Raw genomic sequence first — 115,343 nt, forward strand, 5'->3', positions numbered from 1 at the left:
CAAATCTCGCACGCACTGCCGCCACCAGTATTTGGTGTATAACCATAACCACGGACTTCTTGCTCGGCGCGCGTGACGATAAGTTTTAGCATACCTTGCTGTAATTGCTTGGCATGTGTTTTTAACACCGTTAATAATGAAAAACTGTCCAGCTGAAGTTGCAAAGCTACCGCATGCGAGACAAGGCGCTGCTGATGATAGTCCAACCACAGTATCTGCCCATCGATGACGCCCATAGTGGTAAAAAAACCGTCACCGTATGCCAACCCGCGATTGTCTAACGATACCGTGGTCTGTGTAGCATTTGACGGATGCAAACATATCCAGCTATTGGGCGACATTCAGGCCAGCCCCGCTTATTTATCAGCAGTTTGAGCAGCAGATTTATTAATCACTAGCATACAGCTATAAAACTCGCATTTTGCCAGCTCTACTTTTTGACCGCCGATGGTTTTATTTTTGGCGATTTGACCGCCGAGCATATCAGCGACCAGCTTGCCGCCTTCATCGCCCATTAATTGACGCGCCAGCTGATAAGCTTTTTTGGCATGGTTTTGACTGATTTCTTTTTCTTTATCAGAGTCGGTTGGATTGGCAAAATACCAGCCAAGCTCGAGGTATTTTTCAGAATCAATCAGGTCCAAATACGGCGCATTATCCTGCATAAATCGATATTTGGACGCCGGATTACTGGCATAGTCCAAGCTATTTTCGTCGGTGCTGACCACTTTACCAAAGGCTGATTGTATCTTTTTAAGCTCATCGATACTTAAGGAGGTTACTTTGGCAGTGCCCCACGAGGCGATATCGTATTTTACTGGCGTCCCTTGCGCAGCTGTTGCGCCATCAAGATCAGCGTTGGCATTGGGGTTTTCTGCCTTGGAGGTCTCAGCGGCGGTCTGCTCGCTATTATCAGCGCCTGCTTCTTTGGCGGCAGTATCACTCTCTGTATTGCTATTACAGGCGCTCAAAGACACGCCAACTGCTATTATCGTACTGACCATCAAGGTCTGTAGGCTTTTATTCCACATGGGCAATGTACTCACACTTTTAAAGGGATCCAAAAACGGTATTAACGAGCGGGGTTTGCTGCCGCTGATAACGAAAAATGTCTGTTAAACTTTTATAGTTATATAACTTATTGGTTATAGGCTTTGGTAGCAGTCAAATTGTTAAATATTGCCTTTTAATCATCGTAACACAAGGCCGACTGAAATCCTCATGCTCCCTAGTTTACCCAACTGCTTAACACTTGACTAGCTTTTACCTTACACTTACCGCTCCGGCAGAGTACAGATTTGTTAAAGGCCTCACGAGATAAAGGCGTGATCTGTCTGGCCAATTATTCGCTCAGTTTTTAGCCCTTTTATTGACTTAGCATAATTGGCTTAGCTTAGTTGGTTTAGTATAGGTTTGTGAAAGTTAACGTTATCCCCTATGATAAGTAGGATTTATTAAATGACATTGCATAAGATAATTAAACGGCCACTTTTTTATTGATAACTTCTCACCTGTTGATTTTGCCTATATTTCACCCTTTACAAGCAGCGGACCCTTTATGACCCAGCATTTTATCGTTATAGGCAATCCGATTGCCCACAGCAAATCCCCTGAAATCCATACGCAGTTCGCTGTGCAGGCGAGCTTAGAGATTAGCTATCAGCGCCAGTATTGCCCTGATGATGTAGCCAGCTTTACTGCGGTGATTGAGGCATTTTTTCAGGGCGGCGGCGTTGGTGCTAATGTGACTGTGCCCTTTAAGCAAGTAGCTTATCAGTGCTGCGCGGCGCGTGGCGGCTTGTCTGAACACGCTAAGGTTGCAGGCGCTGTCAATACTTTGTTGATCAATAAAACGTTGTTAAAAAATGGCACACCGATAGCCGAGGCGATATATGGCGATAATACCGATGGCCAAGGGTTGGTCAATCACATGTCAAGTTTAGATTGGCCGCTAAAGGGCGCGCGTGTGGCAATAATCGGCGCAGGCGGCGCGGCGCGCGGGGTGATATTGCCATTGATTGAAGCGGGTATCAGCGAGCTTACCCTTGCCAATCGTACATTAAATAAAGCGACAAATTTAGTTACTGATCTAAACGCTGCAAGTGAGACAATTGCTAAGCAGCAGATTAAAACCTGTAGCACTGAAACGCTAAGCGGTGAGTTTGATATCATTATCAATGCTACCTCGATTGGGCTAACGGGCGATACGCTGCCGCTTAGCGACCAACTAGACGGCCATTATGCTTACGATATGATGTATGGACGTGAGCTGCCGTTTTTGCAGCATTTTACCAAGCGCGGCGCACAAACGTCAGACGGTTATGGCATGCTTATCGGGCAGGCAGCGTTAAGTTTTGAGCGTTGGACAGAACATAAAGTCGATGTTGCGCAAGTCATCGACAGTTTATAAGTACATTGAATGAACAGCTTAAACCGCGACTAAAAAAGCCATATGAATAGAAATCATACAGCTTTTTATCTGCTAAAAAATTTAGCTAAAACGCGCCAGCAGCCAATTCTCCATCCGGCGCAGCGGCACGCGTAAATCGGTCGAATGCATCACCACCCCGCCGCTTAGCCCCACCACGCAGCCAATCATGGTATCAAACAAACGCGCTAAAATGACCTCTTGATAAGCTTGCTCAGTAAACGGCAACCCACTACCGTATTCGGCGATGAATATCGTCAGCGGTGTGATAAATATCACTGCCAAGCCATAATGGCGGTCGACCAAGGTTTCGATACACAGCATTAAGCTTAATATCGCCAGTGCCACACCCCATATCGGCAAACCCCACGCCAGCATCCATCCCGCCAGCCCAACGCCAACCATGGTGCCAAGCAAACGATGGATTTGCTTAATCCACATGGTACGCAAATGAATACCTTGGATAATCAAAAAACAGCTGACTGCTGCCCAATAGGGATTTGATAAATTTAAGCTCAGCGCGATGACTAAGGATAGACTGACAAAACCGGCGACAATCACACTCTCCGTAATGGTATCGGGCTCATAGCTATAGGTCGGGGTCGGTGTCGCTGGGCGCGTCGCCAATAAAAGCAGCGAATATAGCAGCGCCATCACCAAAGCAAAACCACTACCGAGCATCACCAAGCCTGTGGCCGGCATGACATCTTCTAAAGGCAGCGGGATAAATAGCGCAATCGCCCCCGCCATCATCACAAACAAACCTGCGGGCGGCGGCTGACGATAGTAGCGCCCAAAAGTTACAATACCAAACGCCATCAAGGTAAATATCGGCAATTTTAATGGCGGAATTTGCTGCGCTATCAGGCCCAGCGCAAAACACAGCGACATGGCAAACCCCCACGCCATCACCGTCACCAAACGAAACGGCAGCTTACCTGCTAACGGGGTATTTAAAATAACCATCGCCCCTAGTGACGCTTTAATACCAGACGGCAGAGCATCAAAGTACGCCCCGACAAATACCGGAAAACTAATGGTAATTGCAGCGATAATCGGCATGTGCCACGGTCGTTTGCTACGGTTTACGGTTAATAAATGGTTAAGCTCACCATCGATGAGTTTTTTTAACCGCCCAACTACTGCCATTAGCCAAAATACTGGCGTCTTTTTCTGCTCTGTTTGGTATGCTAAATTGCGCTTTGGTGCGCTCATAAATTGTGTTCCTTTATTCTGTTTGGGCACGCAACTCATACACTTAACGGTTGTTTTGCGTCTATCCCGCTGTCTATACTGAAACTTACGCTGCAACCTGTACTAAAACTGTGGTTGTTTATAAAACTGGACGTATTGATGCCTGTTTATAAATAAATAACCATTTATATTTATAACTTAAATTTTTATGTTTTTTAATATATTATGAATATTAGTTATCGGTTGTATATTTGTGGCTATAGAAGATTTATACTGACCTCAATGCTACGACAGCTGTTTTTTATCAAGGATGCCTTAACGGTTATCAAAATGGACAAGCTGTTCTTAATAAACTTAGATGACGACCTGTGATACTGTCTGCCTTTATCCCAGATAATTAAACTCCCGTTTACATGAACCATAGCTCAATTAATGAGCCGACAGTCTATGCTAACGAACTATGCTAATGAAATAATCAAAGAGAGCGACTATGTTAACTTACAAAGCACCTTTGCGTGAGATCAAGTTTTTGATAAATGATGTTTTTGACTATCAAACGCATTATAAAAGCCTAGACAATGGCGAAAACGCCGATCCTGAAACCGTCGATATGATTTTGCAAGGCTTTGCTGACTTTGCTGAAAATGTCTTAGCGCCTTTGTACCAGCCAGCGGATGAAGAAGGCTGTCATTTTGAAAATGGTGTGGTCACTACGCCTAAAGGTTTTAAAGAGGCTTATGACCAGTTCGTCGAAGGCGGCTGGCAAGGTATTTCGTACCCTGAAGAGTACGGCGGTATGAACTTACCGATGTCAATCAACCTTATTAAGTCTGAAATGATGGGTACGGCTAACTGGCCTTGGGCGATGTATCCTGGCCTATCAACTGGTTGTATCAACACCTTACTACAGTACGGTACCGACGAGCAAAAAGCGATTTATTTACCTAAATTGGTTGAAGGTACGTGGTCGGGCACCATGTGTTTGACTGAGCCGCAGTGTGGTACTGACTTGGGTCAGGTTAAATCAAAAGCCATCCCGCAAGATGACGGTACTTATAAAATCAGCGGTACCAAGATTTTTATCTCAAGTGGCGAGCATGACTTAACCGACAATATCGTCCATATCGTTTTAGCTCGTCTACCAAATGCGCCAGAAGGCACACGCGGTATCTCATTGTTCATCGTACCAAAATTCTTGCCAAATGCTGAAGGTGAATCGGGTGAGCGTAATGGCGTGGTTTGTGGCTCTATCGAGCACAAAATGGGTATCAGCTCATCGTCAACTTGTGTTTTAAACTTCGATGACGCAGTTGGTTACTTAATTGGTGAGCCAAATAAAGGCTTGAAAGCGATGTTCACCTTTATGAACACTGCTCGTATCGGTACTGGTATTCAAGGTTTGGCGCACACTGAATTGTCTTTCCAAAACGCCCTACCATACGCTAAAGACCGTCGCTCTATGCGTACGCTATCAGGCACGAAAGACCCTGAAAAAGTGGCTGATGCGATTATTCATCATGCCGACGTACGCCGTATGCTATTGACCCAAAAAGCCTTTGCTGAAGGCGGTCGCTCAATGATTTATCACTCAGCGCGCTATGCCGACAAAATGTCTCAAGGCGTTGCCAATGGTGATGACGCTGAGTTTGAAAAATGGGATGACAAATTGGGCTTTTATACGCCTATCCTAAAAGGCTTTTTAACGGAGCTTGGTATTGAAGCGGCCAAACACGGTCAGCAAATCTACGGTGGTCACGGCTATATCAAAGAATGGGGCATGGAGCTTATCGCTCGTGATGCCCGTATTGCGACGATGTACGAAGGTACCACTGGCGTACAGGCGCTTGACTTACTCGGTCGTAAAGTTATCTTGCAATCTAAAGGTAAAATCATCCGTGATTACACCTCAAGCATTATGAAATGGTGCGGCGAGTATGCGCTTGATAAAGACATGCGTAAATTCGTTTGGGCGCTGACCAAACTATGTGCTGAGTGGAACACCTTGACCGTACGCTTGATGCTGATGGCGCGTAAAGACCGTGAAATCATCTCTGCGGCATCAGATGACTTTTTGATGTACTCAGGCTATGTGATGATGGGTTATCACTGGGCGCGCATGGCGGCGGTCGCTTATGACAAGCTTGAAAACGGTGGCACTGAGTCACCAGAATTCTACAAAGCTAAGATTCAAACGGCTGAATTTTACTTTGATAAAATCTTACCGCGTACCTCAGGCCATGCTGAAAGTATGGTTGCTCCAAGCGAGAGCATGACGGCAATGGCAGTCGATAACTTTGCTTTCCTAGACTAAGATTGCTTCACAATTGAGCAAATAATTAACAAGAAAAGCGCCTATTCATTAGGCGCTTTTTTATGTTTAATATAAAGTCAGAGAAGATACTAGAACCATAGTCATCAAGTAATAGACATGCAAATAATAGACAGCTGATAAAATATAATTTGATAAGGAAGCAATGATGTTGTCGATTAATAACAGAACCACTTTATCAAGTACACGAGCGCTAAAAACGCTATTATTGAGTGCCGCATTAATCAGCGTTGGCGCCCATAGCGCGATGGCTAAAACCAGTGACACCCCCATTCATTTTGCTAAAGGCGCTATTAGTAGCGTGGTTACGGGTAAATTAAAACCTAACGAAAAGGAGCGCTGGTATCGTTTTAATGCCGCCGCTGCGCAATATGCCATCATTAATATTGCGCCGCTTACTGGCACGTCTGAGACCGCCAATGTCGGCGTCCTGCACATGCCAAATGGTAAATATGATGGCACCAAAGGCGGGATTATTTACCAAGGCTGCCTACCCGCAACTGGCGAATATCGCTTACGTATGGCCCGCAATTTAATGGCGACTCACGGTAAAACCGCTGGTTATAAAGCTGAGGTGATGGTACTGCCTAAGTTTGCCAGTAAGTCGCTATGTGCAGATAAATAGCTGGTCTGTCATTTTTATAAATCACTCTTATAAACAATTGAGCCTAGCGTTTAGCTCAGCATTTTTTTATGATAAATCGCGCTGATTTCCTCTACTTCGACACAGATTTGAATGTCGGCGCGTCCCGATTGCTGTGCATTCAAGCTTTCCTCTATAGCAGCTGTTAATAATTCAGCGAGTTGATGGCGTATGACTTCGTCACGGCCGCTCATAATTTTTAGATACGCATAAACAAAGCCGTTGCGCTGCTCGTCATCTTCCACGCCAACCAAAAACGTCTCAATCGGTACGATGCGCGCTTTGATATCGGCAGGTTTACCAAAGTGTCCACTGTCCCACAGCACTTGATTTAATGCTTTTAGAAATGATTCTTCATGAGTAATCGTGACGTTTGGCGTCACTTGAATGGTTAAATGCGGCATGGGTAACATCCTTATTTAAAAATAGCAATTCTACTAATAAGCAGCGCAAACACTATTGAGAGCAAATGACAAAGGCGCAGAATAAACGGCGTGTAAAATTCTTCTTAAATACTAATCATCGATGATATCTACAAAGCGCGCGTTAAGCGTGGTCGCTAATTGCTCAGGTGGCAACTCAATCTCTAGACCTCGGCGACCGCCACTCACATAGATAGTCGCTTGCTGTTGCGCGGCGGCATGGATAAGCGTCGGTAGGCGCTTTTTTTGCCCCAATGGGCTAACGCCACCGAGCACATAACCCGTCGACCGTTCGACCAATTTAGGCTCAGCCATTTGTACTTTTTTACAAGCCAGCATTTTATTGCTCGATAAAGCCTTCGCCACTTTTTTAAAATTTAGGGTTTTATCGACCGGCAAAATCGCTACGGCCAGCGCGCCTGCGTCGGTTGTCACCACCAAGGTTTTAAACACCCGCTCGGCAGTAATGCCCAGTTTTTCTACTGCTTCTAGTCCGAAAGAGGCGGCGGTGCTGTCGTGAGTATATTCATGCAACTTATAGTCAAGGCTTTGCTGTTTGGCAAGTTTGATAGCAGGGGTCATAATATTTTGGCTTAGAATAATGAAGTTAAAAGATAAAATTCCACATAGATTTGGATGTAAGTATTTTGCTTTAGTCCCTTACAGTATTGCGCGAAATCGCAGGCTTTTCTACCTCTTGCTTTAAATAATTTCGCCTTTTAACAGTTGGCTCGTTAAGTATTCTCGGGCATTTAAACCAGTATTCTATGCCGTTATGCTGTTAATATTGGCAGTATATACAGACACTATATATCGCTTTGATGGCTTTTATGGCATCATAAGCTCACCACATTTGACTAATTTTGATACTGATTATGATACCGAAGTTCTTAAAAAAACGGATTTTTAAAGCGCCCGTCGCAACTGACCATACAGCCTCGACCCCAGAATTCGAGGCTGAGATGTTGCCGGTTGCCTCAACCCTTTATGCTAATGCGCCCATTAACCAGCTTTATCGCAAGCTGTCGGGTCAGCTGCTTGATGTGGCTGTGAAGCCAAAGCTTTTGGGTGAATTGCCAGAATTTGACGATGACGACAATATCCTCAGGTTTTATGTGCTGCAAGATTATTCGCGCTCCAACAGTATTTTGATTGACCTACAAACACAAGAGCACAATCTGCCACCCGCCTTGGTCGGTGTGCAAGATATTACTCATGATATTAAAGAAAATGCCGCCATTATCTTTTTACATCATCCACATGCCAAAGACAGCCAGTTATCACCTCGCCTATCGCGTCTGGTTGCCGCGGTCTTACAACATCCAGAATTACAAGTGCGCTTGGTACCAGTGTCAATTCTATGGGGACGCGCGCCAGAAAAAGAAGACTCGTTATTTAAACTGTTGACCGCCGATAACTGGGAAGATCCTAGCATCACCAAGCAGTTATTTAATATCGGGGTGATGGGGCGTGATACCTTTGTCCAATTCCATCCACCGCAAGATTTGCGTACCCTTATCAATGATAGCCTTAAAGGCGATGGCGAAGGATTTTCTGTCTTTGATTCAGTAGCCAGCGATTTAAAAGACAGTCTCGCACAAGATACTTTATTAGAAGACCGTTTATTAAAAGACAGTTTATTAGACGACACTTTATTAAAAGAAGGTGCTTTAGAAGATAGCGGATTAACAGCTAATATTCTAAATAACAGTGCTGCAAAGAATAGCAAAAATATCATAAATGAAGTCGACGAAGCGCCAAGCTATGCCATGGTTGCCGCAGCGGATGGCAACCGTGAACTGGTGCGCTCATTACAACAGCAGCTTAATATCTATTTAGACAAACAGCGTGCCAGTATGCTTGGTCCTGATTTGTCAGACAGACGCAACTTGGTCGACAAGTTGGTATATTCACCAGCTATTAAAAACGCCATAGAAGCCGAAGCAGAAGCTTCTGGTATCAGCGTCCGTGAAGCCCGTGCCTTGGCAAAAGGCTATGCCAATGAGATGGTTAATGACTATTCGCACTCTATCGTGCGCGGTTTTTATAAGTTCCTTACTTGGCTATGGACGCAACTTTATGATGGCGTCGAAGTACATCATTTTGAGCGTGTACGCGAGCTGGCAGCAGATTACGAGCTGGTTTACGTACCTTGTCACCGTAGCCATGTCGATTACCTGCTGCTGTCTTATGTCATCTATAAGCGCGGCCTGAGTATTCCTTATGTTGCTGCTGGTGACAATTTAGATGTGCCAGTATTAGGGCCGTTATTGCGCGGTGCCGTTGCCTTTTATATTCGTCGTAGCTTCCGTGGTAACGCGCTTTATACCGCGGTACTCCGTGAGTATATGCACACGCTGATTACCCGTAACACCCCGATTGAGTACTTTATCGAGGGCGGACGCTCGCGTTCAGGACGTCTATTACCGCCAAAAATGGGTATGCTGGCGATGACGGTACATAGCCAGTTACGCCGAACCAATAAACCTGTGGTGTTTATACCGACCTATATCGGTTACGAGCGCATTATGGAAGGCGGCACTTATGTGGGCGAGCTAAAAGGCAAGCCAAAAGAGTCAGAATCGCTAATAGGTCTCCTCAAAGTTGGCCGTAAGATTGAGCGTATCTTTGGTAATGTACATTTAAGCTTTGGCACGCCGCTGCATCTTAGCGACTTTATGCAAAAATTCGATGTGCCGGCCAACAGCTTACCTGCCGATCGCACCGACACGCCACTCGATGATAAAACCAGCGCCATGGTGGATAATATCGGCGTCAAAGTCATGCAGCATATCAATAAGGCCGCGGTCATTACTCCAGTGTCGTTATTGTCATTGGTCTTATTATCGGCACCAAAGGCGGCGCTTGATGAAGATATTTGCCGTGAGCAAATCGCCCTTTATCAAGGTCTGGCTCAGCACTTGCCTTACTCTGATGATACGATTATCACCGATATGACGCCGCAGCAAATCATCGATTATGGTATTAAGCTAAAACTTATCGAACGCATACCGCATATCTTGGGTGATATTATCCAGGTTGCTGGCAAACAGGCGGCGCTACTAAGCTATTTCCGCAATAATATCCTGCATGTGTTTATTTTATTGTCTTTCTTATCCGCTCTAGTAGCACGTAACGGCCGCATTGAGCGCAGCCGTCTCAATAGTATCGCCGAGCAGTTATATCCATTTTTACAAAGCGAGCTGTTCCTCTATTATTCAGCGCATGGTCTTCAAGAGACGCTGAATAAAAAAGTCGATAGCCTACTTGCAAGTGGCCTGATTGTAGAATTAAGCGATGGTATGTTGAGCGTCCCTGAGACCAATAGCAAATGCTATCAGCAGCTACAAGTACTGGCGACGCCAGTTGAACAAAGCCTTGAGCGTTACTTTATGACCCTTGCGCTACTCGCTCAGCAAGGCTCAGGCAATCTAACCGAAAACGAAGTCGTTGACCTCTGTCATTTGCTTGGTCAGCGTTTATCAGTCCTGTATGCTGACGACATTCCTGACTTCTTTGACCGTGCGCTATTCACCAGCTTTATCGGTGCTTTGATTCGTCTTGATTATCTGCAAAAAGATGAAGAAACTGGCATCTTAACTTTCGATCAGCGTATCGGTAATATTGCCCATCATGCAAAATATGTCCTCAGTCCTGATATGATGCAAATTTTGCAGCAAGTGGCAAGCCTCAACGAAGAAGAAATTGCCCACGCCATTACTGAGATTAGTAATAAAAAGCAGCGTAAGTTTGGCCGTAAGCGCTCATAAAGCAACGTAAAAGCTGAACATAAAAAAGACCTCTAACGGATTAGAGGTCTTTTTTTATATCTAAATTATTGTCCAAAAATACTTATTATAAATAACTATTCTAGGTAGAAATCTTTTTATACTTCATACGCTTCGGACTGGCGTCATCACCCATGGTCTTTTTGCGATAGGTTTCAAACTCAGAATAGTTACCATCGAACCAAACTGGGCCTTCATCTTCGAATGCCAAAATATGAGTCGCGATACGGTCAAGGAACCAGCGATCATGCGACACCACCATCACCGTACCTGGGAATACTTGAATAGCATCCTCTAGCGCACGTAAGGTTTCGATATCCAAATCGTTTGATGGTTCATCAAGGAGCAAGACGTTAGCGCCCTGTTTTAGTGTCTTAGCAAGTTGTAAACGGTTACGCTCACCACCTGATAATTGACCGACATGCTTTTGTTGGTCTGAACCTTTAAAATTAAAGCGGCCAATATAAGCGCGGCTTGGGGTTTCATAGTCGCCTACTTTGATGATATCGAGGCCGTCAGAGACTTCTTCCCAAACAGTCTTTTTGTCATCTAAGTTATCACGTACCTGTCCGACATAAGCGACTTTGACACTTTCACCCAAATCGACTGAGCCGGTATCTGGCGTATCACGCTCGGTAATCATGTTAAATAGCGTGGTTTTACCCGCACCGTTTGGACCGATAATACCGACGATAGCGCCCGCTGGCACATTAAAGCTGAGGTTTTCATACAGCAGACGATCGCCAAACGATTTAGAGATATCGTTGACTTCGATAACTTTATTACCCAAACGAGGACCCGGTGGAATATAAATCTCAGAGGTCTCATTACGCTGCTGGAACTCTTTTGAGTTCAATTCCTCAAAACGCTGCACGCGTGATTTAGACTTGGCTTGCTGACCTTTTTGGTTTTTACGAATCCACTCAAGCTCTTTTTTCAGCGCTTTAGCAAACGATTCTTCTTGTTTATTTTGCTGCTCTAGACGGACGTTCTTTTGCTCGAGCCACTCCGTATAGTTGCCTTCGTACGGATAGCCATGGCCACGGTCAAGCTCCAAAATCCACTGAGCAACGTTATCCAAGAAATAACGGTCATGGGTAATGGCGACGATGGTACCGCTGTAGTTCTGTAGGAACTGCTCAAGCCAAGCAACCGATTCAGCGTCCAAATGGTTGGTCGGTTCGTCTAGTAACAGCATATCAGGACGTGACAACAGCAGACGACATAGTGCCACACGGCGTTTTTCACCACCTGATAGTTTGCTAACGTCCGCATCCCATGGCGGTAGACGCAAAGCATCAGCAGCTTTTTCTAGCTGGGTATTTAAATTATGCGCATCCCATGCTTGAATGATGTCTTCCATTTTGCCTTGTTCTTCGGCAAGCTTATCAAAGTCGGCATCAGGTTCAGCATATTCTGCATAAATGGCATCGAGGCGTGACAGCGCATCTAAAGCTTCACGCATACCATCTTCGACGTTGCCGCGGACATCTTTACTGTCATCAAGCTGTGGTTCCTGCGGTAGATAACCAACCTTCGTACCTGCTTGCGCGCGCGCTTCGCCGCTAAAGTCTTTATCCACGCCCGCCATGATACGTAGCAAAGTTGATTTACCTGAACCGTTAATACCTAGCACACCAATCTTGGCGCCAGGAAAAAACGACAGATTGATGTTTTTTAAAATCTCGCGCTTAGGTGGAACAAGTTTTGACACGTTGTTCATCGTGTAGATATATTGAGCCATTAACACTCCGATAGACTGCATAGACGAGACGTGCAAACCAGACTTAGCAATCATGCCAAACGGGCTGCGCCTCAAAAATCAGGGTTATAAATTGTTTACCATTATCGCATTGTGGCGCAACCCCTGCAAGCTAACGGACTGTTTTACCTGTCTTTATATGCCTTTTAACTTTTTTTGCAGGCTTTTTACGCTTAGCTGTCTGTTTTAGTAGCTTTCTCTGCCAATACCTTTATGCGAAATCACGCCTTACAAAGTCATGTCGTGACGTTTGAATTAGAGTAAGGCTATTAACATTCGCCCTATCTAGCCTTACGGTAAATGACTAGAAAATTCATTTAAAAAAGCTCACAATAAGTACCATAAAAGGTTAACACTAAGCAGATTATGCATATGATAGCTATTTAATAACTAATGCCTAAATAATCAATATTCAAGAATAGCCAATTTATCAACCGCTAGGAATAATTATAAATATCAATAATTGGAGAATTTCTATGAGTAATAACGACAAACAGAATCTAGATATCGTTCACAATGAGCAAGCCAAGCGTTTTGAAACGTCAATCGACGGTCATATGGGTTATATCAGCTATCAAGAACGTGGCGATCAACTGGTATACGACCATACGATCGTACCACAAGAATTGGGTGGTCGCGGTGTTGGGTCTGCACTGGTTAAGCATGCCTTAAACTACGCGCAGGATAATAACAAAAAAGTGGTTCCACAGTGCTCGTTTGTCGCCTCATATATCGATAAACACCCTGAATATAAAGGGTTGCTTTAAGCTTAATAAAACAAGCCAATGATAGATAAAGCTTTATAGTAGTAACTATATCGTAGTAATTATGCTATAAAAGTCTTATCTTGGTTTAAGCGCTAAAACGTACGACTACCCTCCTATTTATCTGACGATAATTATTATATTTTTGCTTGCAATGATGTAATAAAGACAATCAGAATTAGGTGGGTTTTTTGTCCTATGTGCTTTTTTCATGACATTGGGCAAGAGAAGATATGTAAAGTGAAATAAAAACCCGCAAACCGATAACCCTCCCTAATAATAATAAAGGATATCACCATGAGTAGTTTATCTAACCAACAAATCGACTTACAATTGGAAGACTTGGCTGGCTGGCGGCGCGACGGCAATAGTATCGTCAAAAGCTATCATTTCAGCGATTTTATTGAAGCGATGAGCTTTATGAATCAAGCTGCTTTTTATGCCGAGGCGCTCGAACATCATCCTGAATGGAGCAATACTTATAACGTTGTTGATGTCCGCCTGACCACGCACGATACGGGTGGTATCACAAGCCTAGATATTCGCCTTGCAAAACGTATGGAACATATTATCCAGCCTAAAACTTTCTAGAACCACATAAGACGTTTGGCACTAAGAGTAATTAAAATAGTCAAATTTTAGCCATAAAAAAAGTCCTCAATCGAGGACTTTTTCTTATTACCAATATGGAAAATTACGACCTAAGCAGTCACTGTTCTCTATTACATACGGCGACTAACAAATGCGACAATGAATAGAATCACAGCAATAGCTAGTAGGATATAAGCAAAGTTTGCCGATAAACCAGCGACACCGCCAAAGCCTAGGAAACTTGCAATCAACGCAATTACCGCAAAAATAATGGCCCAACGAAACATAATATTCTCCTCAAATTATGGTTAGAAACTAGATATACAGCTAGCAGTTTTGGTTGCTAATAAACTATTTATCAATCAACCGTTTTAGCACTGCACTCTTTTCTTCCTGAAAATCTTCTTTTTGTTTTGATACAACTTATTACTGCGTACGAATATAGATTAGCAATGATTTTCTCTAAAGAACGTTCATTTTGGTAATAATGTCGATAGGTTATGTAAACTTTGTAGCAAATCTTACCATTCTTAAGTTTTTTACTTGGCTTTTCAAGACTTATGTGTAGAGATAGTGAATAGTTACTTAAATTCGCTTATTTTTATGACAAAATCTGCTATAAACCTAAATCTGCTACTTTCTGCAGATTCCATATCTAATGTCAGTTGTATAATGAACAAAAACAGCTATTTAGCAATTTCACAATAATCGCTATTTAATAAGGAAAATAACTATGAATACGGAAACCTCAAACGATACAGCGACATCAAAACAAACATCAACAAATCAAGAGCCTGCTAACCCTAGTGAGAAGCGTCCTTACGCGATAGTTTTGTACGGTGCGACCAGTTTTGTAGGTCAGATTACAGCGCATTATTTAACAGAATTTTTATCAAATGCTAAAAATAAAAATGGCGAGAATGTCACGTGGGCGATAGCTGGTCGTGATGAAGAAAAGCTCAATGAGCTACAGTCTAATCTTGCCAGCAAAGTCGATATAATCATTGCCGATAGTAACGATGCTGCTAGCCTCGATAAGATGACCAAGCAAGCCCAAGTTATTATTTCAACCGTTGGCCCTTACCTAAAATATGGGGAACCTTTGATTAAATCTTGCGCCAATCATGGTACCGATTATGTCGATCTGACTGGCGAAGCGATATTTATCAAAGATATGATGGATAAATATCAGGACGCCGCCAAGCAAAGCGGCGCGCGTATCGTCAATTCATGCGGCTTTGACTCTATTCCGTCGGATTTGGGCGTATATTTTACCCAGCAGCAAGCACAAGAAAAATTGGGTAGCACTTGCGATGTGATTCATATGCGCGTCAAAGCGGCAAAAGGCGGTTTATCTGGCGGCACGATTGCGTCGATGGCGACGATTTTTGAAGAAGTTGGTCAAGATAAATCACGCCGTAAGCAAGTAGCAAACCCTTATCTGCTCAACGATGACAAAGATGCACCAAACGTGCGTCAAGATAATGTCAGCAAGCCAGAATACGATGAAGAGCACAAACGCTGGCTGGCACCATTTGTCATGGCCAGCATCAATACCCGTATTGTGCATCGCAGTAACCAACTGCTTGGCTATGAATACGGTCGCGACTTTAAGTATGACGAAGCGATGTGGATGAAAGACGGCATAAAAGGTAAATTATCAAGCTACGCGATGAGCGCAGGTTTAATGGGATTTGCCACGGCGATGATGATTAAACCAAGTCGCGAGCTGTTATCTAAACATGTGCTGCCTAAATCTGGCTCGGGTCCTTCTAAAGAAGAGCAAGAAAACGGCTACTTTGATATTCGCTTGTTTGGTGAAACTGCCAATAACGACACCATTAATACTAAAGTAACTGGAGATAAAGACCCAGGTTACGGCAGCACCTCGCGTATGTTGGCACAGGCAGCTTTATGTCTCGCGCAAGATATTAGTAAAGACGATGTCGGTGGTGGTTTTTGGACACCTGCTTCAGCGATGGGCGATCGCTTAATTGAACGTTTACAAGAACATTCTGGTCTCAGCTTTGAAGTAGTAGAAGATTAATAGCAACCATAGTTAAGATTAAAACGAGTTAATTCTAACTAAGATAGTAATGACCGTTTCTTGGCAACAAGAGGCGGTTTTTTATTACCTATATTATTTACCTCGTTGATCTTCAATTTTTAGACAAATGTTAATAAACGATAAAAGCGTATTTCTTTGGTAAACGATGTTGCCCCTTTGCCCTTTTTCAATACATTAAGCTGCACATTTCCAGACTAATGTCACAGCCATATTGCTATAACTCACGTAGGATTGAACAGGTTATGGCACGGATTTTATAGACCAAGCCTAAGTTCAATGAACCCAAAGAGACATATTAACAATAACTACATTAATAACAACTAAGAGGGAATGACTATGAAATTAAATCTATTAACAGCCGCAGTTTTGACATCCGGTGTCGCCATGTTTGCCAGTACCGCCAACGCCGGTATGACGACTGATAACCATGGCAACGTTGGTTATGACAGCTACGATGAATGTGTCATGGCGGTCAAAGATGGTTCGGCGAAATTTTATACGCCTTATACTTACCAAAAACCAAAGATGCAGGCAGGCGAAGCATCGATTAAAAAGATGCGTTTGTCTGAAGTCATGATTCCTCAAGCCGTGGTCAATAGTAATAATTTACAAGCCAGTGATTATTCAGCCGGTGCTTGTGATTTGGGCGTTGGACAGTCAAACGGTCGTTATGGTGTTTCAGGTCCTTTAGTGGGCAAATACGTGCCTATCGCTGCTGATATGCTCGTCAACGTTTATATGGACAAAGCCGGTAATCCGGTACGACTCAGCATGCAGCAGTGCGACAATCACTTTGGTGCTAAATTCCCTACCCCTGTTGTCAGCGACCCTAAAGAAACTGAAGCGCCAGCGCCAGAACCTCAAGTTGCGATCACTGAAGAGCGCAGTATGGAGCCAGTCGTTGTCGAAACTACCCGCGTTATCCGCCCTGCTAAGTACCGTGTAAAAGAAGTCATCATTGCGCCGGAAGACCAAATTAAACGCGTTAATACCGCAAGTGGTACAGCAATTGCGGTAGAAGTTGGAGCTAATCGCGCCGTCATCGTTGGTGAAGAGGCAGATAGCAGCGTCCTTGAAGATACAGAAATCAGTCAAACCTTCCCTGTGATTCGCGTGCCGGACAATAATACCCAGCAACGCGTGGTCGATCCAACAACCGGTAAATATGTGATTGTTGAATAGAATGTTGATAATTGAGTATTAACCATACGGTCTTTAAAATTAGAAAGGAAAGCAAAAAAGACATTTTGCTTTCCTTTTGTCGAGCCTGACAATAACGCTAGAATAGTTGCACAAACTCACTTACAAACACCGCTCTGTGAGAGTTTTAATCGATGTGCTACTGAACCCATGCTTATTTAGTTGCTATTCTCCTATTAGATTTTTATCACTGACCCAGTTCAGCTTATAAAACTCTCTAACCAAATCAATCATGATAATCGTTCAATGGTTATCATGATTTTATTTTGTCTATAGGTTTAATGTTAGATATATTAAATATATAAATGCGAAATACTAAATAAATTGGTATAGCAATTTTGTTTTATACAACAATACTCAATATAAGCGTCAAGTTTAAAACCCCTTAAACTGACATTATAAGATTGTAAATTAAGGAATGGATTAATGAAAAAAAGTACTCTATCTTTATCGTTACTTATGGGCGCAGCGCTCACTATCCCAAGTTTGGCTATGGCAGCCCCTACTGATAGCGAAGCAGTAGAAGATGCAGCCACTGCAACCACCCTCGAAGCTGAAGGCACTCCTACAAATGAAGCCGCAACCGATCACTCTAATCCATTTCAGTTAAGCGAAACTCAAACGATCAAAAGAGCACAGGTTAATAATCTTGCTAACAAACAGCCAATGACTACTGAGCTACAATCTGAGCAAGCGACAATTCAAAATACCATGCAAGAAGACATGCAGGCGCAACAAGCCGCAATGCAAAATCCAGAAGCTGCAATGCAGCAACAAGCCATACAAGATGATGAAGCAGCGATGCAACAACAAGATTTGCAGCAAGCTATGCTAGATGAGGAAGCAGCTCTACAAGAAGAAGCATCATTAGAGACTGAAGAAGATGACGAGCCGACGCAAGCGCTATAAAACATAAATAGCAAAACCAATTTTAAAGAGAATCCTCCAATATATTCTCAATAAAAAAGGCAGCCATTTGGCTGCCTTTTTTGGTTAATCTTTATGACAAATATTATTTTTTAGTTTTAGTAACGCCAGCTTCCTGCAACAGCGCGCCAAGCGTACCTATTTTATTAGGTGCTTCTTTATTAGGTGCTGCTGCTTTCTCCGCTCTAGGTGCTTTACGACGGTTGTTGGCATTATCTTTATCTTGACGATTGCCACGTGGTTTTGACGAACGCTTATCAGCCACTGGACGGCTATTACTTGGACGGTTGCTGCGTGGACGACTGGCTTTATCCTCATTGCCTGTACCTTCTGCAGTCGACTTCGCAGCTGGGCGTACTGGTTTTTCAGACTCAGGCTTCATACTAAAGCCGATACGGCCACGTTTTTCATCGATAGAAATCACACGTACCGAGACGATATCACCAGGCTTAACGCGGTTCATCGGGTCAGCGACGAAATCATTGGCCATCTGTGAGATATGCACAAGACCATCTTGGTGGACGCCGACATCAACGAAGCAACCAAAAGCTGTCACGTTGGTAACAACACCTTCAAGCTGCATGCCCTCGCTTAAGTCTTTAATACTATTGACGTCTTCACGGAAGTTAGCCGTTTTAAACTCAGGGCGCGGATCACGAGCAGGCTTGGCAAGCTCTTCGATGATGGCTTTGACACTGATATTATCATCATTGGCAGCCAGTGCAGTGGTATCGATGCTGTTTAACACGCCATCGTTACCGATAACTTCTGGTAATGCTTTACCGGTTTGCTTAAGTAAGCTGTCAACCAGCGCATAGCTTTCTGGATGCACGCCTGTCGCATCAAGGGGATTGCTACCGCCGTGGACGCGTAAGAAACCTGCCGCTTGCTCAAAGGTTTTTACCCCTAAGCGTGGGACGTTTTTCAATGCTTCACGGTTATCAAAGGCGCCGTGCTCTTTACGATAGGTGACGATTTGCTGGGCGACATTTTTATTCAAACCCGCAATATGCGCTAAGATAGCAGGACTTGCGGTATTTACATCAACACCAACGGCGTTTACGCTGTCTTGGGTAACTTTATCTAGGCTATCTGCCAACTGGGTTTGGTTGACATCATGCTGATATTGACCAACGCCAATCGCTTTTGGGTCAACTTTAACCAATTCTGATAGCGGGTCTTGCAAGCGACGGGCAATAGAAACCGCACCGCGTACCGATACATCTAAATTGGCAAGCTCGTCACTGGCAAGCTCACTTGCCGAATAAACAGAAGCGCCCGACTCATTAACAATTACGGCTTTGGCTTTTAACTCAGCGTTGGCCGCCAAAATCTCTTTAATCATCGCGTCTGTTTCGCGGCTCGCCGTACCGTTGCCGATAGCGACCAAATCAACGCCATAAGTGCTTAATAATTTATCGATGACTTTTTTGGCTTCATCCATCTTATTATCGGGGGCAAACGGATAAACGTTGGCGACGACAGGCTTTTCTTCGCCATCTAGCATGACATGGCCTTGGGTATCAACAATCGCCATTTTAACGCCATGGCGGATACCCGGATCAACGCCTAGAATCACCTTACGGCCAGCAGGCGCTGCCATAAGTAAATGCTGTAAATTATTGGCAAATACATCAATGGCATCGGCTTCAGCGGTCAGACGTTTTTCTGTCAATAAACGATGCTCAATATGCGGACGCCATTTTTCTTTCCATAAACTGGTCGCGGCTTCTGTTAAAAACTCTTGACGTTCTGCTGGCGCTTTGGCATCAACCTCAAAGTGCTTGATGATTTTTTCGATAAATGGCGCGTCTTCGCCTTCGATTTTAAGACCTAAAACGTTTTCTTGGCGACCGCGAAGCATCGCTAATAGACGATGATTTGGCAGACGCGCCAAGCTTTCACTATGTTCAAAGTAATCTTTGAACTTCTCACCAACTTCGCGTTTTTCTTCACTGGCGACGCTCGATACTATACTCGCCGTTTTCGCAAAGCCACTACGTAAATTATCGAGTAAGTCTAACGCTTGCGTCCATTCATCAACGATGATGGCTTGTACGCCTGCCAATTGCTTGTCGATATCGCTGAAGTCGACTTCAATCTCATTACCACTATCATCGGTAATGCTAGATTGTGCTTGATAGTCGGCAAGCGCCTCTGTCGGTGTAATCTCTTGTGTTAACAGCGCTTGTGCAGCCACATCAAGACCAGCGGCGCGTGCTTTGGCCGCTGGTGAGCGGCGACGCGGACGGTATGGCAAGTAGATGTCTTCAAGCTCAAGTTTCGACGTCGCATTATCAATACGCGTCTGCAGCTCGTCAGTCAAATTACCCTGCGTGCTTAGCAGCTCGGTAATTTTAAGGCGACGGGTTGCCATATCACGCTCATAATTGAGCGACTTCTCTAAAGCTCGCAGCTGCGCATCGTCAAGATTCTGCGTCTTTTCTTTACGGTAACGGGCAATAAACGGAACGGTCGCGCCTTCATCGTAAAGTTCGACAAACGCATTGACTTGAGCAGTCTTAATGCCAAGCGCGCGAGCAAGCTTGTCGTGAATATTCGCGTGTGTGGTTGCATCCAAAACCTGTGCATTTGTCGAGGTTTGAGATGGCGTTAAGGTATCAGTGCTACTCATAGACGTATCAATCGTTGAGAAATGTAGTTTTGCATTATAGCAAAAGCTGCATGAATAAAAATCCTTTTTATCTTTTCGTTATTTATCACCTGTTTTCTGGCAAAAATCGTCTGATATTGTCCGTTCTTGCGCCCTGTTAAACAAACGCATACAGCATTTAGCATTATCATTGATGCAATTATTACAGCAATCTTATACACTAAAGTCTCAATCGTACAAATATTGCAGTTTACTACTGTACTGAACACTAGTTTGTTATACTTATTGATTTTTAGCAATCAATGGAATGATTTCTAGCTAGCAGCACTAATATTATTACCTTTATGGACGCTTTTCTGAATTCTATTTTTATTAACAAAAATATTTACCCTTGTATTTTTAATCACAATTTCTACCAATAATAATTTTTATAAGAGGATGACTGTATGACAGATAACAACAGCCCTGACACCTTAAACCAGCGTATTTTGGTCGTTGATGACGATGCTCGCTTGCGCTCTTTATTGCAGCGTTTTCTAGAAGACGATGGTTTTGTCGTTCGTACGGCGCATGATGGCAATCAGATGGACAAATTGATGCAACGTGAGCTGTTCTCATTGGTGGTATTGGATTTGATGCTGCCAGGCGAAGACGGTATTAGTATCTGTAAGCGTTTGCGTGAAGACAATGGCGATATACCGATCATCATGCTGACGGCCAAAGGTGGCGATGCCGATCGTATCGCTGGCCTTGAAGCCGGTGCTGATGACTATCTGCCAAAGCCATTTAACCCAAAAGAGCTACTAGCACGTATCAAGGCGGTGCTGCGTCGTCAGAATCGTGAGCTGCCGGGTGCGCCAAGTCATCAGCTTGAAGTGGTTGAATTTGGACCATGGACGCTTGATTTATCGACCCGTACCCTGAAACGTGATGGCAATGTGGTGACTTTAACAACCGGTGAATTCTCGGTATTAAAAGCCTTGGTGCAGCATCCGCGTGAGCCATTGACGCGTGATAAGCTAATGAATCTTGCCCGTGGCCGTGAATGGGGCGCGATGGAGCGTTCTATCGATGTGCAAGTATCACGTTTGCGCCGTTTGATTGAGGATAATCCTTCACAAGCGCGTTATATCCAAACCGTTTGGGGCGTCGGCTATGTATTCGTACCCGATGAAGCAGAAGCTGAAGCCGCTAAGAGCGAATAGCTTTAGCATTTAATGTTAATACTATTTAATGCCATAAAAATTAATACAATAAAAAAACCCTGCACATTGATTGCAGGGCTTTTTTATTGTTCTAACTATTGGTTTAACGCTAAATATTTAGTGCATAAATCTAACGTAATTGACTGTCTTTACTACCGCGGCGATTAAAGAGCTCAATTGCCCTTGCTTCTTTTTCAAGCTCAGACTGACAACTAACGCAGTGCTGCACACCCGGTACCGCTACGCGCCGCGCTTCTGGAATCGGGTTGCCACACTCATCACAAAACTCAGCACTTTCACCGGTCGGCAGTGCACGCCGTGCGCGCTCTAACGCATCATTAACGGTCGCATCCATTTGTTCATGCTCTGCCCCATCTCTTGACCAGCCACCTGCCATAATCGTATCCTGTTTTTTATTAATGCTATTTAGGCTTTAATTGATAAAAGTCTTTAATAACAAATAGATGGGGTTATAGAGCACTTATTTCAATCAATAAACGCTTTTATAAATACCATTAATAGCGATAAAAATAGTGGGCAATAAGATAGCAAATGATAATTAGCCTTTTGGTTGCAGCTCAACCACTTGACCGCGCACGCCGATGCTTTTATCACTCATCAAAAACACATAGCCGCCCATAATATCTTCTGGTGTCTTTAGGCTCATCGGATTTTCACCCGGAAAAGCATGAGCACGCATATTGGTACGGGTGCCGCCAGGATTGATGCAATTGAAGCGTAAATTGGTGGTATTTTGCGTCTCTTGGGTAAATATATCACTCATGCCTTCTACCGCTTGCTTAGACAGTGCATAAGCACCCCAAAACGCGCGCGGATGGGTGCCAACGCTACTAGAAGTAAAGACGATAGAACCATGGGCGGCATCTTTAAGCAGCGGCAGTAGCGCTTGGGTGAGCATAAAGGTAGAGGTAAAGTTGACCTTCATCACTTGAGCAAACATATCGACATCGTACATCTCAAGCGGTGTCAAAGCACCTAGCATGCCAGCGTTGTGCAATACCCCATCGAGCTGTCCGACTTCTTTTGCTATCAAATTCTCTAGCGTTTGCATCTCAGCATAAGTCGCGCCTTCAAGATTCATCGGTAGCATGGCAGGCTGCTTGCCGCCAAAGCTTTCGATTTCATCATAAACGTATTCAAGTTTGCTACTGGTACGACCCAACAATAACACCGTCGCACCGTAACGCGCATAGGTCAAGGCGGCAACACGGCCGATACCATCACCAGCACCCGTGACCAAAATTGTTTTACCATCTAAGCAGTTATCAGGCGGTATAAAATTACGAATAGCGTCGTGCGATACAGATGGTACAGAATTTTGCGCAGCTGCTTGATTGGCTTGCTGCGGCGTGGGCGGATTAGTATTGTCACTCATGGCATTACTCACTGCTTATTATTTGATGATTTAATAGTAGGTTGCTTATTAGCTATCTCAATGAATGGCTTATTTGCTTTATAAGTAGTTATTTTATAAATAGTCAAACTTACCAGAAGAGAGTAAAAGCTTACTCAACTCTTTAGGGGTGTCGGTAATGTAGTCAGCGCCCCATTTCTTTAAGTTTTTTTGATCTTCAGGCGGGATATAACCATAGGCAGCTAAAATGGTTGTCATACCAGCGGCGTTGCCCGCTTCGATATCGCGTATATGGTCGCCAATATAAAGCACACTTTCAGCAGCGCCGCGCGGGATAGCGAGTTTTTCCAACGCCATATACATCGGCTCTGGATCTGGCTTAGAGCGTGATACATCATCAGGACAGACTAGTACCGAGCAGCGCTCATCTAACTGCATTGCTTCTAGCAAAAGCTCTGCTAAATAGCGCGGCTTATTGGTGACAATTCCCCACGGCACGCCTTTATCCTCTAAGGTGCGCAGTACTTCTTCAAGCTCGCTAAAAACACAACTATCGACGCATATATCGGCTTCATAATCGTCTAAAAACTGCTGACGAAACTCAAGTAACTCTTCTTCACTAACCTCAAGCTGGCCGTTGTGCCGCAGCATCAAGCGTACCATCGACGAAGCGCCTGCGGAAACTTGCTCACGAATCTCAGCTTCAGGTGGCGCTTGCCAATCATTCTCGCCGCTCATTTTACCAATAATTCGGACGAAATCGGCGGCAGTGTCGATTAACGTCCCATCAAGGTCGAACAAGACAGCTTTTACAAATTGACTCATAACAGGCGCTCTTAATTTTGATTTAAAACATGGATTTAAAAAGTGGTTAAAAAGGAATACTCATAAAAAAAATTTACAACAGTGGTTTTTGTACCGCCATCATATAATTGACATCGACGTTTTGCGCCAACCAGTAGCGTTTGGTCAACGGATTATAATGCAGCCCAATGATATCTTGACGGTTAAAGCCTGCATTGAGCGCCATTTTATCCAATTCCGCTGGGGTGATAAATTTGGCGTAATCATGGGTGCCGCGATCAAGTAGGCGCAATACATACTCAGCGCCAATGATGGCAAATAAGTAGGATTTAGGGTTGCGGTTAATGGTCGAGAGCACGCAAACGCCGCCTGGCGCTAGTAGCTTAAAGCACGCCTCAACGATGGCAGTTGGGTCTGGTACATGCTCGAGCATCTCCATACAAGTCACCACATCGAACTGACCGGCATGGCTTTCAGCCAATTGCTCAATCGGAATGTGCTGATAACGCAAGGTATCATCTAAATTGCTTTGCTCTGCATGTAAGGCCGCCGCTTTGAGATTTTCTGTGCCAAGGTCAATACCAGTAACATCAGCGCCGCGTCGCGCCATAGATTCTGACAAAATACCGCCGCCGCAGCCAACATCAAGAACTTTTTTACCTGCCAAGCCCAATTCTGCGATTTTACTGCTATCAGCACTCATAAAGCCGTGCTTGACGTTGTCTTCTATCCAATTAAGGCGTAGCGGATTGATTTCGTGTAAGGTGGCAAAGGCGCCGGTTTTATTCCACCACTCGCTCGCCAAATTGTTGAATTTTTCTACTTCGCTGGCATCGACATTAATCGCCGTATTTTGATTGAATTCGTTAGCAACATTATTACTATTGCTCATATTGTCAGTAGGATTGTTTTGTTGATGATTCACAGGCTGCGCAGAAGGTAAAACTTGGCTCATAGGATTTTTCCTTTATTGGCATTATAGTTATTATCGGGAAGTATGATGCTACGCTCAATATTAGCATGAGAGCAGCAACTTTGTCGTGAGTACATCGTCACCGTTTGTGAAACGCGCAAATTATAGTCTTATGAGACAGCTATTTTTAAATTGAAAAAATTTGGCTTAACGACTTTGGATTGACGATCGGGCTGAAATTTATGATATAAAATAAGCGCAAAACCATAAGTAAGATACCTTAAATAATAGCTCACAGCTTTACAACCGTTAGTTAAGAATCGGGTTCACAACTATGGGCATTTTACGCTATTATAGGCAGTAGTCTATAAAAGGGGGATTTAGGCGACGCATTGCCGCTTAAACTTGTGAGACCTCTATATAAATGCGTTAAATGACTGCTGAATCGAACCTTCTGAAACAACTATTCTGAATCTCGACACCTCAAGGAAAAAGTATGAAACGTATCATCGCATTGACTGGTTTGGCTTGTGCTATTGGGTTTGCCAATATGGGCGCACAAGCCGCCAATTATGTCGCAGGAAAAGACTACCGCGTGCTAGATAATCCAGAAAAAATCAACGGTGATGCTATCATTGTACGTGAATTCTTTTGGTATGGCTGCCCGCATTGTAACGTCCTCAATCCACATATGGAAAAATGGGCAAAAACCCAAGACAAAGACGTGGCATTTTTCAAAACCCCAGCCGCGCTAAACCCTGTTTGGGAAGCCAGCGCCCGTGGTTTCTACGCCGCGCAATTACTAGGCTATGAAGACAAAACCCATGATGCGTTATTTGATGCGGTGCATAAAGACGGCAAACAGTTATTTGACCAAGCGTCACTGAGCAAATGGTACGCATCTAAAGGGGTGAATGAAAAGAAATTCAATAGTCTTTATAACTCATTTGCCGTTGGCACAAAAATTGGTCGCTCACAAGCTGGTGCCAAGCGTTATCAGCTTTCAGGTGTACCAGCAGTAGTCGTCCATGGTAAGTATGTGGTGACTGGTGAAAGCGCCACTGTTCCTAAAGTGGTTGATTATCTCGTTGATAAAGTACGCGCCGAGAAAAAATAATTTAAGATGTGTAAATCATTTAAAAAATAAACATTTATAAAATACAAAAAGCCAATCTTTAACGATTGGCTTTTTTATGGACTATGAACTGTTATTAGCACTAACATAAATAGTTAGCTTTTCAGCTGCGACAATATCGCCACTTCACGAATATAACTGGCCAAATCTTCTTTAGACTCCGCCATCAATTCATCGTCTTGTGTATGTTTGGCATATTCAATCCATAGCAGCAACTGATACAAACTATTACGCTCAGAGGCTTTGTATTGTTTTACAAACTGCTTTAGCGTGCCTTCATCATTGATGTTTAAGCGCTCAATCCAGCTTTCGATTTTAGAAATCTGCTCTTTTGGAAAAAAAGCGTCGAACAAGGCTTTAACCAATTCATGGCGGTTTTCTTCACTGATGAGTTTACCGACCCGTTTGGTTTGACGATTGCGCGCATTGGCACTGGTAATATCAGCAAGCGCCATCAGCTCTGCCATAAAGTAATCACTTGCTGGCAGGTTTTTGAGCTGCTTCTTCGATAAGCTGGCAAGCGGTATCGACAATGCTTGTAAGCGCTCATGAGCTTTTTTGAGCTCTGTGCGCGAGACGCGCATATCCTGTTCTGACCAGTCAATCATAAAAGCTTTCCATTTTTCGAGATAGTAAATAATAGAGTTTATTGCGTCTTGCTGATTATATTGCTTAAGCATTCATTGTAGCTAATAACCATTAATAATTAGCATTACTAACCTTGCCTTACCAACGATGTTTTTCGCGGTGCTTGGCGGTAATGCTCAAACCTTCGGGCAAGCTCACGGTCAATTTATCTTGCAAGTGCTTGGTAATAAATACCGAGCGATGCTTGCCCCCTGTGCAGCCAATCGCAACCGTTACCGTATGGCGATTATTATGTAAAAAATCTGGCAACCAGCGCGTCAGAAATGTAGCGATATCGTTAGTCATCTCTGCCACCTCTGGATAATCAGCAAAAAAGTCAGCGACCTCAGCATCCAGACCTGTCGCGGCGCGCAGCTTTGGGTTCCAATGCGGATTGGGCAAAATGCGCACATCAAAGACAAAGTCGGCATCGATTGGGCTGCCATACTTAAATCCAAACGATAACAGATTAATGGCGATTTGATTGTCAGCCCCAACATAATCGCGCAGGCGCTCTTTTAGCTGATGAATATTAAGCATACTGGTATCAATTTTAAGATCCGCACGCCTAAATATCGGCTGCAAAAGCTGGTTTTCTTTTTCAATCGCCGCTGGTAAATTATCAGTGGTATTTTCTATACCTTTGCTATCTTGCACCATCAAAGGATGAATGCGGCGAGTGGCATTAAAGCGCGCCACCAAGATATCCTCTTGCGCTGTCACATAAATGACGGTGAGCGCCTCTTCGCCATACGTCTGCTTTAACGTATCATGTATTTCAGAAAAATTGGACAAATCGGCGCGAGGGGTGCGAATATCGACCCCAAGGGCGACGCGTTTGATGCCGCTATCACAAACCAGCTTTTGCGCCGCCTCAGGAACCAATGACAAAGGCATATTATCAATAGAATAATAGCCCAAATCCTCTAGGATATTGAGTACAGAGGTCTTGCCCGAGCCTGAGCGCCCTGACACCACCAAGATACTTAAACCATCTTTATGTGATGGTGTCTGCTCGTTATCTGATTTGGCGTGCTCATTATCCTTCGTTGTACTCATGATCCGTCATCCTTATACATTGCGTCTAGCCACTCCCGCGCTCATGACGGCAGTGTTACCGTCACTAGCTGATTGTCTAACAAGCGTGCACGGCCCAACCATGCGGCAACCAAAATCACCAAATCTTGCTGATTTCCAGCGAAAGTTGTCGATTTTCCATCTATCTCAAAAGCATCAAGCTGCGCCGTTTTGACTTCTAAATAATCAATGATAAAACCTGCGGCAGTGATACGCGCGCTAGCCGCTGCTAATAAATGCTCAAGCCCTCGTTCGATATATGCGCCATTCATTAGCTGGTCGGCTAAGCGCTGTAATTCTTGATGAAGCATGGGAGCGATATTGCGCTCAGTTTCAGTTAAATACTGATTGCGTGAAGACAAGGCTAAACCATCAGCCGCTCGTACGATAGGTGCGCCAATGATTTTAATCGGATAACTTAAATCACGCACCAACTGCTGAATAATGGCCAACTGCTGATAGTCTTTTTGCCCAAATACGGCCACTTCCGGCTGGACGATATTAAAGAGCTTTGAGACGACAATGCCAACGCCATCAAAATGACTTGGACGCGATTGGCCACATAACTGGCTGGTGATTGCGCCTGCGCGAACCGACGTTGGCGGTGGTAATACCGGATACATCTCATCAATACTGGGCGCAAATACGTAATCGGCAGCAACAGTAGTAAGTTTGGCAACGTCCTCATCTAACGTCCGAGGATAGCTATCAAAGTCTTCACCGACGCCAAATTGGGTAGGATTGACAAAGATACTCACCACCACAATATCGGCATGTTGCTTGGCAAGCTTGACCAGCTCAAGATGGCCATCATGTAGATTGCCCATCGTTGGCACTAACGCAATACGCGGCTTGCCATTTTGCTGTCCACGATAAGGGTTTAGAGCGTTACGCAGTGCTGAGATGTGATGATGAATAATTGGCATGGTTACTATGTTTTATCCTGACAGCTTGTGCTACTGATAATGGTCAAATCATTAAATCAAATACGATTTACTTTAATACGGCTAGCTAAATTGGTGCTGTTCAGTGGGAAAACTGCCGTCACGTACCGACTGCTGATACAGCGCAAAAGCCCCTTCAATACTACCTGCGCTATTACGCTCGTCAGTTAAAAAGTCATGGACAAAGCGCGGTACGCGGCCGTGCACCATGCCCAGCATGTCATGCATGACAAGGACTTGACCATCAGTAGCAGCACCAGCGCCAATCCCAATAACCGGCACAGCTACGGCTTCTGTAACTGCCTTCGCAAGCTCAGCGGGTACACACTCTAATACCAAAAGCGCTGCACCCGCCTCGACCACTGATTTGGCATCAGTCAGCAGTTTTTCGGCTGCTGCATCACCGCGACCTTGTATTTTATAACCACCAAAGACATTGACAGACTGCGGCGTCAGTCCTAAATGCACACAAGTCGGCGTACCTGCTTGCGCCAAGGTTTTGACCAAATCGCAAAGCTCACTGCCGCCTTCAATCTTAATCACGTGCGCGCCCGCCTGCATCAGCTTGCGGCTATTGGCCACCGCATCTGGGAGCGTCACATAACTCATAAACGGCAAATCTGCTAAAATCAACGCATGCTTATTACTACGAGCGATATTGGTTGTATGATAAGCCATATCATCAACGCTGACAGGCAAGGTTGAATCATGACCCTGTACTACCATGCCCAAACTATCACCAATCAAAATCGTATCGATTTGCGCGTTGTCCATCATACGCGCAAACATGGCGTCATAGCAGGTCAGACAGGTGAATTTAACACCGTCTTTTTTAAATTTATTTAAAGTAGATAAGGTTGTCATATGACCCTCAATGCGGTTAACTATTTATAGCTTTTGATATTTTAATAAAATGCACACCCACTATCGTAGCATCCAACTTATTCATAATTCTACAGAGGCACTAAAGAGGCATTAATTCAGTTTTAATAGCTTTAGCCCCGTCCAATCGTCACTGGACGCATAATCCGTTATTGGTTTGTTTAAAATGATTAACTCTGGCGCCAACTCTCGCAGCGGCAGTAGGACGAAATTGCGCTCATGTAAGCCTGCGTGCGGTATGGTTAATTGCGGCTCTGAGATTTTGATATCCCCATACAATAAAATATCGACATCGAGGCTGCGCTCACCCCAGCGGCGCAAACGGGCGCGTTTGGCTTGTTGTTCTAGCGCTTGGCAAAATGCAAGCAGCTCAAACGCAGTTAAGGTAGTCTCAAAACCTACCACCGCATTGACATAGTCAGGCTGATCTTGCGGTCCCATCGGCGCCGAAGCGTAGAAAGAAGACACTCGTACCGCTCGTATCTGCTTATTTTCTTGCATAGCTACGATGGCTTGCTGTAAATGCTCTACCGGCGAACCTAGCTCGTTTTCTAGATTGCTGCCTAAACCAACATAACAGGTAACCCAACTTATATCGTTACTACTTTTATTGGCATTGCTAGTTTCAAGGTGGCTGTTCATAGTTTTCACTGTGCTTTAGTGCTTTAAAATCGGCTTGTAAGCCTAACCGTTGCTAACGCTTGGCTGACGGCGGCGGCGTTTTGATGGAACCGGCCCTTTTTGCTCATTCATCTTGCTAGCGGCTGTTCGATTCTGAGCTTGAGTAGTCTGTTTCTTAATATTCTGTTTGGTTGCAGCAGCTTTTTTAGCAACAGGTTTTTTAGTAACAGACGGCGTATCCTCAGCAAAATCTGCCGCAGCTTTAGGCGCTTTTTTCTCATACTTGGCCGTATTTACTACTTGCTCTTTATCGCTAGCTGGTTTTGCCGCTACGTTAAGCAAGTTATCAGCGTTATTTTTACTGTCAGTATTACTATTATCCGCTATCGTAGTAGGTTGACGACGGCGACGTTTATATGGTATCGGCTCGTTATTTATGCTGACAAGCGCTGGCGTTTGGGCGACAGTACGCTTAGTATGGACATTAGTAGCAGCATTAGTATTGGCCGTTGTAGATAAAGCTGACTGGTCAAAATCGGCTTTGCTAGCAGCAGACTTGGTATCGACTGGTTTAGCTTTTGCATGCTGCTGCGCTTGCTTATCAGCGTTAGCAGAGCTGTCAGATTGTCTTGCAACTCCTGCTTTCTTAAATGAAGTGCTTTCAGCTTTTGTGCTTTGCTCCACAGGCGCTTGCTTTGGTTTAGCATTAGATTTTGGCTGATCGTCCGTTGGCAATTGTTTGCGTAATGGCGGAACCACTTTTTCATGCTCGATGACAAATAACGGTGAAGGCTTGGCATCGTGGCGCTTATTTGCCGTTTGCTTGCCAGTATTCGCCAGGGATAACTGCTGCAATTGCGCCAGCTCATTATTATCTTGTGTCGCTTGCTGCTTATCATAGCCCTGATTATGACTATTATTGCTGACACTATGATTACCATTGTTATTAGCTTGCTGAGTAGATTGGCTCGCGGCGCGGCGGCGGCGTGATGGTACGTTTGAGGCATCATTAACCGCCTGCTTGCTATGACCATTGCCGTTTACTTTATCTTGCTGATCGTTTTCTATGTGATTCACCTTGCCATTATCGTTCGAGGTTTGCTGTTTTTGACGATTACGACCGCGACCACGCTGCCCTTGTTTATAGGCTCCACGACGGATATTCTCATCAAAATCATCAATCGCTTGATCTTGCTGCTGTTCGGTCAGGGTTTGATAGGTTTGCCACCACTCGCCCATGCCATTGGTCGACTCTGAAAGCGGATGTTCGGCATCACCGCACTGCTCACGCAATAGCAAGAAATCAAAACCGGCGCGGAAACGAGGATGCTCAGACAACTGGATAATTTGTTTGCTGCGCGGCGCCGCCAATTTTGGCTGTAATATCCAAATATCACGGATAAATTGTTCGGCAAATTTTGGAATGGCGGTCTTGATACGCTGACGGTCGATGACTTTGCCCGCTGCATGCAGTTGCGCGTCAGCAAAAGGCATATTGCGTTTTTTGGCTTTTTCCAATTGATGAAGATAGTTTTCCCACAATAACGCGGCATAAAAGAAGGCAGGATTGATACTTTTACCAGCGGCGATACGTTTGTCGGTATTGATAGCGACTTGTTTGACCAAGGCACTTGGCTCAGCAGGCGGATAAATTACTAAACTGTCAATCGCGCCCGACTCAAACAATAACGGCAGTAGCGGCACTAAATAGCCACCGGTAAACATTTTTTGCGTTTCATCATACAAACGATGCGGAGAAATTTGCTCCAGCAGCGCCCAATTGTCATCATGGAACTGGGCGGCGAGTTCGCTATCAAAATCAAAACCAAGCTTGGCTTTAAAACGCAGGGCACGCAGCAACCTGACCGGATCTTCTTCGATACGCGTCGGTGCATGACCTAAGAGACGAATAACTTTATTATCGATATCTTCAAGCGCGCCGCAAAAATCATGCACCACGCCTTTGAGCGGTTGATAATAAAGGGCATTGATAGAAAAGTCGCGACGGGCAAAATCTTGTTTGATATCGCCCCAGACATTGTCGCGCAAAATCATCCCATCTTGATTGGTATTGGCATTATTGAGCGGTGGACCACGAAAGGTCGCCACTTCGATAAGCTCGCGCCCAGAGTAGACATGCGCCAATTGAAAGCGGCGTCCAATAATACGGCAACGCTTGCCAAAGACATCTTTAATCTCATGAGGTTTGGCATCAGTGACCGCGTCAAAGTCTTTTGGACGCAGGCCTAGCAAGGTATCGCGCACGCCGCCACCGACGATATAAGCATCAAACCCAGCTCGGGTTAGGGTGGCTATCACTTCGGTAATGGAATTGGGTAATTCAGATTTATTCAGTTCTAACTGCTTGGCGGCACGCTCGGCCATGCATCTACTCCTCGCCTTTATTCTTAACCACCCCGACGAACACAGCGTCTATCAGGCGGATGTACCCACTAGTTTAACAAATTTTGACCATGGTGGGTGTGTTATGACATTTACTTACATGCTATTTTGTCAATGTGGGGGTTAAATAATACAAAATAAAGCGCTTAATCTTGTACGCTTAAACGCTGGCGATTTTTCTCAACCGTTTTTGCGCCGATGCCTTTGACTTTCGTTAATTCATCGACCGTTTTAAAGCCGCCAAACATCTCGCGATATAAAATAATCGCCTGTGCTTTACTGCTGCCAATACCGTTTAATGCCACCAGCTCGGCTTCTGTGGCGCGATTGATATTAATTCTAGTCTGCGTGCGCGCTTGGCTTTGTGCTGTTTCTTGCGTCAATAGATAATGATAAGCGCTTTTAGCATTATCAAAACATGGCGCGGCAAGGGCAGGATTAAACGATATAGTAATAACAGAAAACACACCTACTAAAAAAACGGCGGCATTTTTAAATAAATTAGCATGCTTCCATTTAATAAACCGGCTTTTATTAGTCGCGTTCATGCTGTTTCGCCGCTTCCCATAACGCATCCATCTCATTGATATCGCTATCTTCTAAACGCTTGCCAGTAGCCGCTAATTGCTCTTCTATATAACCAAAGCGTGTTTTAAATTTATGCACACAGGTTAATGTTGCAGTTTCAGCATCAAGGTTGAGTTTACGCGCGACATTGACCAGCGCAAACATGCAATCGCCAAGCTCCTTTTCAACCTCCCTGATATTGGTTTTGATTTCAACTTGGGGCTTATCTAAAATCTCGGCCTTTAGCTCGGCAATTTCTTCATCGAGTTTATCAAAGGCGCCGCTGACGCCTTCCCAATCAAAACCCAGTTTTGACGCCTGCTTTTGTACATCCTGCGCTTGCATGAGCGCGCTGCCTGCTTTGGTATTGTCCAAACGGCGCTGTGGTTTGCCACGTGCGGCGCGCGCTTGTTGCTCCTCCGCCTTAATCTCATCCCAACGTTCTTTTACCGCGGCTTCATCTTGTAGCGTTTCTGCTTCAAATACATGCGGGTGCCGGCGAATCAGCTTTTCTTGCAAAGTGGTAATCACATCACTCATATCAAAGCGCCCTTGTTCAGCGTACATCTGACAATGAAACACCACTTGCAACAATACATCACCAAGCTCGCCTTTGATGTCTTCATCATCATCACCTTGTACCGCCTCGCCGAGCTCATAGGCTTCTTCAATCGCATAAGGAATGAGACTATGGTTGCTTTGTTTTTTATCCCATGGACAATCTGCTCGCAGCCGTGCCATTAAGGATAATAAATCCGCCAACTCGCCACTTGCTTCTGGCGTTCCTGGTACCGGTGTAGGCGCTGTTATTTTATTTTCTAAGCTCTTCATAAAAAACACTCTTATATTTTTATTGGTTATTAAATAGAACCCTATTAAGTTTATAACGATTTTGTCGTTAGTGTAGCATTGAACACTGTTTAGCTTATAATTGGGTAACCTACTTAATTATCATCTCACTGCTTAAACGCAAGGATTTTATCGTTATGCCCACATCCGATACCAATAATGCCAGCTATGCGACTCAAACCCAGTTCGCACCGATTAACATTGATTCATTTAAAGCTTACGATATCCGCGGCGAGCTTGGTGTCAATCTCGATGAAGCTATCGCCTACCGTATCGGCCGTGCTTTTGCGCAAATTTTATTCGAGCGTTATAACAGTGCCGATAATGATGCTACCGCTGAACTGAAAAACTTAAAACCAGCTATCGTTATTGGCAGCGATATCCGTCATTCAAGTGAACAGTTAAAACAAGCGACAATCAAAGGTATGCTAGATGCCGGCGTCGATGTGATTGATTTGGGAATGACAGGTACAGAAGAGGTGTATTTTGCCACCAGTTATTATCAAGCGTTGGGCGGTATCGAAGTAACTGCCAGTCATAATCCGATTAACTATAATGGCTTAAAATTGGTCAAAGAGCACTCAAAACCGATTAGCGCCGATGATGGCTTGGCAGAGATTCAAGCGTTGGCAGAATCGGGGCAATTTAGTACGGATAATCAACAAGGTACATTACAATTACTGACGGATAAAAGCGCCTATATCGATCATGTGATGACTTTTATCGATACTGATAAATTAGAACCGCTGAAGCTGGTTATAAATTCAGGCAATGGCAGCGCCGGTCCAGTGGTTGATTTATTAATCGAAAAGTTAGCACAAGCTGGCGCACCGATTGAAGTGATTAAATTGCACCATACGCCTGATGGTAGTTTTCCAAATGGCATCCCTAATCCGATGATTTTGGCTAATAGAACCGCCACCCAGCAAGCTGTTTTAAAACATAAAGCCGACCTTGGCATTGCCTTTGATGGCGATTTTGACCGCTGCTTTTTATTCGATGAATACGGCGAATTTATCGATGGTAGCTATGTCGTTGGGATGCTGGCGCAAGCCTTTTTAAATAAGTATGCGGGCGAGTCAATCGTCTATGATCCGCGAGTGATTTATAACACCGAAGCCGTCATTCATGAGCATAATGGTAAGGCGGTTATTAGTAAATCTGGGCACTCATTTATCAAGCAGGTGATGCGTGATTCTGGCGCGGTTTATGGCGGCGAGATGTCGGCACATCACTACTTTCGCGATTTTTTCTACTGCGATAGCGGCATGATTCCTTGGCTGCTGACCATTGAGTTATTATCGATTACTGGTAAAACCTTGTCAGAATTGGTCAGTGGTTATATTGCAGCCTATCCAAGCTCAGGCGAGCTGAACTTTCATTTGACCACTCATGATGCGCCAGCCATTATCAGCGCCATCGAAGAGAAGTTTAGCGCCGACAAGCCAACCAAATCGATGCTCGATGGTTTGAGCTTAAACTTTGGCGAATGGCGTTTTAACTTACGCGCTTCCAATACTGAACCATTAATTCGCTTAAACATCGAAAGTCGCGGTGATAAAGATTTACTACAGACTAAAACCCAAGAAATTCAGCAATGGCTTGCTAGTAAAGGGGCTGTGCCTGCTTAACTTAAGTAATCATAATGCTAAGTAAAGACGTTCTGAACTTATAAGAACAAAAAAGCGCCGGTTAATTTTTATATTAATCGGCGCTTTTATTTAGATTCAGTTCATTAGCTGCTTGTCTGCTACGCTTATTTTATAATTGTTAGAGAGCTCTATTTGGCGCGACCAATCCCTATATAGTCACCGACCAAATCATCAACCTGCGTTCGCGACAGCGCATTGCGCGCATCGAATATCGGCAGCGCCTGCTCATTAAGCCTAGCGACATCTAGTCTGTTTTCTGGCAACCAGCTGATGATAAAAATGGCCTGTGCCTCATTAAGCTTCTGGTACGGACTGGCAATCAATTCCAGTAACGTCTGCTGTCCATAAAGCTCGGCAAGCTCGGTCTGGGCTTTATCACTATACACCAGCGTGCGGATATTATAAGACCAGAGTAGCGCTAACAACGGATGAATCGCCGACTCTGCTGTCCGTCCCGAGCCCGCTTTATAACTGCCGCCCCAAATCATCACGGTTTTATGGTCGATAAATCCATCAAAATACTGCCAAAACTTGCGAAATATCAGCTCTTTTTGGTCTTCGTTGATATTAATGACTGCCTGTAGTAACGGCATAGCTAGGCTTTTTTCTGCACTGGACTGCTGCAACTTAACCAACTCTGTCGGTAGTGTATTACCACCAAACCCCCAGCCCGCTTGCAAGTAGCTACTGCCCACGCGCTCATCAAGTCCCATAATGTGACTAACTTGCTGAATATCGACCTGTTGACTATCCGCCAAGCGCGACATCTCATTCATAAAACTCACCCTTGTGGCAAGCATCGCCATGATACTACTACGGGCAAACTCTATAGTGGCAATATCTGCTTGATGAAAAGCGCGCGCCTGCTGTATTAAAGGCTGTAGCATCGTTAAATGATGGCGGCTATTTGGTGTTTTTTCACCCAGCAATAACAATGATGGATTTAGCATTGAGCTGTACGCATCGCCATCCTTTAAGAATACAAATGGCACATAATAAACCCAAGCGCGCTGCAACTGCTTGGACAATGCGTCAACCGCGCCCAGCTGTTTAATGCCACTCATGATGAGCGGTAAGGTTTGCTGATGACTGTGATTAAAGGCCGTAATCCAGCTGTCTGCTTGCCATACTGGGCGGATACTGTCTAAAAATAACCAATATAGCGCAACTTGTTTTCTCTCATTATTATTATCCGACGTTTCATAGTGCTCTAGCAGCTTACTCGCAGTAGTGGGCAAAGCATAGCTGACAATTTGTTGCTGCTGCACGTACATCTGCCATAACGCTTGCACATGATGCTCGAAACCATATTGTTGTAATTGCTGCGTCAATACCTCTTTATCAGTATAAAGATGCACCGTATGACCGAGACTTGCCAGTACCACAGCACTGGTAATCGCCTCGATACTATGACCAACGAGGACGCAAACGCTGGTGTTTTTAGCAGCTTGGTTAAATGAATGTGATGCGGATTGGTCGTTATCTGTCTTGTGTTTATTTATAGCGGCAGCGCTCATAAGATTACCTTTTATATTGCAAAGTTAGCAGCGTGGATAAGTGGATAAGCCAGTCGCATGATGCTACTAGCTACTAGCCTTAAGCCATTAAGACAACAGCTTAATATGCTGCAATAGCTGATTGGTAGAGGTATCAAATTGCGCATCGCCGCCTTGCTGCATGGCGGTATGTACCGACTCTGCCATTTTCTTGCCCATCTCAACGCCCCATTGATCAAACGGATTGATATCCCAAATGCTGGCCATGACATAAACCTTGTGCTCATAAAGCGCTATCAACTCCCCCAAACTATGCGGGGTCAGCTCATCGATAAGGAGCGTCGTTGACGGCTGATTGCCGCGGTAATATTTGTATTTATCGGTATCAGAAGCCGCTTCAATATCCTTATCAACAATAGCAGCATTACCAAAAGCCAAGACCCGACTCTGCGCCAAACAGTTTGCCAAAGACAATTCATGCTGCTGCTGTAGCGATTCATTTGTCGCATCATCACTATAACGGCGCACGCACGCAATAAAGTCACAAGAGACCTGCTGCGTCCCTTGATGCAGAAGCTGATAAAAAGCATGCTGCGCATTGGAGCCAATCTCGCCCCACAAAATTGGACACGTATCATAATCAAGACGCTCGCCATGCTGCGTCACCGATTTACCATTACTTTCCATCTCAAGCTGGGTCAAGTAGCTTGGCAAATACTCCAAACGTCCATCATAAGGCAGCACGGTATGCGCATTGACTTGTAAAAAGGTACTGTTCCAAACGGCGAGCAAACCTAATAATACTGGCAGATTCTCAGAAAAGTCTGCTTGGGCGAAATGCTCATCCATATTATGGGCGCCGGCTAGCAGCTCTTTAAAACCATTTATGCCAATACGAATAGCGATAGCAAGTCCAATCGCCGACCACAATGAAAAACGACCGCCAACCCATTCCCACAGCTGCAATTGATGCTCAGGGTGAATGCCCCAGGCAGTCATTTTTTCACAATTGGCCGATACGCCGATAAAATGACGGCGCAAGACGCTTTCTTCCGTGCCAGCGCGTAATTTTGCCGTAGCGAGTAACCATGACAGTGCGGTCTTGGCATTGGATAGCGTATCAACGGTGCCAAAAGATTTGGAGGAGATAATAAATAAAGTGGTTTCAGGATTTAAGTGCTTGAGCAAATTATCAAGCTGCGTGCCATCCATGTTAGAGACAAAATGCACCTCAATAGCAGTATCTGCCCATTCATCAAGCGCGGTGGTCGCCATCAGTGGGCCTAAATCTGAGCCGCCAACGCCAATATTAACCACATCAGTGATTGCTTTACCAGAGAACCCGCGCCACGTGCCGTTGCGTACCCGCTCTGACAATCTTTCTACCTGCGCCAAACTCTCATGTACATCAGCGGCGACATTTTGCGTGCCAACTTGCAGCTGTTCTGTAGCTGGCAAGCGTAGAGCGGTATGCAGCGCTGCTCGCTCTTCACTGGTATTAACCATCGCCCCTTGTAATAAGGCATCGATACGGCCTGACAACTCGCAACTATTCGCCAAATTTAATAAATTTTCTAGCACCGCATCACTAATACACTGCTTGCTATAATCCATATATAGCGCGCCCGCTTGCGTGCTAAAGCGAGACGTCCGCTCATTATCTTGCGCGAACAATGGGGCAAGCGCCCACGGCTGCTCCGCTAACTTGGCTAAATGCTGCCAATACTTAGAGTGGCGGGCACTTTTATAGCCTTTATTATTTATCTCATCCATTAGCTATTTATCATCCCTTAACTGCTGCTCGGCAAAATAGATAAACGCTTGCATATACGAGCACATATCGCCTGCGTCATAACTATCGCCGCGCATGGTCGTCACATTAACGCCATATTTGCTAATCAAGGCGTCAATGGCATCAGTCAGTTGAATCTCGCCACCAACCGACGCTCTAGTATTGGCCAGATAATCAAATATATGATTGCTAAATACATAACGACCGACAACGGCCAATTTTGAAGGGGCATCCGCTAAGTTGGGCTTTTCGACAAAACCGGCAACTTTAAAGCTTGCGTTTTTATCAGCTTGCTCGATTTCATGCGCTTGATTAAATGCTTCGTATAATTGGGCAATACCGTATTTATGCACATCTTCATCTGCTACGTTATTGACCAATATTTGCGAATGCGTGTCTTTGGCAAAGGCTTCAATCATAAACGCCAAATTATCAGTCGTTATATCGGTGTTAAATGGATCGAGCACCACATCTGGCAGCAGTACAGCAAAGTCATGCTCGCCGATGATTGGACGCGCCGCCAATACCGCGTGTCCCAACCCTAGCGGTTTGCCTTGGCGTATCATAGACACCGTTACATCCTCGGGTAACCAAGTTAAGCTATCGGCTAACGCGTCTTTACCTTTAGCACGCAATTGATTATCCAATTCAGCATTGATATCAAAGTAGTTTTCGATGGCGCTTTTTTGTGCATGACCGACCAAAACGATATGTTTGATACCCGCAGCAATGGCTTCTTCAACGACATAATGAATAGCGGGACGATTACCAAGTGGTAGCAGCTCTTTTGGCACTGATTTCGATAACGGCAGCATACGTGTACCAAAACCTGCGACAGGAATAACAGCGTGAGTAATTTTTTTCATAATTTTTAGACTGTATTTAAGAGTGTGAAATAAGAAACATGCCTAATCAATGTTAAGCGCTATGATAGCCATTCGGGTTTTTACTTTGCCAACGCCACGTATCTTGACACATCTCAGTGATAGATAGTGTGGCATCCCAACCTAGCAAATCTTTGGCTTTATCAGCGCTGGCATAGCAGCTGGCAATATCTCCAGCGCGCCGAGCAGAAAACTGGTAAGGAATATTTTGGCCTGATACTTCAGAAAAAGCCGTGACCAATTCTAAAACAGACGTTCCTTTACCTGTTCCTAGATTAATGGGTAAAAAACCTATTGAGCTGTATTTATCTCGACCTACTTGTTTCTGTAAGTAGTTAAGCGCTGCTACATGACCTTGGGCAAGATCAGTGACATGGATAAAATCGCGTACCCCCGTACCATCGACAGTAAGATAGTCATTGCCAAAAATACTAAGTTTTTCAAGCTTGCCAACGGCGACTTGTGAAATATAAGGCATTAAATTATTAGGAATATCATTTGGATCTTCGCCAATTTGCCCAGATGGGTGCGCACCTACGGGATTGAAGTACCTAAGTGGAATAAGATTCCAGCCATCATCGGTTGCCGCTAAGTCCTCTAAAATATGCTCGACCATCAGTTTGCTCTGACCATAAGGATTGGTGCAAGAACGCTTTGATTCCTCATTGATGGGCAAGGATTCAGGATCTCCATAGACGGTCGCAGAAGATGAAAAAACCAAATTCTTAACATCGGCTTCTCTCATAACTTCCAATAAAGCAATGGTGCCACTGACATTATTATTATAATACAGCAATGGCTTGGCCACCGATTCTCCAACGGCTTTTAGTCCCGCAAAATGAATCACACCAAAGAACTGATGCTCGGCAAAGACCTGTTTGAGTAGATCAATATCACGAATATCGCCTTCAACAAACTCGATGGGTTGATCAATGAGCTTGGATACGCGCTCAATGGCCTCGCGGTTACTATTAGACAAATTGTCGTAGACCACAATATCATAGCCTGCTTCGTGTAAAGCTATACAAGTGTGTGAGCCGATATATCCGGCACCACCGGTTACCAATATCTTATTTTTCATAATTGCTACATTTTAATCAAAGGAAAGTTATTTTTAGAATAAAAAAAGACACCCCATTGTAGGAGTGCCTTTGTTTTTTTTCAACGATGTTTTGGTATTAGACTAGCTATTAATACCTAAATTACCAACCGGTAACTTCTTTTAACTTATCACCGATTTTTGATGGATCACGGGTATAAGCAATACCAGCGTCTTCAAAGGCTTTAAATTTCTCTTCAGCAGTACCTTGACCACCGGAGATAATCGCGCCAGCATGGCCCATACGCTTACCAGCAGGTGCAGTCACACCAGCAATATAACCAACCACTGGCTTGGTTACGTGCTCTTTGATATAAGCCGCCGCTTCTTCTTCAGCTGTACCACCAATCTCACCGATTAATACGATGGCTTCGGTTTGTGGATCGTCTTGGAACAGTTTTAGCGCATCGATTTGGTTCATACCTGGGATAGGGTCGCCGCCGATACCGATACAAGTAGACTGACCAAAGCCAAGCTTAGTGGTTTGGGCAACCGCTTCATAAGTCAACGTACCAGAGCGTGAAATGATACCCACTTTACCTGGCAAATGGATATGGCCTGGCATGATACCGATTTTGCACTGACCTGGAGTGATAACGCCTGGGCAGTTTGGACCAACCATACGTACATCGCCTGCTTCTTCGATATAACGCTTGGCTTTTAGCATATCGATAGTCGGTACACCTTCAGTGATTACGACGATCAATTTTACGCCCGCATCGACTGCTTCAACGATAGAATCTAATACAAATGGAGCTGGTACGTAGATAACTGAAGCGTCAGCTTGGGTCATTTCCATGGCTTCTGCCATGGTGTTAAAGACTGGCAAACCTAGGTGCGTTTGACCGCCTTTACCTGGGGTTACGCCGCCAACTACTTTAGTGCCGTACTCAATTGCTTGTTCAGAGTGGAATGTACCGTTCTTACCAGTAAAACCTTGTACCAATACTTTGGTATCTTTATCAATTAATACACTCATTATTTTTTCCTTATTCGGTTGTCTTGCAATAGCAGTTTTCTCGCTCACTTATCGTTAAATGTTAACGATTTATGCTTTTGCTAAAAACTGCCATCACGCTGTGACTATAATGCTTAAGCGTCTGGTTAAGCGAGTTATGAATAAAACAGCGCTTAACCGCACGACTTATATTAAAGGCTTATGCTTTAACCGCATCGACAATTTTTTGCGCCGCATCTGCTAGGCCTTGAGCTGAAATGATTTTCACATCAGATTGCTCTAGTAGCTCAGCACCTTTTTCAGCGTTATTACCTTCTAGACGGACAACGACAGGCACTTTTACGTTCACTTCTTTAACTGCTTCGATAATCGCTTCGGCAATCATGTCACAACGTACGATACCGCCGAAGATGTTGATTAGAACGCCTTCAACACTGCTGTCTTCTAGAATGATTTTGAACGCTTCAACAACGCGATCTTTGGTTGCACCGCCGCCAACGTCCAAGAAGTTAGCAGGTTTGCCGCCGTACAATTTGATAATGTCCATGGTCGCCATCGCAAGACCAGCACCGTTTACCATACAACCGATGTTACCTTCTAGGGCAACATAGTTTAGGTCAAATTCAGCGGCTTTAAGCTCGCGCTCGTTTTCTTGCGTTTTATCTTGTAGTGCTGCAATTTTAGGCAGGCGATATAAAGCGTTTGAGTCAATACCGATTTTGCCATCAACACAAACGATTTCGCCATTTTCGCGAACCGCTAATGGATTGATTTCTAATAATGCAAAATCATTGTCAACGAATGCTTGATAAGCGCCGCTCATCAATTTTACAAACTGGTTGATTTGCTTGCCTTCAAGACCCAGTTTAAATGCCACTTCACGTGCTTGGTAAGGCATTAAACCAACTAATGGATCAACGCTTACTTTAAAGATTTTTTCTGGAGTTTCGCTTGCGACTTCTTCGATATCAACGCCGCCTTCGGTTGATGCCATAAAAGTGACGCGACGCGTAGAACGGTCTACAACTGCACCAAGATATAGCTCAGTTTGTACTGGGTACATATCTTCTGCAACCAATACGAAGTTAACTGGTTGGCCTTCTGCGTCAGTCTGGAATGTAACCAGATTGGTACCGATAAGCTCTTCAGCAACTTGCTTTGCTTCTTCGCGAGTTTTAACGAGCTTCACACCGCCCGCTTTACCACGGCCACCAGCATGAACCTGCGCTTTAATAACCGCAATATCAGTAGGCGTCTTATCAAAAGCAGCAGCAGCTTCGTCGCCATTATGGGCGATGATGCCTTCTTGAATGGGCAAACCGTAGCTTTTTAATAGCTCTTTTGCTTGATACTCATGTAAATTCATTGATTGTATCCTTTATTTTTTACAATTAATAAAAAGTGAAAACAAGTGCAAGGCAGAATAACGCTGCCACACTTATGATGGCGGTGACCGTTATCATAATAGTGATAGCGGCCGCACCATCCGGTTAAACTTGATATTGACTCAAATGCTTTTCATTTTAAGCAAGTTAATCTCAAAAACTATTTACGTTTTTTACGCTGTATGGCATGAATCGCACGGCCATCTGCTGATAAAGCGGCTTCATGAACCGCTTCAGAAATGGTTGGATGCGCAAATGTCATCAACTGCAAATCTTCGATACTAGATACAAATTCCATCGCAATCATACCTTGATGGACAATATCGCCCGCACCAGCAGAAATGGCATGCATACCTAACAAACGATCTGTTTTAGCATCAGCAACAACTTTGATAGAGCCTTGTGCTTCACTTTGTGCAAGCGCACGACCGTTAGCTGCTAGGTTAAATGAACCAGTTTTGACTTCATAACCCGCTTCAGTCGCTTCTTGCTCGGTCAAACCAACCCATGCAATTTCTGGATGGGTATAAATGACGTTGATAATGGTGTCATAGTTAACTTGTGCTTTTTCACCATGAATGCGCTCAACCGCCATCATGCCTTCTTCCATCGCTTTATGCGCAAGCATAGGGCCACGAACCAAGTCACCGATTGCATAAACGCCGTCAAGGTTGGTTTTACACTGGTCATCGACATCGATAAGACCGCGCTCAGTCAACGTGATACCACTGTCTGCGCCCAATAGTTTTTCAGAGTAGGCACGGCGACCAACACAAACAATCAGTTTATCAAAGCTTTCATCCGAGGCTTCACCTTTTGCTTCGCTGGTCACGACAACTTGATCGCCTTTCACTTCAGCATTGATTACTTTGGTATCAACGCGGATATCAAGACCTTGCTTTTTCAGCATTTTACCCGCTTCTTTAGCAATGTCTTTGTCAGCCGCTGCTAGGAAGCTTGGTAGCGCTTCATAGACAACCACTTCTGCGCCCAAGCGGCGCCATACTGAACCTAGCTCAAGACCAATGACGCCTGCGCCAATGACGCCTAAACGCTTTGGTACTTCGGTGAAATCAAGCGCGCCAGTAGAATCAACAATACGGTCGCCGTCAGTTTTTGCCACAGGAATATCGATAGGCACCGAACCTGCTGCAAGAATGACGTTTTTGGCGGTAATAGTCGTTTCACTGTCGTCTTCTAGAGCAGTAAATTTAACTTTTTTATCCGCTCCTTTCCCGTCTTCTAATGTGCCCCAGCCTTGTAGCCAGTCAACGCCATTGCCTTTTAGCAATGCTGCCACGCCGCCAGTCAATTGCTTAACGATAGCTTCTTTACGGCCAATCATTTGCTCGATATCGATAGCAACGTCACCGGTGCTGATACCATGCTCAGCAAGGTCATGCTTGGTCGCTTCATAACGATGTGATGAATCAAGTAAGGCTTTTGATGGGATACAACCGACGTTTAAGCAAGTACCACCGAGTGCGGGCTCGCCTTTATAAACACGTTTTTCGATACAAGCAACGCTCATACCTAACTGGCCTGCACGGATAGCGGCTTCATAACCACCAGGACCGCCGCCGATGATGACTAGGTCATAATTGTCTTTCATAGTACGTTCCTTCTAAACATGTGAACTTTAATTTGTTATAAACAGTCTCATTTAAGAGTCATAATCGTCTTGCATATCGGATAACATTTGTTCATAAGTGTATTCACAAAAATCACTTTCACCTGATATATTTCTAATAGTTATTATCATATTCATCGCAAAATTTTTGAGTTCTTCTACTTCATATAATCTATCAAGTATAGTTTCTTGCGTATCTATATCAAAACCATATTTATTAATCAATATTGAGAACTTATCCCAAAAGGCATTAGAGAATTTATCGCCTTCTTCATAATTTTCGTTAAAAAAACTATCTAAACCTTTTATTCCAGTATGTAACTCAGTCATTTGCTCGTCGGTCAAATCGGTATTTGGCAATCCGTTGATGGCATTAGAAAAAAGCATTCCTACTCCTTATTACACACGCAACACTATGAATACAGAAAAATATTATCTATTGGTTGAAAAAAAGCTTGTATCAGTGGTTACCGATACAAGCTTAAAAGCTTACAGGTCTAGGAGTAGCATGGTTGGATCTTCGACCAACTCTTTGATAGTAACTAAGAACTGTACCGCTTCTTTGCCGTCAATCATACGGTGATCATATGATAGTGCTAGGTACATCATTGGTAAAATTTCAACTTTACCGTCGACTGCCATTGGGCGGTCGTTGATAGCGTGCATACCTAAGATAGCAGTTTGTGGTGGATTCAAGATAGGCGTTGACATGAGTGAACCAAAGACGCCGCCGTTTGAAATGGTGAACGTACCGCCAGTCATATCATCAAGACCAAGTTTACCTTGTTGTGCTTTACCACCAAACTCACGAATCTTAGCTTCAACATCAGACATGCTCATGCGGTCGGTATCACGCAATACAGGAACCACCAAGCCACGATCTGAAGATACGGCAACACCGATATCATAGTAGCCGTGATAAACGATGTCATCGCCGTCTAGTGACGCGTTAACCGCTGGGAAGCGTTTTAGTGCTTCAGTCGCCGCTTTAATAAACAATGACATAAAACCTAGACGTACGCCATGACGCTTTTCAAATTGCTCTTTATACTTAGCACGCATATCCATCAACGGTTTCATGTTGACTTCGTTAAACGTGGTTAGCATCGCTGTTTCTTGTGAGGCAGCCAGTAGACGGTTAGCAACTGTCTTACGTAAACGCGTCATTGGTACGCGTTTTTCAGTACGCTCACCGGTTGATTCAGCAACTGGACGACCGCTATCAGATTTGATAGAGCTATCAGCTTTTAGCGTTGGGTTTGCCATGTCGGTTTTGGTTACACGACCACCGCGGCCACTACCTTCGACGTTTTTAGGATCAACGCCAGATTCTTTCGCCGCTTTTCGTACCGCAGGGCTTTGGTCTTTATGATCCGCTTCGTCTTTTTTATCTGTGGCTTGGACTGGCTCACCGCCATCGGTAGCTTGTTTCGGCTGTACTGGCGCTGCTGGTTGGTCTGGGTCAACTGCAGGCTCATCCGCGCTATCGCTGCTACCACCAGCAGAACTACCGCTAGCACCAGCTTCAAACTCGGCGATTAGCTCGTCTGACAAAACTGTATCGTCAACTTGCTTAACGATTTTGGTAACCACACCGTTATCAGGTGCAACCACTTCTAATACTACTTTATCAGTTTCGATTTCAGCCAATAAGTCGTCGCGGCTAACTTCTTGACCTTCAGTGACATGCCATTCCACGAGGGTGCCATCGGCAACCGATTCTGGAAAAACGGGGGCTTTGATTTCAGCCATCGATATACTCCTTAGATATTGATATTACTCTTTATTATTAAGTCGTGATAGGCAGTCAATACCATTCTCAATCGTCTTACTTTAATGGTAATAGCGGTACGGACTGTTATCGCCTGATTCGTGTATCTTATATAATCTGTTGCTTAAGCCAACTACTATTTAGATAGCTCATCCACACTGATACCAAGACCACCAGCAATAAGCGCTTGCTGCTGCTGAGCATGTAGTTTTGGAGATCCTGTCGCTGGCGCCGCACTAGCAGGACGCGCAACTGGCTCCATGACTTTTGCCTTGGTTGGATGCGGCACAACAATGCGGAACATATGCGGCGCTAAATAGTACCAAGCACCTTGGTTAAGTGGCTCTTCTTGCGTCCAAACAATCTCAGCTAAGTTACTATATTTTTCAATCTCAGCAATCAAACGCTCTTCTGGTAATGGGTATAGCTGCTCGATACGCACAATCGCTACGTGATCTAAACCTAGCGCACGGCGTTGTTCTAATAAGTCATAGTAAACTTTACCGCCGCACAGCACCATACGCGTTACGTTGTCGGCATTTTGCTGATCGATCTCTGGCAATACTGTCTCAAACTTGCCGTTCGCCAGCTCTTCTAGGGTTGAAGTTGCCAATTTATGACGTAGTAAACTCTTCGGTGACATGACGATTAATGGCTTACGAATCGGACGTACCGCTTGACGACGTAGGGCATGATAGATTTGCGCTGGTGTCGTTGGCGTAATTACTTGCATGTTGTCTTCAGCACATAACTGCAAGAAGCGCTCTAGGCGAGCAGATGAATGCTCAGGGCCTTGACCTTCAAAGCCATGTGGTAATAACATGGTTAAACCACAAACGCGCTGCCACTTAGTCTCACCACTTGAGATAAATTGGTCAATCACCACTTGTGCACCGTTCACGAAGTCACCAAACTGTGCTTCCCAAACGATTAGCGCATTCGGCACGGTCGTTGCGTAACCATATTCGAAGGCTAGTACCGCTTCTTCTGATAACAGTGAGTTGTAAGTAGCAAAGCGTGCTTGCGTCTCACTGATATGCGCAAGCGGCACATACATGCTGCCATCGTTGACGTTATAGATTTCACTGTGGCGATGCGAGAACGTACCACGACCCACATCTTCGCCAGTGATACGTACCAAGACATTGTCATGATCGACTAATGACGCATAAGCAAGTGTTTCAGCAGCGCCCCAGTTAAGTGGCTCTTCGCCAGTTTGCATAGCTAGGCGCTGTTCGACCATTTTTTGTACTTGGCGTTGTAGCTTGTAACCTTCTGGCATTTCTGCCATACGGCGACCATAGCCTTTTAGCACTTCGATATCGACGCTGGTATCCCAATCGTCAACCAAATCATGGCCTAAGTAAGGCTTCCAATCAACGAAGAGCTCTTCGTTAGGCTGACTCACTAGAGAGCTGGCAACGTATTCACCGCGGTCCAACGACTCACGATATTCATCTTCGTACTTTTGAGCTTCACTCTCGCTTAACACGCCGGCTTTGATCAGTTGCTGTGCGTAGATAGTGCGAGTGGTTGGTAATTTTTTAATCACTGCGTACATGAGTGGCTGAGTCGCTGATGGCTCATCGGCTTCGTTATGACCGTTACGGCGATAGCAAAACAAGTCAATGATGATGTCTTTGCCAAACTCATGACGGTAATCTAATGCCAATTGTGCCGCGAAAACTACTGATTCAGGATCGTCACCGTTTACGTGCAAGATAGGCGCGTGCACCATTTTTGCAACATCAGTACAATACTCAGTCGAGCGTGCATCTTCTTGACGGCTGGTGGTAAAACCAATTTGGTTATTAATAACAATATGTACTGTACCGCCCGTGGTATAACCACGCGTCTGTGACATCTGGAAGGTTTCTTGAACCACACCTTGACCTGCAAAAGCCGCATCGCCATGAATAACGATCGGTAGTACAGAGTTGCCTGTTTTATTATCTTGTAGTGGTTGGTCATTACGGCGAACTTGACGCGCGCGTACCGAACCTTGCAATACTGGTGCGACAATCTCAAGGTGCGATGGGTTAAACGCCAATGCCAAATGCGCCTCACCGCCCGGTGTCATCACGTTCGATGAAAAACCATTATGATATTTAACGTCACCTGAGCCTTTTTCCGGCTGTACTTTACCATCGAACTCATCAAACAAATCGGCAGGGTTTTTACCCAAGATATTAACCAATAGGTTTAAACGACCACGGTGAGCCATACCAATAACCATCTCTTTAGTACCATAACCGCCAGCACGTTGGATGATTTCATTGATAGCAGGAATAAAGCTCTCACCACCTTCTAGACCAAAGCGCTTAACACCCGTATATTTACGAGCCAAATATTTTTCTAAGCCTTCGGCAGCGGTTAAACGCTCAAGGATTGAGAGACGTTTTTCTTTATCAAACTCGATATAACCCAGATTGGTTTCTAGGTATTTTTCCATCCAGCGCTTTTCGGTGCTGGTGGTCACGTGCATATATTCCGTACCGATATGACGGCAGTAGACGCGCTCCATGATCTCGATGATTTCACGTAGCGTCGCTTCATCTTTACCAATATTTAAATCATTGGTTGGGAATACGGTATCAAGGTCGGCTTCAGAAAGATTGTGATAAGCAAGGGTTAAATCTTCCACTTCTGCACGTGGATGCAAATCTAATGGGTCAAGCTTAGCGCGGCGATGACCACGGCGGCGATAGGCTGAAATCAGCTGCTGCACGCCCATTTGTTTTGGGTCAGCACAATTTGAATCGCCAGCTTGTGAGCCAGAGGTGTCAGTATTTACTTTGTTCGCCGTTTGATTGCGCGCAAGCAACAAAAACTGATCTTTAATAGCATTGTGCTTGGCATCATTTGGCGTCTTGTATTGTTCAAAATACGCCTGCCAATCGTTATCAACGCTACTAGGATCATCTAGATATTGCTCATAGAGCGCTTCGATATATTGAGCATTGTCGGCAGCCAGTTCAGTATGATCTAGGCTCGCAGTTTCTTTAGTTATACTATTCATAATAATCGTCTATTTGATAGATAAATGAATGGAATCGTGCTTATTATTGTGTTGTTCGTTATAGGTTAGCGACATCAATCGTCGCTTTTTACCGTTAAAACTTGTCTTAACATTATCTTTTTATTAACCATATCTATAAGTTACCGCTTCTGGTCAATTAAAAACATCGTACCCAAGCTATGTCGTTATAAAAAAGATAATTGCAATACCACGCTTACTATTAAAATTATTTGTGAACGGTCGGTTTTCTTTAGTGGCTCGTTTGACAACATTAATTTATATATAATGCTTGCAACTATAACTAAATTATTAATAGCATGGTTTTACTCAAAAAATTTTGTCTTCAGTTAGCCTTTTAATTGGCTATTTTCGCTGAAGTGGCTTGCTATGGTAGAAAAATATAGGCGATATCACGCCAAAGATATAGTGATGTATAGGGTAACATGCCTGCCTACCACGCCATAGTTTGTTTGTTCAATACTAGGTATTTACGAAATGAATATCAACTATCATTCCTCGCAACTAGTTAACTTTTATTTGAACAAATTTAGCTAAATTTATAGCCTGCTTTTTGCATTTCTATAGATTTTGAGCGATATAAACATTTATGGTTAATCACTACCATTAAATGAATCTGCGTGAAAATATACGGTTATAATCAATTATATAGACATGCGCACGATATAGCATGCCCTCTTACATACAAGCAACGTATTGTTAATACAGCCTTACTTTCATTGACTGACGCACCACTGCCCATCAACAATAGCTTTTAAAATATCAGTTTTGTGATGCTAGCTTTATAACTGACAGTTTAATACTGATAACCTTGAATAAAAAACACCACCTAATGAGAGGTGGTGTTTTTTTAACAGCGCTATTATAAAGCTAATTACCAATAAATGGTAGACTAACCTGCTTGATCGATCAGTAAATTGCGCAGATGACCGATGGCTTTGGTTGGATTTAGGCCTTTTGGACATACAGATACGCAGTTCATGATTCCGCGGCAACGGAATAAGCTGAATGGGTCTTCTAAACGTGATAGACGAGCACGGATATCAGTATCGCGGCTGTCAGAAACGAAACGGTTGGCATTCAATAGTGCTGCTGGACCTAAGAACTTATCAGGGTTCCACCAGAATGATGGGCAGCTGGTTGAACAGCACGCACATAAAATACACTCATACAAACCGTTCAATTTTTCACGCTGTTCAGGTGACTGCAAACGCTCGGTTGCTGGCGCTGGCTGGTCATTGATTAAGAACGGATGAACTTTTTCGTATTGCTCATAAAATTGGTTCATGTCGACGACCAAATCACGAACCACTGGCAAACCTGGTAACGGACGAACCGTTACTTTTTCAGGCAAGGTGTTCATGTTAATCAGACAGGCTAGACCATTTTTACCATTGATATTCATGCCATCTGAACCGCAAATGCCTTCACGGCACGAGCGACGGAAAGTAAGGGTTTCGTCTTCTTTCTTTAGGCGTAATAACACGTCAAGCAACATACGATCTGAATCTAACAACTCAATCGTATAAGTTTGCATGCGCGGCGCTGCGTCCACATCAGGATCGTAGCGATAGATTTCGATGGTGCGAGTACCTCGGCTCATAATGCTAAACTCCACACATTGGTGATGCGGGCTAACAAGCGTACAGTCTAAAGACTGCTATTTATCAGCGCTAGTATGACTATTTCATAGCACTGATAAAAGCTTATCGCTGGCGCTCACCTTTTATTAAATAAGGGATAAAACGTTAATTCTATGTATATACAAAACTGTATGCTCAAAACTACAAGGGCTAGAATTAATAAACGCGAACTTTTGGCTCGACATAATCGACCGTCAATGGCACTTTACGTACAGGCTTATAGATAATACGATTGCCTTCAGAATACCATAGGGTATGCTTCATCCAATCATTATCGTTACGGCCGTTTGGTGCATAATCATCATCTTCTGGGCGATCGTAGTCAGACACACTGTGCGCGCCGCGGCTTTCATGACGGTTAGCGGCCGATATCATCGTCGCTTTTGCCACTTCATACAAGTTGGCTACTTCAAATGCTTCGATACGCGCGGTATTAAATACTTGTGATTTATCAGCCAAATGGATTTGGTCGATTTTATCAGCAAGCGCTAGAATCTGCTTAACGCCTTCATCCATCATCGCCTGCGTACGGAATACACTGGCATGCTTTTGCATAATGGCGCGAATCTCGTCAGCCACGTCTTGCGCATTGTAGCCTGAAGTTGATTGTTGCAATTTGTCTAAACGACGCACAGTGAAATCAAGCACGTGTGGATCAAGCGGCTTGTAGTTATGGTCAGCATGATGGAATTCATCAACGATATGCTTACCAGCAGCACGACCAAAAACCAATAAATCAAGTAGCGAGTTGGTACCTAAGCGGTTGGCACCATGCACACTAACGCACGCACACTCACCGATTGCATAAAGACCTTTAACGACGTTGCCTTTGGCATATAGACCGTCTTCATCGGTACCCGCTTCTAGATCCGGTACAATCACTTGACCATGAATCGTGGTTGGAATACCACCCATCATATAGTGAATGGTTGGGATAACTGGAATTGGCTCTTTAGTGATGTCAACGTTGGCGAAGTTTTTACCAATCTCGAAAACTGATGGCAGACGCTTCATGATGGTGTCGACACCCAAATGGGTCATATCCATTACGATATGGTCAGCGTTTGGACCACAGCCGCGACCTTCTTTGATTTCTTGGTCCATTGAGCGTGATACCAAGTCACGTGGTGCCAAGTCTTTCACGGTGGGCGCATAACGCTCCATGAACGCTTCACCATCTTTATTACGTAAGATAGCGCCTTCACCGCGGCAACCTTCGGTCAATAGTACGCCCGCACCATGAACGCCCGTTGGGTGGAACTGCCAGAATTCCATATCTTGCAATGGAATACCTGCACGAACCGCCATGCCAATACCGTCACCCGTATTGATATAAGCGTTGGTAGAAGCCGCAAAGATACGACCAGCACCGCCTGTCGCTAATACAGTGATTGGTGATTGGAATACCGCTACCGTACCAGTTTCTTGCTCAAGCGCGATAACGCCATTGATGTTACCGGCCTCGTCTTTGATCAAATCAAGGGCGATCCACTCGATAAAGAACTCAGTACCTTGCTGCAAGTTTTTCTGATAAAGCGTATGCAATAGCGCGTGACCCGTACGGTCAGCAGCAGCGCAAGCACGTTGTACAGCTTTTTCGCCATAGTTTGAGGTATGACCACCAAATGGACGCTGATAAATGGTGCCATCTTCGTTACGGTCAAACGGCATACCCATGTGCTCAAGCTCATATACTACTTTCGGCGCTTCACGGCACATGTACTCAATGGCGTCTTGGTCACCTAACCAATCTGACCCTTTCACGGTATCATAAAAGTGAAAGTGCCAGTTGTCATTACTCATGTTACCCAAACTTGCGCCGATACCGCCCTGCGCTGCAACGGTGTGTGAACGGGTTGGGAATACTTTGGTTAAGACTGCAACCTTCATGCCCGCTTCGGCCAAATGCAATGAAGCACGCATACCTGAGCCGCCGCCACCAACGATGACCGCGTCATAGTTCAGGGTTTTAATATTGCTAATGGTATTATCTTGTCTAGTTGCCATTACGGTTTTCCTAATGCCTGTTAATGCTTAGAAGTAAATAAAAAGGCTGATGTCTATGCTGGTTTCTGTCTTATCATGCGGCAACGTCGGCTAATATTTGCGCTCACGCTACTGAAAATAATTTCAACCATCAAAATCTGCTATCAATACCTTTTAACCACTTAAATTGCATATCTATCGTTATATTGGGCTTATCTGTTTATTTAACTATCGGTCTAACTGTCATGCAACTGCTTAATAATGCACTGGTATCAGTGATAAGTTAAATTGAGAAATACCCAACGCTATGATTGGCTCTGTCTATTTTGGCTACTAACGGATTTTATTCTCTAAACGCTTTTAAATCAGTAAGGCTATAAATGCGGTTAGATTCATCCGTTATTATTCATCGATATATGGCTGCTAATACTACGCTTATAAATAGCCGATGAATAAATATTTACCGGTATGATAAAAAGTTAAACAGCAACAACACCGAAGCCGTTACCCCAAAAAATCATAATGCCCCAAAATAGGAAGACTAAAATAGCGATAATCATCAATGTTTGTAAAAATAAACGCAGTTTAGGCGCGCTTTCACCCATCTTGCCAGAGGTAATATAGTCGGTAAATACCGTCCACATACCGACCCACGCGTGACCAGCCAATGCCAAAATAGCCAACAAGCTGAACAGACGCATCGGTAAACTGGTCATAAAATCAGACCATTCAATGAAGGTTACATTGCCATGGGTTAAGAAAAAGCCCAGCAACACCACACTGTAAACGGCTAGAATAACCGCACTGATACGTTGGACCATCCAATCACGGGTACCTGAGCTTGTTAGACCGGTGGCGCTTTTGATTCCTGAATCATTTTTTATCATTAGAACATCACCCATACAAATGACGCGACAATTAAAATCGCTGCAATCACTAAGCTGACAACAGACGCCATACGCGCCGATTGTAGCTCTTCATTTTGACCATTATCAGCAAATAAATGCTTCACGCCCATCACGAAGTGATAAGCAATGGCGGCGACGAAAATCCACGCTAAAAAGCGAATAAAGACATTGTCAAACACGGTTTCAAAACTCTCAGGCGATGCCAAAGAGTTCTGTAATAACCACAGCATGACTGGGATAAGTAGAAATAAAACAATGCCAGAGATACGATGCAAGATAGAAGCAATTGCAATCGGTGAGCGGTTAACGCTAATCACTTGGCTTAAGGGCAGATTAATAGGTCGGTTGCTTTTCACAGCGGGCATCCTTTTTGCGGTTATACTCCTGTATCAGCTATCAACGCATTATATGAATACTATTTATCAATACTATTCTACAAGCAGCAAGCAACACATGAGATGAATAAAGTAAGGAAGGGCTAGCTGACGTCCTTTCATTTGCGCTAAATATGCAAGGTCGATAAGTCTTATTTATCTGACGTTCAGATAAACTCTATAAATAAAATCTATGCCCATAGCGACTGTTTATTTAGTTGCTATTTGGGTCGTTTCCATTTATAAAGTGGTTATAGACTCTCCTATCGCTCACTGAAGTGACAATCCCTTTTTATGACAAATCATTCACGCCCTTTATACAAAATAAAGAGGTTACATGGAGTTCATAATATGGGATAAATCGATTAACTATTCTATTTTTACGACGTTGCATCAACAAAAAAGATAACGCCATAATATCATCTGTAGAGTATCATTTTTTATTAAGGCAAACTTCACTGTTGGCTATTTAAAAATAGAACAGTTAACAAGAATATTCAAACGATAAGTCGGGATTTAGTCTATCAACCGAACAGTCAATCATCAAAAAGTCTCAATAAAGCTGGGCTTTATCAATAGTTTTATCAGAGCAACCTATTCATTTGCGCAAAGCTAGTGCCAGTTAAATCCCTCCAATTATAAAATGACTGCGCCATAATTACAAATTTATCCCCTAAATAGTGGTTATCGGTGATTATTTAACAAAAAGCTAGCTATTGGTAAGACGAATTTATTAGTATTGGTATTTCAGAATCAATTTTTGATCCAAATTAATCTGTCGGCTACTCATACTCTGTCTAACGCATGGTCCATTGGGGCAAATAGTAAAAGCGTTTATTTTACGATAAAGTGTTAATTTCTATAATGTTAATGAGAATCATTACTTTAGAAGTAAACAGCAGACATGCGGTTAATTTACCAAATAGACATATTTTGATACAAAGTTTACAGTCGTTTAGTACGACTAATGCACACCTATTACAGACATTACTGCTAAAAGTCTTTTCAAAACCTCAGTAATTACTGCTAATATAGCCTGCATATTAAATGGGTTAGAATTTTTTGACCGTTTAACAAGTGAAGACGCGAGGGTATGCGTCGATATAATTTTATTCCAACAAGTTAAAAACAATGGAGAGCAGTTTATGGCTGACAACAATGCCAAATTAAGCGTAAATGGTAAAGAATACGAATTTCCTATTATTGAAGGTACTTTAGGGCGTCCAGTTATCGATATTGCTGCTCTACAAGATTCAGGCTTTTGGTCTTATGACCCAGGTTTTAAAGTAACCGCTCCTGTTGAATCTAAGATTACTTACATTGATGGCGGTAAAGGTGAGTTATTACACCGTGGCTACCCTATCGACCAGTTAGCCAACAATGCTGAATACTTAGAAGTGGCGTATGCACTGATTCATGGTGATCTACCAAATGCTGAGCAAAAAGCAGATTTCTATGAAAAGGTTCGTAAGCACACCGGCGTTCATGACCAATTACGTAAATTCTTTGAAGGTTTCCGCCGTGACGCGCATCCAATGGCGATTATGGTTGGTGTCGTTGGTGCCTTATCAGCGTTTTATCATGACAACTTAGACGTCAGCAACGAAGAACACCGTGAAATCACCGCTATTCGTCTAATCGCTAAAATGCCAACGCTTGCAGCGATGAGTTATAAATACTCGCAAGGCGAACCGTTCATGTATCCACGTAATGATTTTAATTACGCAGAAAACTTCTTATACATGATGTTTGCAACCCCTGCTGATGTTGACTACAAAACCAATGACGTGATTACTCGCGCGATGGACAAAATCTTTACTTTGCATGCTGACCACGAGCAAAACGCTTCAACCTCTACGGTACGTCTAGCAGGCTCTACTGGTGCCAACCCTTATGCGTGTATCGCTGCCGGTATCGCTGCCCTTTGGGGTCCATCACATGGCGGCGCTAACGAAGCTGTCCTTGAGATGCTAGATGAAATTGGTTCGGTAGAAAACGTTCCTGAATTTATGGAAAAAGTGAAAAGCCGTGAAGTAAAACTGATGGGCTTTGGTCACCGTGTTTACAAAAACTTTGACCCACGCGCACAAGTGATGAAAGAAACTTGTGACGAAGTATTGGGCGCATTGGGTATCAATGATCCTAAGCTTGAGCTTGCTATGGCACTTGAGAAAATCGCTTTAGAAGACCCGTACTTCGTTGAGCGTAACCTGTATCCAAACGTTGATTTTTACTCAGGCATTATACTTAAAGCCATCGGTATCCCAACGTCAATGTTTACCGTCATCTTCTCACTGGCGCGTACTTCTGGTTGGATCAGCCATTGGTTAGAGATGCATAGCGCTCCGTTCAAAATCGGTCGCCCACGTCAATTATATACTGGTGAGACGCATCGCGACTTCATTAAAGTTGAAGACCGCAAATAGTAAGCTGTTATTGGCAGCATAAAAAATCCCGCGACTGAGCGGGATTTTTTTATGGTCTAAATTCAATAAAATGATGACTACTTATTCTTTATTGAAATTCTTTTAAGGTCTGCTCATATTTTGCAATTTGCTCATCATAACCTTGGATGGTTTCATTAAATTTTGCCATCAGTCTCTCAAACTCTTGCTGTTGGTCAATTTTCATTTGCTGCATATCCATGACCTGTTGGGCTTCTATTTGCTCCCAAACCTGATGTTGGATAATCAAACGCGCCAGCGCCGGACTTTTTGCACTCAATCGACCAGCGATTTCTGCATGTTCAAATAACTGCGGCGTCAAGGTGGCAATGTTAATCAAGGTATCAACTTCTTCTACATTAAGCGGCGTAGTTACAGGTTGATAAAGCGCGTCCATCGCTTGCTGATAACTGTCTATAATCTGCTCATCTGTCAGCATCACAGGTTTGCGCGGCTCAAGACTGATACGCTTAAGCACCGTTAAATCGCGCTCGCCAACCTCGGTACTGGTATTGATATCCGCGTCCGTACTCGCATCAGCGTCAACCTCAGAGTCATTGCTAACGTCTGACTCACTATTGCTATTGTTCGTATCAGCAGCTGAATTCGTAGCAGTTGGTTTTGCTATTCGCTCAGAATCGGTAGTATTTGCAACTGGATTAGCAGCATTAGACGGCTTAGCATTGTCTACTGACGCAGTAGGGGTATTATCTGGCAACAAATCATTGCCACTGTCTGAGGCGTCTGCCGCTTGTAGCGATTCATATTCGGCTTGTAGACGCTGCTGTAAACTTTTCGCTTGCACAAGATACAAGGGTTGAAATTGCTCTATGCGCGCAGCAGCGGAGTCACTTTTACGCATCGGCTGACTGTCCTCTACGCTGGTTTTTTCTTTGGGTTGACTATTATCAGCTACTGGTGCTTCTGCTTGCTGCTGACAGCCGCTTAGCAATAAAATTCCAGTCATGGCGGCCGCTAGCAAGGAGCGCGTACGCGGCGGCATAATTGCTTCATTTAGCGACCTTGTATTTATATAGGTATGATGAGTCTCACCATCAGGCTTTACGAACAAATTTTTAAACATCCGAGTTCTCATCCTTATTAAAAGCAGTGCGCTTATATGCTGAGGCTACTAGCTATTTTATTTTGTCTGTATGTTTAGCAGCTTGTTATTATTATAAAAAGGTTCAGTCATCATATAAATATTATAAGATAAAAGAAAGATTAAACTTTAAATGTCTCATGAGTTTTATGTTCGTCGCGGGTTCTATTATGGTCATGGCTTTTATCGATTTTTTGTGACGCTAAAAATGGAATACAACTTTCAAAACCCTGACAATCGCGACCTTGCTGCCGACTGATAAAATAATCTTGTACCATGCGTGCTTGCTGCTCAATACCATAGTTGAAAAAAGGTTTGCCAGCGGCAAGTACATAATCATAGCGGCGATCAATCATAGCACCGCGCACGACTTTAAGACCTTGCTGCAATTGCCACACATGGGTCAATTCATGAATAAGCCAGCTTTGCTTACCCAATGATGATTGGCTAAAATCTGTGACCCAGTCGTCCGGGTGGAAATAAATATTACCATTAGGACTGACAGCGTAGTTTTTTAGTACCCAGCATGCGGTTTTTAGCTGAACTTGCTCAAGCCGGATACTATCACCAAACACCGAACGAGCCAGTGCTATCTCTCCAGCCGCCAGCTGACGCGAACGCTGCTTGGTAGCATTAAGAGGCCTAGCACGAAGAGACTCAGCGCGTTTAAATAAACGCTTGAAAGCAGATAGCGACAGCATAAATGTCTTACCTCGTATTGGTTGCTCGTTTTATATTTGATAATTTGTCATAACATGATTGGTCATCACTGCTAAACCATTAATAAGGTCGAAATTGCTTAAAACAAAGCCTTTAAGACATAAGCTGTACACTTAGCTGACTTTTATTAACGTAAATCTGCGTTAGCCTAGCTATAGTCACAACAATACAAAAAAAACAGTCGTTTAATTGATAATAGAGATTTTTATGCCACCCAGTTTTCATGCCGATACGCCCCTTGCTCAGCGCATGCGCCCAAAAACGCTCGACGCTATTATTGGCCAAGAGCACCTGTTAGCAGCAGGCGCACCGTTACGGCGCTTGGTTGAGCAAGGGCACCTGCCATCGATTATTTTGCATGGCGAAGCAGGCATTGGGAAGACCACCATCGCGATGCTATTGGCTGATGCGGTTGGCCGACCTTTTCATGCGTTATCGGCATTAAATACGGGCGTGAAGCAATTACGTGAAGTGCTAGAAACAAAAGACTCGTTAAGTTTTGAATCGCCGGTGGTATTTATCGATGAGATTCACCGCTTTAACAAAGCGCAGCAAGATGCGTTACTTGGGGCGGTAGAGTCAGGTGATATTACGTTAATTGGGGCGACGACTGAAAACCCGTCGTTTAGTGTGAATAACGCCCTGCTATCGCGCTGCCAAGTGTATCGTCTAGAGCCGCTCACACCTGAGCAAATCAGCGCCGTATTGCAGCGCGCGCTATTAGAAGACAATATCCTTAAAAACCTGACAGTTGATTTGCAGGCGCAAGAGACGATTAGCCAATTGGCACACGGTGATGCCAGAAAAGCGCTCAATCTATTAGAGCTTGCCATTCAAACGGCAGATAGCAAACAATCGCCATTAATTATCAATGATGAATTGGTCGCTCGGGTCGCTCAGACGGCGCTGGTGCGCTACGATAAAGATGGCGAGCAGCATTACGATATCATCTCGGCCATGATAAAATCTGTACGCGGCTCAGACCCTGATGCGGCGCTATATTGGATGGCACGGATGCTAGTTGGCGGTGAGCCCGCTGATTTTATCGCACGGCGTTTGGTGATTTTAGCCAGTGAAGATATTGGTAATGCCAATCCAAACGCCCTGCTCCTTGCCGATGCTGCACTACGTAGCGTACAGTCTATCGGCATGCCAGAAGCGCGCATTATCTTGGGGCAAGTGGTAGTTTATCTGGCGACCAGCGCCAAGAGTAACAGCACTTATAAGGCCATCAATGCGGCAATGGCCTTGGCAGAAAAAGACGCCTCACCCGTACCGCTACATTTGCGTAATGGCGTGACCAAATTGATGCGCAATCAGGGCTATGGTGAAGGTTATGTATATCCGCACAATTATCCCAATCATTATTATCCGCAAAGCTATCTGCCGAACAATTTAATCGGCACAAGTTTTTATGAATTTGCGGACAATCAGCGCGAGCAGCACAGCAAGCAGTTTATGGACTGGCTAAAAACCCAAGCAGCCAGTAATGAATAGCAGCATATTTGCTTGCATCATTGATAATACTTATCGCTATTTTTAAGCGATTAATAGACATATTGGTAAGATGACGCAGCACAGTAGGATGAAAAGCGTTAAAATAGCCTCATAATGATATATACAAGTCAATTGAGCGCAGCAATTTTATTGCTTATTGCTTATTGCTGTTATTAAGCCACGCCATGCTTTACAACAGCGCTTGACGCCCTCTGCTGCTACAATAGACAAATAATAATTTAACCTTATCATCAAACCCATCTATACATAATAAAATATTGAGACTTCCTATGAGTTTAAATACGATTCCTGAGATTATCGAAGACATTCGTGCTGGTAAAATGGTCATCTTGATGGATGACGAAGATCGCGAAAACGAAGGCGATATCATCATGGCCGCGACCCACGTGCGCCCTGATGATATCAACTTTATGATTACCCACGCGCGTGGTTTGGTTTGCTTAACCTTGTCAGAAGCGCGCTGCCAACAGCTGGCATTGCCGCTCATGTCTGACCGCAACGAGGCAAAATTTAGCACCAACTTCACCGTTTCTATTGAAGCGGCTGAAGGCGTGACCACAGGTATTTCTGCCGCTGACCGCGCTCGTACCATTCAAGCAGCAGTGTCTTCTTCAGCAAAACCAGAAGATATCGTCCAGCCTGGGCATATTTTCCCGATTATGGCTCAAAATGGTGGCGTCCTGCACCGTGCCGGTCATACCGAAGCAGGTTGTGATTTGGCTCGCCTAGCAGGGTTGGAGCCAGCAGCCGTTATCGTTGAGATCATTAAAGACGATGGCACGATGGCGCGCCGTGATGACCTTGAGATATTTGCTAAAGAGCATGGTCTTAAAATCGGGACGATTGCCGATTTGATTAACTACCGGATTGCCAATGAGCAAACGGTCGAAGAGGTTGAATCCCATCCGTTTGAGACCGAATACGGTACCTTTACCTTGCATCGCTTCCGCGAGTTTGGTGCAGACGAAACTCATTTAGCTTTGGTAAAAGGTGATGTCAGCGAAGGCGTCAGTACCGTTCGTGTACATGGCTTCCATCCTTTACGTGACTTGTTTGCGGCGAAAAACGACACCACTGGTCGTAGCGGCTGGAGCGTACGCTCAGCACTAGAAGAAATAAACAATTCAGAGCGCGGCGTGTTGGTTTGGATCGGCAATCATCAGCCGATTGACTTGGGAGAGGCATTGGATAAAGCGGCTGAAAATCAGTCCATGTCTACCATCGCTCAGCAGCCTTATCGCAGTATCGGGGTTGGCGCACAGATTTTACGTCATTTGGGCGTACGTGATATGCGCTTACTGTCGTCACCAATGAAGTTTTATGCGCTGTCAGGTTTTGATTTAAATGTAGTAGACTTTGTTCATGCGCCTAAGCAAAAATGAAGCTTAGAAATTAAAAGGCACAGCAACCTGAAAAAGGCACGCTAATATCATTTAGCGTGCCTTTTTATTTTTAACGGTATCATTTTAGTGATATTGATACTTAATAATTTGGCCGGCTTTTCAAAGTTTTTAAATTTTTTAAAATTCGGGCGTATGGTTAAATTTTGCCTCTAGTTTCAATAACCGCTCACGCTCCTCATTGCTCCACGGCAATTTATCCTTACCATCACTGTCTAAACGGACGATAACGGCATCAGCGATCGCGACAATCGCCTCTTGAGCACAGCTATAATAGCTATATTCCATCACGATACTGGTATTGCCCAAGCGCTGGCAACGCACGCCTAATAATAACGTATCGGGATAGGTCACCGGGCGTAAATACTGACAGCTTGATTGCGCCAATACTGTCACCATACTGCCATCAAACATACCTAGCGCTTGCAGATAGCCAATCCGTGCTGACTCCGCATAACGATAATAGACCACGTTATTTAGATGATTAAAGGCATCCATTTCGCCCCAATGGATCGGCTGCTGATGAATGATTGGATAATGCGCTAGCTCGCTAGGACGGCTATCATCTACGCCATTATTATTTGCGTTTGTGTGTTGTTCAAAAGCACTCATCACTGCATTTCTCTTATTTTTTTATAGAATTTCAAAAACGACAATTAACGCTTAGGCTTATCTAAAATTTGCGTGGTCAATAATGGCGTTGGCTGTGGCGCCGTGGCAATCAGGCGATCTAACCAGTCAACAACTTCTGCGATATTATGAGGGGCAGATTTGGTTTGATCTTTATCTTTAGAAGTTGCGTTGCTCGTTGTTTGAGCGTTTTTATTATCGGTAGCGGATTTTGACGCAGACGTATCTACTAAGGTTTGTAGCTGTTTACGTGCTTGCCGCAGATAGCCAACCAGCTGATCTTTTTCACGCATATTGCTTGCTTGACTGGCAAGGTTTAAAGTCATAATCACTTCATGAATGATAAGCTCTTTGCGGGTGACGCCGACATCGTTAGCGCTAGTATTAGACGCGCCAGCTGCACGAGCAGGACGCTGATAATTATGCAAAAACGCTTGGATATTTTGAATGGCTAAGTTTTGTAGCTGCCAAGGACTCGGCTGCGAGCTTCTTGCTTGCAAGCGTTCTATGTCTTTCATCAAACTTTGCTTAATTACCACGGTAAGCGCAGGCGCAATCTCATTACTGCTTTGAGACAGTTGCCAATGCAGACCGCGCAACAAGTCAATCGCCGCACTCTCGTTATTATCCGCCAATAATCTATCGGCCGCCTGTATCTGAATGCGCAATAAATCAAGCTGGTTTTGCGCTTGGCTACTAGCAGCGACGCGCGGCTCTGGCAGCGTCTGCTGACTCATCGCAAAGATGCGATCGTCCATCTCATTTAGGCGGCTGACGACTTGCTCATTACTTTGCAAGCGCTCATTTATACTGCGCTCAAAGCGCTGTTGACTAATAAACAACCACAGCAGAGCAGCAATAAGCAATAATATGACCAGCCATTGCAAACGTACCAAAAACATATTTGCTTGCCGGCGCTGCTGAATAGCAGAAGGCTCCTTAGCTAACGAGTCAGAATTCATGGACATAAGGCAGCACCGTTGGTGAATAATTTTTTAAGCAAATATAAAATAAATGGCTTGAGAAAAGGAAGTGTTTTTTAACTGCAACCAACTAGCGGTGTATGGATTGCCGCAACAATGGTTTCGGGCGCCAAATCTTCCACGCGCCAATAACTTAAATCCTGACTAGCAACCATATTGGCTAAGCGCTCACCTAGTACGACATAAGCAAAATCGTTGAGTTGCAGCGGCGCACGGTTTGATTTTTCTGCATTGGCTTTTTGCGCTGCCACTTCTGTAACAATCGCTTGCCAATGCTCAAACGCTGTGCCACTACTGACAATCACGATGGGTCTGGGCTGCTCAGACTTTTGGCTAAGATACTGGGCGTACCATTCTTTATACTGCGCCATAGCATCATTGGGCATTTTGCGCTCATACCAAGCGATGCTATCGATATGGACACCGCGCGCCTGTAAGGTATTGACCAATAAACGCCGCCCGCCAAGCCCGCGCCATACCAGCAGCTTATCACCAGCCTGCAGGCTGTCAATTTCTGGCATCGCTAACATACCTTCATTATTAGCAATCAGAGGTTGCAATACTTGATAATTCGTCGCATCGAGTTTAGCGTCATTTAATACCGCTGCCGTGGCTTCTCCTACCGCTATCAGATGGCTTGGTGCTGTTAAACCTTTAAAACTAACGTCTTTTTGCGCGCTATTATTTACCTCAGCCAATTGAGCTTGGCGTTCATGCTCAAGCGCCTGCCAAACGGCTAAGCCAGAAGCTGCTGCTGTCGGACTTACAATAACAAGCGCCTGATAATCACCGGCAAACCATTGGCGCATCAATGCCATGTCTTGCTCGGTCGTTGGCCGCGCCTCTAAGGACAACATTGGTATATCAACCACTGAAAATCCTGTCGCCTGCAAATGATTGGTCAGCGGCGCCGCACGTTCAACTGGACGCGTATTGATGACCACTGGCGGCAGCGATGCTGGCTTATTAATGGTTTGGTTTGAAGCAGTAGACTCAGAGGATGACCAAGACATAAACATACCGTGACAGAAGTTTTGGAAAGTAAGCTTACGCATACAGTCATTGCAGCGACTTTATGCGTAACTGGACAGCGACATTTTATTGTTATGCAACTTAAAAGTTATTTTATAAGCTTTATTTAGACTGATAAATCGCTGATAAAATATCACCCGCACCAATGGCTAGTAGCATCTCAGCGACTTCAATACCTAACTGATTGGCTTGCGCTTCTTGTTCGACTTGACTGCCAGTTAAGGTCAAGCGTTTATCAGCTTTGAGTAGCTCGCTACCGTCTTCTTGACCGACGCGGCCGCGTAGCCATAATACATTACCATTGTCGTTATTACCGTTTTGGCCATTGTTTTTGCTACTGCTATCGTCGTCTGCATCAGCCATTTGTAACACAGCATAAGCGGCAATCGGCACTTGGCAACCGCCTTGTAAATGACGGTTTAACGCACGCTCAGCGATAAGACGGATACGAGCTTTGTCATCGTTTAACGGTGCCAGCAGTTTTAACACTTCGTCATCACCTTCGCGACATTCAATCGCAAGTGCCCCTTGGCCAACCGCTGGCAAGCAAACATCAATATCCAGCTCACTACGAATGCGCTCGTCATGCTCGATACGCTGTAAACCACTGGTTGCCAAAATAATAGCGTCATACTCGCCGGCATCGAGCTTACCTAAACGCGTACCAACGTTGCCGCGCAGGGTCTTGATTTGTAAATCGGGACGATAGGCTTTGATTTGACATTGACGACGCAAGCTTGCGGTACCAACCACTGCTCCCTGTGGTAACTCATCGATATTATGATAAGTATTCGATACAAAGGCATCGGTTGGCGAAGCGCGTTTACAATAAACACCAAGCGTCAAGCCTTCTGGCAATTCCATCGGCACGTCTTTTAAAGAATGTACCGCGATATCTGCCTGTTTATCATATAACGCCTGCTCAAGCTCTTTAACAAACAAACCCTTACCACCAATTTTTGCCAGCGGCGTATCCAAAATCTTATCGCCTTTGGTGACAATTTTTAGCAGGTTAATGGTCAGCTCAGGATACAGCGTCAGTAGGCGGTCACGAATGTGCTCCGCTTGCCATAATGCCAATGGACTTTGGCGGGTGGCGATATTTAAGGTAGTCAAAGCAGGTTGCTGCATGGTGCTCATAAAAGGCCTCAATAGATTCGATATAAAATCGCGTTGCTGAATAACAGTTACTTAACGACAACCGCTCAACAACGGTCGCTCAACAACAAAGGATTCATTATCTTTACAATAATGCGAATGTATAGTCAAAATACCCTAAAAACGCTACGGTATTGCTGATATCAATTTTTCGTAGCCTCTGTCTGCGCAGGCACAGCAAGCAAGAAAAATTGATATCAGCAGTGCGTGATGCATTGATATTACTTTTCTCTCACTATAGTATTCAATATAAACGTTAAATGTCTTTAAACTGAGTGCTACAAAAAAATACCCCTATTTAAGCATAAATAAGGGTTTGATGATATGGCAGGATTATTTCAACAGATTACTGCGCTTGCTGCTTAGTGCATTCTAGGATAGTTTACCTGTAGACAGTTTGCCGCTACATATTTTGAATTTTTTCACGTAAAGCCGGTAGATTGCGGCGACTGACTGCTAAAGTTTCATCAATACCTTTAAAGTGCAGCTGAAACTGTCCGGCATCGAGTGTTTCTAAAAAATCTAGATATTTAATATTGATAATGGCGTTGCGATGGACTCGAAATAACTTGCCTTCAAATTCTTGCTCAAGCTCTTTTAACGTATCATCAATAAGTACAATGCCGTCTTTGTGGCGTACTTTGACATACTTTTGATCGGCGGTAAAATAGTAGATGTCTTTGAGCTCAATCAGCTCTACACCGCGGTGGGTACGCGCCACGATATGTTCGCGCACTGGGCGCGCGGTTGGATTCTCAAGTTTGCGAATCTCGTTTAATTGCGCCGCATTGAGATTGGTGGCTTTTTTTAGCGCCTCGAGTAATTCATCTTTATTGGCAGGTTTTAACAGATAACCGATGGCGTTGGCTTTGAGCGCCGCGATGGCATAATGGTCATACGCCGTGACAAAGATAATGGCAGGTGGATGGTTTAACGTTGCAAGCTCTTGCGCGCACTCGACGCCATCCATCTCTGGCATGCGAATGTCGAGCAATATAATGTCTGGTTGCTCAGATTTTACGGCGATAATGGCCTCTATGCCCGTTTTTGCTTGGGCAACCACTTCATGACCTGACTCTTTGACTATTCTAACCAAACGCTCGCGAGCTAAGGGCTCATCATCACAAACAACAATCCGCATTCAAACTCCTTTATAAGTGCCTACCTATAAATCTTTTAAAGTATTAATAACCTATCAATCTTTAACACTTATCCCTTAGTAAGAATGCAACTCCCTACTTAAGGTATAAACCAACTGCCATACTTGTGCAAGCCACGAATCTAACTTTGCCGTTTAAATGCTTTAGCCGTGCATAACAGCTTAGACTGTGCAATAAATATGCCACGATAAATACTTTGCAATAAATGACTGACGCTTACAATTTAGAGAATAGATTTTTAGGGAAAACGTTTTAAAAAGGAAGAAAGAAAGGATTATAAACTGACATCTTGCAGCGGATAGCTAATATTAGTAAGAATTTGTTTATTCATAATGCTGCTTTGAATGTCGGCACTTTGACCAAAATAGGCGCGCAGACGTTGCGCCTGAATCATAAAATCCATATGTTGGCGTAAGTCATGGTTAATCAACAAGGTTTTTTTCGGCAGCTGCACGCTAATGGTAATGTCGACCCGATGCTGCAACCAAGTGACTTTAATATCAATATAAATGGTTTCGGTGGTCATCCTAATGACGTTCACCAGCATTTTTTCAATCACGCTTTGTAAGGTTAAAGCGGTAATCACCATGTCATACATGACGTCTTCTTTTGGCAATTGCCAGTTTACTACCAATTTATCTGCCAAGCGGATGGATTCAATAGCCAAGTAATGCTTACACAGGGCAATCTCTTCTTCAAAGCTGATCTCACGCGCGCCATTAAAACTGGCACGAAATAGCGCTGAGACGTGCTGCAATAAAATAGCGGCGCGCTGCGGCTCAGACTCAATCAGCGACATCAAAGTATTGATGGTATTAAAAAAGAAATGCGGCGCTAGGCGAGCTTTTAACACATAATTTTGGGCACTCAATTTTTGCTCAAATGAGTGCTTTAGCGCATTTAGCTCACGATAACGCCTTAAAAAAAACAACAAGGCGGCAACGGTAAATCCGGCGGCTATCACCGTATTAAACACAATGATTGAGATAAAATCCGCCAAGTTATAGTTAAACCAGCCAGCGTTTATCATAATGAGCAAGGCCAACGCGACGGTCACCGCCATGGCAGTGGTCAAAATGAGTAAAACATACATACTGACGGTCGTTACGCGTAAGCCTTTAAAAACTGGACGTAGATAATCGATGAGATAAAAAGAAGGAATCAAGGCCAAGCTGGTTTGAATGAATCTTGCCATAAACTTGATAATAAACTGCATCTCATTAACCACGCTATGACGATCGACAATCGCCACAAACAGCGACCAAAAAAAGATTGCCAGCAGCCATTGCCAAGGCTTCATCATCTCCATGAGCTTGGGCATAAAAAACTCTAAGCGCTCCGCTAGCAAGGCAACCTCATCATTTGCTATACTTGAGTTCTTATTCTCTTGACTTGTCTTGTACCGATATGAACGCCAACTCTTCAAATAGTATTAATCCTAATTCAAATAAAAATTCATCTACTCCTGATTCTAGCATAGATGCTTCTATAACCAACACTCCTGCGCCGCAAAGTGCTACAAATGGTCAGGGTCAGCAGATGTGGGGCGGGCGCTTTAGTGAAGCGACTGATAGCTTCGTTGCCGCCTTTACCGCTTCTGTCGGCTTTGACCAACGCTTTGCTCGTCACGATATCCAAGGCTCAATCGCCCATGCGACCATGCTGAAAGAATGTGGCATTTTAAGTGCGGATGAGGTTGCGACCATTATCGATGGTTTACAGCAAGTGCTGCGCGAGATTGAAGCCGGTGAGTTTAACTGGTCAATTGCGCTTGAAGACGTGCACATGAATGTCGAATCGCGCTTGACGGATATCGTCGGTGCGGTTGGTAAGAAACTACATACTGGCCGTAGCCGTAACGATCAGGTTGCGACCGATATTCGTTTATGGTTGCGTGAAGAAACCGACAATATCATCGCGCTACTGGTACGTTTGCAAAGCGGTTTACTAGATTTAGCTGAGCAGCATACCGATACCATCATGCCGGGTTTTACCCATTTGCAAACTGCGCAGCCAGTGAGCTTTGGTCATCACGTGATGGCGTGGTTTGAGATGCTCTACCGCGATACCGAGCGTCTGGTCGATGCCCGTCGCCGTATCAATCAAATGCCGCTTGGTAGCGCTGCCCTTGCTGGCACGACCTTTCCGATTGATCGCACCATCACAGCCAAATTGCTAGGTTTTGACGGTATTTGCCAAAACTCGCTCGATGCCGTCTCAGACCGTGATTTTGCCATTGAGTTTACCTCGGCGGCTTCTATCTTAATGATGCATATGTCGCGTATGAGCGAAGAGATTATCCTATGGATGTCAGCGCAATTTAACTTTGTGCAGATACCAGATCGCTTTTGTACTGGCTCATCTATCATGCCACAAAAGAAAAACCCTGACGTGCCAGAGTTAGTACGCGGTAAAGCGGCGCGTGTGTTTGGCCAACTAATGACGCTGCTTAGCCTGATGAAAAGTCAGCCGCTTGCCTATAATAAAGACAACCAAGAAGACAAAGAGCCGCTATTTGATTGCGTCGATACTTTGACGGGTTCGCTACTCGCCTTTGCCGATATGCTACCGAATATTACTCCGAATAAGGAAAACATGCGCGCCGCCACCTTGAAAGGCTATGCAACTGCGACCGATTTGGCAGATTATTTGGTGCGCCGCGGCGTTGCTTTCCGTGATGCCCATGAAGTGGTCGGCAATGCCGTTGCTTTGGGTATTCACGAGGGTGTTGATTTGAGCGATTTGTCATTGGCGCAGTTGCAGCAGTTTAGCGATGCGATTGGCGATGATGTTTTTGACTATCTAACGCTAGAAGGCTCATTGGCCGCTCGTGACCATTTAGGCGGTACCGCGCCAAATCAAGTCAAACAAGCAGTGGTTAATGGACGCGCGCGCCTAAAAGCGTTTGCTTAAAAGCCTTTTTAAAGTTGAAGCTAGCAATAAAACTGTGCTTTAAAACCATCGCTTTTCTCTAACACCCGCCATTGTGCGGGTGTTTTTTTGCCATGCCTGATTTTGCCAGAATTAGATAGATTTGATGTTACCTTCTCTACACCTGATACGCTTTGCTAAATCGTGCAAGCGCGTTATGATAGATGAATACCAATATTCGACACGATAATTTAATACCCCTAATTAATGAGGATTGCCTGATGACTGAAACTTTTAATCCACAAGCCAATACCGTTTTTTGCCGCAAATATAAGCAAGAATTGCCAAAAATGCCGCATCCGCCATTTCCTAATAAAAAAGGTCAAGAGCTACAAGAAACCGTCTCTGACAAAGCTTGGAAAGAATGGCTTGAGCAGCAAACCATGCTGATTAACGAAAACCATCTCAGCATGATGGACCCTGAAGCCAAAAAGTTCTTAACCGAGCAACGCGAGAAGTTTTTGGACAACGAAGACTATGAGCGCGCGCAGGGCTGGACACCAGAAAAATAATACGCACGGTGATTTTATTAATTAAAAAGAATGTCATTAATTGAAAAACTGTCATTGATTAAAAGACAGTGATTACATTAATAACAGCAAGATTGCCTCTCTACTAACAAACGGCAAATGACTAGGCATCATCCCTATAATTTGTTAGTATGAGACTGATTTACAACACTGACAGACTCGGGGTGCGGTGTATGACAAGCTTAGTTTATAAGGTTGTCATACATTCGCTGAGAGATCACCCGCCGAACCTGATGCGGTTAGTACCGACGCAGGGAAGTCTTAAGACTATGTTTTATATACAAAGGGCGCGCAGAAATGCCTTTTTATTATTGCTCATACTTTATATGCTAGCGTTTTTACGCGGCCATGAGGCAAGCAATAAAAAGCGGCGCCTACCAATCATTTAACATGGCATTAGATTAATTTTCAATGAAAGTTGAATTTAATAGTAGTGCACGTGTTTGATGATTGAATTTGTCTATCTTGCATCGTCTTGTCCCGCAGCTACTGGCGGTGTTGCTTTTATTCAAAAACCAACACGCTAGGACAGCATATGACTACTTCAGATTTACAAACAGCCCAACCCCCTTCGACCCCTGTTACTAAAACTGTCGATAAAAAAGCCGACACTCTAAAAACGCCTGCCCATCGTACGGCCAATGATACTCGCTTTGAAGAAGACGCCCGCGACTTACACCGCATCTTACCCGCTTCTAAAAAAGTCTATATCGGGGGCTCACGTCCTGACATTCAAGTACCGATGCGCGAGATCACCCTTGACCCTACCCCCATACAAGGGGCAAGCGAGTCCGAATGGGAACAAAACCCACCATTTTATGTTTATGACACTTCTGGTGTTTACACCGATCCCAATGTCGAGATTGATTTGACCAAAGGCTTACCAAAGCTACGCGAAGGCTGGATAGCTGAGCGTGACGATACTGAACAGTTAGACGGCTTATCAAGCGCATATGGACAAGCGCGCGCCCGTGATATCAGTACTGCTAACTTAAGATTTGCGCATATTGATAAACCACGTCGTGCCTTAGTAGGAAAGAATGTCACGCAAATGCACTACGCACGTCGCGGCATTATTACCCCTGAAATGGAATATATCGCCATTCGTGAGACGCAAAAACAGCATGAACTGACCGATATGCGCCAACATGACGGCGAGAGCTTCGGTGCCAATACGCCAAAAATCATCACCCCTGAGTTTGTGCGCAGCGAGGTCGCGGCTGGTCGCGCCATTATCCCCAATAATATTAATCACCCAGAATCTGAGCCGATGATTATCGGGCGTAATTTTTTAGTGAAAATTAACGCCAATATCGGTAACTCAGCGCTCGGCTCATCTATCGATGAAGAAGTATCAAAAATGACCTGGGCAACGCGCTGGGGCGCCGATACCATTATGGATTTATCGACTGGTAATCATATCCATGAGACCCGTGAATGGTTGATTCGTAACTCGCCAGTGCCAATTGGTACGGTGCCGATTTATCAAGCCTTAGAGAAAGTCGATGGCGTTGCCGAAGACTTAACGTGGGAGATATTCCGCGATACATTGATTGAGCAAGCCGAGCAAGGCGTTGATTACTTTACCATTCACGCTGGCGTACTGCTACGTTATGTACCGCTGACGGCAAATCGCTTGACGGGCATCGTCTCGCGTGGCGGCTCTATCATGGCACAGTGGTGTTTGGCCCATCATAAAGAGAGCTTTTTATACACGCATTTTGAAGATATCTGCGAGATTATGAAGCAGTATGATGTGGCATTTAGCTTAGGCGATGGCTTACGTCCGGGCTGTTTGCAAGATGCCAATGACGAAGCACAATTTGGTGAGCTACGTACCCTAGGTGAGTTGACGCAAGTCGCATGGAAGCATGATGTACAGGTGATGATTGAAGGCCCTGGACACGTGGCGATGAACCGTATTAAAGAAAATATGGACTTGCAGCTTGAGCTATGTAGCGACGCACCTTTTTATACTTTAGGGCCATTAACCACTGATATTGCGCCTGGTTATGACCATATCACCAGTGCCATTGGGGCGGCAATGATTGGCTGGTTTGGCACAGCGATGCTCTGTTATGTGACGCCAAAGGAGCATCTCGGTTTGCCCAATAAAAAAGACGTCAAGGACGGCATCATCACTTATAAAATCGCCGCTCATGCTGCCGACCTTGCTAAAGGCCATCCGGGTGCACAGGCACGTGACAATGCTTTGTCCAAAGCGCGTTTTGAGTTCCGCTGGGATGATCAGTTTAATCTGGCGCTCGACCCTGATACGGCGCGTGAATATCATGACGAGACGCTACCAAAAGACGCCCATAAGTCGGCGCACTTTTGCTCGATGTGTGGTCCTAAATTCTGCTCGATGAAAATCACTCAAAACGTGCGCGAGTATGCTAAAGGTTTAGATGCAAAAGAAAACGGCGTTCAGGCTACTAGTGCGATGAGCCGCGCTGATATTGAAAAAGGCATGGACGAGATGATGCAAAAATATCATGCCGAGGGTCGCCAGTTGTATAAAGAAGTTTAAGCGATTAACGTTAATGCTTAATTCACAAAAAAGCGCTACTCATAAGTAGCGCTTTTTATTGCAAACTGTTTTATCTTTATAGTAGATTAAATCTTTGATGCTTCGTAAATCTCTTTAATAGAAGTATTAATCGTATCAGCAAACTCTGCGTCGCTTTGTTGCTTACTTAAGCCTTCGGTAAAAGCACGCGAGAAGCTCGCAATCATACCGGGATTTTGCTTCAATTTTTCGCAGGCGTCATGACGACTGTAACCGCCAGATAGCGCCACCACTTTTAGCACTTTTGGATGATCAATCAGCTCTTGATAAAATCCGTCTTCTTCAGGCAAAGTCAGTTTTAGCATCACTTGATGATCATCGTCTAAAAACTCAAGATTGTGCAAAATACTGGTTTTAAGGATGATTTCGCAGTCATGCTTTTTGCTACTGTTGATATCGACTTCTGGCTCAACAATCGGCATAAAACCTTTAGAAAGAATTTGCTTTGCGACATCAAACTGCTGCTGTACGACAAGCTCGATACCATCGACACTTGGCTCATAAATGACTGAGCGCATTTTGGTGCCAAATACCGGATAATTTTTTGCTTTATCCAGCAACAAGTCTAGATTTGGCATCGGACGCATCACCTGTACGCCGTTCATGTGTTCAGCCAAACCCTTATCTACCTTTAAAAACGGTACGATATTTTTATCTTCCCATAGGTAATTGGCGGTCGGTTTGCCATTAACCTCGCGCTCCATGGTATCTTCAAATAAAATCGCGCCAAGGACACGCTCATTATCAAAGGCATCACAAGTCATGATACGCGCGCGCATCTCATGCACCAAATCAAACATCGCCTCGTCATTGTCATAAGCATCGCCGCTGACGCCATAGTTCTCTAATGCTTTTGGCGTGCTGCCACCACTTTGGTCAAGCGCGGCGATAAATCCTGAGCCATTTTTTATATGCTGTAGTTGTTTTTCGTATTCCATTGAATGGGTATCCTATCCTAATTAATAAGGGTCAAACGTTATTATAATAAGTCAATCAGCCCTCAATAGTATGAGCCTGACTGTCAGTTACCTTATCATAGGACATGCCACCTGCCTATTGTTGATAAGTTAAAATTTTATCTATTTCACAGTGACAAGATTAAAGCAAAAACAATACCGCCACACAGCCAATCGCCAGTAATAAACCGACGATATTGATACGATTAAGGCGCTCTTTAAATACGCCTACTCCAATTAAAGTTGCCACCGCAATCACGCCGACGTTCATGCCTGTAAAGACGATACTTGGCGACTCAGACAATACTTGATGGGCGCGTATATAAGCATATATATTGCCCATATTGAGCGCGCCAAGTAATAATCCTGCGCTAAGGGCATTGCTCTGCCAGCGCACGCGAGTGCTAAGCAGGTAAACGAGCAGCAGCAAACCTGCTAGCCCAAAGGTCACAAATAAGGTTAAAGGAAACGCCGCGCCTTGCTTGGCAACTTGTTTGAACAAAATATCAATCACGCCATAGCCTAGCCAAACGCCAAATAACCAAAGTGGCGTCTGCTTTGCTTGGCTATTTATAAGCCCATGCTGCGGACGATAAACCAAAGCCCCAAGCGCCAAAAATCCTAACAACAGGCCAAATATGCGCGTACCCGTCAGTACTTCACCAAATAATAGAAATGCAGCAACGATAGGAATGATAAGCGATAAACGCTGAGCAGCATCGGTTGCTACCATCCCGACCGATTCAATCGCCCGCCCAAGGATAATAAACACTGCTGGCAACAAGATACCAAGCGCAATAATGATGCCCCAGGCATTGCCAAGTGCGCCGATACTACTGACATCTGGTTTTAATAACAGCCAAGTTAATAGAAATGCCACGGGATAGCCTGCCACGATGGTTTGGCGAATATCGATATTTTTTTGGCGTAATATTTTTAAAAGTACGGAAACAGCGACGCTACAGAGCACCGCTATCGTTAAATACATCATCAACTTTATCCTTGTTAAGTCGCAACTTTGCGCGTTTATTATTTTTATATGAGTAAAAAATACTTATTCATTAGCTGATTTCTCGTTTACTAAAACGTATAAATAAAGGCAAGCAATAAACTAAAAGAAATAATGGAATGTAACAAAATATTTCATCTGCAGCAATCTAATTATTGTGCGCTTGATTGTTCAGCTTACAATTAGCATGCAAGCATGAGGACGAATTTTGTTAAAATAACCAGCAATCCTAATAACAAAAGTAACGATTCACGATAGCGCTTAACGGCGTTTATCTTGGCGTACTGCTATGAATGCTCCCTGACTGCCTATGAATGCTCTATTTCGATTTTTTGAAACTCGTCTGCCCGCCTTTCCTGAGACGCCTATGCCGCTGCCCTCGCCGCGTGAAGGTATGCTCAAATTTATGTGGGCATGTACCAAAGGGCTACGCGGTTGGTTATTGCTATTTATGATTTTGTCCGCTGGCATCGGTATCTACGAGGCCATGCTATTTGCGTGGATTGGCAATATCGTCGATTGGCTTGGCGTTTATACGCCGCAAAATCTATGGGCAGAAAAAGGCGATATGCTGCTTTTGATACTGGCCGTGATGATTTTAAGTCCGCTTTGGATTGCCCTATCGTCATTTATTCATTTCCAAACCTTGCAAGGCGTCTTCCCGATGCAGATGCGCTGGCGTTTTCATCAGCGTATGCTTGGGCAATCGATGCAGTTTTATCAAGACGAGTTCTCAGGTCGCGTCTCTGCTAAAGTGATGCAAACGGCGTTGGCGGTGCGCGATACCGTGATGACGGTCACTGACATGTTTATGTACGTCGCCGTTTACTTTATTACTTCTGGCATTATTTTATTTAATTTAGACAGCTTATTATTGATTCCATTTATTGTGTGGTTTGTCTTGGTGTGGCTGGCGATGTGGTACTTTATTCCTAAGCTAAAGCAAACGGCGATTGTACAAGCCGATGCTCGCGCATTAATGACGGGCCGCATCACTGATGCGTATGCCAATATCATGACGGTCAAACTGTTTAGCCACTCGCGCCGCGAGCTCGATTATGCCAAAAACGCCATGGGACAGTTTTTGGGTACGGTCCATGCGCAAATGCGCTGGGTCAGCTACCTTGAGGTATCAACCCACCTAATCAGTGTGATTTTGGTCAGTAGTACGGCCGGTATCGGAATTTATTTATGGCAACAAAGCGCTGTTGGTGTTGGGGCAATTGCCGCTGCCACGGCGATGGCGCTGCGATTAAATGGCCTGACGCGCTGGATTATGTGGCAAACTGCTAGCCTGTTTGAAAGTATCGGGACAGTACAAGACGGGATGCGCACCTTATCTGCCCCGCAAACCATCGTCGATAAGCCAAATGCTTCTATCCTTAAAGTCAGCGATGGTCATATCGTTTTCGACCACGTTGATTTTAGTTATGAAGGCGAAGACGATGCCACAGGTTTAAACAAGCATAAATCAGGCAAGCCTTTAGATAACATGAATGAAGATGCTGCTATTCCTGCTGCGGATTCTGCAGCGGGAACTTCATACGCCAAGCTATTAGATAACTTTTACTTAGATATCAAACCGGGCGAGAAAATCGGTCTGGTTGGGCGTTCTGGCGCTGGTAAATCAACTTTGGTTAATCTACTCCTGCGCTTTTTTGATGTTGATAAAGGGAAAATCTATATCGACGGGCAAGCGATTGACGAAGTTACCCAAGAATCGCTGCGTCAGCAAATCGGTATGGTCACGCAAGATACCTCGTTATTGCACCGTACTGTGCGCGAAAATATCGCTTACGGTCGTCCTGACGCAACCGATGAGGAAATCATTACAGCTGCTAAGCAAGCGCAAGCGTGGGACTTTATCAAAGATTTATACGATGATAAAGGCAATACCGGTCTTGATACCCAAGTCGGCGAGCGCGGCGTTAAGCTCTCTGGCGGTCAACGTCAGCGCATCGCTATCTCACGCGTGATGCTAAAAAATGCGCCGATTTTGTTACTGGACGAGGCGACCAGTGCACTTGATTCTGAGATTGAATTTGCCATTACCGAAAGCCTAAACGATATCATGACCGGCAAAACTGTGATTGCGATTGCGCATCGATTATCGACCATTGCCGCGCTAGATAGATTGGTGGTCATGGATAAAGGCCGTATCATCGAGCAAGGCAGTCATGATGAACTACTGGCGTTAAATGGCGTTTATGCGCGTTTATGGCAGCGTCAAAGTGGCGGCTTCTTAGGTGAAGACAGCTAATTGAAAACTAACAATAAAATGTAAGATAACGGTTAAAAAACCGCCACAAGGAAGTGTGATTTTTATGGAAACTTTTACCAAACGCATTAATATCAGTGGCAAGCAAGCGCGCTATTATGATTTAGAGCAGTTGAACCAAGCTGTAAATCACGCAGACAAACCAAACCACCATAAACGCCCGCCTGCCCATTTTTATGGCGGCAATAGTTTCACTGTTGGTACTTATGCGCCATTGTTAAATGAGCTCGCAACAGAGTTTGATTTATCGGCACTAGCGCTACGTGGCTATTGGTATGACAAACCGCAAGCGCCGCGTCTGACCCGCGAGCAAGATGCCGATATACTGATTGAGTTTTTGGACAAAACCCAAAACGCGCCTATCGTTGGTATTGGACATTCACAAGGCGCAACAGCGACCGCCATAGCAGCAGCGAAACGCCCCGATTTATTCTCGCAGTTATATCTTATCGAGCCTGTCACCTTTACTAAAAAACAAGCAACGCTTTATAACTTACTACCGCGCAAGATATTGCTAAGCCGTGAACCTTTTAAAAGCACCCTAACCAAGCAGGTTACATGGGCAAGTATCGATGATTATTATGAGCATTTGCGCGCACAACGGGCTTATAAACGTATCAGTGATGAGCACTTAAAAGTATTTGCTGAGCAAAGTTTGACGGCCAATAATAATGGCAGCTATAGCTTGATGTTTGCCCCCGAGCAAGAGCTTGCCAATTATTTTGGTGCGCCTCATATCGATGCAGCATTAAAAAAACTGCACTGCCCTTACACCTTAATCACCGGCAAACCGACTTTGTTTATCAATGATAAAGTACGCAAACAATGGCAAGGATTTGTTCCCGCAGATAGCATTATCTCTTTGCCAGATTACGGTCATCTTTTGCCAATGGAAGCACCTGAATTGTGCGCGCAAATTATTAATGAACATTATGAGAGCAATAAATAGGCCGAGCGATGTGGAATGTAGGATATACGGAATATGAGCGATGAGCGACCTTTTTGCCCCTGCACCGACCGATAATTTCTTGCCTTATGATGGCAAGGTAAATGATTTAGGAATCGTGATTGACTATCCAAGTGCCCTATATTATGCCTTGTTGACGACGCTGCCTTGGCAATCTGATATCGTCACTTTATTTGGTAAGACCCACGTCACCACTAGGCAAATAGTATGGATGGGCGACAGCGCTGCCAGTTATCAATATTCTGGACACAGGCGGCAAGCCATTGCATGGACAGACTCGGTGTTTCATGTGAAACATCATATTGAACAACAACTAGCAAAAATCGGTATCAATACCCACTTTAATTCTTGTTTGCTAAATTACTATCCGTCCGGCGACGATGGTATGGGGTATCATGCCGATGATGAGAGGGAGCTTGGCGAGCAGCCGATTATCGCCTCTTTGTCACTCGGAGCGACGCGCAAGTTTGTCTTGAAGCATAAAAAAACTCAAGATAAAGTCGAGCTTTATCTTGAGTCCGGTCAGCTTATCGTCATGCATGGGGATACGCAAAAATATTGGAAACATACTGTCACTAAGACGAAAACAGTTTTAGAGGGACGTATTAGCTTAACCTTTAGGCAAATGATATTAGGTTAAGCGGGTTTGGCTTAATTTAAGCAACTCTGCCTTAGCTTGCTTTGAGCACAATCTTGCCAAAGGTATCGCCTTTTTCTAGCTCGCGATGGGCAGTAACTACTTCAGATAATGGATAGGTTTGCTGAATTTGTAAAATTAGCGTGCCATCAGCGACATCTTGTAAAACCTTTGCCATATCTTCGCCATTTGGCTTTACCGCGTAGCCGTCGACGCTCAAGCTTTTATTACTACCGGCAGCTTTTAGTTTATCAACCCAAATGGTCGGTAGCACTTTAACGCGACCAACAGATTTGAGTGTGCTCAAAGCGCGCACGCCGGCATCGTCACCGACCAAGTCCATCAGTACATCGGCTTGTAAGTCAGGAAAATCTTGGTCTTTGGTATAATCTATCCAACCTTTCAACTTGCTTTTATCTATCAATTTATCAAGTTTGGCGTATTTTTCTGGTGAGCAAATAAGCGTGACTTTGACATTATCTGACGCTACCTTTTTCAGCAAAAACTGAATCGCTAAATGTCCAACGCCGCCCGCTGGCGCGTTTATTACCACGTGTTCACCGTCTTTAATGTCGGCAAATTCTACAAACTGTAGCGCCGTTTGCCCGATACAAGGCGATGCTCCTGCTTGCTCTAATGTCACCGCCTGTGGTACTTTTGCCAGTAAATCAGCATCGACCGCCACGTATTCAGCGTAGCAGCTGCCATCAAAACTAAGGGCCGCGACGTCATCTCCAATGGTAAATTTATCGCTATTACTTTTGACCACTATCCCTGCAACATCAAAGCCTAAAATAGCGGGCTCGTCTTTATCAAAGTTATTTTTTTGAATCGCATCGGCGCCCCAGCCTTTACCTTGACGGGTTTTATAATCGACGGGGTTGATACCAGCGTAAGCGACTTGTATTAATACTTGGTTGTCCTTTAATTCAGGAATAGCCACGCCGTCTTGATATGTCATGACTTCAGGTTCGCCAAACTCGCCTATCTGTACGGCGTGCTGCGTCGTTGGTAGGTGTTTATCAGACATGATTTTTCATCCTTGTATTATTCTAATTTCTCTTTTTTGGTTAGTTTCTTACTTGTTATCCATTAACTGATAACAGCAATTCATAACAATGCTAATTCTGCACTTAGCGGCAAATGATCCGATAGTGTTGACCAAGGCTTACCGGTATGTACCCACGCGTCTTTTACCCTTAGATTGCGCACATAGATGCGGTCTAGACTGAGCACAGGCAGTTTTGCTGGAAAAGTCGGTAGCAATTTGCCATGACAATGCTTAAAAGCTTCGGTCATCCCTAAGCTTGAAGCGAGCCTGTCACAAGACATTTTTTTCCAATCATTAAAATCACCTGCCAAAATCAGCGGCTGTTCGGCAGCAATCTCATTACGCACATAATTGGAGATGGCTTCGTACTGCTTGATACGGTCGCGCTCAAAGAGGTTTAAATGGGCGCATAACACCACTACTGGCATCTCCCACCCTAGCGGCTGCACTTCACAGTGCAAGACACCGCGCTGCTCAAGTTTATTCACCGTAATATTGACGTTATGTTTTGGGTCTAGCGGAAAGCGACTCAACACCGCATTGCCATGATGACCGTTTTCATACTCTGAGTTTTTGCCATAGCTGTTTTGCAGTTGCAGATATTCACCAAACCATTCGTGCTGTGATTGGTCGGGGTATTCGTTATATTGCATATTGCGCTTGAGGTTTTGCCCCTGCACTTCTTGCAGGCAAAGAATGTCTGAGCCGATGATATCAAGCGCTTGGGCGATACCCTGTATCTTCACTTGGCGATTCATCGGCGACATGCCTTTATGAATGTTGTAGCTGGTTAAAACAAAAGAGGTGGTATTAGTCATAAATTTATCAGTTATAAACTCAATATGGATAGCGTAAGGGTGAACAGCGTTTTATTAAAAACTTATCAAATGACACCGGTCATCAGATAAACATGAACCTAGGTTATTATAAAAAAGAGCATTGATTCATATCGAACCAATGCTCCCATATTATACCTAAGTCGTAACGATGGCTAACTCATTAACGAATAGCAGCTATCAATTAATAGCGCGTTACCAGAGCAATTGGCTGATCTTCACCCATCAGCTCCTGCGGCATGAATACGACTTTGCCACCGTTATGAATGACGTGTTCGATGATTTCACCAACCGCATCATCAGTCACGCCTTGGGCAGTCGCATCATCAGCCATGCTTAAAGTCTGCGCCGCTTCATCGATCATAGCCGGTTGCATGTAACCGCGACGAACATATAAAGTCTCGCCAACCCCTTGGAAGGCGCTGCGGTACACTTCTTGTAAATCCGTTTGCAGCATATTGGCACCGCGCGCTTTGTCAATTTCACCCATAGCGGCTTGATGTAATGACGAGCGATAATTTTCAACCGCTTCTTGTACGCTATCAACGATATGCTGCGCGCTGCCTTCTTCCAAATTGGTGGCATTTGAAACGGTAGCAATAATATTATCTGGACGATCACAAACATCTTTATAATAACCGATATTTTTGGTATCCCCAACGATGACTAAAGGCATTTTATGCTCGCCCCATAGCTCTTGTACGCTCTTATCTACTTGGTTAAAGAACTCTTTTAGATAGCTACTCTCGTTATTTGCTGAGCGATCAGAGCCACCATCACCTGTCTTATATAAACTATTGTTTTCGATAGGAAATGGAATGCTCTCCATGTTCTTTTGCGCATCATCATCTTTGTCAAACTCTTTGACAACACGATCGTTAGACGCTTCAATCAAGCGCGCCTTATCACGGGTTAATACTACCGTATAATAATGCACGGCGCTGGCCATATCACGCACCAAATCACGCGTTGCAAATCTATCAGAGATGATCACGCGCTCTTTGGTATCAATAGGCATACGGACGATTTGAGCATCGTCAGTGCTAGCAAATATGGCTAAGGTATCTAAGTTATAGTTGTGATTTAGGTCACTGGTTTTATTTTTGATATTTTCTAAAATAGAGGTGGCGGTACTTTTGTCGTACTCGTTATTTAGGCGCTCTTCGACCACTTTTAGTTGGTTTTTAAGGGCGATAGGATCCTTTTGATTGTCAGGATGCTCACGGTGGGTTTTGACAAAAATACTGACCGCTGGATTGGCTTTGGTCTCACGTAGACTTTTAAGAGTTGCTTTCATAAATACTGCTCCTTATCTTATTATGATTGGTTGGTATTGCAAAATTGTCTTAGAATTTGAAAATTATTTTTAATAACTGCCTTGTGTTTAATTTATTATATTAAGTCCTTGTATTACTAAGATGCTAACAACTTGTCCTCACTCCCTGTAGGGTTAATTTGCAAGTAAATGATGACTCTTTGTAAGTGAAACTTAGCAAACTATCAGTCATATCGATAATTAGCGCCGGGTTATTATCCAATTGGACATTTCTAAAAATCCCATTTGTAAAATGAACACTCTAAAACCAATTATAACGCTGGCTTGTATTTCAACCGCGTCATACCCATCTTTTAGATAACCTTTACTTTACATAACGTTTTAAACTACGTTTTAAATAACGTTCATAGCACTTTATCTAAATTATAATAATTTATTCATTACTAACAGACCTTGACTAACAGACATTGGATACCTTTCTTTATGAACTCTATTGCTCCAGACCTACACCTTGTTGATTTTTCCAGTACCACACCTGATGCCTTACAAAGCCAGGTCATCAGTGCTATCGATGCTGCCAACCGTTTTTTAGATGAGATGTCGGCAGATAGCAAGCTTAGCGCTGAGCAGGCGTTGGCAGAGGTGATGAGCTTTGACCATATAAACTTGGCGTTGGATCGTAGTTGGGGAATTTTGTCGCATCTTAATAGCGTGATGAGTAGCGATGAGATTCGTCATGTCCATCATGAATTGTTGCCCAAGCTGTCTGCTTATGGCACGCGTGTTGGTCAGCATCAGCCGCTATTTAGTCGCTATCAGACGATCGTCAATGATCAGGCTTTCTTTGCTGCTCTAGAACCTGCGCGGGCGCGAGCGATTGAGCTTGCGCTGCGTAGCTTTGAGCTATCAGGCGTTGCGCTACCCAAAGCTGAACAAGAAACCTTTGCTGCTATTCAAAGTGAATTGTCGACTTTATCAGCGACGTTCTCAGACCATATCTTGGATGCTACTCAGGCGTATGCCTTACCGCTTGAACAAGGCCAATTAGCAGGGTTAACTGAGAGTGGTTTGGCGCTATTAGCGGACGCAGGTGAACAGTATAAAGCGCGTGAGCTTGCCAGCGGTACGCTTACCCAAGGACAAATTGATGCGTTGCCGACGCCTTATTATGTGGCAAGCTTAAATATTCCTGTTTATCTTGCCGTCATGACCCATGCCGATGACCGCAATCTGCGTGAAACGCTTTACCGCGCTTATGTGACCCGCGCTTCTGAGTTTGATAAGCATACCAATGCCAAAGGTGAGTCGCTTAATAATGCCGACATCATGAGTCAAATCCTACAATTACGCGCACAAAAAGCCAAGTTATTAGGCTTTAATAATTATGCTGAAGTGTCACTGTCGACCAAAATGGCAGATAGCGTTGTAGAGGTTGAAACCTTTTTACGCGATTTAGCCGCGCAAGCAACCCCAGCCGCTAAGCAAGACTTAGCGCAGTTGCAAAAGTATGCGCAGGCTTATGGTATTAATGACTTGCAGCCATGGGACAGCGCTTATATTGCCGAAAAAGTAAAACAGAGCGAGTTTAGTTTATCGCAAGAGGAGATACGTCCTTATTTCCCACTACCGAAAGTGATTAGCGGATTATTTACGATCGTTGAGCGCTTATACGGTATCAAGGTACAAGAGCACAGTGAGTCTGTGTCGCGCTGGCACGATGACGTACGTTTTTATCAATTATTTGACGCCGATGATCACTTGCTTGGTGGCTTTTACTTTGATTTATTTGCTCGTAGCGGCAAACGCGGCGGCGCGTGGATGAGCGGTTTTCAATCACGTTATACCTATACGGAGCAAGACCATCAGCAGCTACCGGTCTGCTTTATGGTCGGCAACTTCACCCCTGCCCTCGATGGTAAACCAAGCCTATTGACTCACGATGAAGTACTGACCTTGTTCCACGAGTTTGGTCATGGTTTACATCACTTATTAACCCAAGTAACTGTTGGTGATGTCGCTGGTGTCAATGGCGTTGAGTGGGATGCAGTCGAATTGCCCAGTCAATTTATGGAAAACTGGGCGTGGGATGCCGAAGGGATTGCTTTAATAAGTAGCCATGTTGAAAGCGGCGAACCCTTGCCAAAAGACAAACTTGCCGCCCTACTAGCGGTCAAAAACTTCCAAAGCGGCATGCAAACCTTACGTCAAATCGAGTTTGCACTTTTTGATTTATTGATTCATGCGCAGACGCCAGCACTTGATTATGATGGTATCTTGGCGACGTTAAACGCCGTGCGCGATGATATTGCGATTGTGCAGACGCCAGATTACAACCGTTTTGCTAATGGCTTTAGCCATATCTTTGCTGGTGGGTATGCCGCCGGTTATTACTCGTATAAATGGGCGGAGCTATTGTCTGCCGATGCGTTTAGTAAGTTTGAAGAAGAAGGTATCTTTAACCCAACTACCGGCAAAGCCTTTCGCGAGACTATTTTATCGGTCGGTGGTAGTTTTCCTGCTAAGACCAATTTTGAGAACTTCCGAGGTCGCAGCGCCAGTATCGATGCTTTACTACGGCATAGTGGTTTTGACAATACTAAAAATGACGTTGCTAAAAATGACGTTGCTAAAGCCAATGTTCAAACGACGCGCGAGGTCATCTAAATGCGCTATCAATCATCAACGCCAAAGCGCCGGTTTTTAGCAGGCGTTCGCTGCCCTAAATGTCAGGCGATGGATGCAGTGATGCAAGTAAATATCGTCACACCCGAACCTGACGAATACATCGAATGTACGCAGTGCGGACATACAGAGCGCCGCCCCGATCCCGATACTATCAGTGCTAAAAACCATTTAGAGGACCAGATCGCGCGTGATGCGATGTCGACTGGTACCAGTGGGACAGTCAAATTCAAGCCATAAGTCATAAAATCTGTATCGTCAAGTCCTAATAACACTTAGCCTATCTACCAATAGATAGGCTTTTTATTTTGAGTTTGCTATAGTATGCCTACTTATATTTTTGACATAAATCGACCATTGTATGACTAAAAAACAAACACCGCCTTTATCAGTTAAACCATTAAAAAAACAACCAGTGAAACAACGCAATAAATGGTGGCCAATTGTCATACTAGCTGTTTTCTTAATTGGCTACTTGGTTTGGAAAAACAATTCGCTAGACACTGAAAAGGCGCCGATCGAAAGCACAACACCTACTGCCGAGTCTATTGAGCAAAATAACGCTGCGCAAGCAGATACCACCTCATTAGATGATGGTGAACTAACTTTGGATAGCGATAGCTCGATAAGTACAAACAGCCAAATCCCTGATCCCGACGCTATTCTAAATGCGCCCTTGCCGGAAAATGATAGTTTAGCAAAAGAAGAAATAGATCGCTTAGAAGATGAGCGTCAGCGCTTAGCAGAACAAGAGAAGCTGGCAGCGGAACAGTTGGCAATGAATAAGCAGCTGACAGAGATGAAAGAAGAGCAAATCGCCCTCCTGGAGGAGCAAATTGCCCAATTAGAAGCTGCTGAAAGCGCGAAAAACAGAGTAGAATAATATTCATTTCACAAAGGGGCAGATAGATAAATGGCAAGTCTACAACTTACTCACGCCCCTATTTTAAATAGCAGCGCCCAATTGCTGGTATTGCCAGTGAATAACGCCGGTATTCTGTTAGACCCTATCCTTACGCGCAGCAAAAACTTATATCCTGATAACTACCAACATTACTTTCGTGCCTGCCGCGATGGTAGCTTAATGCTTGGTAGCTGCTTGATGCATAAGCGCGCACGTGAGCAAGCTGGACTTGGCGTCAGTAGCAACGGTAGCCAACCAAGTTATATTGCCAACCTAGTGATATCCGATCATCCCTATCATTCTCCGAGGGTAAGTTGGCTAAGCGCAGCTCTAGTCGATTTACAACAGCAACTTATCCCGCTTATCCGTTATCAAGGTATACGTAGGATTGCCTTGCTAGCGCGCCCGCTTATTGCTCATTATTCGCAAAAAAATTCTGCTCAAAATAATATTGCTGATAACGCTGAAATGACAACGTCTATTGCTTTAGACTGGCATAGCGATATCTTGCCGCTCATCAACCAGCATTTGCAAGATTTACCAAAGCTGCGTATCGATATCCACCTTCCTAAAGATATCAGCATATAAATCATTTTCTCCCTATCCTCACCTTTTTGAAGACATAAAAAAACCGCCTTGTTTGCTAATCTCAGCAACCAAAGCGGTTTTTTATATCTTGACTAGGTCAAGTTGCGTCAAATATCGATGCTTAGCTTTGCTCGATACCTTTCATGGTCAGCTTAATACGACCACGGTTATCAACATCTTGTACCAATACGCTGACGGTTTGACCTTCTTTTAGATAGTCAGAAACATTTTCTACGCGCTCATCGGCGATTTGCGAGATATGTACGAGGCCATCGGTGTTTGGCAAGACGTTAACGAAAGCACCGAAGTCAACGATACGCGCAACCGTACCTTGATAAGTTTTACCAACTTCCACTTCTGCGGTGATGGCTTCAATTTTACCAATAGCCGCTTTGGTGGCTGCTTTATTTTCACCAAAGATACGAATGGTACCAGCATCATCGATATCGATAACCGCGCCAGTTTCTTCGGTTAGCTGACGAATCGTTGCGCCACCTTTACCAATCACATCGCGGATTTTTTCTGGGTTGATTTCGATGACCGCATAGTTAGGCGCATGAGCGTTGATTTCTGTACGGCTTGCAGGCAGTACTTTATTCATCGCTTCTAGGATATGAATACGGCCAGCATGGGCTTGCTTAAGCGCTTGCTCCATAATGTCTGGGGTAATACCTTCGATTTTAATATCCATCTGTAGCGCGGTAATACCGTCTTTCGAGCCTGCTACTTTAAAGTCCATATCACCAAGATGATCTTCATCACCTAGGATGTCAGACAATACCGCAAAGCGCTCGCCTTCTTTTACCAGACCCATTGCGATACCCGCAACTGGTGCTTTTAGCGGTACGCCAGCGTCCATCAATGCCAAGCTTGCGCCGCAAACCGAAGCCATTGAAGATGAACCATTTGATTCGGTGATTTCAGATACTACACGAATCACATACGGGAAGCGTTCGCTATCTGGCAACATCGCTTCAACACCGCGGCGCGCTAGGCGACCATGACCAATTTCACGGCGTTTTGGCACACCTTCACGGCCGGTTTCACCAACTGAGAAATGTGGGAAGTTATAATGCAACATGAAATGGTCACGAATCGTACCAGCCAATGAATCAATCATGTTTACATCACGGGTGTTACCAAGCGTGGTGGTTACTAATGCTTGTGTTTCACCGCGAGTAAATAGTGCTGAACCATGGGTATATGGTAATACGCCTACTTGTACATCTAGCGCACGAACGGTTTCAAGATCACGGCCATCGATACGCGGCTTACCTGACAAGATATTGTCACGAACGGTGCGGTATTTTAACTCTTCATAAATTTCTTTTAATTCAGATACCGTATCGTTATACGTTTCTGCTTCGGCGTCACCTGCCAATGCTTCGATGATCGCTTGTTTGATTTCGTCAAGTTTGCTATAGCGCTCTTGCTTATTGGTAATAGTATAAGCATCAGCCACTTGCTCACCAAACTGCTCTTTCATGCTGGTTTCTAACGCTTGATCGCGAACAGGCGCGGTATATTGCTGCTTAGCGGTACCAACCTCTTCTGCCAATGACGCGATATTATCAATGACGATTTGCTGCTGTTCATGACCGTATAAAACCGCACCTAACATTTGGTCTTCAGACAATTCTTTCGCTTCTGACTCAACCATCAATACCGCAGATTTGGTACCCGCAACCACCAAGTCAAGGTCGCTGTCTTTGAGCTGCTCAAGCGTTGGGTTAAGAACATATTCACCATTGATAAAGCCAACACGCGCTGCTGCTACCGGGCCATTAAATGGTGCATCAGAAATAGCCAGCGCTGCTGAAGCACCGATGAGTGCCGCGATATCTGCCGACTGAGTTTTATCAGACGAGACAACCGTCGCCGTAATTTGAATTTCGTTCACATAGCCTTCAGGGAATAGCGGACGAATCGGACGGTCAATCAAACGCGACGTTAAGGTTTCATTTTCGCTGGCACGGCCTTCACGTTTACCATATGCACCTGGAATTTTACCAGCCGCATACATTTTTTCTTGATAGTTGACGGTCAATGGAAAGAAGTTTTGACCTTCTTTAGCATCCGACTTTACTACTGCCGCTACTAGGACAGTCACGCCGCCCATGTGAACCAAAATAGAGTTTGCTTGACGCGCGATACGGCCCGTTTCAATAACGACCTGCTGGTCGCCGTACTGGAATTCACGCTTAATGGTATTAAACATTGTCATATAATTTTCCTAATATTGACTGACGAAAGGGATATCAGCATCATAAAAAGCTGATATCTGTCATTAAAAATTCTTGGTAACTGGTTACTCGTGATTAGCTAATAATTGACGTTAACATAATTGGAAACTGGATCGATTAGAGCAATTTTGTTACCTATTTATTTGATACATTTATTTAAATAACGATTTCACGTTATTTGCTGACTAAAATCTGCTTTGCTGGCCACTGTTTGATAAATAATACTCATAAAGTTAAACCTTATAAATAATTAATCGAGCGCGAATACTACTCTCAAACTCATAAGGCATTATTTTACAGTGATTTATAGCCATTGACCAATGAAATGCCAAACTGTCTGTTTGCGCATTACCGTTATGAGCATTTCAGTATAAAAAAGTCGGTTAAAATAGGAGTTTGTCACATTAAACGTATGCCGCTAAGGCATAATTTTTTTAACAGTCAAACTCATATAAATACGCATAAAAAAACGGCGTGAAACTATTCCACACCGTCTTTAGAGAAAATCTATTTTATCGAGCTTAGCAAGCAAATACCAAGTGGCTTAGCAAAAAATCTAAAATCTTGCCACATTCTGGCATATTCTATATTAGCGACCACTCGTACTATTGTCGCCAAATTAACGACGTAGACCTAATTGGCTAATAAGGGTGGTATAACGACCAAGGTCTTTACCTTTTAAGTAGTCAAGCAGTTTACGGCGCGTGTTAACCATACGGATAAGACCACGACGGCTATGATGGTCCGCTTTGTGCTCTTTAAAATGGTTCTGTAAATCGTTGATACGAGCACTCAATAGTGCTACTTGAACTTCTGGAGAACCAGTGTCGTTTTCGCCACGTTGGTATTGAGCAATGATTTGTTCACGATCAGAATTGGTTAGCATAAATCTCTCCGGCAATGCTAAATGTACTAAGATACTTTCAATTTAAAGCATCTAGGCACAATAGAATAAAAATAAAAAGTTTAACCGTCATTCAGGACAACCCTGCATTACTAGAGTTGACCTAGTGTACGACAAACTTATTAATTAGAACGTTTAGTTAAGAATAAAGCGAAAATTAAACGTGACAGCGATTATAACAAAAAACTGCTGAACTAGCAGCAGTTTTTATAGTAGTTTTACAATTTTTGCAGAGAAAAATTGATTAAGGTCTAAATTTATAAGACTAACGTTTCAGCAACTATTTATCCTTCTTAACGTCGTCCTGCGTAGCATTACCGCCAAGCTCATTATCTTCAAGAGGAGCCGTCGTTGCTTCCGCTAAACTATCTGGAATATTATCTTTTTTAGGATTAATATCTTCGGCTTGTTGTTTAATTTTTTTCTCTTGCGCGTCCATGTTGTCTTTTGAGTCGGTCATAAATACTCCTAGTTATCATTATCTTCCTACCAATTAATTTATTAATCATTTGTAAATTTAATGAAGTATAAGATTAACTATTTTTCTTCTTTAGCATTTCTTAAATTATCAGCAATACGGTCTGCAGCCGCTTCAGTATCTTGCGTATGATTATCTTCTGTTTGACCTTTTAGGGCAGCAGTTGCTGATTCTGAACGTTGTTGCTCAAGCTTGGTATCGTTCGGATTAGGATTTGACATAATAATTTCCTTTTTTGTAGTTATGATTTTAAAGTTATGGTAATTTCGTAAAATCAGTATAAATAAATCGTTATTAAATAGTAGCTGCTTTTTTTTAAGTTAATCTATAAAATTTAATTGGCTTATTAATCTAAGATAGCGCTTTATCAATAGCAGCGACAAAATCGTTAATATCATCTGGATTACGTGAGGTGATTAGATTGCCGTCCACTTGCACGCTTTTATCGACGAAATTTGCGCCCGCATTTTCTAAATCGGTCTGTAACGAGTGATAAGCTGTTAAGGTTTTACCTTTAGCAATGCCCGTATTAATCAATACCCAAGGCGCGTGGCAAATGACCGCTAATGGTTTACCTGCATCGTTAATAGCATTAATGATACTATGCGCTTCTTCGTTACCGCGTATGGTATCGGCATTCACCGTGCCACCTGGCAAAACCAGTGCCTCATAATCAGCAACGTTAGCGTCTTTAGCAAATATATCTGCAGTAAAGGTATCACCCTTATTGACGTCCTGCTGCATGCCTTGGACTTCTTTGTCTTTATTGGTCGTAATGAGGACTGTTTTATAACCTTTATCTTTTAATTGGTTGTTAACTTCTTCATATTCAGCTTGTTCGAAGTTATTATGTAATAAGAAAGCAATAGTTTTCATAATAATCCTTATACTTTAGATTTCAACTTTAGGTATGAGTATTTTTAAAATACATTTTTTATTATTAATCTCAGATACTTTTTATATTAGTTAATGTCTTTTTATTTTTATATATACTGCTTTTTTATAATTCTAATATTTAATAAAATCCCATTTTTATAATTTTTATTATCTTATATTTTTTATATCCTTGTCTCGCTTTCCGTAGCTGACTTAACTAAGGTACAAAAAAAGCAGGTTTCACTATAGGTGAAACCTGCAATAAAATGTGATGATATGTGATTAGTGTAAACTCTTAGTAAGTTTTACCCAATTACAGTTATGGTTACTACCGTTTATTTAAGCATTAACGCTACAATTGAATAAGCTTTTTCGGCTGTAAGCGCCCGTTTAAGCTTACCGCTCCTAAACCTATAAACCGCCCTTGCTCATCTATAAGACGAATATCTACGGGCATTTCGCGAGGTAATAAGGTTTCACTATCTTCTTTGTCACCGTCATTCTCATAATGCTGTTGTTCGATAGCCGTTGTAATATAGCTTCGTATATCGTCCGTCAGCTGCTCGGTGACATTTAAGCGCTGTCCCATATGGACACGGGCGCACTGCTCGGCCGTTAAGCTAAGCTCAGTATCAAGGGTGATACAAGCATCAACGGGCAATAAATACGTTAGGCGACTCTCAAGCGACAACGCTTCTAGATTGGCCAAACCAATCGCATTATCAATCTTAAAACTACCAACCTTTAGGCGCCGTAAAGCGGTGAGATGCCCTAGCGTGCCAATGGTTTTAGCGATTTCTTCTGCCAATACTCGTACGTATGTACCTTTCGAGCAAGTCACTGTCAACTGAATTTGTTGCGCATCGATTGCGGTTAAATCAATGGCTTTAATGACAATATCTCTTGCGGGCCGCTCAATCTCAATACCTGCTCGCGCATATTCATACAATTTTTTGCCATCTTTTTTTAGCGCCGAATACATCGGAGGAATTTGCTGCTGTGGCCCTAAGAATTGCTGAGCAATGTTTTCTAATATGGCATGATCAAACTGTGGAATAAGTGCTTCAGCAACAATCTGCCCGTCGGCATCACCCGTATCGGTTTGACTACCCAAAAGAATGGTTGCTTGATAGGTTTTATCGGCATCAAGTTGATAGTGACTAAACTTGGTGGCCTCACCTAAGCAAATGGGCAATAAACCCGTTGCCATCGGATCGAGTGTGCCTGTATGACCAGCTTTTTTACTGTCATGGTTGGGTGATTTAAACAAATACTTCACCTTTGACACTACTTGTTGCGAGGTCATACCTTGCGGCTTATCCACTAATATTACGCCCGAGACTTTGATTTTCTCAGGCGTTTTATGCGTTTTTGCAGCAGCTGGCGTAGAGGTGTTAGTAAAGGTGATCGACATAATAGCTATTACTCGTTAATTTCTTGCTCATCAGACTCGTTTTGCTCAGTTTTGGTCACAGCCTTATTGATAAGATCCATCATATAGTTGCCACGCGCCGTCACTTCATCATAATGAAAGCGTAAACGCGGTGTGGTACGCGTTTTTAGACTGTGGCTTAATTCGGTACGCAAAAAACCCGCCGCTTTATTGAGGACCTTGATGCTGTCTTCGTGGCTAGATTTGGTCATCGCATCGTTAAGCTCAGGCTCCATGATGGTGACATAAATATCAGCATAACCCAAGTCTGGGCTGACTTTAACGCTAGAGATAGTGACAAAGCCCGTCAAACGCGGGTCATTGACTTCGTCACGGATAAGAACCGCAAGCTCACGCTGAATTTGATCAGCCAAACGTTGTAAACGTTGATTCATGTTATTACCTTACTTTAATGTAGCTTATTTTTTATTGATGAGTAGGTTTGCTTAGTAACAAATTTTAGGACTAGCATTTGCTAAAAAAGGCCTAGCAGGGTGTACCTGTTAGGCCTAAGTACAGCTGAATATTAAGAATTGTCAAACGACTGCTTTAGATAGTACGGGCGAACTCTTGGATTTCAAAGACTTCGATTTTATCGCCCGCTTCGACGTCGTAACCACGAACCGCTAGACCACACTCCATACCGGTACGTACTTCATTAACGTCTTCTTTATAACGACGTAATGATTGCAATTGACCCGTAAAGATAACTTGGTCATCACGCAAGACGCGGATAGGTTTGTTGCGATAAATCGTACCTTCAACCACCATACAACCGGCAGCAGCACCAAACTTACTAGAACGGAATACTTCGCGAACCTCAGCAACACCCAAGATTTTCTCACGATGTTCTGGCGCTAGCATACCACTCATCGCCGCTTTGACATCATCAATCAAACCATAGATAACGCTATAGTAGCGAATATCCATTTTAGCAGCGTCTGCTTTACGGCGTGCGGTTGCATCTGCACGGACGTTGAAACCGAGCAATACCGCTTCGCTAGATTCAGCCAATGTCACATCAGATTCAGAGATTGGACCAACGCCTGAGCTAATCACTCGAACTTTAACTTCATCCGTCGATAACTCATTTAGAGCCGCAAGTAACGCTTCAAGCGAACCACGCACGTCAGTTTTTAAGACGATATTTAAGAATGACACATCGCCTTGTTCCATCTGATCAAACATGCTCTCTAAGCGCATCGCATTTTGACGTTCAAGCTGGCGCTCGCGCTCACGGTTGGTTCTGAAATCTGCCACTTCACGGGCTTTTTTCTCATCGGTTAAGACTAAGAACTCGCTACCAGCAGCAGGTGTTTCAGGTAAACCTAATATCTCTACAGGGATAGACGGACCAGCAGATTTGATTCGTTGACCATTTTCGTCTGTCATGGCACGAACCTTACCGTAATGCTCACCTGCTAATACCAAGTCGCCCTGTTTTAAGGTACCTTTTTTAACTAGGACACTGACAACTGGGCCGCGACCTTTTTCAAGTCGTGACTCAATAACAACACCTTGAGCAGCACCATCTAACGGTGCTTCTAGCTCCATTAGCTCAGCTTGTAGACTGATAAGTTCTAGTAGCTCATCAATACCGTCACCCGTTTTGGCTGAGATACGTGCCATTGGGGTATCGCCGCCCCATTCTTCTGAAACCACTTCTTTAGCAGTGAGTTCATTAAGTACGCGATCAGGATCAGCGCTTGGCTTATCCATTTTGTTGATAGCAACGATGATAGGCGTACCAGCAGCGCGCGCATGATCAATCGCTTCTTCCGTTTGTGGCATCATACCATCATCGGCAGCGACAACGATGACAACGATATCCGTTGCCTGTGCACCGCGTGAACGCATGGCACTAAAGGCGGCGTGACCTGGGGTATCAAGGAAAGTGATAACACCGCGATCGGTTTTCACATGGTAAGCACCGATATGCTGGGTAATACCGCCCGCTTCACCGGTAGCAACTTTCGTTGTGCGGATTTTATCGAGTAATGATGTTTTACCGTGGTCAACGTGACCCATAATAGTGACAACTGGTGGACGCGTTTGCACGTTACTGCTACGCTCATCTACCGCATCTTGTAGATCGTCTTCGACCTTGGTATCACTAACCGGTACTGGGTTGTGACCCATTTCTTCAACAATCAGACTAGCTGTTGCTTGATCAATAGTGTCGGACTCGCGTGCAATTTCACCCATTTTCATGAGCAATTTGGTCACTTCGCGAGCTTTAACCGCCATACGCTGTGCCAAATCAGAAACCGTAATGTGTTCACTGATTTCAACATCGTAAACGATTTTATCGACTGGTTTTTCAAACTTATGCTGTGAGGCTTGCGTTGAGCGTAAACCGTTTTTACGGTTTTTGATTTCACGCTCGTCTTGATTCTTACGGCGACCACGACCGCGAGCACTGGTGCTACTGGTGCCGCGTTTGATTTCGCGACGTTCTTTTTCAAACGATTCTTCTAGCGCATCACCGACCAAACCTTCGGCTAACGGCTCATCTTTACGCACTTCAGTAGCCGGCTGATCGGTATATTTACCAGCCATTTTACGCATTTGCTCAAGGGTACGCTTTTGCGCTTCTTCGGCTTGCGCACGGCGAGTTTCTGCTTCGATTTCACGCAGACGCGCTTCCTCGACTTCACGAGCTTCGCGAGCTTTACGCTCAGCTGCGGTCTCAACTTTTGGTTTTGTGGCGGCAACTTTTTTCTTCGGCTGCTCTTTCGGTTTAACTTCTACCGCCGCTTTACCGCCTTTTTTCACCACTACTGAGGTTGAGATATCGTCATTCTTATCGTCTGACTTCTTGCTCGAACCTAAGCTTGCACGCATCGCTGCCAACGTAGCCGCCTGACGTTCTTCCGCCTTTTTCTTAGTAGCGGCACGCTCTTCTGCTTCTTTAGTTGCCCGCTCTTGTGCTTCAATCATGGCTTGTTCGCGCGCTGCCAATTCTTCCGCCATCTTTTCTGGATCAGGCTTCTCGAATACTTTCTTTTTGCGCACTTCTACATTAACGCTCTTAGATTTACCTGAAGAGCCGGTCACGCGTGCGGTGCTGGTCGTCTTAGATTTCAGGCTAATACGTCGCTTTTCTTGCTGGCCATGACTTTGCTTTAAATACGTCACCAACTTCTCTTGCTCAAGCTCGGTGACTAGGTCATCCTCTGCGCGAGCAGGCAGTCCAGCATCTACCAGTTGCTGTTGTACAGCACTTGCGGTTTTGCCTACCATATCTGCCAGTTCTTTGACGGTCTTATCTGCCATTTATTATCACCTACTGTCTATTATTTGCTATATGTTCAATTCAGTTGTTGGCTACAAATGATTGGGTTAAGGCTAGTATTTGTAACGCATTTGATTGGGTTACGTCATACCAGCCCTTATTATCGATAGCATATCACTAAAAGACAGCGATATGCAGTTACCGCTTATTCATTGAACCAAGATTCCCGAGCTTTCATGATGAGTTTTCCTGCGGTTTCACTATCTAAACCTTCGATATCTTCTAGATCGAAGACGGCTTGTTCTGCCAAGTCATCCACGGTAATAATGTCTTTTTGTGCCATTTTATAAGCCCAACTGACCGTCATTCCTTCAAGATCTTGTAGCTCTTGACTTGGCTCTTTCATGTTCTGTTGTTTGACCAATTCATCGGCAATGACCACTTCTTTGGCACGCTCTTGAATCATGTCAATCGCTTCATCGTCTAGGCCTTCGATATCATAAAAGGTTTCGACTGGCACATAAGCGACTTCTTCAATACTGGTAAAACCAATATCAACCAGCGCTTGGGCAAGATCTTTATCGACCTCTAAACGCTCATAAAATAATTCGATAAAGGCCTTGCTTTCGTTTTCTTGACGTTGCTGATACTCTTCCTCTAACATCATATTGAGCTTATAGCCGGTTAATTCAGACGCTAAACGCACGTTTTGACCTTGTGAGCCGATCGCCCGCGCCAATTGATCATTGGTGCTAAAGATAATATCCGCCGTTTGCGTGTCTTCATCTAAGATGATACTGCTGACGTCCGCTGGCTCTAGCGCACTGATGATAAATTGGGCTGGATCATCTGACCAAACCACCACATCGATACGCTCGCCATCAAGCTCTTGCTGTACCGCTTGGATACGCGTACCACGCATACCAATACAAGCGCCAACGGGATCAATACGATGATCGTTGGTTTTAACTGCTATTTTAGCACGCGTGCCCGGCAAGCGCGCGACATTACGAATTTCAATAATTTGTTCAGCAATTTCAGGCACTTCTTTTTGCATCAATGCTGAGAGCATTTCAGGATGCGTGCGTGATAGTAACAATTGAGCGCCGCGGTTTTCGCGGTTAACATGGTACAAAATGGCATTGATACGAGATTTTGGGCGCAATTGTTCACGAGGTAGCATCTGATCACGTGATAAATAGCCTTCAGCGTTATCACCTAAATCAATGATATAACCATCGCGCGTTTGTTTTTTAACTTCGCCATACATCATCTCGCCAATACGTGGCTCAAAAGCGTCGGCTACTAAATTGCGCTCTGCTTCACGGATTTTTTGAATGATAACTTGCTTGGCTTGCGTCGCAGCAATACGACCAAATTCAATCGATTCGATCTGCTCTTCTTTGATATCACCAATTGACCATTCGTCTTGGTCAAGATCGGTAATCGCCAGCTGACACGCAGGCATCTCATGGTCTTCATCTGCAACCACTGTCCAATAACGATAAGTATCATAATCGCCCGTCGCACGGTCAATAGCAACCCGTACCGCTACTTCTGGCTGATCGGTATAGACTTTTTTCTTCGTGGATACCACCAAAGCATCTTCGATTGCTTCAAAGATGTCTTCAGGATTTAAGCCCTTTTCATTACTGACAGTTTCTACTACCGTTAAGATTTCACGACTCATGCTATACCTGTCCTATCGTTTTATAATTGACTTAAACTTTATCGTTAATGTGTTGACGTTATATTTTCACCGTAAGCCAAAGGCTGTTTGGAGAGTAAAATATTCATTTATCAAGCTACTGTTTTTAAACTAAGCATCTTCATAAATCAAGTTGGCTTTGTCAATATTGCTTAATGCAATCTCAAACTGCTCACCATCAGTGGCGGTTAGCTTTAAAGAAGTATCATCAATACTGTCTAAAGTACCAGTTGCTTTGCGGCGTTTTTTATCCCCTTCACCAATCGCTTGAATCAAGCGTAAGCTGACGGTTTGACCGACATAATCACGCATTTGCTCATCTGAGAAAAAGGCACGATCAAAACCTGGCGACGATACTTCTAAAATATATTCGCCAGCAATCGGGTCATGAACCTCAAGAATACCGCTCACTTGATGATTTACCGCGGCGCAGTCCTCGATAGTCACTTGCTTATCTTGGGCTTGGTCTTCTGGCAATGCCTCAATATAAATGCGTAACAACGAGCGACGACCTTGTGGCGCAAATTCAATACCCCACAGCGCCACATCACAAGCCGCTACCGCAGGCGCAATAATATTGGTCAGTTCTGTAACTTTTGTCGAAAGCTTCATAATCTATTTATCTTTTCTTATCCACGTAACTATCGTACTAAGCAAACTGTATTCTATATCGTAAAGCTTGTATTGATAGCACTTTGTTGTTTATCGATAACAATATTTATTGTTAATAATTAACTTTTATAAAAACTGGCTGCCGTCAAATTAAGACAATTCGCGCCTTAACTTATAAACCTACATTGTTCTTAACGCTTAAACGCGTCACTATATAAATAAGATGTTTTATAACTCGTGCTTTTATATAAGGATGAGCCTAGAAAACATCAAGCTCAACCAGACAATGCTTTTATTATGTATAAAGCAGAACTATCGGTAAAGGTATGAGAAGTAAAGGATAGTACGCTTAACAAGCATCGCGGCGAATGACGATGGATAACGAATAGCATCGTACTCTATAGAAATAGAGCTTAGCATAAGTAGGACAGATATCGCGATAACACCGACCATCAGATACAAAAAAACCCACAAACATAATGGTGGGCTAATCGTTACTGACAAATTTAGTGTACAAAACATCAGTATAAAAAGTGGTAGCGGGGGCTGGATTTGAACCAACGACCTTCGGGTTATGAGCCCGACGAGCTACCAGACTGCTCCACCCCGCATCAATCTAGAACGCATATTATAGAGAGGTTTTATAGGGCTGTCAATACTTGTTTTAGATAACAATCAAATTAAGCATTAATGACGATGAACCCTGCTTTCTATAATGTTTGAGTACAATAACGTTTAAGTAAAACATCATACACATAAAGCTTGGTGCGATTGGGGGGACTTGAACCCCCACAGCTTGCGCCACCACCCCCTCAAGATGGCGTGTCTACCAATTCCACCACAATCGCATTTTTCTTACTACTCTGTTTTTGAGCTTTAACATTTTATAACCGATGCATAAGGAAGGCAACGAAAGTTAAAGACGGCTAAAAACAGAGAAGCATTGTAAATCTAACGTCTTAAAATAGCAAGTACTGCCTGCATTAAAAGATAACGGTTAAAATTATCTGTCAAAAAATTAAGACAGACTTTAACGTAAATATAGTTACTGAGGATTTTGTGTCAGCGGGCGTGGCGTTTGCGGCGCTGATACTGGCGCATCTAAACGAAACTGGTCTTCTGCTTGTTTACGTGCATGTACGGCAAGCGTCATACTGGTGATAAAAAATATCACCGTTAATACTGCAGTGGCACGCGTCAAAAAGTTTGCAGTGCCGGCGGCGCCAAATACGGTACCCGATGAACCCGCTCCAAAAGAAGCTCCGGCGTCTGCCCCTTTACCATGCTGTATCAAAATCAAGCCAATCATGGCAATTGCCACGATAATGTGCAGGGCTAATATAAACGTAAACATGGTGGCCTCTTTTGCCGCGTAATGACGACTGATAACGTAAAATAAATCGTAGGATTAAATAATGTAAATAACTGGCGTTTAACGATTGACATCTAATATCGCCAATAACGCCAAACCAGTTGTGTAAATAAAGCAATTATCTAAATAAGGCGCATTGTACACGATTGCAAGGGCACTGTTAAAGCCACTTTTGCCAACTGCGAAAGACATTTTTTGAGCAAAGTCATTGTTCAATATGGATTAAATTGTAATTTTACTGAATACGACTACGCTTTATTGCCGCCAAAAGCCTTAGCAATCGCTAAAAAACTTTCTGCTTTTAGCGATGCGCCGCCAACCAATGCCCCATCAATCATGCTATCAGCAGCAAAACTGTCGGCATTGTCAGCATTGACGCTACCACCATATAAAACCGTTATGTTATCTAATTCGCCATTGAATCTCGCAAGGGTTTGCTTAATATGTTGATGTGTCGCACTTACTTCAGCGACGGTTGGTACTTTGCCCGTACCAATTGCCCAAACTGGCTCATAAGCGATGATTAAACGCTCTGACAAATCTGTAGCAAGTTCAGGATTTTGCGCAAGTAAATCTTTAATCACCGCTAATTGCGCATCAATGACTGCCAGCGTTTCTTTGGCATCATACTGCGCTTGGGTTTCGCCAATGCAAAATATGACGCCTAAGTTTTGCGCGAGGGCGTGAGTCATTTTTTGCAATAAACAGTCATGAGATTCTTGATGATACTGACGGCGCTCAGAGTGTCCCAGTATCGTCCATGTTGCGCCCGCATCATCAATTTGCTGCGCTGAACAATCACCAGTATAAGCGCCAGTACTGGGACTATAGGCGCTTATATCTTGAGCGGCGCTCAGTATTGAACTACCTTTTAGACGCTCACTGACAGCGGTTAAATGAATCAAACTCGGGGCGACCATCAATTGACAGTTATCGATATCCGCCTGCTCTTTTGTGCTAACAGCCGTTAATAAGTCATCTAGTAGCGCCTTGACGTCATGGCTCGTTGCTGGATTCTGCTTCCAATTCCCAATTACCCAAGCTTGCATACCCATTTACCTTATCTTATGTATTGCTGCCAATATGGCTCATATGCGCGCAAGTATAACAAATATTTCCCAAGTGCTATAGTGCGTTGCTATAGTATGAGGTGCTTAGCATTGGAACCGATTTTGCATAAAATTATTTTAAATAAGTATTTATCAAACCAACATTTTTTGCAGATTAACTATCTTATACGCTATATAAAGTCTTTTAACTCTAAAAAATTCCTATATCATTCTATTTATAAAAAATAAAACCAAGGCAATCAATCAGTTGTTTTTAGAATAAATGTTACTAATCAATGTAACGATTATAAATAAACTACTGGTGTTATATATAGTAGATGCTTTGGTTTTGGTAAAAAATACAGCCCATTTGGTATCACGCATAGAGAGGTCTTAATGTCTATCACAGCCAGTAAGTACGGTGGTTTAGCGCAGCAGTTGATTAGCGAAGGTATCGTCAGCGAAGCACATATGAAAACCGCGCAAACAGAGTCGCAACAGCAGCAAATCGGATTGGTGCCTTATTTGGTTGACAATAAGTTGGCTAATGCTTATCAGGTCGCTCAGATGCTATCACAAGCGTTTGGTGATCCTTTGTTTGATCTTGATGCCCTAAGCTCAGACGTCATTCCAAAAGACTTGGTTGATGAAAAAATCGTACGTAAGTTTAATGCGTTACCACTGTTTAAACGCGGGCAACGCTTATTTGTGGCATTGAGTGACCCGACCCGTATCGATGCCATCGACGCTATTGCCTTTAACTCGCGCCTGTCTGTCGAAACGATCGTCGTTGAAGAAGATAAGCTCAAAAAGCATATTGAGAATCTGTACGCTGATACCATGCAAAGTTTTGATAGCTTTTCTGACAGCGATTTAAATATTGGCTTTAATGAAAGCGAAGAAGATGAAGGCGAAACCAAACTCAGCGACGGCGTTGATGAAGCGCCAGTTGTAAAATTTGTCAATAAAATGTTGGTTGACGCCATTCGTATGGGTGCCTCAGACTTACATTTTGAGCCTTATGAGAAAACCTATCGCGTACGCTTTCGTGTCGATGGCGTCATGCAAAAAATGGCCAGTCCGCCGGTACAGCTTGCGGGTAAAATTGCCGCGCGTCTAAAAGTCATGTCACAGATGGACATCTCTGAGCGCCGTATACCGCAAGATGGCCGTATCAAGCTTAAAATCTCGAAAGATAAAGCCATTGATTTCCGCGTAAACTCCCTACCTACCTTGTTTGGCGAAAAGCTGGTTTTGCGTATTTTGGATCCGTCCTCAGCCATGCTTGGTATTGAAGCTTTAGGCTATGAGCCCGACCAAAAAGAGATGTTTTTAGAAGCCTTACATAAACCGCAAGGCATGCTGCTGATTACAGGTCCTACTGGTTCTGGTAAAACCGTCTCGCTCTATACGGGTATTAATATTTTAAATACTGGCGAGACCAATATCTCAACGGCAGAAGACCCTGTCGAGATTAACCTTGAAGGTATCAATCAGGTCAACGTTAACCCGAAAGTCGGTTTAACCTTTGCCAATGCGCTTAAATCATTCTTACGTCAAGATCCTGATATCGTCATGGTCGGTGAGATTCGTGACCTTGAAACGGCTGAGATTGCGATTAAAGCAGCACAAACAGGACACATGGTACTCTCTACCCTGCATACCAACTCTGCCCCTGAAACCTTAACGCGTTTGCGCAATATGGGTGTTGCCTCATTTAATATTGCCACCTCAGTCAACTTAGTTATCGCTCAGCGACTAGCTCGGCGCTTATGCAAAAATTGTAAAAAACCCATCAATATACCACGGCAAAGCCTGCTTGAGCTTGGTTTTACCGATGCTGATTTAGACAATCCAGATAACCTCATTTATGAACCTATTGGCTGTAATGAATGTCGTGAAGGCTACAAAGGCCGTGTCGGTATTTATGAAGTCATGAAAGTCAGTCCCGATATTTCACGTATCATTATGGAAGATGGTAACGCCATAGATATCAAAGATGCTGCCCTTAAAAACGGCTTTAGAGATTTACGCCGCTCGGGTATTTTAAAGGTACTGCAAGGGGTAACCAGTATTCAGGAAATGATGCGCGTGACTTCTGAATAGCAACCGTTGCAAAATTAAAATTCTAATTCGTGATTTTAAACCTTTATACTTATAAACTAGCAATGTTATCTAACAGATGTACTTAAATATAAAACAGATATATACTGGCTTTTCTTATAGAAATGAAGTATGCCGAAATGAGGTATTAAATTTGACATACTTTTATCGGTTTATAACATCTTTATTAGATGAATCTTGAGGGTATCAACATGGCAAAAGCTAAAACCGACATGCTATTAGACTTTGTCTATGATGGAGTAAACCGGCGCGGACAAAAAGTCAAAGGCGAAACCACCAGTCGTAGCTTGGAGTTGGCGAAAGCCACTTTGCGCAAACAAGGTATCACTGTCAAAGGTATCAAGAAAAAACCCAAGCCTTTATACACTTTTAAAAAGTCTATTAAACCGATTGATATTGCTATTTTTGCCCGGCAGTTGGCCACTATGATGAAAGCTGGCGTGCCGTTAACCCAATCCTTTGAGATTGTTGCTGACTCTCTTGATAACCCGAGCATGAAAGATTTGGTCTTACAAATAAAAGCCGATATCGAAGCGGGCGGCACTTTTGCTTCGGCATTGCGTAAACATCCGCGTTATTTCGACGATCTGTTTTGTTCTCTTGTAGACTCTGGCGAGCAGTCCGGTTCGTTAGAGACCATGCTAGAGCGCGTTGCAACCTATAAAGAAAAAAGTGAGCTGTTAAAAGCCAAAATTAAAAAGGCGATGAAATATCCTATCGCCGTTATTGTCGTTGCCATTATCGTCACTATTATCCTACTGGTTAAAGTTGTTCCTGTATTTGCCGATTTATTTGGTTCATTTGGTGCCGAACTACCTGCGTTTACTCAGATGGTAGTAGGGATGTCAGAATGGATGCAATCTTGGTGGTTTATTTTAATCGTACTGATTGGTGGCGCCGTCATTGGCTTTTCAGAAGCTAAAAAACGCTCTAAGAAGTTCCGTGACTTCTTAGATCGGGCGGTATTAAAAGCACCGATATTTGGCAACATCGCTTATCAAGCGGTTATCGCTCGCTTTGCGCGTACATTATCGACCACCTTTGCTGCTGGTGTACCCCTCATTGATGCTTTAGATTCTACCGCTGGCGCTGCAAATAACGTGGTCTTTTATAACGCCATTCAGCAAATAAAAAACGATGTTTCAACCGGTCAGCAATTGCAATTTTCGATACGCTCAACCAACTTATTCCCAAGTATGGCGATTCAAATGGTTGGTATCGGGGAAGAATCAGGTAGCTTAGAAGAGATGCTCGATAAAGTTGCGGTCTATTACGAAAATGAAGTCGATAACGCCGTCGATGGTTTGACCAGCTTAATGGAGCCGTTAATTATGGCGGTGCTCGGTGTGTTGGTTGGCGGCTTAGTGATTGCCATGTATTTACCAATCTTCCAAATGGGCGCAGTGGTAGGCTAACAGCCACTGCAAGGAAAACGATTTCATGCAATTTATTCAATTATTACAAGAAAATATGACTCTTGCCTTAGTCGTATTTGGTCTACTTGGTCTTTGTGTTGGCAGCTTTTTAAATGTGGTGATTCATCGGACACCGCACATGATGGTAGCGGCGTGGCGGCAAGAATGTAGCCAGTTTATGGCTGAGCAAGCAGACATGCCACCTGAACATACGCGACCATTATCAGATATCGTCGCTGCTGATACTCCCATCACACTAAGCACACCTGCTTCACGCTGTCCGCACTGCGCCCATAAAATAAAGTGGTATGAAAACATCCCTTTAATAAGCTGGCTTATATTACGCGGGCGCTGCTCAGACTGTAAAGCTGCTATCGGACTGCGTTATCCTATTGTTGAGCTGGTAACTGCTCTGCTATCTATGTTGGTCATTTATCAGTTTGGCGTCAGCGCCGCTGGATTATCAGCATTAATTTTAGTCTGGACGCTGGTTGCTTTAACGGGTATTGATTTTGATACTCAGCTATTGCCAGATCGCCTAACCTTTCCATTGGCGGGCTTAGGATTGGCGGTAAATTCGCAAGGTTGGTTTGTCTCACCTACGCAGTCAATCTGGGGACTTTTACTTGGTTTTTTATCTTTGTGGGTGGTGGTAAAAATCTTTTATCTCATTACGAAAAAACACGGCATGGGACAAGGCGATTTTAAATTACTGGCAGTATTGGGTGCTTGGCTTGGGCCTACGATGTTGCCGTTAATTATCTTACTGTCGTCACTGCTTGGTTCTATCGTTGGGATTATTTTGATGAAAAAACAAGGGGAAAGCCGCCCTTTTGCCTTTGGTCCTTATATCGCGATTGCCGGTATCATTGCATTATTATACGGCCCAGATATCGTCAATTGGTATCTAGGAATGTACGCTTAAACCCCTATACTGACGCAAGTAGACGCGCAATTTCTCAAAAATGCGCTTTAACCTGCTAGAATGGGCTATTGGTATATTGTAGCCTCCCTCTTCTATCGGTTAAATAAGTCATTACTATGTCAAATTATGCCTCATCTTCATCTTATTCCTATCAGCCACAGTCGCCCCAATCCAAAAGCAAGACGTTAGTTGTCGGCTTGACCGGCGGTATCGGCAGCGGCAAGTCGGCGGCAAGCGATTGGTTCGCGCAGCAAGGGATTGATATTATTGATGCAGATGTGATTGCTCATCAAGTGGTCGCTAAAGGCAGCGCCACTTTACGCAAAATCAAAAGAAAATTTGGTGATTGGGTATTAAATGCTGACGGTGAAATGGATCGCGCTGCCGTGCGTACTCATGTCTTCACCCATCCTGAAGCCTTAATTGAGCTTGAAGCCATCACCCATCCAGCGATACGCGAAGCGGCAAAATTGCAACTAGCAGCCAGTACGTCACCATATGTTGTGCTCTCAGCACCTTTGCTCATTGAAGGCGCAGAAGCAGGGCTTGCCAACTTATGCCAGCGTATACTGGTGATGGATGCTACCGAGGAAACCCAGCTTGCGCGTGCCAGCCAGCGCGATGAGCAAAGCGTACAAAAGATTAAAGCCATCATGATTAATCAGCTCAGCCGCGAAGAGCGTAATCGTCATGCAGATGATGTGGTGCTTAACGAAAGCGATCTTGCGGCGTTATATTTACAGCTTGAGCCATTACATCAAAACTATCTTACGCTTGCCCAGCAGCTAAAGTTCGCTGCCGATTAATCTCATAGAGCACCATACCGGTCGCCACACTCACATTTAAGCTTTGCAAGTTACCATGCTCGTTGCCTGACATCGGAATATAAACCAGCTCATCGCAGCTCTCCATTGTCAGGCGGCGCATACCTTCGCCCTCTGATCCCATAATAATCGCGGTTTTGCCCGTCATATCAGCGGCATGTATTGGCTTTGCTTCTGCATTTAATGCGGTGCCAAACACAAAGACGCCAGCATTTTTAATCTTGCTTAACGTACGAGCCAAATTGGTCACACTAACGATAGGCATCATCTCGGCAGCCCCTACCGATACTTTCGCAACGGTTGGCGTCAGGCTTGCCGCATGGTGTTTGGGGCAAATAACGGCATCAACGCCCATGGCCACTGCGGTACGTAAACACGCACCAAAGTTATGCGCGTCGGTAATTTGGTCAAGCACCAATAATAGGCACTGCTCACGCTTAGCAATGGTATCCAATAAACCTTCGTCAGCGAACCCTAACGGACGCGCATTAAGCACCACGCCTTGATGTTGCGGGCTGCCGCACAGCTGAGTAAGCTTATCTTTTTGTGTCGGTTGAATACTAATACCATTATCACGTGCTTGCGCCATAATCGCTTGTACGTGGCTGTCGCTCTCACGTCCTTGTTGGACAAATAAACTGAGTCCATCAAGCGGGCGGTATTCGAGTAAGGCTTCAATCGCGTGAATGCCATAAAAATAGCTGGGTTTTGCCATAGGGAATCTACAATATAAAAGTGGTATCGCGTACGGCGATAAAAAATAGGAAGTATAGTCAGTTCTAAATAAAATCAGTACAAATATGATAACGCGCTACTGGTATTCATTTTCCTCGCTTGCTATGCCTACGCAGACAGAGGCTGCGCAAAATGAATGCCAGTAGCTCTATGTTCATTTTGTAGCGGACTGCCTATATAACGATAATTGTAGCAATTAACGCGTGGCGAAACGAAAAATTATTAAAATAATTGCCAAAAAAAAGAAATAAACCTTCGCATAAGGTTTATTTCTTTTAACTTGTTTATTTAAAGGTGGGGCAAGTTGTCTTTTGACACCTTTAATCGTATGATTTTTTAGCCAGCTTAACCTTCTAAATGACAGATATACTGCACGATTTCTTCTGTGCGCAAATTAAAACCACTATTGCCTTCGACCACGAATGACTGTCCTGCGCGGTAGTAACTAAATTCTTCCTCACCGTTTATTTTGACCTCACACTCACCGCTGATGATTTCGATGCGCTCCGAAGTATTGGTGCTAAAGTGATAGTGCTCAACCAAATTGTCGCAAGGCAAAATAACCCCGAGCGTTTTATGGCGACCGTCCTCAAACATAATGGTATGGCTTGAGCAACGACCATCGTAGGATATCGTGGCTTGAGCATTGACTGTTACATTGGTAAATTGCGCCGCTGTCATAGTGGCTTCCTTATCAAATAATTATTGCCAAACTAAAAGACCAAATTGAAAAACTAAATAGCAGAATAACTCATCGCTTAACTGACAGTTCTATTACAACTTTTTGACGATTTACTCTATATTTAGCTCGATATAACTGTTAACCAAATAAAGACTCGCATAGAGAATACACTATGAAAAGTAATGATGAAACGCTTACTTTGTCTAGCATGAACTCACTTCTCGTCTTTTACTAGAAACATCATAGATAGCAGATTGTATGAAAATCTGGTGGTAAGAGTTTATCATTATGTGAGATTATGCTACCACATTATATCTATAAAGTTTGTTACAGCCACTAGGAAAGTTGTGCTTATTGTTAAATGAATACCTAGCTTTGCTTACCTTTAAAATTTGTATTTCCTACCTTTTGCCACCATAATATTTGCCAATTGTCTTTATCTTATTAGCACCATTTACCAAAGCTGTTTTTCTTTATTTATCCTATTGTAGACCTAAAAATCAGCCTAATTGCTGATATTTATTGTCTGCCATGAGAGGCATTGATGCTCGTATCATTAACTTTACAGCAGTTTGCATTGATTGCTCAGCACGAGCTGAGCATGGCTGAAGGCTTCAATGTCATCACCGGTGAGACAGGTGCTGGCAAGTCATTATTACTAGATGCGCTGTCTTTGTGCGTAGGCGAGCGCGCTGATAGTGCCATGGTCAGGCACGGCGCGGCGTATGCTGATATCTATGCGCAGTTTGATGTAGAAAATAATGACGTCGTGGCAGAATGGTTTGCAAAAAACGAGCGCTCTTTAGAAGAACCTGAAGTCCTGATTCGCCGTCAGCTTAGTAATACAGGGCGCTCTAAAGCCTGGTTAAATGGCACGCCGGTCAGCTTAGCGGAATTAAAAAGCTTGGGCGCTTTATTGGTAAACATTCATAGTCAACATGCTCAGCAAGCCTTACTAAAGCCACAATTTGTGGTGCAATGGCTTGACGAGATGGCACAAATCACGCCACTTGCTGTACAAACGGCCAGCAGCTATCAAGCTTATCAGCAGCTCAAACGCCGCGCTGATGATATCGCCAGCCGCGAAGCTCAGCGTCAAGATCGCATTCAATTGTTGCAAAGCCAGCTTGCTGACATTGCGCCGCTACTCGCAGTTGATTATGCAGAAGTTGAAGCGGAGCACGAAGAGCTGTCTAATATCGAAGCGTTGATGACGGAGGCCAGTCACGGTTTACACCTGCTCGATAATGACACCGATGAGCCCGATGTCATGACCTTGCTCGGGCAAGCGATTAAGCTTTGCGACAATCAAATGAGCGTCAGTCAAACCTTTGAGCAGGCGTCCGAACAGTTGCATTTGGCGCAGCAGCAAATCACTGAGGTCACAGGCTTGCTATCGGATTATGCGGAACAGCAATTACCCGACCCTGAGCGCTTGCAAACACTCGATAGCTTAATCAGTCTTGGGCACCGCTTGTCGCGTAAGCATGGCCTGCCCGCAAGCGATTTGATTGATGAAGCAAAGCAGTGGCAAGCGCAATTAGAACAGTTAGAAAACGAGCCAAGTAGCGATGCGATGGCAGCGCAAATCGAGCAAGCGTGGCAAGCGTATTTGTCACTTGCCACTGAGCTTAATAAACAGCGCTCAAAAGCGGCGCCAAAAGTCAGTAAACAGCTGATTGCGCAATTACAACCGCTTGCCCTGCCAAATGCGCGCTGCGAGTTTGTCTTTACCAAAAAGACCGATCCTAGCCAGTATAATGGTCAGGGCTGCTATGATATCGATTTGTTGTTTAGCGCCAACGTCGGTATGCCGATGCAGCCACTACATAAAATTGCCTCAGGTGGTGAGCTGTCGCGGATGGCACTGGTCATGCAAGTTCTGCAAGCGACCAATGCTAATAATAATGCTGCCAAGCCAATGCTCGTCTTTGATGAAGTGGATGTTGGTATCAGTGGCGGTACGGCGCAAGTGGTTGGTGAGCTGTTACGCGCGCTTGGGCAGACGCAGCAGTTATTGGCCATTACCCACCAAGCGCAAGTTGCGGCGCAAGCGCATCAGCATATCTTGGTACAAAAACATCATGATGAGCAAACCGAAAGCGAGCTATTAATCTTAACCGATAGCGCGCAAGTCGATGAGCTGGCCCGTATGTCTGGCGGGGTGACCATCACGGATGTCACCCGTGACCATGCGCGTAGCTTATTAAGCGATGTTAAATAATGATTATTGATTGATGGCTATTGATTGATGGTTATGAAATGGTTGGCAGCTAAATGATTAATAGCAAATTACTCACAAATAATCGCTAAACATTTGCTTTAGTTGATTTTTTACACCTAAACGCCATATAGTGGTCTATCCTCTTGATAATTTCACCTTTAATATTAGGTTACGTTTGTTTCTATGTCTAAAGCCAATTTGACCCATCATTTCTTAATCGCGGCGCCCGAGCTGTCAGACCCACGGTTTGAGCAGGCGCTGATTTATATCTGTCGCCATGATAAACATGGGGCGCTCGGTCTGATGGTCAATCGTCCGATAGAGCAAGCGCGCGTCGGCAAACTGCTAGAAGACTTAGGTATCGAAGTGACCGATCCGCAAGTAATGGAAGATATGGCGTTAGAAGGGGGTCCTATGTATCCAGAAGTCGGTTTTGTCTTGCACACCGGTCAACCAGAATGGGCGTCTTCTTTTGCTATCTCAGAAAACGTCTGTATTACTACCAGTCAAGATATCCTAAAACGCATCGCCGCCGGTCAAGGCGTTGGGCATTATCAGCTGTGCTTAGGTCATGCCAGCTGGGGAAAAAAGCAGCTCGACCAAGAGCTTGCGAGTGGCGACTGGCTCGTCTGCCCGGCTGATTTAAACTTATTGTTTGATACGCCATTTGCAGAACGCTGGCAAATCGCTGCCGATAAGATTGGCGTTAATTTTGACTATTTGAGCAGCGATATTGGTCATGCCTAGCGTTATATATTAAGTGCTATATACTGAGCAGCATTTGCTTCATGAAGACAGAAATAGGAAATACCCCAAATTATGGTCAATAGTATTCTTGCAGATAGCGCGGGCGCTATAACTACTGATAGCACAGACGTTATAAATGCTGATAGCGCTACAGAGCCAACGATTAAGCCGCATCTTATTTTGGCGCTCGATTATGGCGTCAAAAAGATGGGCATGGCGCTAGGCAATTCTATTACCGAGACGGCGCGCGCCTTTGATATTTTGGCGATGAATAATGGTCAGCCGGATTGGGACAACCTGCTTGGTATTATCAAAGTTTGGGGCGTGGCAAAAGTGGTGGTCGGATTACCATTAAACATGGATGGGAGCAGCTCAATGCTGTCCAAGCGGGCGCACAAATTTGCTCGTCGGTTGGCGCATAGAATTATGGAGCAGCGTTTACCCGTCATTGTCTCTCTCTGTGATGAACGCCTGACCTCAGTAGCAGCACGCGAAATTGCGTGGGAAAACGGCTGGATTCAAAACGAGCGCGATCCGATTGATGATATCTCCGCTTGTATCCTAATGTCGACGTATTTTGCTGATCCGAGTAGCAGTATCGCTATCGACGCCATTAAAGCGGATTAATAGTAGGGTAAAGCCATGACTAACCTCCCCCTCTTTTTTTATATCGTCTAAACGAATAAATGACTGATTAATATGACCACTGTCTCAGATCCATCTTTGCAAAACAAGTCGCAACGTGGCTTTGCACCGCTCGCGATTGCGCGTATCAAAGGCGCTCAGCGAGCAAACCAAATAGCGATTTATCTTATTTATGCCGCTATTCTCGCCTTTATGGTCTTTGGCACCATTGCCAGTATCAAAGCCTTTCATAACAATCAGCTGCTTTATCAATTGTTCTATAACCTGCCCTACGCTTTGGTGGCGCTTACGATTCCTATTACTATTTATGATGCGCTGGTGATTTATCGTTATCGCTTAAATCAGCCGTCAATGATTGCCATGAGTATTGGTGTATCGACGGTTATATTACTTGGCGGGCTATTATTTGCTGATACTGCTTGGTTAGGTTTGGCATGTTGGCTTGGGGTGGCGTTTTTATTTAAGGTGAGCTTTAAGCGCTTTTTTAACTTTTTAGACGCTGAAGAAACGTCTGAAAATGTTAAAGAAACATAAAACTTCCTGATAAAAATGCCATCACTAATAAAGAACTGAAAACATTCACCATATTTTATTGATTTAAAAAACGACTATGACAACTTCAACATCTGATAGTACCATTCAACATCATTTAGATACCCAAGGGCTGATTTGCCCTGAGCCGGTGATGATGCTACATCGAACCATACGTAATGCCGATGCTGGCGAGGTGATTGAGATACTCGCCACTGACCCTGCGACCACTCGCGATATTCCTAATTTTTGCCGTCACTTGGGGCACGAGCTTGTAAAGCAAGAAACGCTTGCTGAAAATGTGCCTTTAAATGTTGATCCGGATGAAATCACAATTGCGGACGATGATGATGCGCCTATTCCTATTAACGCCACCCTTTATCGGTATTTGGTCAAGAAAAAGAATGCTTAAAGCATTTAATTAAGCTTAAAGCACTCATAGCATCAGCGCACTAATAGCATCCAGATATCTTTGCTTTGTACGAAACATATCATTCACAAATTAAAGGTAGATAGCATGTTAGCACCCCAAAAGCAGTATGTGCAGTGGCTCGAAAACAAAGACGGCAGCGAGACGTTACATCAAGCACTTTGGGTGTCGGAAAGCAATCATGCGCCACCTGCGCGTATTGTGTTGGTCGATGATAAAACGACCGCCGATGAGGCTTACCGTTTGGCTTGCGAAGGCACTTCACTACTGTGGCACGGTGACTTTCATAATGCACGGCAATTGCTACAAGCGCTCAATCGACGCATCGAGCGTACCAATGAGCGCTCTGAGCTACGTAAAATGAAAAAAGCAGCAAATCAATCTGCGAAATCCAATAAAAATGTAGATAAATCTTCAGAGTTATTCAAAGACATTCCTAACTTATTTCATCAGCAGCGCCAATTGCAAGCCCAGCGTGCGCGCATATTAAGCCGTCTGCTACTCGAGCTTGATGCCAATTATGTCAGCCAATTACGCCGCGCCCCTGATATGAGTGCAGCTTGCATAGCTGCTTTTGGTCAGTTGGATAATGAACTAAATGAGTCGTATGTGCTGTCGTTTCGTGACCTACAAGGAGCGCTTGGCGCAGCGCAGTGGCGCGAAAAAGGCGTTCCGATTGATGGTTTAGATTTATCAATATTCCCGCATTATGGTGTCTTTGCCCCAACCCGTCATGAGTATGTACAGCTATTACTCGAGGCGCCACTGCCAGATACTTGTGATGTCGCCTACGATATCGGTACGGGCACTGGCTTGCTGGCAATTATCTCGGCGCAGCGCGGTGTCAAACAGGTAATTGCCACCGACTTAAATCCGCGAGCTTTAACCTGCGCCAGCGAAAATTTTACGCGATTAGAATTAGCTAATGTACAGTTGCAACAAGCCGACCTTTATCCAACTGATGCACCACTCGCCAATCTGATTGTCTGTAATCCGCCTTGGTTGCCTGCTAAGCCCAGCTCGCCGTTAGAGTATGCCGTTTATGATGCTGATAGCAAAATGCTGCGTGGTTTTTTGCAGGGGGCGAAAGCTCATTTAGCTGAGCATGGAGAAGTCTGGTTGATTCTGTCGGATTTGGCTGAGCACCTGCAACTGCGCACTCGTGAGGAACTATTGGGCTGGTTTGCTGATAGCGGCCTAAAAGTGAAATACCGCCTTGATACCAAACCTAAGCATGGTCGCAGTCAGGATGAGTTTGACCCACTATATGCGGCGAGGAGTAGCGAGGTTACTTCTTTATGGTGTTTAGAACCTGCCTAATCTTTAACAATTGATAATTAATCATTGAGTATCAAATTATGAGCCGCGACCGCGCCGTCCAACAGCGCCAACCTAAAGCGCTGGCCGTCGATGACGAGCCAACTTATATCACCGAGTTTCGGCAAGCAATGCTTGCCCGCGGGCTTGCAACGCGGACGCGTAATGCTTATGTGCGCGACTTGCGCTCTTGCGAGCTGACCAACCCTATTGCACTGACGAAATGGCAGCCTGAAGACGTGCTGCACTGTTTATCAACCCTTACCATCGACGGCAAAACGCCGCGCACGCAAGCCCGTATGCTGTCAAGCTTGCGCCAGTTTTATCTTTGGATGATTGCCAGTAATCTGCGCGAAGACAATCCGTGTGAGCGTATCAAAAGCCCCAAATTAGGTCGTCCACTGCCAAAGGATTTGAGTGAGGCAGATGTCGATAATCTCCTCGCCGCGCCTGATACTAGCACCGCACTCGGACTGCGTGATAAAGCTATGTTAGAGGTGCTCTACGCTTGTGGTCTGCGCGTCAGTGAGCTGATTAATCTATCATTAGAACAAGTCAATCTAAACGCTGGTTGGCTACAAATTACCGGTAAAGGCAATAAAACCCGCTTAGTGCCACTCGGCGAATACGCAGCAGAGGCGCTAGAAGATTATCTAACTCATGCTCGTGGTGATTTGATTGCGCATTTGAAATCGGGTAATTGCCAAGCAGTATTTTTGACCGCGCAAGGCGGCTATATGACACGGCAGAACTTTTGGTATCTATTAAAAAAATACGCCAAAATTGCCAGTATCGATAAAGAATTATCACCACATACCTTACGTCACGCCTTTGCCACTCATTTGCTCAATCACGGCGCAGACTTGCGTAGCGTGCAGTTATTACTGGGGCACAGTGATTTATCAACGACACAGATTTATACCCATGTGGCGACGGCAAGATTGCAGAAGTTGCATGCCGAGCATCATCCGCGCGGTTAAAACTGAAATTAAAGATTTATTGATGATTGTAAAAGGAATATAACGTGTTGCAAGCTCAGCCATCTACTCTGCCTACCCTAACAAAAGGGCAAAATTCTGCCCTCAAAAACCTGACCGTCATGGGTTATCTAGAAGGCACGTCTTTTTTATTATTGCTTGGTATCGCCATGCCACTAAAATATATGATGGGTATTCCTGAGGCAGTAAAATATATCGGTATGGCGCATGGGGCATTGTTTATCGCCTATATTTTGATGCTACTGATTGCAACGAGCAAAATAAAGATGCCGCTATGGGCAATGCCTGCAGGTGTGCTTGGCTCGTTTTTACCATTTGGTCCGTTTATCTTTGATCATTTATTAAAGAAGCGTTTGAGAAGATAGGATTAAAGTGATGTTAGTCACGTAAATCTATACCCATGTGGCGACGGCAAGATTGCAGAAATTGCATACCGAGCATCATCCGCGGGGCTGAATATTTGCAGCAGTATAAAACTAATAAATGAGTTACTATTAAATAAACGAATAATAATCGAGAAGTAAGCATGAGTACTCAACTAATCAAACATTTAGAAAATAAAGCAGCAGAAGATTCTAATACATCAATTCTACTCGCACAATGGAGTTTTGACGAAAAATTGGTTAGCAAGTCATTAGAAAATATTGCTGGGTATTTTCCACATTTCAGTAGTCATAACTCTTCTCATTCAAAGCAGATACTAATAAACATTGAAAGACTTTTAGGTGAAAACTTAAAATTGCTTAGTGCTACTGATACTTGGCTTATACTTGAATCAGCTTATTGGCACGATATTGGTATGTTATTTGATGCTAAAGAAGCAATTAAAGTAACAGAGTCAGATGAATTTAAAGAGTTCGTTGAATCATTGGCAAAGGATAAGTCCACTGACTTATATGAGTTTGCATCTAATTATTTAAGTAAAGGTTGGAAAGCAGCCTTAAGCGATTATGATCATCCTCAAATAGGTATTGAACAGTACCGACAGATGATAGCTGAATGGTTTAGAAAACATCATCAAGAAAACTCTAAAAAAATCATTAGAGATCCTTTTAATGAATTAGGTATCAGTTCTCCAAGAACTGAACTTTTCCCAAATAGAATATACACTTATTTAGGTCAAATCTGTCTTGCTCATGGCACAAGCTTTCATCGCGTTATGACAGAACTTCCTTTTAGACAAACTGGTTTGGGCACTGAAAATTGTCATCCACGATTTGTAGCATGTTTATTGCGTTTAGGAGATATATTCGATATCGATGACAATCGATTTTGTCCTGTTATGGCAAAACAAGTCTATGACATCCCTTCTATAAGTCAGGCACACTTAGATAAACACAAGTCTATTAGAGAGTTTCAATTAGATAATCAAACTGTCAGTATTACTGCTGAATGTAATAATGAAAGCGCCTATATCGAAACCCAGCTTTGGTTTGGTTGGATAAAGGAAGAACTGCAAGACCAGATGTCACAGTGGAAAAATATAGTTCCTCATAGAAGCTTTGGTTTATTACCTACTGTCGAAAAGCTAGCAGTTGAAATGACAACCGCTAAAAAGTTAATTAACGATAAGCCAATGAAATTTAGCATTGATGAAAAAAATGCTATTGAACTATTACAGGGTAAGAATTTATACGATGATAAAGCGAATATTTTTCGCGAACTTATTCAAAATGCAGTAGACTCTACCTTATTAAGAGTATGGATTGAACACGGTGAGATAAGCGAA

At 43.9% G+C, this 115,343-nt stretch carries 99 protein-coding genes, 2 tRNA genes and 1 riboswitch (2 of these 102 cut by a window edge); of the genes, 38 read left to right on the plus strand and 63 right to left on the minus strand.

What is annotated here, in order from left to right:
- Together FOR85_RS03840 and FOR85_RS03845 are read right to left on the minus strand one after the other, a co-directional pair.
- A protein-coding gene (locus FOR85_RS03840; protein ID WP_144296794.1) for an aminotransferase class IV crosses the window boundary here: on the minus strand, positions 1 to 341 show its 5' end (the start). It extends 610 nt beyond the left edge of the window; the window shows 341 of its 951 coding nt (coding positions 1-341); its start codon is at positions 339 to 341; its stop codon lies off the left edge, out of view.
- Positions 342 to 356: 15 nt separating this feature from the next.
- Complete coding sequence (locus tag FOR85_RS03845) at positions 357 to 1,046, minus strand: hypothetical protein (protein WP_306767965.1); 690 nt, start codon at positions 1,044 to 1,046, stop codon at positions 357 to 359.
- 512 nt (positions 1,047 to 1,558) lie between these two features.
- Between FOR85_RS03845 and aroE the strand changes: the two genes are divergently transcribed.
- Positions 1,559 to 2,410, plus strand: coding sequence for a shikimate dehydrogenase (gene aroE / locus FOR85_RS03850; protein ID WP_144296795.1), 852 nt, complete (start codon positions 1,559 to 1,561; stop codon positions 2,408 to 2,410).
- 81 nt (positions 2,411 to 2,491) lie between these two features.
- Here aroE and FOR85_RS03855 read toward each other — a convergent pair whose 3' ends face one another.
- The gene (locus tag FOR85_RS03855) at positions 2,492 to 3,643 is read right to left on the minus strand and encodes an FUSC family protein (RefSeq protein ID WP_144296796.1); all 1,152 of its coding nucleotides are present in this window, start codon (positions 3,641 to 3,643) and stop codon (positions 2,492 to 2,494) included.
- Positions 3,644 to 4,112: 469 nt separating this feature from the next.
- On the opposite strand from FOR85_RS03855, the gene FOR85_RS03860 reads away from it, so the two are divergent.
- Together FOR85_RS03860 and FOR85_RS03865 are read left to right on the plus strand one after the other, a co-directional pair.
- Positions 4,113 to 5,933, plus strand: coding sequence for an acyl-CoA dehydrogenase C-terminal domain-containing protein (locus FOR85_RS03860; RefSeq protein ID WP_144296797.1), 1,821 nt, complete (start codon positions 4,113 to 4,115; stop codon positions 5,931 to 5,933).
- 163 nt (positions 5,934 to 6,096) lie between these two features.
- Positions 6,097 to 6,576 (plus strand): hypothetical protein, encoded by a 480-nt coding sequence (locus FOR85_RS03865; RefSeq protein ID WP_223808497.1) that lies wholly within the window; start codon positions 6,097 to 6,099, stop codon positions 6,574 to 6,576.
- 50 nt (positions 6,577 to 6,626) lie between these two features.
- Here the strand turns inward: FOR85_RS03865 and FOR85_RS03870 are convergent, their stop codons facing one another.
- Both FOR85_RS03870 and ybaK read right to left on the minus strand, forming a co-directional pair.
- Positions 6,627 to 6,998: a 5-carboxymethyl-2-hydroxymuconate Delta-isomerase gene (locus tag FOR85_RS03870; RefSeq protein ID WP_144296798.1), complete on the minus strand. Its 372-nt coding sequence runs from the start codon at positions 6,996 to 6,998 to the stop codon at positions 6,627 to 6,629.
- 111 nt (positions 6,999 to 7,109) lie between these two features.
- A complete protein-coding gene (ybaK, locus tag FOR85_RS03875) occupies positions 7,110 to 7,598 on the minus strand; it encodes a Cys-tRNA(Pro) deacylase (protein ID WP_144296799.1) in 489 nt (162 codons plus the stop codon).
- Positions 7,599 to 7,891: 293 nt separating this feature from the next.
- Here ybaK and plsB point away from each other — a divergent pair, with 293 nt between their 5' ends.
- Positions 7,892 to 10,786, plus strand: coding sequence for a glycerol-3-phosphate 1-O-acyltransferase PlsB (gene plsB / locus FOR85_RS03880; RefSeq protein WP_144296800.1), 2,895 nt, complete (start codon positions 7,892 to 7,894; stop codon positions 10,784 to 10,786).
- Between the two features lie 100 nt (positions 10,787 to 10,886).
- Here the strand turns inward: plsB and ettA are convergent, their stop codons facing one another.
- On the minus strand, positions 10,887 to 12,548 hold the full coding sequence (ettA, locus tag FOR85_RS03885) for an energy-dependent translational throttle protein EttA (protein WP_144296801.1): 1,662 nt from the start codon (positions 12,546 to 12,548) through the stop codon (positions 10,887 to 10,889).
- A 494-nt stretch (positions 12,549 to 13,042) separates the two neighbouring features.
- On the opposite strand from ettA, the gene FOR85_RS03890 reads away from it, so the two are divergent.
- Both FOR85_RS03890 and FOR85_RS03895 read left to right on the plus strand, forming a co-directional pair.
- Positions 13,043 to 13,333 (plus strand): GNAT family N-acetyltransferase, encoded by a 291-nt coding sequence (locus tag FOR85_RS03890; RefSeq protein WP_144296802.1) that lies wholly within the window; start codon positions 13,043 to 13,045, stop codon positions 13,331 to 13,333.
- Between the two features lie 294 nt (positions 13,334 to 13,627).
- A complete protein-coding gene (locus FOR85_RS03895; RefSeq protein ID WP_068407727.1) occupies positions 13,628 to 13,921 on the plus strand; it encodes a 4a-hydroxytetrahydrobiopterin dehydratase in 294 nt (97 codons plus the stop codon).
- A 131-nt stretch (positions 13,922 to 14,052) separates the two neighbouring features.
- Here the strand turns inward: FOR85_RS03895 and FOR85_RS03900 are convergent, their stop codons facing one another.
- Entirely contained in the window at positions 14,053 to 14,208 is a 156-nt protein-coding gene (locus FOR85_RS03900; protein ID WP_068407724.1) for a DUF1328 domain-containing protein, read from the minus strand.
- Positions 14,209 to 14,654: 446 nt separating this feature from the next.
- Between FOR85_RS03900 and FOR85_RS03905 the strand changes: the two genes are divergently transcribed.
- The 3 genes from FOR85_RS03905 (at position 14,655) to FOR85_RS03915 (ending at position 18,098) form a co-directional block, all read left to right on the plus strand.
- On the plus strand, positions 14,655 to 15,968 hold the full coding sequence (locus FOR85_RS03905; RefSeq protein WP_144296803.1) for a trans-acting enoyl reductase family protein: 1,314 nt from the start codon (positions 14,655 to 14,657) through the stop codon (positions 15,966 to 15,968).
- Between the two features lie 357 nt (positions 15,969 to 16,325).
- Positions 16,326 to 17,171 carry a hypothetical protein gene (locus tag FOR85_RS03910; RefSeq protein ID WP_144296804.1) on the plus strand — a complete coding sequence of 282 codons (846 nt, stop codon included), beginning with the start codon at positions 16,326 to 16,328 and terminating at the stop codon, positions 17,169 to 17,171.
- Positions 17,172 to 17,615: 444 nt separating this feature from the next.
- A complete protein-coding gene (locus FOR85_RS03915; RefSeq protein WP_144296805.1) occupies positions 17,616 to 18,098 on the plus strand; it encodes a hypothetical protein in 483 nt (160 codons plus the stop codon).
- A 103-nt stretch (positions 18,099 to 18,201) separates the two neighbouring features.
- On the opposite strand, the gene FOR85_RS03920 is transcribed toward FOR85_RS03915, so the two are convergent.
- Positions 18,202 to 20,751 carry a Tex family protein gene (locus FOR85_RS03920; RefSeq protein WP_144296806.1) on the minus strand — a complete coding sequence of 850 codons (2,550 nt, stop codon included), beginning with the start codon at positions 20,749 to 20,751 and terminating at the stop codon, positions 18,202 to 18,204.
- Between the two features lie 425 nt (positions 20,752 to 21,176).
- On the opposite strand from FOR85_RS03920, the gene ompR reads away from it, so the two are divergent.
- Positions 21,177 to 21,935, plus strand: coding sequence for a two-component system response regulator OmpR (gene ompR, locus FOR85_RS03925; protein WP_144296807.1), 759 nt, complete (start codon positions 21,177 to 21,179; stop codon positions 21,933 to 21,935).
- A 130-nt stretch (positions 21,936 to 22,065) separates the two neighbouring features.
- Here ompR and FOR85_RS03930 read toward each other — a convergent pair whose 3' ends face one another.
- The 4 genes from FOR85_RS03930 to ubiG all read right to left on the minus strand — a co-directional run bounded on the left by FOR85_RS03930 (position 22,066) and on the right by ubiG (position 25,069).
- Complete coding sequence (locus FOR85_RS03930; RefSeq protein ID WP_144296808.1) at positions 22,066 to 22,332, minus strand: DksA/TraR family C4-type zinc finger protein; 267 nt, start codon at positions 22,330 to 22,332, stop codon at positions 22,066 to 22,068.
- A gap of 162 nt (positions 22,333 to 22,494) precedes the next feature.
- Positions 22,495 to 23,331: a YciK family oxidoreductase gene (locus FOR85_RS03935; protein ID WP_144296809.1), complete on the minus strand. Its 837-nt coding sequence runs from the start codon at positions 23,329 to 23,331 to the stop codon at positions 22,495 to 22,497.
- Between the two features lie 93 nt (positions 23,332 to 23,424).
- On the minus strand, positions 23,425 to 24,135 hold the full coding sequence (locus tag FOR85_RS03940) for an HAD family hydrolase (RefSeq protein WP_144296810.1): 711 nt from the start codon (positions 24,133 to 24,135) through the stop codon (positions 23,425 to 23,427).
- A gap of 73 nt (positions 24,136 to 24,208) precedes the next feature.
- Positions 24,209 to 25,069, minus strand: coding sequence for a bifunctional 2-polyprenyl-6-hydroxyphenol methylase/3-demethylubiquinol 3-O-methyltransferase UbiG (gene ubiG, locus FOR85_RS03945; RefSeq protein ID WP_144296811.1), 861 nt, complete (start codon positions 25,067 to 25,069; stop codon positions 24,209 to 24,211).
- 454 nt (positions 25,070 to 25,523) lie between these two features.
- Between ubiG and FOR85_RS03950 the strand changes: the two genes are divergently transcribed.
- Positions 25,524 to 26,144, plus strand: a complete 621-nt coding sequence (locus FOR85_RS03950) for a thiol:disulfide interchange protein DsbA/DsbL (protein WP_144296812.1) — start codon at positions 25,524 to 25,526, stop codon at positions 26,142 to 26,144.
- Between the two features lie 113 nt (positions 26,145 to 26,257).
- Here the strand turns inward: FOR85_RS03950 and yjgA are convergent, their stop codons facing one another.
- From yjgA to mazG, 8 genes are all read right to left on the minus strand, one after another.
- Positions 26,258 to 26,770, minus strand: coding sequence for a ribosome biogenesis factor YjgA (gene yjgA, locus FOR85_RS03955; protein ID WP_068407800.1), 513 nt, complete (start codon positions 26,768 to 26,770; stop codon positions 26,258 to 26,260).
- Between the two features lie 118 nt (positions 26,771 to 26,888).
- Positions 26,889 to 27,848 (minus strand): RNase adapter RapZ, encoded by a 960-nt coding sequence (gene rapZ / locus FOR85_RS03960; RefSeq protein WP_144296813.1) that lies wholly within the window; start codon positions 27,846 to 27,848, stop codon positions 26,889 to 26,891.
- A gap of 41 nt (positions 27,849 to 27,889) precedes the next feature.
- The gene (gene panC / locus FOR85_RS03965; RefSeq protein WP_144296814.1) at positions 27,890 to 28,792 is read right to left on the minus strand and encodes a pantoate--beta-alanine ligase; all 903 of its coding nucleotides are present in this window, start codon (positions 28,790 to 28,792) and stop codon (positions 27,890 to 27,892) included.
- A gap of 81 nt (positions 28,793 to 28,873) precedes the next feature.
- Positions 28,874 to 29,674 carry a 3-methyl-2-oxobutanoate hydroxymethyltransferase gene (panB, locus tag FOR85_RS03970; protein WP_144296815.1) on the minus strand — a complete coding sequence of 267 codons (801 nt, stop codon included), beginning with the start codon at positions 29,672 to 29,674 and terminating at the stop codon, positions 28,874 to 28,876.
- Positions 29,675 to 29,785: 111 nt separating this feature from the next.
- Positions 29,786 to 30,334 (minus strand): 2-amino-4-hydroxy-6-hydroxymethyldihydropteridine diphosphokinase, encoded by a 549-nt coding sequence (folK, locus tag FOR85_RS03975; protein ID WP_144296816.1) that lies wholly within the window; start codon positions 30,332 to 30,334, stop codon positions 29,786 to 29,788.
- A 42-nt stretch (positions 30,335 to 30,376) separates the two neighbouring features.
- The gene (gene pcnB, locus FOR85_RS03980; RefSeq protein WP_144296817.1) at positions 30,377 to 32,698 is read right to left on the minus strand and encodes a polynucleotide adenylyltransferase PcnB; all 2,322 of its coding nucleotides are present in this window, start codon (positions 32,696 to 32,698) and stop codon (positions 30,377 to 30,379) included.
- 164 nt (positions 32,699 to 32,862) lie between these two features.
- Positions 32,863 to 33,264: a ComEA family DNA-binding protein gene (locus FOR85_RS03985; protein WP_144296818.1), complete on the minus strand. Its 402-nt coding sequence runs from the start codon at positions 33,262 to 33,264 to the stop codon at positions 32,863 to 32,865.
- Positions 33,251 to 34,114, minus strand: coding sequence for a nucleoside triphosphate pyrophosphohydrolase (mazG, locus tag FOR85_RS03990; protein ID WP_144296819.1), 864 nt, complete (start codon positions 34,112 to 34,114; stop codon positions 33,251 to 33,253). The genes FOR85_RS03985 and mazG overlap by 14 nt, the downstream gene beginning before the upstream one ends.
- A gap of 155 nt (positions 34,115 to 34,269) precedes the next feature.
- On the opposite strand from mazG, the gene FOR85_RS03995 reads away from it, so the two are divergent.
- On the plus strand, positions 34,270 to 35,763 hold the full coding sequence (locus FOR85_RS03995; protein ID WP_144296820.1) for a phosphomannomutase CpsG: 1,494 nt from the start codon (positions 34,270 to 34,272) through the stop codon (positions 35,761 to 35,763).
- Between the two features lie 149 nt (positions 35,764 to 35,912).
- Here FOR85_RS03995 and FOR85_RS04000 read toward each other — a convergent pair whose 3' ends face one another.
- The 14 genes from FOR85_RS04000 to sdhC form a co-directional block, all read right to left on the minus strand.
- Positions 35,913 to 37,301, minus strand: a complete 1,389-nt coding sequence (locus tag FOR85_RS04000) for a UDP-glucose/GDP-mannose dehydrogenase family protein (protein ID WP_144296821.1) — start codon at positions 37,299 to 37,301, stop codon at positions 35,913 to 35,915.
- A gap of 87 nt (positions 37,302 to 37,388) precedes the next feature.
- A complete protein-coding gene (gene pgi / locus FOR85_RS04005) occupies positions 37,389 to 39,053 on the minus strand; it encodes a glucose-6-phosphate isomerase (protein WP_144296822.1) in 1,665 nt (554 codons plus the stop codon).
- Between the two features lie 3 nt (positions 39,054 to 39,056).
- Positions 39,057 to 39,938 (minus strand): UTP--glucose-1-phosphate uridylyltransferase, encoded by an 882-nt coding sequence (locus FOR85_RS04010; RefSeq protein WP_144296823.1) that lies wholly within the window; start codon positions 39,936 to 39,938, stop codon positions 39,057 to 39,059.
- A gap of 52 nt (positions 39,939 to 39,990) precedes the next feature.
- Entirely contained in the window at positions 39,991 to 41,037 is a 1,047-nt protein-coding gene (gene galE / locus FOR85_RS04015; protein ID WP_144296824.1) for a UDP-glucose 4-epimerase GalE, read from the minus strand.
- A 121-nt stretch (positions 41,038 to 41,158) separates the two neighbouring features.
- On the minus strand, positions 41,159 to 42,034 hold the full coding sequence (gene sucD, locus FOR85_RS04020; protein WP_144296825.1) for a succinate--CoA ligase subunit alpha: 876 nt from the start codon (positions 42,032 to 42,034) through the stop codon (positions 41,159 to 41,161).
- Between the two features lie 178 nt (positions 42,035 to 42,212).
- Complete coding sequence (gene sucC / locus FOR85_RS04025; RefSeq protein ID WP_068407827.1) at positions 42,213 to 43,379, minus strand: ADP-forming succinate--CoA ligase subunit beta; 1,167 nt, start codon at positions 43,377 to 43,379, stop codon at positions 42,213 to 42,215.
- Positions 43,380 to 43,558: 179 nt separating this feature from the next.
- Positions 43,559 to 45,010 carry a dihydrolipoyl dehydrogenase gene (gene lpdA, locus FOR85_RS04030; RefSeq protein WP_144296826.1) on the minus strand — a complete coding sequence of 484 codons (1,452 nt, stop codon included), beginning with the start codon at positions 45,008 to 45,010 and terminating at the stop codon, positions 43,559 to 43,561.
- Between the two features lie 51 nt (positions 45,011 to 45,061).
- Positions 45,062 to 45,415, minus strand: coding sequence for a hypothetical protein (locus FOR85_RS04035; RefSeq protein WP_144296827.1), 354 nt, complete (start codon positions 45,413 to 45,415; stop codon positions 45,062 to 45,064).
- Between the two features lie 102 nt (positions 45,416 to 45,517).
- Positions 45,518 to 46,780 (minus strand): 2-oxoglutarate dehydrogenase complex dihydrolipoyllysine-residue succinyltransferase, encoded by a 1,263-nt coding sequence (odhB, locus tag FOR85_RS04040; RefSeq protein ID WP_144296828.1) that lies wholly within the window; start codon positions 46,778 to 46,780, stop codon positions 45,518 to 45,520.
- A gap of 155 nt (positions 46,781 to 46,935) precedes the next feature.
- Positions 46,936 to 49,818 (minus strand): 2-oxoglutarate dehydrogenase E1 component, encoded by a 2,883-nt coding sequence (locus tag FOR85_RS04045; RefSeq protein ID WP_144296829.1) that lies wholly within the window; start codon positions 49,816 to 49,818, stop codon positions 46,936 to 46,938.
- A gap of 910 nt (positions 49,819 to 50,728) precedes the next feature.
- Positions 50,729 to 51,439, minus strand: a complete 711-nt coding sequence (locus tag FOR85_RS04050) for a succinate dehydrogenase iron-sulfur subunit (protein ID WP_144296830.1) — start codon at positions 51,437 to 51,439, stop codon at positions 50,729 to 50,731.
- Between the two features lie 196 nt (positions 51,440 to 51,635).
- Positions 51,636 to 53,486, minus strand: a complete 1,851-nt coding sequence (sdhA, locus tag FOR85_RS04055; protein WP_068407838.1) for a succinate dehydrogenase flavoprotein subunit — start codon at positions 53,484 to 53,486, stop codon at positions 51,636 to 51,638.
- A gap of 458 nt (positions 53,487 to 53,944) precedes the next feature.
- A complete protein-coding gene (gene sdhD, locus FOR85_RS04060) occupies positions 53,945 to 54,349 on the minus strand; it encodes a succinate dehydrogenase, hydrophobic membrane anchor protein (protein ID WP_102077800.1) in 405 nt (134 codons plus the stop codon).
- Positions 54,350 to 54,351: 2 nt separating this feature from the next.
- Entirely contained in the window at positions 54,352 to 54,738 is a 387-nt protein-coding gene (gene sdhC, locus FOR85_RS04065; RefSeq protein ID WP_082894375.1) for a succinate dehydrogenase, cytochrome b556 subunit, read from the minus strand.
- 1,154 nt (positions 54,739 to 55,892) lie between these two features.
- On the opposite strand from sdhC, the gene gltA reads away from it, so the two are divergent.
- Positions 55,893 to 57,173 (plus strand): citrate synthase, encoded by a 1,281-nt coding sequence (gltA, locus tag FOR85_RS04070; RefSeq protein WP_144296831.1) that lies wholly within the window; start codon positions 55,893 to 55,895, stop codon positions 57,171 to 57,173.
- 88 nt (positions 57,174 to 57,261) lie between these two features.
- Here gltA and FOR85_RS04075 read toward each other — a convergent pair whose 3' ends face one another.
- Positions 57,262 to 58,275, minus strand: coding sequence for a hypothetical protein (locus FOR85_RS04075; protein WP_144296832.1), 1,014 nt, complete (start codon positions 58,273 to 58,275; stop codon positions 57,262 to 57,264).
- Between the two features lie 140 nt (positions 58,276 to 58,415).
- On the minus strand, positions 58,416 to 58,994 hold the full coding sequence (locus tag FOR85_RS04080; protein WP_223808498.1) for a type IV secretion protein Rhs: 579 nt from the start codon (positions 58,992 to 58,994) through the stop codon (positions 58,416 to 58,418).
- 226 nt (positions 58,995 to 59,220) lie between these two features.
- Here FOR85_RS04080 and FOR85_RS04085 point away from each other — a divergent pair, with 226 nt between their 5' ends.
- Positions 59,221 to 60,510 (plus strand): replication-associated recombination protein A, encoded by a 1,290-nt coding sequence (locus tag FOR85_RS04085; protein WP_144296833.1) that lies wholly within the window; start codon positions 59,221 to 59,223, stop codon positions 60,508 to 60,510.
- Between the two features lie 290 nt (positions 60,511 to 60,800).
- The gene (gene ribBA / locus FOR85_RS04090; RefSeq protein WP_144296834.1) at positions 60,801 to 61,913 is read left to right on the plus strand and encodes a bifunctional 3,4-dihydroxy-2-butanone-4-phosphate synthase/GTP cyclohydrolase II; all 1,113 of its coding nucleotides are present in this window, start codon (positions 60,801 to 60,803) and stop codon (positions 61,911 to 61,913) included.
- A gap of 138 nt (positions 61,914 to 62,051) precedes the next feature.
- On the opposite strand, the gene FOR85_RS04095 is transcribed toward ribBA, so the two are convergent.
- The 6 genes from FOR85_RS04095 to FOR85_RS04120 form a co-directional block, all read right to left on the minus strand.
- Complete coding sequence (locus tag FOR85_RS04095) at positions 62,052 to 62,543, minus strand: thioesterase family protein (protein ID WP_144296835.1); 492 nt, start codon at positions 62,541 to 62,543, stop codon at positions 62,052 to 62,054.
- A gap of 44 nt (positions 62,544 to 62,587) precedes the next feature.
- Positions 62,588 to 63,529: a hypothetical protein gene (locus FOR85_RS04100; protein WP_144296836.1), complete on the minus strand. Its 942-nt coding sequence runs from the start codon at positions 63,527 to 63,529 to the stop codon at positions 62,588 to 62,590.
- Between the two features lie 71 nt (positions 63,530 to 63,600).
- A complete protein-coding gene (locus tag FOR85_RS04105) occupies positions 63,601 to 64,557 on the minus strand; it encodes a uroporphyrinogen-III synthase (RefSeq protein ID WP_144296837.1) in 957 nt (318 codons plus the stop codon).
- Positions 64,558 to 64,678: 121 nt separating this feature from the next.
- Positions 64,679 to 65,716, minus strand: coding sequence for a hydroxymethylbilane synthase (gene hemC / locus FOR85_RS04110; RefSeq protein WP_144296838.1), 1,038 nt, complete (start codon positions 65,714 to 65,716; stop codon positions 64,679 to 64,681).
- A 421-nt stretch (positions 65,717 to 66,137) separates the two neighbouring features.
- Positions 66,138 to 66,875, minus strand: coding sequence for a LytTR family DNA-binding domain-containing protein (locus FOR85_RS04115; RefSeq protein ID WP_144296839.1), 738 nt, complete (start codon positions 66,873 to 66,875; stop codon positions 66,138 to 66,140).
- Between the two features lie 293 nt (positions 66,876 to 67,168).
- Positions 67,169 to 68,215 (minus strand): histidine kinase, encoded by a 1,047-nt coding sequence (locus tag FOR85_RS04120; protein WP_223808499.1) that lies wholly within the window; start codon positions 68,213 to 68,215, stop codon positions 67,169 to 67,171.
- 218 nt (positions 68,216 to 68,433) lie between these two features.
- Here FOR85_RS04120 and argH point away from each other — a divergent pair, with 218 nt between their 5' ends.
- From argH to thiC, 3 genes are all read left to right on the plus strand, one after another.
- The gene (gene argH, locus FOR85_RS04125) at positions 68,434 to 69,807 is read left to right on the plus strand and encodes an argininosuccinate lyase (RefSeq protein ID WP_144296872.1); all 1,374 of its coding nucleotides are present in this window, start codon (positions 68,434 to 68,436) and stop codon (positions 69,805 to 69,807) included.
- 239 nt (positions 69,808 to 70,046) lie between these two features.
- Positions 70,047 to 70,337: an oxidative damage protection protein gene (locus tag FOR85_RS04130; RefSeq protein WP_068407860.1), complete on the plus strand. Its 291-nt coding sequence runs from the start codon at positions 70,047 to 70,049 to the stop codon at positions 70,335 to 70,337.
- Between the two features lie 168 nt (positions 70,338 to 70,505).
- Positions 70,506 to 70,629: riboswitch (TPP riboswitch) on the plus strand.
- Positions 70,630 to 70,890: 261 nt separating this feature from the next.
- Complete coding sequence (gene thiC / locus FOR85_RS04135; RefSeq protein ID WP_223808500.1) at positions 70,891 to 72,885, plus strand: phosphomethylpyrimidine synthase ThiC; 1,995 nt, start codon at positions 70,891 to 70,893, stop codon at positions 72,883 to 72,885.
- 86 nt (positions 72,886 to 72,971) lie between these two features.
- Here the strand turns inward: thiC and FOR85_RS04140 are convergent, their stop codons facing one another.
- The gene (locus tag FOR85_RS04140; protein WP_144296841.1) at positions 72,972 to 73,862 is read right to left on the minus strand and encodes a fructose bisphosphate aldolase; all 891 of its coding nucleotides are present in this window, start codon (positions 73,860 to 73,862) and stop codon (positions 72,972 to 72,974) included.
- 160 nt (positions 73,863 to 74,022) lie between these two features.
- A complete protein-coding gene (locus FOR85_RS04145; RefSeq protein WP_144296842.1) occupies positions 74,023 to 74,871 on the minus strand; it encodes an EamA/RhaT family transporter in 849 nt (282 codons plus the stop codon).
- 328 nt (positions 74,872 to 75,199) lie between these two features.
- Between FOR85_RS04145 and FOR85_RS04150 the strand changes: the two genes are divergently transcribed.
- The 3 genes from FOR85_RS04150 (at position 75,200) to FOR85_RS04160 (ending at position 78,774) form a co-directional block, all read left to right on the plus strand.
- Complete coding sequence (locus FOR85_RS04150; protein WP_144296843.1) at positions 75,200 to 77,149, plus strand: ABC transporter ATP-binding protein; 1,950 nt, start codon at positions 75,200 to 75,202, stop codon at positions 77,147 to 77,149.
- A gap of 64 nt (positions 77,150 to 77,213) precedes the next feature.
- Positions 77,214 to 78,116, plus strand: coding sequence for an alpha/beta fold hydrolase (locus tag FOR85_RS04155; protein WP_144296844.1), 903 nt, complete (start codon positions 77,214 to 77,216; stop codon positions 78,114 to 78,116).
- 40 nt (positions 78,117 to 78,156) lie between these two features.
- Entirely contained in the window at positions 78,157 to 78,774 is a 618-nt protein-coding gene (locus FOR85_RS04160; RefSeq protein WP_144296845.1) for an alpha-ketoglutarate-dependent dioxygenase AlkB, read from the plus strand.
- Between the two features lie 31 nt (positions 78,775 to 78,805).
- Here FOR85_RS04160 and FOR85_RS04165 read toward each other — a convergent pair whose 3' ends face one another.
- From FOR85_RS04165 to FOR85_RS04175, 3 genes are all read right to left on the minus strand, one after another.
- Positions 78,806 to 79,801, minus strand: coding sequence for an NADP-dependent oxidoreductase (locus FOR85_RS04165; protein WP_144296846.1), 996 nt, complete (start codon positions 79,799 to 79,801; stop codon positions 78,806 to 78,808).
- An 80-nt stretch (positions 79,802 to 79,881) separates the two neighbouring features.
- Positions 79,882 to 80,640 (minus strand): endonuclease/exonuclease/phosphatase family protein, encoded by a 759-nt coding sequence (locus tag FOR85_RS04170; RefSeq protein WP_144296847.1) that lies wholly within the window; start codon positions 80,638 to 80,640, stop codon positions 79,882 to 79,884.
- 202 nt (positions 80,641 to 80,842) lie between these two features.
- On the minus strand, positions 80,843 to 81,955 hold the full coding sequence (locus FOR85_RS04175) for a hypothetical protein (protein WP_144296848.1): 1,113 nt from the start codon (positions 81,953 to 81,955) through the stop codon (positions 80,843 to 80,845).
- A 462-nt stretch (positions 81,956 to 82,417) separates the two neighbouring features.
- Here FOR85_RS04175 and FOR85_RS04180 point away from each other — a divergent pair, with 462 nt between their 5' ends.
- The 4 genes from FOR85_RS04180 to FOR85_RS04195 all read left to right on the plus strand — a co-directional run bounded on the left by FOR85_RS04180 (position 82,418) and on the right by FOR85_RS04195 (position 86,108).
- Entirely contained in the window at positions 82,418 to 84,598 is a 2,181-nt protein-coding gene (locus FOR85_RS04180; RefSeq protein ID WP_144296849.1) for a M3 family metallopeptidase, read from the plus strand.
- A complete protein-coding gene (locus tag FOR85_RS04185; protein WP_144296850.1) occupies positions 84,599 to 84,856 on the plus strand; it encodes a YheV family putative metal-binding protein in 258 nt (85 codons plus the stop codon).
- Between the two features lie 121 nt (positions 84,857 to 84,977).
- Entirely contained in the window at positions 84,978 to 85,499 is a 522-nt protein-coding gene (locus FOR85_RS04190; RefSeq protein WP_144296851.1) for a hypothetical protein, read from the plus strand.
- 30 nt (positions 85,500 to 85,529) lie between these two features.
- Positions 85,530 to 86,108 (plus strand): hypothetical protein, encoded by a 579-nt coding sequence (locus FOR85_RS04195; protein ID WP_144296852.1) that lies wholly within the window; start codon positions 85,530 to 85,532, stop codon positions 86,106 to 86,108.
- A gap of 121 nt (positions 86,109 to 86,229) precedes the next feature.
- On the opposite strand, the gene pnp is transcribed toward FOR85_RS04195, so the two are convergent.
- From pnp to tpiA, 14 genes are all read right to left on the minus strand, one after another.
- The gene (pnp, locus tag FOR85_RS04200) at positions 86,230 to 88,332 is read right to left on the minus strand and encodes a polyribonucleotide nucleotidyltransferase (protein ID WP_144296853.1); all 2,103 of its coding nucleotides are present in this window, start codon (positions 88,330 to 88,332) and stop codon (positions 86,230 to 86,232) included.
- Between the two features lie 638 nt (positions 88,333 to 88,970).
- Positions 88,971 to 89,237, minus strand: a complete 267-nt coding sequence (gene rpsO, locus FOR85_RS04205; RefSeq protein ID WP_068407892.1) for a 30S ribosomal protein S15 — start codon at positions 89,235 to 89,237, stop codon at positions 88,971 to 88,973.
- Between the two features lie 298 nt (positions 89,238 to 89,535).
- Positions 89,536 to 89,715 (minus strand): hypothetical protein, encoded by a 180-nt coding sequence (locus FOR85_RS04210; protein ID WP_144296854.1) that lies wholly within the window; start codon positions 89,713 to 89,715, stop codon positions 89,536 to 89,538.
- A gap of 77 nt (positions 89,716 to 89,792) precedes the next feature.
- Positions 89,793 to 89,954 carry a hypothetical protein gene (locus FOR85_RS12610; protein WP_190295493.1) on the minus strand — a complete coding sequence of 54 codons (162 nt, stop codon included), beginning with the start codon at positions 89,952 to 89,954 and terminating at the stop codon, positions 89,793 to 89,795.
- 130 nt (positions 89,955 to 90,084) lie between these two features.
- Positions 90,085 to 90,609, minus strand: a complete 525-nt coding sequence (locus FOR85_RS04215) for a type 1 glutamine amidotransferase domain-containing protein (RefSeq protein ID WP_068407895.1) — start codon at positions 90,607 to 90,609, stop codon at positions 90,085 to 90,087.
- Between the two features lie 352 nt (positions 90,610 to 90,961).
- Positions 90,962 to 92,023 (minus strand): tRNA pseudouridine(55) synthase TruB, encoded by a 1,062-nt coding sequence (truB, locus tag FOR85_RS04220; RefSeq protein WP_144296855.1) that lies wholly within the window; start codon positions 92,021 to 92,023, stop codon positions 90,962 to 90,964.
- Between the two features lie 8 nt (positions 92,024 to 92,031).
- On the minus strand, positions 92,032 to 92,436 hold the full coding sequence (locus FOR85_RS04225) for a ribosome-binding factor A (RefSeq protein ID WP_068407899.1): 405 nt from the start codon (positions 92,434 to 92,436) through the stop codon (positions 92,032 to 92,034).
- 154 nt (positions 92,437 to 92,590) lie between these two features.
- Positions 92,591 to 95,317 carry a translation initiation factor IF-2 gene (infB, locus tag FOR85_RS04230; RefSeq protein ID WP_068407901.1) on the minus strand — a complete coding sequence of 909 codons (2,727 nt, stop codon included), beginning with the start codon at positions 95,315 to 95,317 and terminating at the stop codon, positions 92,591 to 92,593.
- 164 nt (positions 95,318 to 95,481) lie between these two features.
- Positions 95,482 to 96,966, minus strand: a complete 1,485-nt coding sequence (nusA, locus tag FOR85_RS04235; RefSeq protein WP_068407903.1) for a transcription termination factor NusA — start codon at positions 96,964 to 96,966, stop codon at positions 95,482 to 95,484.
- A 129-nt stretch (positions 96,967 to 97,095) separates the two neighbouring features.
- The gene (gene rimP, locus FOR85_RS04240) at positions 97,096 to 97,596 is read right to left on the minus strand and encodes a ribosome maturation factor RimP (RefSeq protein ID WP_068407904.1); all 501 of its coding nucleotides are present in this window, start codon (positions 97,594 to 97,596) and stop codon (positions 97,096 to 97,098) included.
- Positions 97,597 to 98,130: 534 nt separating this feature from the next.
- A tRNA-Met gene (locus tag FOR85_RS04245) sits at positions 98,131 to 98,207 on the minus strand.
- Positions 98,208 to 98,359: 152 nt separating this feature from the next.
- Positions 98,360 to 98,444: transfer RNA gene (locus FOR85_RS04250), tRNA-Leu, on the minus strand.
- Between the two features lie 197 nt (positions 98,445 to 98,641).
- Complete coding sequence (gene secG, locus FOR85_RS04255) at positions 98,642 to 98,950, minus strand: preprotein translocase subunit SecG (protein ID WP_025652589.1); 309 nt, start codon at positions 98,948 to 98,950, stop codon at positions 98,642 to 98,644.
- A 266-nt stretch (positions 98,951 to 99,216) separates the two neighbouring features.
- The gene (tpiA, locus tag FOR85_RS04260) at positions 99,217 to 100,017 is read right to left on the minus strand and encodes a triose-phosphate isomerase (protein ID WP_144296856.1); all 801 of its coding nucleotides are present in this window, start codon (positions 100,015 to 100,017) and stop codon (positions 99,217 to 99,219) included.
- 396 nt (positions 100,018 to 100,413) lie between these two features.
- On the opposite strand from tpiA, the gene pilB reads away from it, so the two are divergent.
- The 4 genes from pilB (at position 100,414) to coaE (ending at position 105,287) form a co-directional block, all read left to right on the plus strand.
- A complete protein-coding gene (gene pilB, locus FOR85_RS04265) occupies positions 100,414 to 102,123 on the plus strand; it encodes a type IV-A pilus assembly ATPase PilB (RefSeq protein ID WP_144296857.1) in 1,710 nt (569 codons plus the stop codon).
- 209 nt (positions 102,124 to 102,332) lie between these two features.
- Positions 102,333 to 103,556: a type II secretion system F family protein gene (locus tag FOR85_RS04270; RefSeq protein ID WP_144296858.1), complete on the plus strand. Its 1,224-nt coding sequence runs from the start codon at positions 102,333 to 102,335 to the stop codon at positions 103,554 to 103,556.
- Positions 103,557 to 103,581: 25 nt separating this feature from the next.
- Positions 103,582 to 104,481, plus strand: a complete 900-nt coding sequence (locus FOR85_RS04275) for an A24 family peptidase (RefSeq protein WP_144296859.1) — start codon at positions 103,582 to 103,584, stop codon at positions 104,479 to 104,481.
- 116 nt (positions 104,482 to 104,597) lie between these two features.
- Positions 104,598 to 105,287, plus strand: coding sequence for a dephospho-CoA kinase (coaE, locus tag FOR85_RS04280; RefSeq protein WP_144296860.1), 690 nt, complete (start codon positions 104,598 to 104,600; stop codon positions 105,285 to 105,287).
- On the opposite strand, the gene rlmB is transcribed toward coaE, so the two are convergent.
- Complete coding sequence (rlmB, locus tag FOR85_RS04285; protein ID WP_144296861.1) at positions 105,250 to 106,020, minus strand: 23S rRNA (guanosine(2251)-2'-O)-methyltransferase RlmB; 771 nt, start codon at positions 106,018 to 106,020, stop codon at positions 105,250 to 105,252. The genes coaE and rlmB overlap by 38 nt on opposite strands.
- A gap of 365 nt (positions 106,021 to 106,385) precedes the next feature.
- Complete coding sequence (locus FOR85_RS04290) at positions 106,386 to 106,721, minus strand: pyrimidine/purine nucleoside phosphorylase (protein ID WP_068407914.1); 336 nt, start codon at positions 106,719 to 106,721, stop codon at positions 106,386 to 106,388.
- Positions 106,722 to 107,266: 545 nt separating this feature from the next.
- Here FOR85_RS04290 and recN point away from each other — a divergent pair.
- The 9 genes from recN to FOR85_RS04335 form a co-directional block, all read left to right on the plus strand.
- Positions 107,267 to 108,946 carry a DNA repair protein RecN gene (gene recN / locus FOR85_RS04295; protein ID WP_144296862.1) on the plus strand — a complete coding sequence of 560 codons (1,680 nt, stop codon included), beginning with the start codon at positions 107,267 to 107,269 and terminating at the stop codon, positions 108,944 to 108,946.
- Between the two features lie 183 nt (positions 108,947 to 109,129).
- Entirely contained in the window at positions 109,130 to 109,693 is a 564-nt protein-coding gene (locus FOR85_RS04300; RefSeq protein WP_144296863.1) for a YqgE/AlgH family protein, read from the plus strand.
- A 72-nt stretch (positions 109,694 to 109,765) separates the two neighbouring features.
- A complete protein-coding gene (ruvX, locus tag FOR85_RS04305) occupies positions 109,766 to 110,320 on the plus strand; it encodes a Holliday junction resolvase RuvX (RefSeq protein WP_223808501.1) in 555 nt (184 codons plus the stop codon).
- A gap of 72 nt (positions 110,321 to 110,392) precedes the next feature.
- Positions 110,393 to 110,872, plus strand: a complete 480-nt coding sequence (locus FOR85_RS04310) for a hypothetical protein (protein ID WP_068407925.1) — start codon at positions 110,393 to 110,395, stop codon at positions 110,870 to 110,872.
- A 76-nt stretch (positions 110,873 to 110,948) separates the two neighbouring features.
- A complete protein-coding gene (gene tusA / locus FOR85_RS04315; RefSeq protein WP_144296864.1) occupies positions 110,949 to 111,281 on the plus strand; it encodes a sulfurtransferase TusA in 333 nt (110 codons plus the stop codon).
- Positions 111,282 to 111,386: 105 nt separating this feature from the next.
- Complete coding sequence (locus FOR85_RS04320; protein WP_144296865.1) at positions 111,387 to 112,619, plus strand: class I SAM-dependent methyltransferase; 1,233 nt, start codon at positions 111,387 to 111,389, stop codon at positions 112,617 to 112,619.
- A 38-nt stretch (positions 112,620 to 112,657) separates the two neighbouring features.
- A complete protein-coding gene (gene xerD / locus FOR85_RS04325) occupies positions 112,658 to 113,596 on the plus strand; it encodes a site-specific tyrosine recombinase XerD (RefSeq protein WP_144296866.1) in 939 nt (312 codons plus the stop codon).
- 44 nt (positions 113,597 to 113,640) lie between these two features.
- Positions 113,641 to 113,979: a DUF3817 domain-containing protein gene (locus FOR85_RS04330; RefSeq protein ID WP_144296867.1), complete on the plus strand. Its 339-nt coding sequence runs from the start codon at positions 113,641 to 113,643 to the stop codon at positions 113,977 to 113,979.
- A gap of 161 nt (positions 113,980 to 114,140) precedes the next feature.
- Positions 114,141 to 115,343, plus strand: the 5' portion of a protein-coding gene (locus tag FOR85_RS04335) for a histidine kinase (protein WP_144296868.1). 612 nt of this gene lie beyond the right edge of the window; the window shows 1,203 of its 1,815 coding nt (coding positions 1-1,203); it begins with the start codon at positions 114,141 to 114,143; the stop codon falls past the right edge of the window.

Source organism: Psychrobacter sp. YGAH215 (assembly GCF_007280595.1).
GTDB lineage: Bacteria > Pseudomonadota > Gammaproteobacteria > Pseudomonadales > Moraxellaceae > Psychrobacter > Psychrobacter faecalis.

Bases quoted from the DNA above. Each gene is read 5' to 3' on its own strand.
- aroE (WP_144296795.1), top strand. From the start codon at position 1,559: ATGACCCAGCATTTTATCGTTATAGGCAATCCGATTGCCCACAGCAAA.
- FOR85_RS03855 (WP_144296796.1), bottom strand. From the start codon at position 3,643: ATGAGCGCACCAAAGCGCAATTTAGCATACCAAACAGAGCAGAAAAAG.
- FOR85_RS03860 (WP_144296797.1), top strand. From the start codon at position 4,113: ATGTTAACTTACAAAGCACCTTTGCGTGAGATCAAGTTTTTGATAAAT.
- FOR85_RS03865 (WP_223808497.1), top strand. From the start codon at position 6,097: ATGATGTTGTCGATTAATAACAGAACCACTTTATCAAGTACACGAGCG.
- FOR85_RS03870 (WP_144296798.1), bottom strand. From the start codon at position 6,998: ATGCCGCATTTAACCATTCAAGTGACGCCAAACGTCACGATTACTCAT.
- ybaK (WP_144296799.1), bottom strand. From the start codon at position 7,598: ATGACCCCTGCTATCAAACTTGCCAAACAGCAAAGCCTTGACTATAAG.
- plsB (WP_144296800.1), top strand. From the start codon at position 7,892: ATGATACCGAAGTTCTTAAAAAAACGGATTTTTAAAGCGCCCGTCGCA.
- ettA (WP_144296801.1), bottom strand. From the start codon at position 12,548: ATGGCTCAATATATCTACACGATGAACAACGTGTCAAAACTTGTTCCA.
- FOR85_RS03890 (WP_144296802.1), top strand. From the start codon at position 13,043: ATGAGTAATAACGACAAACAGAATCTAGATATCGTTCACAATGAGCAA.
- FOR85_RS03895 (WP_068407727.1), top strand. From the start codon at position 13,628: ATGAGTAGTTTATCTAACCAACAAATCGACTTACAATTGGAAGACTTG.
- FOR85_RS03900 (WP_068407724.1), bottom strand. From the start codon at position 14,208: ATGTTTCGTTGGGCCATTATTTTTGCGGTAATTGCGTTGATTGCAAGT.
- FOR85_RS03905 (WP_144296803.1), top strand. From the start codon at position 14,655: ATGAATACGGAAACCTCAAACGATACAGCGACATCAAAACAAACATCA.
- FOR85_RS03910 (WP_144296804.1), top strand. From the start codon at position 16,326: ATGAAATTAAATCTATTAACAGCCGCAGTTTTGACATCCGGTGTCGCC.
- FOR85_RS03915 (WP_144296805.1), top strand. From the start codon at position 17,616: ATGAAAAAAAGTACTCTATCTTTATCGTTACTTATGGGCGCAGCGCTC.
- FOR85_RS03920 (WP_144296806.1), bottom strand. From the start codon at position 20,751: ATGAGTAGCACTGATACCTTAACGCCATCTCAAACCTCGACAAATGCA.
- ompR (WP_144296807.1), top strand. From the start codon at position 21,177: ATGACAGATAACAACAGCCCTGACACCTTAAACCAGCGTATTTTGGTC.
- FOR85_RS03930 (WP_144296808.1), bottom strand. From the start codon at position 22,332: ATGGCAGGTGGCTGGTCAAGAGATGGGGCAGAGCATGAACAAATGGAT.
- FOR85_RS03935 (WP_144296809.1), bottom strand. From the start codon at position 23,331: ATGAGTGACAATACTAATCCGCCCACGCCGCAGCAAGCCAATCAAGCA.
- FOR85_RS03940 (WP_144296810.1), bottom strand. From the start codon at position 24,135: ATGAGTCAATTTGTAAAAGCTGTCTTGTTCGACCTTGATGGGACGTTA.
- ubiG (WP_144296811.1), bottom strand. From the start codon at position 25,069: ATGAGCCAAGTTTTACCTTCTGCGCAGCCTGTGAATCATCAACAAAAC.
- FOR85_RS03950 (WP_144296812.1), top strand. From the start codon at position 25,524: ATGAAACGTATCATCGCATTGACTGGTTTGGCTTGTGCTATTGGGTTT.
- yjgA (WP_068407800.1), bottom strand. From the start codon at position 26,770: ATGATTGACTGGTCAGAACAGGATATGCGCGTCTCGCGCACAGAGCTC.
- rapZ (WP_144296813.1), bottom strand. From the start codon at position 27,848: ATGAGTACAACGAAGGATAATGAGCACGCCAAATCAGATAACGAGCAG.
- panC (WP_144296814.1), bottom strand. From the start codon at position 28,792: ATGCCAATTATTCATCATCACATCTCAGCACTGCGTAACGCTCTAAAC.
- panB (WP_144296815.1), bottom strand. From the start codon at position 29,674: ATGACAACCTTATCTACTTTAAATAAATTTAAAAAAGACGGTGTTAAA.
- folK (WP_144296816.1), bottom strand. From the start codon at position 30,334: ATGAACAGCCACCTTGAAACTAGCAATGCCAATAAAAGTAGTAACGAT.
- pcnB (WP_144296817.1), bottom strand. From the start codon at position 32,698: ATGGCCGAGCGTGCCGCCAAGCAGTTAGAACTGAATAAATCTGAATTA.
- FOR85_RS03985 (WP_144296818.1), bottom strand. From the start codon at position 33,264: ATGAACGCGACTAATAAAAGCCGGTTTATTAAATGGAAGCATGCTAAT.
- mazG (WP_144296819.1), bottom strand. From the start codon at position 34,114: ATGAAGAGCTTAGAAAATAAAATAACAGCGCCTACACCGGTACCAGGA.
- FOR85_RS03995 (WP_144296820.1), top strand. From the start codon at position 34,270: ATGCCCACATCCGATACCAATAATGCCAGCTATGCGACTCAAACCCAG.
- FOR85_RS04000 (WP_144296821.1), bottom strand. From the start codon at position 37,301: ATGAGCGCTGCCGCTATAAATAAACACAAGACAGATAACGACCAATCC.
- pgi (WP_144296822.1), bottom strand. From the start codon at position 39,053: ATGGATGAGATAAATAATAAAGGCTATAAAAGTGCCCGCCACTCTAAG.
- FOR85_RS04010 (WP_144296823.1), bottom strand. From the start codon at position 39,938: ATGAAAAAAATTACTCACGCTGTTATTCCTGTCGCAGGTTTTGGTACA.
- galE (WP_144296824.1), bottom strand. From the start codon at position 41,037: ATGAAAAATAAGATATTGGTAACCGGTGGTGCCGGATATATCGGCTCA.
- sucD (WP_144296825.1), bottom strand. From the start codon at position 42,034: ATGAGTGTATTAATTGATAAAGATACCAAAGTATTGGTACAAGGTTTT.
- sucC (WP_068407827.1), bottom strand. From the start codon at position 43,379: ATGAATTTACATGAGTATCAAGCAAAAGAGCTATTAAAAAGCTACGGT.
- lpdA (WP_144296826.1), bottom strand. From the start codon at position 45,010: ATGAAAGACAATTATGACCTAGTCATCATCGGCGGCGGTCCTGGTGGT.
- FOR85_RS04035 (WP_144296827.1), bottom strand. From the start codon at position 45,415: ATGCTTTTTTCTAATGCCATCAACGGATTGCCAAATACCGATTTGACC.
- odhB (WP_144296828.1), bottom strand. From the start codon at position 46,780: ATGGCTGAAATCAAAGCCCCCGTTTTTCCAGAATCGGTTGCCGATGGC.
- FOR85_RS04045 (WP_144296829.1), bottom strand. From the start codon at position 49,818: ATGAATAGTATAACTAAAGAAACTGCGAGCCTAGATCATACTGAACTG.
- FOR85_RS04050 (WP_144296830.1), bottom strand. From the start codon at position 51,439: ATGAGCCGAGGTACTCGCACCATCGAAATCTATCGCTACGATCCTGAT.
- sdhA (WP_068407838.1), bottom strand. From the start codon at position 53,486: ATGGCAACTAGACAAGATAATACCATTAGCAATATTAAAACCCTGAAC.
- sdhC (WP_082894375.1), bottom strand. From the start codon at position 54,738: ATGCCCGCTGTGAAAAGCAACCGACCTATTAATCTGCCCTTAAGCCAA.
- gltA (WP_144296831.1), top strand. From the start codon at position 55,893: ATGGCTGACAACAATGCCAAATTAAGCGTAAATGGTAAAGAATACGAA.
- FOR85_RS04075 (WP_144296832.1), bottom strand. From the start codon at position 58,275: ATGTTTAAAAATTTGTTCGTAAAGCCTGATGGTGAGACTCATCATACC.
- FOR85_RS04080 (WP_223808498.1), bottom strand. From the start codon at position 58,994: ATGCTGTCGCTATCTGCTTTCAAGCGTTTATTTAAACGCGCTGAGTCT.
- FOR85_RS04085 (WP_144296833.1), top strand. From the start codon at position 59,221: ATGCCACCCAGTTTTCATGCCGATACGCCCCTTGCTCAGCGCATGCGC.
- ribBA (WP_144296834.1), top strand. From the start codon at position 60,801: ATGAGTTTAAATACGATTCCTGAGATTATCGAAGACATTCGTGCTGGT.
- FOR85_RS04095 (WP_144296835.1), bottom strand. From the start codon at position 62,543: ATGAGTGCTTTTGAACAACACACAAACGCAAATAATAATGGCGTAGAT.
- FOR85_RS04100 (WP_144296836.1), bottom strand. From the start codon at position 63,529: ATGTCCATGAATTCTGACTCGTTAGCTAAGGAGCCTTCTGCTATTCAG.
- FOR85_RS04105 (WP_144296837.1), bottom strand. From the start codon at position 64,557: ATGTCTTGGTCATCCTCTGAGTCTACTGCTTCAAACCAAACCATTAAT.
- hemC (WP_144296838.1), bottom strand. From the start codon at position 65,716: ATGAGCACCATGCAGCAACCTGCTTTGACTACCTTAAATATCGCCACC.
- FOR85_RS04115 (WP_144296839.1), bottom strand. From the start codon at position 66,875: ATGCGGATTGTTGTTTGTGATGATGAGCCCTTAGCTCGCGAGCGTTTG.
- FOR85_RS04120 (WP_223808499.1), bottom strand. From the start codon at position 68,215: ATGCCCAAGCTCATGGAGATGATGAAGCCTTGGCAATGGCTGCTGGCA.
- argH (WP_144296872.1), top strand. From the start codon at position 68,434: ATGTGGGGCGGGCGCTTTAGTGAAGCGACTGATAGCTTCGTTGCCGCC.
- FOR85_RS04130 (WP_068407860.1), top strand. From the start codon at position 70,047: ATGACTGAAACTTTTAATCCACAAGCCAATACCGTTTTTTGCCGCAAA.
- thiC (WP_223808500.1), top strand. From the start codon at position 70,891: ATGACTACTTCAGATTTACAAACAGCCCAACCCCCTTCGACCCCTGTT.
- FOR85_RS04140 (WP_144296841.1), bottom strand. From the start codon at position 73,862: ATGGAATACGAAAAACAACTACAGCATATAAAAAATGGCTCAGGATTT.
- FOR85_RS04145 (WP_144296842.1), bottom strand. From the start codon at position 74,871: ATGATGTATTTAACGATAGCGGTGCTCTGTAGCGTCGCTGTTTCCGTA.
- FOR85_RS04150 (WP_144296843.1), top strand. From the start codon at position 75,200: ATGAATGCTCTATTTCGATTTTTTGAAACTCGTCTGCCCGCCTTTCCT.
- FOR85_RS04155 (WP_144296844.1), top strand. From the start codon at position 77,214: ATGGAAACTTTTACCAAACGCATTAATATCAGTGGCAAGCAAGCGCGC.
- FOR85_RS04160 (WP_144296845.1), top strand. From the start codon at position 78,157: ATGAGCGACCTTTTTGCCCCTGCACCGACCGATAATTTCTTGCCTTAT.
- FOR85_RS04165 (WP_144296846.1), bottom strand. From the start codon at position 79,801: ATGTCTGATAAACACCTACCAACGACGCAGCACGCCGTACAGATAGGC.
- FOR85_RS04170 (WP_144296847.1), bottom strand. From the start codon at position 80,640: ATGACTAATACCACCTCTTTTGTTTTAACCAGCTACAACATTCATAAA.
- FOR85_RS04175 (WP_144296848.1), bottom strand. From the start codon at position 81,955: ATGAAAGCAACTCTTAAAAGTCTACGTGAGACCAAAGCCAATCCAGCG.
- FOR85_RS04180 (WP_144296849.1), top strand. From the start codon at position 82,418: ATGAACTCTATTGCTCCAGACCTACACCTTGTTGATTTTTCCAGTACC.
- FOR85_RS04185 (WP_144296850.1), top strand. From the start codon at position 84,599: ATGCGCTATCAATCATCAACGCCAAAGCGCCGGTTTTTAGCAGGCGTT.
- FOR85_RS04190 (WP_144296851.1), top strand. From the start codon at position 84,978: ATGACTAAAAAACAAACACCGCCTTTATCAGTTAAACCATTAAAAAAA.
- FOR85_RS04195 (WP_144296852.1), top strand. From the start codon at position 85,530: ATGGCAAGTCTACAACTTACTCACGCCCCTATTTTAAATAGCAGCGCC.
- pnp (WP_144296853.1), bottom strand. From the start codon at position 88,332: ATGACAATGTTTAATACCATTAAGCGTGAATTCCAGTACGGCGACCAG.
- rpsO (WP_068407892.1), bottom strand. From the start codon at position 89,237: ATGCTAACCAATTCTGATCGTGAACAAATCATTGCTCAATACCAACGT.
- FOR85_RS04210 (WP_144296854.1), bottom strand. From the start codon at position 89,715: ATGACCGACTCAAAAGACAACATGGACGCGCAAGAGAAAAAAATTAAA.
- FOR85_RS12610 (WP_190295493.1), bottom strand. From the start codon at position 89,954: ATGTCAAATCCTAATCCGAACGATACCAAGCTTGAGCAACAACGTTCA.
- FOR85_RS04215 (WP_068407895.1), bottom strand. From the start codon at position 90,609: ATGAAAACTATTGCTTTCTTATTACATAATAACTTCGAACAAGCTGAA.
- truB (WP_144296855.1), bottom strand. From the start codon at position 92,023: ATGTCGATCACCTTTACTAACACCTCTACGCCAGCTGCTGCAAAAACG.
- FOR85_RS04225 (WP_068407899.1), bottom strand. From the start codon at position 92,436: ATGAATCAACGTTTACAACGTTTGGCTGATCAAATTCAGCGTGAGCTT.
- infB (WP_068407901.1), bottom strand. From the start codon at position 95,317: ATGGCAGATAAGACCGTCAAAGAACTGGCAGATATGGTAGGCAAAACC.
- nusA (WP_068407903.1), bottom strand. From the start codon at position 96,966: ATGAGTCGTGAAATCTTAACGGTAGTAGAAACTGTCAGTAATGAAAAG.
- rimP (WP_068407904.1), bottom strand. From the start codon at position 97,596: ATGAAGCTTTCGACAAAAGTTACAGAACTGACCAATATTATTGCGCCT.
- secG (WP_025652589.1), bottom strand. From the start codon at position 98,950: ATGTTTACGTTTATATTAGCCCTGCACATTATCGTGGCAATTGCCATG.
- tpiA (WP_144296856.1), bottom strand. From the start codon at position 100,017: ATGCAAGCTTGGGTAATTGGGAATTGGAAGCAGAATCCAGCAACGAGC.
- pilB (WP_144296857.1), top strand. From the start codon at position 100,414: ATGTCTATCACAGCCAGTAAGTACGGTGGTTTAGCGCAGCAGTTGATT.
- FOR85_RS04270 (WP_144296858.1), top strand. From the start codon at position 102,333: ATGGCAAAAGCTAAAACCGACATGCTATTAGACTTTGTCTATGATGGA.
- FOR85_RS04275 (WP_144296859.1), top strand. From the start codon at position 103,582: ATGCAATTTATTCAATTATTACAAGAAAATATGACTCTTGCCTTAGTC.
- coaE (WP_144296860.1), top strand. From the start codon at position 104,598: ATGTCAAATTATGCCTCATCTTCATCTTATTCCTATCAGCCACAGTCG.
- rlmB (WP_144296861.1), bottom strand. From the start codon at position 106,020: ATGGCAAAACCCAGCTATTTTTATGGCATTCACGCGATTGAAGCCTTA.
- FOR85_RS04290 (WP_068407914.1), bottom strand. From the start codon at position 106,721: ATGACAGCGGCGCAATTTACCAATGTAACAGTCAATGCTCAAGCCACG.
- recN (WP_144296862.1), top strand. From the start codon at position 107,267: ATGCTCGTATCATTAACTTTACAGCAGTTTGCATTGATTGCTCAGCAC.
- FOR85_RS04300 (WP_144296863.1), top strand. From the start codon at position 109,130: ATGTCTAAAGCCAATTTGACCCATCATTTCTTAATCGCGGCGCCCGAG.
- ruvX (WP_223808501.1), top strand. From the start codon at position 109,766: ATGGTCAATAGTATTCTTGCAGATAGCGCGGGCGCTATAACTACTGAT.
- FOR85_RS04310 (WP_068407925.1), top strand. From the start codon at position 110,393: ATGACCACTGTCTCAGATCCATCTTTGCAAAACAAGTCGCAACGTGGC.
- tusA (WP_144296864.1), top strand. From the start codon at position 110,949: ATGACAACTTCAACATCTGATAGTACCATTCAACATCATTTAGATACC.
- FOR85_RS04320 (WP_144296865.1), top strand. From the start codon at position 111,387: ATGTTAGCACCCCAAAAGCAGTATGTGCAGTGGCTCGAAAACAAAGAC.
- xerD (WP_144296866.1), top strand. From the start codon at position 112,658: ATGAGCCGCGACCGCGCCGTCCAACAGCGCCAACCTAAAGCGCTGGCC.